The sequence below is a fragment of the Paludisphaera soli genome (genome assembly GCF_011064595.1).
Taxonomy (GTDB): domain Bacteria; phylum Planctomycetota; class Planctomycetia; order Isosphaerales; family Isosphaeraceae; genus Paludisphaera; species Paludisphaera soli.
On the sequence record NZ_JAALJI010000003.1, the window covers coordinates 1 to 115,343 of the forward strand.

The following is a 115,343-nucleotide window of genomic DNA, read 5'->3' on the forward strand; positions in this document are numbered from 1 at the left end:
CCCCCGGCCGCATCCGGCAGCGGCCCGACGGGGAAGGTGCGCGGCCAGACGAGGAGCGAATGGGGCGCGACGAGGGGTTGGGAGGCCTGCCAGAGCCCGAACGGGAACCGGAGACGAGTCGAGGGCACCTCCCTGGAAACTCGCCTCGGCGATCGGGCGTCAGCTTCCACGAGGTTTCGGTCGCGCACCATCCGGCGGCGTAGGCGCCCCCCGACGTGGCCGCGGACTGGGCCGACTCGACGCCTCGGACCGTCAGGGCCCAGGCGGCCCAGGGCAGGCGATTTCGAACCAGAAGCCGCGCGGTCGCCGACTCACCCTCGCGTATTCGCGAGCGGTCGAAGGTCAGCTCGCCCGAGAGTGCACGAAGCGCGGCCCACGGCCAGGCCGTCCCGATGGCCAGGACGCCGAGCAACCCCGGCGCGAGGATCAGGGCCCTCGGATGGATGCAGACCCCGCAGAGGATCGCCGCGAGCGAGGCGACGGCCAGGATCGCCCAGGGCCGGCGGACCCAGCGGATGTAGGGGTCAAGCCGCGAGGCCCGATCCCGTGTGAGGCAATCGCCCCAGCAGGCCATCCGGCCGCCGATGGATCGATCGCGAGGCTGCATCGCCGTCCCCCGACTCATCGACGAATCCTCCTTCGTTTCCGCCCGAAAGTCGGCCCCGGCGACGGTCGCCGGGGCCGAGCGGCGGCTTCAACGGGACGTCAGGCCGTCGTCCGCGAGGCGCGGCCGCGGCGACCGGCGAACAGGCCGCCGGCGGCGACCGCGAGGCCCGCCATGGCCAGGGCACTCGGCTCGGGGACGGCCGGGCCGGGAGGCGGGGGGATGTTCCCGACCACGAACCGGAAGACGTCGGAAGTCGTCACGACCCCTCCGCCCACCAGGGTGCCCGTGACGGTGAAGGTCAGGTCATAGACGCCGGCCGCCGTGAACCCGAAGTTGTAGTGGTCGTGACCCGTGGCGGTCAGCTCGATCGAATCGTCGAGCGACAGGCCGTCCGCCGTGTTCATGGCCGGGCTGGACGCAAAGCCGTTGCCCCAGAGCACGAACTGGCCGCCCGTGGAGTTGGAGACTCCGGTCAGCGAGAGCGTCAGGGCGTCGCCCACAAAGAGTCCGACGTCGATGTCCTCGGCGCCCCAGCCCACGTAGGGCCGGGTCGTGCTACCGGCGCTGGTCTGCCCGAGCACGTACAAGGGGTTGCCCGCGAACGGGGCGGGGAGGCCCGCGTTTCCGGTGGTCAGGACGGACTCGGGTACGACGGTGGATACCGTCGCCGGGTCGGCCGATGCTCCCGATCCGCCGAGCAAGGAGCCGTTGATCCGGGCGCTGCTGGCCAACTCGTAGTACAGATAAAGCCCATCGGTCGCATCGTAGCCGACGGCGATGTCCGCGTGGCCCGCCGTGTAGAGGTCGGTGAAGTCGGCGGCCGAGGCCGCCCCCGCCACGTACGTGGCCGCAAGGCCGGCGATGAAGGTCGTCTTGAAGAATCGAGTCATCACGATGCGTTCCTCTTTCACTGGGGATCGAATCCAGACCGACGCCGGCGGCCTCGTCGATGACGCCGCCGGGTGCTTCCAGGTGTCGCGAGGCTCACAAAGCCACGCGTTCCACGCTGGCGAACCAGCCTTTTTCGGTGACGATTTCGCGGATCTGGATCTCCGCGCCGTCGGGGAGCCGCCAGTGCGAGAGGCGGCAGTGCGAGTCCGAGGGGCCGCCGAGGTCCAGCGTCGGCATCCGGAAGACGAGCAGACTCCGAAGGGCCGAGGCCGGCATCTCGTGCGACTCCAGGCCCTTCAGTTTGGGCGAGAGCTGGAGACGCGAGCCCTCGGGCCGGCGGAGGATCCAGAGGCGGTAGTCGCCGTCGTGCCCGGTCTCGTCCAGGCAGAGCACGACATCATCCGGGAGCTGCGAGGCCACCGCTCTCGGGAGCCGGGCGAGGGCCTCCGGTCCGACGAGTTCCAGGCTCGCCGCGCCTGATCCCCAGCAGCCGGGGGCCAAGAGCGTCCAGGCCACCAGGCCGACGGCCAGGGCCGCCCTCGAACGCTCAGAGGGCATCGCCGCCGACCACCTCTCCGCCGTCTCGGGTGCCGAGGGCCCACCACACGGGGAGGGCGATCTTCTCTTTGAGGAACCGGACGCTGCCATCGCCGAAGAGCGCGTTGAGGCCGCCGTGGTGCAGGCTGCCGGGGGTGATCAGGATGTTGCCATCGCTCTCGCCGCCGTAGATGTGGCAGCTCCGGGCGTTGATCGGCATGACCTGCATGTAGGTCCCGCCGGCGTGGCCCCACCCCGAGATCCAGGCACGCCCGGAGTAGACCGTCCAGGCCGGGTCCGGGAAGCTCACCGAGCCGCAGTAGCGCTGCCAGGCGTGGAGCGTCCGCGAGGAGCCGGAGCCGCCGGCGCAATACGATCGCGTCGGCTCGGGCTCGCCGTACATGGCCTCGACGTCGTTCGGATCGGTGGCCCTGGGGAGTCGTCGCTCGGCCACGGCGACGGTATTGCTCAGTCCGTCGGACACGGCCGCCGCTCGGATCGGGCCGACGTGCCAGGCGGCCTTGCCGACCGGATCGTCCAGGCCGATGAAGCCGTTGTGGCGACCCATCCGGGCCCCGGCGGCCGGGCCGGAGGTGTCGGGAGTCCAGCCGACGTTCCCCGAATAGCTCTGCGGCGCCGGCCGCGAGCCGCCCATCGTCTCGGCGGGCTGATAGGCTTCCGAAGGGCAGAGGTACGCGGCGATCGCCGTCCTGGCGACCGTCCCGTTGGGATGATTCGCGCCGATGGTGGCCGCGTACATGACGACGTCGGGATTCGAGCAGTCGTCGGCGTTGCCCACCCAGAAATTGACGGCGTTGAACATGGGCTGCTGGTCAAGCTGGGGCAGGATGCTCGCGTGCCAGCTGAACAGGCCGTTGCGACATCGACCGTTCGGTGCGGGCTGCGCCGAGGTCGTGCTCATCGGGAAGACGCCGTTGACCTCGTGGTAGTTGTGCAGGGCCAGGCCGATCTGCTTCAGGTTGTTGGTGCACTGGGCCCGGCGGGCGGCCTCGCGGGCCGCCTGCACCGCCGGCAGCAAGAGCGCGATCAACACGGCGATGATGGCGATGACGACCAGCAGCTCGATGAGCGTGAAGGCCCGTCGCGGGAGTCGTTGCATGACGGTTCCCCGATTTGGGTGTGATGGATGGCGGAGGCGATTCAGGGGCGATCGTGGGCGTCGGGATCCAACTGGGCCTTCAGGGCCTCCCGGGCCCGCGAGAGCCGCGAGCGAACGGTGCCGATCGGCACGCCCAGCCGGCGGCCGATCGACTCGTAGTCCAGGCCGTCGATCAGGTGCAGGCTCAGGACGTCGCGATGACGGGGCCCCAGTCGTTCGAGGGCTGTACGGACCTCGGCCCGAAGCTCCTGGACGATCAGCGCCTGCGCGGGGTCATCGCGATCGATGGCCTCGCGGCGGAAATTGCAGGCGACCCCCTCGTGCTTGTGACGGCGGCGCATCGTCCGGCGGAGGTGGAGGCTCCGGTAGAGCACGGCCCGGATCAGCCAGGCCCGAGGGTTCGCGGGCGCCTCGGCTCGGCTCCAGAGGCCGAGCAGCGCATCCTGCACCGCCTCCCAGGCCAGGTGGTCGCAACCGAGTTGGCGACGCGCCACGCGGACCAGCTCGGCCAGAAACGGTCGCACCAGGGCGGCGAACTCGTCCTTCTCGGCCCCATGGAGGACCGGCCCGAACTTCCCAAGGCGTCCGCCGACCGACTCACCGGACGGCCCGAACAAGCCGGGCGGCACGTCAGGACGACGCCGCCCGGAGGCGAAACAGATTCCCGATGGTACGGCCATTCATCCGACCCCCTAGCTGTCCAAACCTCGACCTGGCGACGCGACGGTCCCGCCCCGCCCGATTCGGGCGAGAGAGACGGCGACGGAACCGCCCGGCGGAGTGCGAGATGCGACCGGGCAGCGACCTGCGGAAAGCCGAGGTCGATGACGGAGGTCTCGTCGGAGAGGCCGGGCGGCTTCAGGACGCGGCGGAAGGCGGCGCGCGGGGGATGGAGACGGCGAATGGAGGTTGGATGACCTCGACCGTCTCGACGCGGAGGAGCGAAGGCCGAACGGCCTCGATCGTCGCGGCGGGGAGCTGCTCGACCGGCAGCGGGGTGCTCGAGAAGTAGTCGCAGACCGCGCAGTCGCTCTCGGCCCTTAGGGAGTCGCCCGGCGTCTCGCAGTCTGACGCCGAGCATCCGACGCCGACGATCCGCTCGATCAAGCCGTCGACGGCGTGATGCCCCGGACCGTACAGCGACGTCGTCGCATGCAGGGCGAGCATCAGGAGCAACGTCAAACGGCGGCCGAGGTTCAAGATCTTCACGCCTGCTGGGGTCGAAGGTGGGGAGTGGTCCTTGGGAGGGCTTCCAAGATTCGTCGTCTGGATGGTTAATGCCGACCGTAGCGCCGAAGTTCCCACCGACGGCGAATTTTTCTCAAGATCGTCCCCCGGGCCTGTGACGACAAGGTCTGCTTCGCGCTCACGGACTGGGGGCGGGCTCGCGGAGCGTGATCGTCCGGTCGACGTCGACGTGTTCCAGCGTCGACTTGCCGCCTGCGGGCCAGGCGATCTCGATCCGGTCGATGGTCGCGATTTCGCCCAGGCCGAAGTGCATCTCCAGGGCGTTCTGGGACTGGTGCGACGAGCCGCTCCTCAACTCCCGCGATTGCTTTGCGCCCCCGCAGAAGATCGTGGCGTGGGCCCCGATCGCCGGGGCTCCGTGCCGGTCGACCACGCGGAGCTTGATCCACCGTCCGGAGCGCGGCGTATCGTTGCGGAGTAGCAACGGCGGCGAATCCATGGCCGTGATGAGGAGGTCGAGGTCGCCGTCGTCGTCGTAATCGCCGGTAGCCAGACCTCGGGCCGAGGAGGCGACCTGAAATCCCGGGCCCGCGCTCGCCGAGACGTCGACGAGCTTACCCCCGTCGTTTCGGAGGAGGAACGGCTTCTGGCGGTAGGATTCGTGCAGCTCCGGGTCCTGGTCGACCTGGGGGTAGATGTGGCCGTTGGCGATCACCACGTCCACGTCGGCGTCGAGGTCGTAGTCGAAGAAGCCGCATCCCCACTTGAGGGCGTTGTACGTGATCGCCTTCAGGCCGGCCGGGACGGCGACGTCCTGGAATGCGAGATCGCCCTGGTTGCGATAAATCGTGGCGGTGTCCTGGGCGAAGGTCGTGACCAGGATGTCCGGTCGACCGTCGCCGTCGAAGTCGGCGGCGTCCACTCCCATATCGGCCTGGGCCACGCCGTTGCCGTTCACCCCGGCCCCGCTCCAGGTCCCGATTTCGGTGAACTTGCCGCCGCCGTCGTTGCGGTAGAGGAAGTTGGGATTGGAGTCGTTGGCGACGAAAACGTCCACGTCGCCGTCCCGATCCAGGTCGGAGGCGAGCACCCCAAGGCCGTAGGACTCGGCCGTGTCGGTCATGCCGGCGTCGTCCGTGGCGTCGATGAACGTGCCGTCGCCGTTATTGCGGAAGAAGCGGTCGCGGCCGCCCCTCATCCCGAAGGGGCCCGAGAGCACCTTGACCTTCTCCCGCCAGACGGTGGTGCGGCGCGCCGCGAGGACCTCGTCCATCGTGGCGTCGATGTAGTTGGCGACGTACAGGTCGAGGTCGCCGTCGCCGTCGGCGTCGAAGAACGAGGAGCCGCCGCCCCACCCGGGGTCGGCCACGCCGGCGCGTTCGGCGACCTGCTCGAACGTGCCGTCGCCGCGATTGCGGTAGAGCCGGTTGGGGCCGAAGTTGGTGACGTAGAGGTCGACGCGGCCGTCGTGGTCGTAGTCGGCCGCCGAGACGCCGCATCCCCAGCTCTCGTCGGCCACGCCGGCCCTGTCGGTCACGTCCTCGAACGTGCCGTCGCCCTTGTTGCAGTAGAGGGCGTTGCGGCCCTTGGCCCGAACGCGGGAGGGCTCCTCGTCCAGGGCCCAGGCGTTTACCAGGAAGACGTCGAGCCGCCCGTCGGCGTCGTAATCCACGAACGCGCAGCCGGTCCCCACGGATTCCAGGATGTGGTCCTTGTCGGGCCCGCCGCCGTGGAGGACGCGGGTCAGGCCGGCGGACTCGGCCACCTCGACGAACCGCGGGCCGGCCCGGCCCGCGGGGGCGGGATCCAGGGGGACGGGGGCCGATGGCGAGGGGACCCGCTCGGGCGGCGACGCCGGCGGATCGCCGCAGGCGCAGAGCAGGGACGGCAGGGCGGCCGCCAGGAGTGATCGAAGGCGTTTCATGAGGATTCGTCTCCCCGGCGGCCGTGGGTCGGCGCGGATCATTCGGGGGCGATCGCAGCCTCGAACTGGCGGTCGAGCTCGACGCCCATCGCGCCGAGGTCGGCGTCGGCGCCGGCTCGCGCGATCTTGGCGGCGAGGTCGAGCAGGCCCTTCTTCTCCTTGTTGGTCACGAACATGTAATCGGCCTTGGTTTCCATGTCGGTGTTGTGGGTGTGGCCGGCCTTGGCCAGCCGCTGCCGCACGGCCTGGATCCGCTTGTCACCCTCGTTGCCGATGTTGGTGATCTCGGCCGCCGCAGCTTCCAGGTGGGCGACCCGGCCCTGGGCGTCGCGAGCCGCGGCCTTCAGGTGGCCCTGGGCGGCCTGGTGGTAACCGATGAGGATGCTCTTCACCAACTCGTCCTCGGTCGCCTCGATCTCGATGATCGCGGTGGCGAGGTGCTCGTAGGTCGAGGCCGCGACCTGCGCCGCCCCGTTATGGTTCGGGGCGCCGCCTTGTTGCGAACGGGCGGCTTGAAAGCCGAGCATGAGCACGCAGACGATCGCGGCGGTGGTCAGGGATCGCATGAGTCGTCTCCTTCTCTGTGGACGTTCGGGAGGGATCGATGGACGGCCCACCGCCGAGATTCGGCGGCATGGGCCTCGTGCCCGCCCAGGCGTCCATCCTCCGACGGCGTCGGCGATCCGATCGCGGAGGATTTGCGGACGTTTCCAGGGCAGGCCTCGCGAGGACCCACGATTTCTCGGCCGGATCGTCATTCGTTATAACCGGTGCGAGGCACGCGGCGAAGCGACTCGTCCTCGATCAGTGTCCGGGCCCGAAGAAGACGGCGTTCAGGAAGAAACGCTGGGTGGTGGGAGTCATGGCGCGATAGTTGGGATCGTCGGCGAAGCCGATGACGTGACCCTTGCCGAGCGACTGGTAGACGACGAGCGGCTTGCCGGCCATCAATTCCAGGGTCTGGGGCCAGCAGAAGCCGCTGACGAGCAGGTCGCGCGCGGCCAGGTTCACGAGGTTGCGGCCGTCGGCGGGCTTCAATGGTGTCAGCACGACGTCGGTGTTCATCAACGGGTAGACCTCGGCCGGCGAACCGAACGTGACGAAGTGGTCGTCATAGACATCAGCCCGGAAAAAGGCACCGGGGACCGGATCGGGCGATTCTTCCTCCGCGCCAGTCCGGGGCTCGTCGGCGACGCCCGGCTTGTCGCCCTTGTCGTCGGCCTTGGGGTCGGGCTCCGTGGCGGTCTTGACCGGCTTTTTGACCACCTTCGAAGCCAGCAGGCCCGCCGACTTCCCGGCCCCCCAGGCGGCCGCCCCCTTCACGAGGATGAGGGTCCCGCCGGATCGCACCCAGTCCTTCAGCTTTCCCGCGAAGGCTTCCGGGAGCGAGCCGGGATAGCGGCCGTCCGGCAGGACGAGCACGTTGTACTTGGTCAGGTCCAGGTCGGCGATCGAGCCGCCCGGGACGCGCGTCGCCGGATAACGCCAGACTTGATCGAAGAGATACCAGGAGTGGCCCACGAACGGCGAGGCCGGACGATCGACCAGCATGGCGATCTTCGGTGGCTTCACCCAGGTGATGTGGAATCCGCCCAGACCCGTGCCGCCGTCGACCAGGCCCGTATCCGTGGCCACGACCTTCAGACCCAGTCGCGCGGCCGTCTCGCGAATCCTCTCGTGCAGGGCGTCGGGGTTCTCGATGGTCCGCAGGAGCAACGTCCCCTTGGCGAAGCTGACGCCGCCGAGTCGGATCGACTCGTCCAGGACGTGGACGCGGAAGCCGGCGCGGAGCAACTCGGCCAGGGCGAGCATCGCGGCGTCGTCCTCGGCCTGGATCAGATAGCCGACGCGCGCCCTGTCCGGGCCGGAGACTTCGCCCGCCGCCTTGGGCTTCTCCACGACTTCGCTCTGCCAGGCGGACGAGCCTTCGACCGCCAGCGAGGCGACTCCGTGGGTCAAGGGGAGGGACCAGGCGGTGAGGTCGTAGATCTCGTCGTCGAGCCGGCGGCTCTTGCGGTCGAGCTGGCGCTTACGGAAGGCCTCGCCCATGTCGAACCGGGCGTCGAGCAGCGAGCGCGCGAGTCGGCCCGCCGGCTGGGCGATGGAGACATGGTAGCTCCCGGCCGGGGCGGTCCACTCCTTGACCGTCGAGTCGGCGTCCTTCCTGGCCTGCACGGTGGCCGGGGCGGTCAGCTTGCGGACCTCGACGCCGTTCTTGATCAGCAGCTCGGCGAGCCCCGCGGCGCGGGCGGGCGTGGCTCCGGGCAGCAGCAGGTAGTCGCGGACCGGGCCCTCGCGGCCCAGGGTGACGGCCGAGGCCCGGTACTCGTAGAAGTCGCGCACGAGGTCGCGGGCGTTGGCGGCGGCGGTCTCCACCGTCGAGATCCCGCTGACGTAATGCCGGCGGACGCCGTCGTGGTAATAGAGCTTGCGCTCGTCCTCGCGGTCGACGACCAGTCCGCGCGTCCCCGCCTGTTCCCAGAGGATCCCGATCGACCCGTGGAGCGCGGGCCATGTGGTGCCGTAGCCCGGGTAGAAGCCGTCGTAAAGTTCGCGGCTGGTGTAGAGGAATCCGAAGCCGTCGAACCGTCCCGCCTGACGCTTGCCGAACCTCTCGAACCACTCGCGCTGGCGGGGCGTGATGAGGTCCAGGATCGGATCGGCCGGGGGGTCGAAATAGTATTCGTTGTTCGTGCCCATTTCATGGGCGTCGATCAGGACGTGGGGCTGCCAGGTCAGGTAGGCGGCGATCTTGTCGCGGGTCTCGGACTGGGTCTGGAGGAACCAGTCCCGATTCATGTCGAAGAGATAATGGTTGTGGCGGCCCGTCGCCCAGCGCTGGACCCGCTCGGCGGCCAGAGGCTCGGGATCGGGCTCCACTCCCCTCCCCTCGCGGTGGAAGTTCACGAACCGGTCGCGGCCGTCGGGGTTCTGCATCGGGTCGATGACGACGACTAGCTTCTCCAGCAGCCGACGCGTCTCCTCGCGACGGTCGGCGACCAGGTGATAAGCCGTGAGGATCGCGGCGTCGCCCGAGGAGATCTCGTCGCCGTGGACGCCGTAGGCCATCCAGACGATCGCGGGCAGTTCGTCGAGCAGGGGCCGCGCCTCGTCGCGCGAAGTCTTGCGCGGGTCCGCCAGCCGCAAGTTGGCCGCGCGGATTTCGTCGAGTCGAGCGAGATTCGCGGGCGAGCTGATGACGAGGTAGGCCAGCGGCCGTTTCTCGATGGTCCGGCCATATGGGACGAGTTTCGTCCGATCCGGCGCGGCCGCATTGAGCGCGGCCAGGTACCGCTCGATCTCCGAGACGCTGGAGACGTCGACGCCCCACGAGTGGCCGACGACCTGGGCGAGGGTCGGGATCGCGGGATCGGCGTCCACCTCGGGCATCGGCAGCAGCCACCCGGCCCCGCCTGTCTCAGCCTTCTCCTGAGCTTGCGCCATGCGAGGCGAGGCCAGCCCGATGATGAGGACCAGGAACGCCCGGAATCGCCTCGACTTGAGCATGAAGCTTCCCCATCTGATCCCGTGATGCCGACCTGGATGTCGTACGATCGAGGCTAGCGAGGATCATGCGGAATAGCAAGATGCGCAGTTTGGGCGAAAAAGGCGGGAGTTTGGTTAAGGTGCGTTGGGCCCGGCTTCGAAACGAGAGCGAGGACCGGGGGCCGGTCCTCGCTCAGGAGTCACGATGGTGACGATATCGGTCGAACCTCAGGACTTGCGCTGGACGGCCTCGCCGGCTTCTTCGAGCTTCTCGCCGCCCTGATGGGCCTTTTCCTTGACCCAATCTTTCGCATCCTGGGCTTTCTCACCGGCAGCCTGGCCCAGCTCGGTGGCCTTCTCCTTGACGTCCTGGCCGATCTCGCAGGCCTTGTCGGAGACGGCGCTGCCGACCTCCTTGGCCTTCTCGGCAGCGTTGTGAGCGGCTTCCTTCGCTTTGTCGGTGTAGGATTCGGCCATGACGAACTCCTGAGGTGAAGAGAGGTCTCAGTCCAGGTGGAGCCCCGCTCGCGGGGCTTGCCATCAGCAGGTCGTGATGGTTGTTTCCGAATAGTGCAAAGCCGGTGCCAAGCGTTTCCATCGGAGATGCCGGCTTCGAGGATTTCGGTTCGGCTCAGTCGCGATCCATGTTTTCTCGATGGGGCGTGCTGACGACCTGTCCTCGTTCGTCCAGAAGGTTGAAGTAGTACGCTCGCGCGGCCTCCGGCCGACGTGCCGTGACGGTCTTCGAAGTCGGGTCGACCGCGGCGTCGACCGCCTCCCAGAGCCGCTCCGGCCAGGGGCCGTCGGCCTTCGTGAAGAGCAACTCGGCCCGGACGATCGGGGAGTCGCCCTCGTAGTTCGTCGTCAAGATTTCGCCGTCCTCCCGGATCGGTCCGACGCGAGGGAGCCCTGGGCCGTGCTTCAGGATCGAGTCGGCGAAGGTTCGGATTTCCTCGGGGTTCTCGCCGGCGCCGCCGTGGCCGTGGGGCATGCGCAAGCGGATGCTCAGGGTCGAGTCGCCACCCGAGGCCCGGTAGGACTTGCGGAGCGAGTCCAGCGGGTAGGCGAAGTCGTTCGTGCCTGTCACCCAGAGTTTGGGTGCCTTGCCGAGCGGTAGGTAATGCGAGGGGTCCCAGAGGGCCAGCCACCGCTCGCCCGTCGGGCCGAGCTTGTCGATCTCGGGCTTCCAGACCGAGTTCTCGCCGAGGAACCCGCAGCCGTAGACCGGCACGGCGAACCGGAACCGCTCATCGAGTCCGGACGCGATGCAGGTGAGGTAGCCGCCCCAGGAGATCCCGGTAAGGCCGATGCGGTCGGGGTCGACCTCGGGCAAGGAACGGAGCAGCGAGTGGGCGAGGATCACGTCGGCCACGGCGTGGTACGTCCATTGGTCCTCGGGGGCTGCGAGTGCGTCGGCGAAGCGATTGCCCGGCGGCCCGCCCTTCTCGTGGCGTTCCCACTTGCCATAGGAGCCGCGCGGGACCGTGCCGCAGGTGTCCATCGCGATCGCGGCGTAGCCCCGGCTCGTCCAGAGCCGGACCCATTCCTCGAAGGCCGTGCCGCCGCCGCCATGGACCAGAACGACCCCCGGGGCCTTCTCGCCCGGCCGCGGGGCCGGCAGGCCGATCCACGCGAAGGTCTCGGTCGGCTTCCCCTTCCAGGGTGAGGCTTCGTAGAAGACGGCCGAGAGGCCCTCGGCCTGGAAGCCCTCGGCCGGTCGGTGGCGAGGGGCTGTGAGCATCGCGGGGGTGGCCTCCATCGGACCGACGTCTTGCCCGAGCACGGAGGTCGCCGTCAACAGCGACGCGAGCCAGGAGAAGGCGGCGTTTCGGGTGGGCAGGGCGTACGGCACGGGGTCACCTCCGGTCGAGGGGCGTCGAATCCACGTCCTGGTTCATACCGGCGCCGTGGCCGCGGGACAAGCGGGCGGCGAGGACTCGGCCCCTGTCGGCGTCCCGTCGATGATGTTAGCCTGGCTCCTGTCATTCGAGCGGGGACGGCCGAGGTCCCGCCGCGTCGCGAGGAGTCCGCCCGACGGTGCACGAGGTCCTGACCAAGGCGTATTACTGGATCGCGGCCGAGCTGACGACCCTGCTGGGCTTCGGGCTGGCCATCGTCTTCGTCGCCTATCTGATCCGACAGAAACGCTCGCCGGCGAGCACCCTGGCCTGGCTGCTGATCGTCATCCTGGCCCCTTACGTCGGGGTGCCGCTCTACATCCTGTTCGGCGGCCGGAAAATGAGCCGCATGGCCGCGCGGAAGGCGCCTGTCTACGCCGGGGCCGCCCACCGCACCGCCCCCTCGATCGATTCGGACACCGAACGCCTGCTGCGTTCTTATGGGGTTCCCGAGGCGAAGGCCGGCAACATCGTCGCCATCGTGGAGTCGGGCGAGGAAGCCTATGTCCGGATGATGGAGCTGATCGACGAGGCCCGGTCCACGATCTACCTGACCACCTTCATCCTGGCGGACGACGAGGTCGGGCTGGCGGTGATCGAGGCCTTGGCGCGGAAGGCGAGGCAAGGCGTGATGGTCCGGCTCCTGCTGGACGACGTCGGGTCGTGGTGGCTGCGGCGTCGGCGGCTGGTCCCGTTGATCGAGGCGGGGGGGCGGGTCGCCTACTTCATGCCGATGATCCACCTGCCGTTTCGCGGCCGGGCCAACCTGCGGAACCACCGCAAGGTGGTCATCGCCGATGGCCGGGCGGCCATGGCCGGCGGGATGAACCTGACCGCCTCCTACATCGGGCCCCTGCCCGACCCTCACCGTTGGAGGGACCTGGCGATCGTCGTCGAGGGGCCGGCCGTCGAGGACCTGGAGTGGCTCTTCCGGTCGGACTGGCGGTTCACCACCGGAGAAAACCTCCCCGCGGGACGTCGTCGGGTCCCGCTGGGATCGGACCAGGCCTCGATCCCGACCGGACGCGACCGTCCGGGCCAGACCGTCGTGCAGGTCGTCGCGAGCGGGCCGGACGTGGAGGGGGACCCGCTGTTCGAGTCGCTCCTGGCGCTGACGTTCTTCGCCAGGCGGCGGATCTGGATCGTCACCCCCTACTTCGTACCCGACGACATGTTGGTCCGGGCCCTCGTCCTGGCGGCGCGTCGAGGGGTCGACGTCCGCCTGATCGTGCCCTGGAAGTCGAACCACCCGATCGCCGACCTGGCCCGCGAGGGATTCATCCGCGAGTTGCACGAGGCCGGGGCCGAGGTGCTCCTGTATCGGCCGACCATGCTCCACGCCAAGGCGGTGATGTTCGACGACCGCCTGGCCGTCATCGGTTCCGCCAACATGGACAACCGCAGCCTCTTCCTCAATTACGAAGTCGCGCTCTACGTCTTCTCGACCGAACGCGTCGCCGAGGTCGCGCGTTGGGTCGAACGCCTGGCTGCCGGCTGCACCGTCTACGAGCCGAAACGCGGGGGCGTCCGCGAGATCGCCGAGAACGTCCTCCGCCTCTTCGCCCCCCTTCTCTGACGCCGAAATCGGCTTCGTTCGCGCCAGCTCGAAAACGAAGCCATTCGACGTAAGCCGTTGCATGGCATGGCGTTAACCTTGGATTTTGCGTGAGGGAATTGGCTTCGTTCGGCGCAGTTCCGCCCTCGAATCTGCAGGCCCCACGATGTCGCGAGCAGCGCGAGCTGGGTCGTGGTCCCTGCGGGTTCACGAGGCGCGCACCCCCAGGGGGACACTACCACCGATTCGCCCGATTGCGACGGGGCCGGTCGCTCGCCGGCCCTATCGAGTCGGCGTGGCGAGGCGGAGTTCCAGGCCGCCGAGACCGGGGCGGCCCGTGCCGAGCGTCGGGCCGTCAGGCTTCGCTGACGAGATACCCGATCCCGTCGTCGTCCGACTCGAACGGCTCGGCCTCGCGACGCTTGGGCAGGAGCACCTTCAGGAGCGGCGGGGCGAGGAACGTCGTGACGATGACCATGAGGGTGACGCCGCCGAACTGGCCGCTGTCGAAGATCCCCCTGGCGAGCCCCATCTGGGCGAAGATCAGGCCCACCTCGCCGCGAGGGATCATGCCCACGCCGATCACACGTTTGTCCCCCTTGAACCACCAGGGCGCGTAGCCGGCCGCCATCTTGCCGACGACGCCGGTGACGATCAGCATCGCGCCCAAGCCCAGGGCCATTCGAGCCTCGGGGTTGCGTGGATCGAGGGCCGATAGATCGACCGAGGCGCCCACGGCCACGAAGAAGAGGGGTACGAAGAAATGGCCGAGCGCCGTGATGCCGTGCTCGATTTCCTGGGCCTTGGCCGTCCCCCTGATCAGTACGCCCGCCGCAAACGCTCCGATGATGCGCGCCGAGCCTGACTTCTCCGCCAGCCAGGCCAGTAACAGCGCCAGGATCAAGCCGAGGATCGTCGGCGTGCCGGGGAGGTCGAAGCGGCTGGCGACTCGGATGATCCAGGGGAGCGTCAGCCTGCCGACGATCAGGACTCCCGCAAGGAAGCCGAAGGCCTGGAGAGTGGCCAGCCCGACGGTCGATGGCGTGACCACACCGCCTTTGACGAGGCCGCCGACGACCGTCAGGATCACCAGGCCGAGGATGTCGTCGATGACCGCCGCCCCCAGGATCACCTGGCCCTCGGGGGCCTTCAGCTTGCCCATGTCCGAGAGCACCCTGGCCGTGATCCCGACGCTCGTGGCCGTCAGGGTCGCCCCGGCCATGATCGCCACGATGTTATCCAGCCCCATCATGCGGCAGCCTGCGTAGCCCAGGCCGAACGGCGCGACCACTCCCGCGATCGCCACCGCGACCGAGGTGCCGCCCACCTTCATCATCGAGCCCAGGTCGGTCTCCAGGCCGATCGCGAGCAGCAGGATCGCCACCCCCAACTCGGAGAGCAAGTGGATCGTCTCGATGTGCGGATCGACCTTGCCGAGGACCGAGCCGCCGACCACGATCCCGCCGATCAACTCGCCGAGGACCGCCGGCTGGCCGATCCGCTGCGCCAGCTCGCCGAAGATCTTCGCCGCCAGGAGCATCACAACGAGCATCGCGAAGAACTGCGCGGGTTCCAGATGTTGCACGACACCGCCTTTCCCTGAGCCAGATTCATGTAATCGAGCGAATATGCGGAAGCCCCGATGTCGGCCGTCGCTTTCGCCTCAGGACCGCATCGTAATCGACGGAGCGGCCCGCGTCTGCCCGCGATCTCGGCCGGGCCATCGTCGAATTCTTCGAACTCAGGCGGCGACGCCCTCGTCCCGATGGCCTCCGGAGGGGGACCCCTGATCAGCCTCGCCGCATGAACGGATGAACCGGTTGCATTTTCATGCTGGATCAAGTCAGGGTGTTTTTCGTACCATTGGGGGACGCGGGGATGGCTTCGAATTGGTGGAGCGGCGGCGAGGGTCGGGCTTCTCGCCGGAAAGGCGGGGGGCGGCGACGAGCCGTCCGCTGATTTGGGATCGACCGCTCTGACGCCTCGAACGTGGGACGCGAGCTAGGAACACGATGAAGAGACGGGAAGACATCCGGAACGTGGCGATCATCGCGCACGTCGACCATGGCAAGACGACCCTCGTGGACGCGATGCTCCGCCAGTCCGGGCAGTATCGCGCCTCGCAGTTGACCGGCGACTGCATCCTGGACTCCAACGACATCGAGAAGGAACGCGGGATCACCATCCTCGCGAAGAACATCGCCATCACCTACGGCGACGTCAAAATCAACATCATCGACACCCCGGGACACGCCGACTTCGGCGGCGAGGTCGAGCGGACGCTCCAGATGGCCGACAGCGCGCTCGTGCTGGTCGACGCCTTCGAAGGGCCGATGCCGCAGACCAAGTTCGTGATCCGCAAGGCGTTCGAGTGCAACATCCGGCCCATCGTCGTCATCAACAAGGTCGACCGGCCCGACGCCCGCCCCGAGGAAGTGCTCAACGAAATCTTCGACACCTTCGTCGAACTGGGAGCCACCGACGAGCAGTCGGACTTCTCGTACATCTTCGCCTCCGGCCGCGGCGGCTTCGCCTCTCACGACCCCAAGGTCCACGAGGGCGACATGCGGCCCCTCTTCGACCTGATCCTTCAGAAGGTCCCCGGGCCCGAGGTCGATCTCGACAAGCCGTTCTCGATGGTCTGCACCACGCTCGACTACTCCGAGTACGTGGGCCGGATCGCGATCGGCCGGATCATGACCGGCGCCGTGAAGCGGGGCCAGCGCGCCAATCTCTTCAAGCGCGGCGACGTGGTCACGCAGGGTAGCATCACCGGCGTCCTCGAGTTCGAGAAGCTCGGCCGCGTCGAGGTCGAGGAAGCCGAGGCGGGCGACATCGTGGCGATCGTCGGCCTGGCGTCGGTCGACATCGGCGACACGATCGCCTCGCTCGAAGTCACCCAGCCCCTGCCCCGCATCGAGGTCGGCGAGCCGACCCTGAGCATGCTCTTCACGGTCAACGATTCGCCGCTGGCCGGCGAGGGCAAGTACCTGACGAGCCGGCACATCAAGGAACGCCTCGACCGCGAGTTGGAGTCGAACGTCGCCCTTCGGGTCGAGCAGGCCGAGGACCTTGACGCCTTCATCGTCTCGGGACGCGGGCTGCTGCACCTCTCGGTGCTGATCGAGACGATGCGGCGCGAGGGCTATGAGCTGTCGGTCGGCAAGCCGGAGGTCATCGTCAAGAAGATCGACGGCGTTGACCACGAGCCCTACGAGTTCCTGGTCGTCGACGTGCCGCACGGCCAGATCGGCCCCGTCATGGAGCTGGTGGGCAGCCGACGCGGCGAGATGAGCAAGATGGACGTGAAGGGCGCCTACGCCCACCTGGAGTTCCTCATCCCCGCCCGCGGCCTGATCGGCCTGCGTAACCGCCTCATCTCGGGCACGCAGGGCGAGGCGATCATGCACCACAATTATCACGACTACCGCCCGCTCAAGGGGGACATCCCTTCGCGTGCCAACGGCGTGATGATCAGCATGGTGCGAGGCCAGGTCGTCGGCTTCGCCCTCGACAACCTCCAGCAGCGCGGCATCATGTTCGTGGCGCCCGGCGACGACACCTATGAAGGGATGATCATCGCCGAGAACGCCCGCGAGGACGACATGGTGGTCAATCCCTGCAAGGAAAAGAAGCTGACCAACATGCGGGCCTCGGGCTCGGACAAGAACATCCTGCTCAAGCCCCCCCGCGAGATCTCGCTGGAAATCGCCCTCGAATACATCGAGGCCGACGAGCTGGTCGAGATCACCCCCTCCAAGATTCGGCTTCGCAAGAAGTTCCTGACCGAGGAAGCCCGTAAGCGGTCCAGCCGCGGCGGCAAGAAGGTCGGCGTCTAAGCCGACGCGATCAAGAATGCGAAGAGGGCGGCGTCGCGGCTCCGGCCGTCGGCGTCGCCCCGACCGCGCGCTGATTGCGGAGCTTCTGATAGAACAGGATCTCCAGCCGGTTGTTCCGCAGCGCGATGTGCGCCTCGCGGATCAGCTGGACGCAGGCCGCCAGCATGAGCCCCACGCCCAGGATCGCCAGCGTCGTCGGCACGATGAGGATCCAGCCCCCCATCAGCGTGTTCAACGCCAGGGTCAGGCTCGTGCCGACGTACATGGCCATCGCCAGGTACAGCAGCGTGAGCGTCAGCCGGATCAGGTCGCTGCGCTGGACCATCCGGTCGAGCTGCACCGCGATGTGCTCCAGCCGATCCTCGACGTAATCGACCGCCTTGGTCCCCCGGCCGAGCTCGTCCCCCTCCAGGTTGAGCTGGCGGATCCGATCCACGACCCGCGACATCCGGTTCGAAGTCGAGATGATCAGCGACCCAGTCGCCGTCATGAAGAGCGCGGGCGTGATCATCGCCGAGAGCGTGGCGTAGGCTTCCGAGGGGGCGACAGGCATGGGAGCAAGCTCGGTTCTTGGACAGGTCGACCCATCCGCATGGTGTCTATCGCAGCAGACTCACGACGGCAGGTCCAGCTTTCGGCAACATCGTTCCGATCCAAATGGTGAAAGCTCGGAAACGATACTGTGACCATGGAGGAGTGGTCTATCCGGTGTCCGGGACCCAGATGAGACAAGGGGACAACAACCACGGCGAGAAATCGCCTTGCGATTGGCTCGTTTGAGGGTTAGAAGCTGCATCATGACGCAGTCGAAACCTTGTGGGCCAGTGAAATGACCATCGACCCCGTTCCGAAATGGCAGCGAATCACCGGCTGGATCCTCTCGGCGATCCTCGCCGTAGCCTTCGTCCCCAGCGCCTATTTCAAGATCGCTCAACCTCCGGGATTCCTCGAGAATTGGTCGAAGACCTACCCGGTCGAATCGGCCCTCCCGATCGGGGTCGTTGAGCTGGTCGTGTTTGTACTCTACCTGATCCCGAAGACTCGGTATCTCGGCGGGCTCCTCTTGCTCGCCTACCTGGGCGGCGCCGTGGCGACGCACGTACAAGCCAAGGATGGGCTGTTCTTCGTGCCTGTCTTGATCGGCGTCATCGCCTGGCTGGGGCTCTATTTCCGCGACCGCCGGCTTCGAGCCCTCGTCCCGCTGGCCGACGGTTGAACCTGGAGACCAGCCTACGAGGCCTTCCCGCATCACCGCCGACGCCGCCCGATGAGTCGGGCTGCCTGAGCACGCCGAGCCGGGCGGGAACGGCGGGCCGTCTCGGATCGATCTCCGCGTTCACGGAGTTACATTAAGAGGTCCTGAAGCTTCCGAGACCGTCCTCATCCGCTTGCGGTAGATGTGCGGCGGCTCGAAGGGCATGGGCCCTGCGGCCTTGGCGGCTTCCAGGACCTTGGCGGCGAGCTGGGGGAGGCCGTTGTCGCCGTAGAAGGTGATCGTCTCCTCGGCGAGCCTCGCCTTCACGATCAGGACGGAATAGTTCCTGTCGTTGAGGACGAAGTAGCCGAGCGTCCGGCCGTAGGGGTCGAGGGTCGCGGAGCGGATCAGCTCGACCTTGGTCGCGGTCGCGAACGCTCCCATGGCGAAAGCCCGGGCTTCGAGGCCGAAAGACTGGTCGAAGGGGATCTTGTGCTCGTCGTGGCGGGTCTCGGGCGAGTCGATCCCCAGGATGCGGACCGTCTCCTCATCGCCGACGGCCCAGCGAATCAGGACGGTGTCGCCGTCGTCGACCTGGACCAGCGCAGGATCGACCGGGACGGGCTGGCCCTGCGGCCGGGGCTGGGGCTTCGACGCGGGCCCTTGACCCGCGCCGGCGGCCGGCGGCGGGGAGGGGGCCTGGGGGTCGCCGGGCCAGGCCCCGAGGGCCACTCCGAGCACGACGAGCATCGAGCAGACGACGGCGAGGCCTCGGAAAGTTCTCGCGGGCATGGTCGGTCTGTCCTTCGGGGTATGTAGGTCAGTCGATGTGCTTCTTGATGAAGGCCAGGCCTTCCCGACAGAGGCCCTCGGCGTCGGGGAAGAGGGGACGCCAGACGCGGGTGGCGGCGGCCAGGGCCGGCAGCGCGAGGCCGAAGGCCTCGATGGTGAGGTAGCCGTCGTACCCCGTCTCCTCCAGGCCCTCCCAGAATGAACCCCAGGCGACCTGGCCGGTGCCGGGCGTGCCGCGGTCGTTCTCGGAGACGTGGACGTGGATCGTCTCGGCCGCGCACGACCGGATCGCGGCGGCCTGGTCCTTCTCCTCGATGTTCGCGTGGAAGCTGTCGAACATCATCTTGCAGAACGGGTGGTCGACGGCCCGGACGAACTTCGACGCCTGCTCGGCCGTCGTCAGGAAGTAGTTTTCGAAGCGATTCAGGTACTCGATCGCCAGCCGAATCCCGTGCGCCTCGGCGCGTTCCGCGACCTTCTGCAAGGTCTCGACGCCGTGCAGGAACTCATCCTCCGTCGGCCCGGTGCCGGAGAACAGGCCGATGGTGGAGTGCAAGGGGCCGCAGAGGATCTCGCAGCCGAACTCGCGGCCGCACTCCAGCACGCGGTCGAGGTAGGCGACGGCCGCCTCGCGGACCTTCGGGTCGGCCGAGATCGGGTTGATCTCAGGGCCCCCCATCACCGTGACGGCCGTGGCCCCCAGTCCCAGGGTTTCGAGCCTCTTGCCCAGCCGCTTGTAGGCCGCCAGGTCGGCAGTCTGGAAGATGGGGACCTCGACCGAGTCGAAGCCGACGGCCTTGATCCGTTCGAGCACGCCGTCCTGCGCCTCAGTGACGTGATCGGTCCACAGGAGCAGATTCATGCCGGTCTTCATCGCGACGGTCCTCGGGCTGGAGAGGGCGAAAGGGGGCCGCCGGGGAGAGGGCCGGCGGCGCGTCGATCCGGCGGGGGGTCAGACGGGGACGACCGTCTCCCATTTCTTGTGCTCGGCCGAGTCCAGCACGGCGTCGCAGACCGCTTGCGTGGCGAGGGCGTCGCGGAAGGTCGGCGGGGTGGACTTGCCGGAGCCCAGGTTCTCCAGGAAGTCGGCGACCTGGTGGACGAAGGTGTGCTCGTAGCCGATCTGGAGGCCTGGCACCCACCAGTTCTTCATGTAGGGCTGGTCGCCGTCGGTGACGTGGATCGAACGCCAGCCGCGGATGATCGAGTCGTCGCCGTGGTCGAAGTACTCCAGCCGGTGGAGGTCGTGCAGATCCCAGCGGATCGAGGCCTTCTCGCCGTTGATCTCGAACGTGTACAGCGCCTTGTGGCCGCGGGCGTAGCGGGTGGATTCGAACAGGCCGAGCGACCCGTTGTCGAACCGGCACATGAACGCGCAGGCGTCGTCGATGCCGACGGGCTCCACCTTGCCCGTGAGGTTGTGCTTGCGCTCCTTGATGAACGTCTCCGTCATGGCCGAGACCGACTCGATGTGGCCGTTGAGCCAGAGCGCCGTGTCGATGCAGTGGGCGAGCAGGTCGCCGGTCACGCCCGAGCCCGCGGCGGCGGCGTCGAGCCGCCAGAGGCCGGCCCCCCCCTGGGGAAGCTCGGTGGAGATGGTCCAGTCCTGAAGGAACTGGGCGCGGTAGTGGAAGATCCGGCCGAGGCGGCCCTCCTCGATCAGCTTCTTCGCGAGGCTGACGGCCGGCACGCGGCGATAGTTGTACCAGACCGTGTTGACGACCCCGGCCTTCTCGACGGCGTCGACCATCGCCTGGCCCTGGACCAGGTCCATCGCCAGCGGCTTCTCGCAGAGGATCATCTTGCCGGCCTCGGCGGCGGCGATGGCGATCTCGGCGTGGGTGTTGTTGGGCGTGCAGATGTCGATCGCGTCGACGTCCTCGCGCTCGACGAGCTTCCGCCAGTCGGTCTCGACCGACTCGTAGCCCCAGTTGTCGGCGAAGGCCTGGGCGGCGGCCTTGTCGCGGCCGCAGACCGCCTTCAGGACCGGGCGGTACGGGACGTCGAAGAAGTCGTTGACGCGCTTGTAGGCGTTGGAGTGCGTCCGGCCCATGAAGCCGTAGCCGACGAGGCCGATGTTGAGGTTCTTCTTCTCGGACATGAGATCACCTGGGAATGGGGGCGAATGCGAGGGGGACGTTCGGCTCCGGCGGTCACTCGCTCCAGCCGTGCGCGTCGCGGACCTGGATCATCGCCGCGAGGATGTCGTTCCAGGTCTGGGGCTTCATCATGACGTCGTTCGGGAACATGCAGCCGTCCCAGCAGATGTGGCGGAACTTCCGCGTCGGCCGGCCGGTCTCGTCGCGGAGCCAGAAACTGGCGTGGTGGGGGATGTCGAGCTTGCCGTTGGGGTCGCTCGCCAGGCAGTGCCGCCCGGTGTGGTCGTGCGAGCCCGAGCCGAAGACCGTGGCGTCGTTCTGGGCGACGTGGAAGTCGAGCGTCCAGGGCCGCAGCGCGTCGGTGAGCGTGCGGAGGGCGTCGTCGAGGACCGACTTGTCCTTCCAGTCGTAGCCGACGGGGAGGATGCGGTCCTCCTGGGCGTTCTCGCCGAGGGTGTAGAGCAGCGTGTGGGCCATGTCGGCCTGGAAGCCCACGGTCTCGGGCTCGTCGACCCGTTCGAGCAGGTCGACCATCTTCCGCCAGGAGTGCATGCCGCCCCAGCAGATCTCGCCCTCCGCGGCGAGCTTCTCGCCGTGGTCCTTGGCGATCGCGGCGGCCTGCTTGAAGGTCTCGGCGATCTTCTTCTGGTTGCCGTCCGGGTCGGCGGCCCAGTCCTCGGGGCTGCACGCGGAATCGAACCGGACGACGCCGTGGGGGCGGACGCCCAGGTCGCGGAGCTTCTTGGCGATCCGGCAGCCCTTGCGGACCTGCTCCAGGAACTTCTTCCGGCCCTCGCCCTCGTCCATCGCCGAGCCGCCGCCGGTCGGCGGCCAGACCGGCGCGACGACCGACCCGATGGCCAGGCCGCGTCGCGAGGCCTTCTCGGCCAGCTGCTTGATCTGGTCGTCGGTCGAGTCGATGTCGACGTGGGGGGCGAAGAGGAACAGGTCGAAGCCGTCGAACTTGACGCCGTCCACCTCGGCGGCGGCGGTCAGGTCGAGCATGACGTCGAGGTCGATGCAGGGGTCTCCGCCGTCGCCCCCTTTCCCGACCACGCCGGGCCATGCGGCGTTGTGGAGCTTGGGGAAGTCGTGCGTATGGCTCGCGGTCATCGGAGGCACCTCGCGCGTCGGATCGTCTGGGGAGGGGAGGGTAAGGTTCCCGCGTGTCGAGGGGTCGGGCCGGGGGCCCTCACCATCGAGGGTACGGGTCGATGAGGGTCTCGTGGAGCAGGCGGTCGACCTTGCGGACGCGACGGATGCCGAAGAATCCGGCCGCGGACCTCGAATGCGTTTCCAGGCCCTCGAAGTAGAGGTCGCCGGTGCCGTCCGCGTACTCGAACCAGGACGTGTCGGCGATCATCCCCGGGATCAGGGAGCAGACCGCCAGGCCGCCGTCGCGGGGGTCGAACCGACCGATCAGGACGCGCTGGTCGGTCAGGCCGTAGATCGTCCGGGCGAGCGTCCAGCGGCGGGCGATCCAGGACCCCGTGCGACCGAGGGCGTTCGCCGCGATCAGGCCGCCGAGGACGAAGGGAGCGAGGCAAAAACCGAGGAAGACCGCCGACGGCCTGACGACCGGCTGTTCGAAGATCCCGAGCATCCCGGCCAGGGAGACCCCCGAGAGGGAAGTGAGCGCCACGACGAACATCAGGGGCACGACCCGGACGGGTCGCATCCGAGGGAGGCTCGGCCGCTCGGACCAGAGCAGGGTCTCGCCGGGGGCGAGCTCCGGCTTGAAGCCCTCGGCGAGAGGGTCGTCGAAGTCGTCCGCATCGCACCAGCCTGGATGGTCCATCGCGGGATTCCCTCGGGCGGTCTGGCGGGGTGGGTCGGCCTCAGTGGTCGTCCTCGGGCGTCGCCGCGGCGACGCCCGCGCGGGAGGCCAGGTGGTCGATCTCGCGCTGGGCGACGGACTGCCGGGCGCCGGTGAGCCGCCGGTACTCCGCGATCGCCTCGGCGGTCTTGCCGAGCCGGACGAGTTCCACGACCACCGACGGGACGTGCTCGTCGTGTCCGATGCCCAGGTTCGTCAGGATCAGGTCGAGCTTGCGTTCGATGCGGGCGAGCTGCCAGTCGACGTCGCCGCCGCCGGCCGACCGCGAGAGTCCGATGACGAGGAGCACCGCGAACAGGCCGCCGAGGATCAGCAGAGCCGCCACGGCGATCAGGGTCCACTCCAGCAACATGCGGGGGCCTCGGGTCGTCCCCGAGCCCCGGGGCCCCGCCCTGACGCGGCCGGCCCCGGAGATCGTGGTCGCGATGGATCGGGTCGCGGATCAGCCGCCCTTCAGGTGATCGCCGACCTTCGGCAGGTTCGGGTGGGCGTCGGGTCCGAAATAGCGAAGGCTCACGAACGGCTCGCTGCCGGTGTTCTTGAAGGTGACGCCCTCGGCGGCCCGCTTGTGGGCGACGAAGACCTCGTCCTTCGTGATCTCGCCGAAGCGGATGAAGTTCGGGCTGTCGACGTCGAGCTTTCCGATCGTCCCGCTCCCCTGCACCACGGTCAGGCCGTAGGCGCCGGGGTCCTTGATGGTGGCCGAGCGGCCCGGCAGGACGGTCAGCTCGCAGGCGCTGAAGACCTGCTTGCCGGCGACGGTGCCGTAGACGATCCACTTGTCGAGGTAGCCGTCCTGCTCCGAGCCGGAGCGGACGATCGGCTCCAGGTAGTGGTTGGCCTTGAACTCGGGGTCGACGTTTTGCTCCCAGTCGAGCTGGTCGACGAGGTAGTCGAGATCCTGGTGGTACTCCTTGGGCACGTCCTTGACGAGCAGCTCCCAGGGGACGCGGCGGCCCTCGACGAGCGACTGATACATCCCGAAGACGTCCGAGCCCCACTGCGGCTCATAGGTCACGAGAGAGCCCGGGGCGTGGAGGACGTCGGGCGGGATCAACCAGCCGGTGCCGGGCTTGAGGCGGTAGGCCTTGGAGAGGTCCAGGATCCCGTTGTCGCCCTTGTTCCAGTCTTCCAGGCAGCGGCGGACATCTTCCTTCTTGGTGCCCGGCTCCAGGCCCATGAAGGTGTAGGGGAAGTTGTTGCCCGTCCAGTTGAGCTGGGGTGGGAAGTAGTAGCTCTCGGGCTTCCCCTCCAGCCCGATCTTCTCGGCCTGCTCCTGGGACTGGTGCATGTGGTGGGGAATCGGGCCCAGGTTGTCGAAGAACTTGCTGTAGACGGGCCACCGCTTGTACTTGGCCCAGATCGCCTGGCCGACGATCTCCTCGCCGTGGGCGCCGATGGCGTCGCGGAGGGTGAACTTGCCGCCGTCGTGGACGACGTAGCTGAGTCCCTCGTCCGGCGGGGCCCCCTCGTTGGCGGCGGGGGTGGTCGAGCCGAACCAACGCTCGTCGATGCCGCCGCGGTGCGTGCCCAGGGCGTAGAGGTCCTCGCGCGACAGCTTGAGCCGGGCGCCCGGCATCAGGAAGGATCGGGGCACCCAGGTGGGGGCCAGCCGCAAGATCCCTTCGCCCGCGTCAAGCGCCGCGCGCGTCTTCGCCGCCACGTTCTGATCGCTCATCCCACCCTCACTCGTCGTCTGCGGCCCCGATGATTCCGTCACCAGGGCCAGGCCATGCGCGAACCGCCCCGCCACTCGCAATGCGGGGCCGAAACGGTTGTAAGTCAAGCCGCCGCCCGACGCAAGCGCCGAGACGCGACCGTGCGTCGATTCGCGGCCCGCCCGGAGCGGTCAGGCCCGGAATAGCGGATCGCGCGATGGCCGGGGGAGGTGAGAACCGACGGTCGCCGGCGTCCAGTAAGGCAGGGGAAGGCCCGACCCGGGAGGATCGACCGCGACGTCGATCCGGTAGGACTGGTTCCATCGCGCCGATCGGCTCTCGCAGGAGAGTCCCCACGTTCCGCCCCGGTCGACCGGGATCAGCCCGCCGTCGTCCAGCAGGAAGAGCACCGGACCGATCGACGTGATGAGCCTCAGGCACTCCCAGAGGTCTTCAGGCTTGAGGCCCCGGTGTCGATTTGCATCGATTCGTCGGGAGCCGGCCCGTCGAAGATCCTCCAGGGCTCGCTCGAATTTGGCTTCGCTCCACAACGGATGCTTGCGACGGAGGTCGCGGATCAACCCTTCCTCATCGCCCGCTTGCTCGGAGCCTGTTCCTGGAAATCCGAAGCTACCTTCGTACTCACCGTGGCTTTCGTTCATGGACCATGACTTGCCGCCGAGGGAGCCGCTCCAGGCCGGGGATGGCTCGCCGAGGGGCACGAAAAGACGGGCCCACCGGAAACGCCGGTTGATCTCGGGGACGAGATTCTCGAGGCCAGTCGGTGCGATGCACCAGAGCCTGACGGTGTCCCGGACGCCTTCGCGTGTCGAGGGCATCGGCGAACCTCCTCTCACTTGGTTAGCGATCTGCCGGTCCCACCCATGGACCGGTCGACGGCCCGAACCGACGACAGCCTCACACCTGGACCGAAAACCCCTGGGTTTCGTTCGCGAGTTTTCGGTTCGCAGCAAAGTCTCTCATCCCGAACGCTGGGAGACAGCGCCCGCTCCCGATGAGATCGGTGATCCCGAGGTTTCGCAGAACATGGAAGTTGTGAACGGAGGCCGGCACTGTTGACAACGGCGGCACGGCGATTGACGATCCAGCGTACTCGCCATCGGCTCGCCGCTCGGATAACCCCGCGAGGCCTACCATGATCGCCCGCTCCGCCGCCTCAAGGTGCCTGCCGTTCCTCATCGTCTTGGCGACCGCCGCGGCGTCACACGCCGATACGCCGTCCATCCTCGCCCACAAGCTCTCCGCGCGGGGCGACGTCGCCTCGTACGACGAGGCGATGGCGGCCGCGACGCTCCAGGGGATCCTCAACCGCGACGCGCCCAACGTCTACGTTTCCTCGAACGCCCACCCGCGACCCGCCCATTGGCTGGAGATCCTGCGCCGTCCCGGCGGCTGGCTGGAAGGCCGCGCGGTCGGTGAGCCGGTGGACCTCGACCGCCTCGTCGAATCGGCTCGCGGGCGAGTTCGGGGAGCCGTCATCTGGGACCCGGTCGTCCCGGCGACCGTGAACGTGGCGACGACGATTGCGGGCGTGGAAGACGGGATCGTCCTGAGCCCTGAGCTGGCCGAGGCTCGCCTGAAAGCCTGGGGCCTGCCGATCCTCCATGATCTTCGCGGGAAGTTCGACGGCCGGGAGACGGGGAGCAAGAAGAACGACGCCTACCGCTGGGCGGTGCGCGAATACCTGGACAAGGGGCTCTGCTCGTCCCATCGGCTCTTCCTGAACGAGGACGCCGCCACGAGGCGGGCCGAAGGTGCCCTGGGCGACGTCGTCACCCGCGACTGGGCCGTCAAGAATCGGGGGTTCGTCTTCGATCTGTCCCCCTGGGGCGACGAGGTCCCGGCCGACGACCCGCATCAACGGCTGGGGCTTGATCTCGAAACGTATCGGATGATCCTCCAATCGATCTCGCGGAATGCGGCCGGGCGGCAACTGACCGAGTTAGCCGGCTTCTTCTCGTTCGCCAAGTACGCGGCCGTCCCCGGCCATGAGAGCCGCCACGACCCGGTCTTCACCGAATGGGAGACAGTTCGGCTGATCTCGCCGTTCGGCTGCTATCAGAACACGATCACCGGCGACAGCTTCAACCAGTCGTTCCACAGCCAGGCGCCGCGAAAGCCCCTGACGCAGCGGAGGCCGACGCTCCGGACCGGGCCGGGCGAGACGACCTACATCGCCATGTTCATGGCCGACTACGACTCCTCCTTCGCGCTGTACGACATCCTGCCCTCGAAATGGGATTCGCCCCATCGGGGGAAGGTGCCGCTGGCCTGGGGGATCAACCCGAACCTGCTAGAGACCTACCCGGACCTCGTCGCCCACGTCTACGCGACGGCGACCCCCAATGATCTCTTCACGGCCGACGCCAGCGCGGCGGGGTACTTCAACCCCAACCAGCTCCCGGCGTCGCTGCTCCCGCTTTTCGTGGTGCACAACCGGAAGTTCTTCCGCGAGGCCGACATGACCATCGCGCCGATGGTCCTGGACTGGGACCAGCCGACGGATGCGGTGAAGGACGCCTTCCACGAGTTCGCGCCCGACGGCTTCGCGACGATCGTCATGGACATATACAACCAGGGAGGGAAGCCCCCGAAGCCGCACCTCTGGAAGGGGATGCCCGTCACGGAACTCATCAGCGAGCCCTGGGATTTCACGCAGTCGGCAGGGGCGGCCGACGTGATCCACGGCCGGATCGCAAAACGTCCGGCCCATGAGACGGGGTTCCTGCTCTCACGCCTCGTCTGGATGTCCCCGACCGACGTTATCCGGGCGTTCGACGCACTTCGGGCGAAGTATCCCGACGATCGGTTCGAGCTGGTCGACATCCAGTCGTTCTTCAACCTGTTCCGCGAGGATCAGGAGCGGCGGGGTCGCTGAGGCCCTGCTCGGGCGAAGTTCGCCCCGCCCTCCCTGACTTCAACTCGCGATCGGCTCGGGCCGCGTCGGGGCGGTCGGCGAGTCGCGGAAGTAGTCGATGACGCCCTGGAGGATCTCGTCGAGCGACTTCCGGGGCTGGTAACCGATCAGGGCGTGAATCTTGGAGATGTCCGGGACGCGCCGGGGCATGTCCTCGAAGCCGTCGCCGTAGGCCTGCTCGTAGGGGATGCGGACGATCTCGGAATCGGATTGGGTGAGGGATCGGACCCGCTCGGCCAGGCCGAGGATGCTGATCTCCTCGGTCGAGCCGATGTTGTAGACCTCGCCGACGGCGCCGGGGTGGTCCATCAGGCCGACGAGCGCGGCGACCACGTCGGAGACGTCGGTGAAGCAGCGCGACTGCGCGCCGTCGCCGTGGATGGTGATCGGCCGGCCGGTCAAAGCCTGCTTGACGAACGTCGGCACCACCATGCCGTACTGGCCGGTCTGGCGGGGGCCGACGGTGTTGAACAGCCGGACCAGGACCGTCGGCAGCTTGCGCTCGCGCCAGTAGGCCAGGGCCAGGAACTCGTCGATCGCTTTCGAGCAGGCGTAGCTCCAGCGTCCCTTGCTCGTGGCTCCCAGGACGAGGTTGCCGTCCTCGCGGAACGGGACGTCCTCGCTCAGGCCGTAGACTTCGGAGGTGGAGGCGAGCAGGACCTTTTTCTTCTTCTTGTTGGCGGCGGCCAGGACGACCTCCGCGCCATGGACGTTGGTCTCGATGGTGCGGACGGGGCTCTCGACGATCAGCCTGACGCCGACGGCGGCGGCCAGGTGGAAGACCACGTCGCACTGGTCGACGAGTTCCGCCACCGTGGGGGCGTGGTGTACGCTTTCAATGGTGTAATGGAAGCCCTTCCGGGAGCGGAGGTGGCGGATGTTGTCGATGCTTCCCGTCGACAGGTCGTCGAGGATGTAGACCTCGTCGCCCCGTTCCAGATAGGCGTCGGCCAGATGCGAACCGATGAAGCCGGCGCCCCCGGTGATGAGCACGCGCATGGGTAACCCGATCCCCCTCTTCTTCCGGGGAGGTCGCCCGCCGGTGATGCTCCAGGCCGCCCGCGACTCCCCCGTCCAGCGTATCGCCCCCCGCGCCGCGAAGGAACACGGGAACGCGGACGGGGGGCCGGAAATCCGACCTCGGCTGTCGCTCGCGAGCTGGACTTGCTCATAATCCGGACGTAGGACATTCTGCGACACTCGGCCGGCGGGCCTTGCGTTCATCCCTCCTATCATGGCACAGCGACCAGGAGTCGGGTTGATGGCTGACGCGGCGGACACGCAAGAGACTCTCGGGTCGACGACCGCGCCGGGGAGCCTACGGCCGATCGGCGGGCTGCTGGCGACGCAGTTCGCGGGGGCCTTCAACGACAACGCCTGGAAGCAGCTCGTCATCCTCCTCGCGCTCGCCGCGGCGGCCAGCGAGAGCCAGGGCCAGACCCGGACGTCGATCGCCCAGATCATCCTGCTGATCCCGCTGATGGCGATCTCGCTGCCGGCCGGCGTGCTGGCGGATCGCATGGGCAAGCGCACGATCATCGTCTGGATGAAGGTCGCGGAGCTGGCCCTCATCTCCCTCGGCACCGCGGCGCTCCTGATGCAACCCGCGGGGGGCTGGCCGATGTTCGCGGTGCTAGGGCTCCTGGGCGTGCAGGCCGCGCTCTACAGCCCGGCGAAGTACGGCATCCTCCCCGAGATCCTGCCGCACGCCGAGCTGTCGCGGGGGAACGGGCTCCTGGAGATGCTCACGAACGTCGCCTTGATCGGGGGGACCGTCGCGGCCGGCCCTCTCTTCGCCATGAGTCCCGGCCGGCCCTGGCTGGCCGCCTTTCCGCTGGTGGCCCTCTCGGCCGTGGGCCTCCTCGCCGCGTTCCACATTCCCGCGGTCGCGCCGGCGCGGCGTGAAGGGGGCCTGATGGACACGCTGGGCATGGCGTCCGACGCGATTCGAGGCGACCGCGTCCTCCGGCTGGCCGTAGTCGGCCAGGTGATCGTGTGGAGCATCGCCACGCTGATCCCGCCCCCCCTGCTTCCCTACGCCAAGATCGTGCTGGGCCTGGAGGAATGGAAGTCGAACCTTCCGCTGGGCGCCCTGGGGTTGGGGATCGGATTGGGCTGCTACCTGGCGGGCCGACTGTCGAGGAAGAATGTCGAATATGGGCTGCTGCCGCTGGGCGCCCTGGGGATGTCGCTGAGCGCCCTGACGTTCGGGATCTGGGGGCCCGGCCTCGTCGGGATGCTGATCTTGATGGGGGCGCTCGGCTTCTTCGCCGGCTTCCTGCTCGTGCCGCTGAACGCGATCGTGCAGTGGCGAGCCCCGGCGGATCGTCGAGGCGCCGTGATCGCGGCGACGAACGTGCTGGTCTACGCCGGCATGCTCAGCGTCTCGGTCCTCGCGCTAGGCCTCGCCTGGGCGGAGGTCTCCGGCCGGAGCATCTTCGTCCTCATCGGCCTGGGCCTGGGGATCGGATTCTTCTGGGCCTTGAAGCTGGTGCCCGAGGCTTTCCTGCGATTCCTGATGCTGGGCCTCGCGAACACCGTCTACCGCGTCCGGGTCATCGGCCGCACCAACATCCCGAGCCAGGGCCAGGCGCTCCTGGTCCCGAACCACGTCTCGTTCATGGACGGCCTGTTCATCATGGCCGCGACCGACCGGCCGGTGCGGTTCGTGGTCTATTCCGAGTATTTCAAGCGGCCGATCGTCGGCCGTCTGCTGCGGGCCATGCGGGCGATCCCCATCTCGCCCTCCGGAGGCCCCCGGATGATCCTCCAGGCCTTCCGCGAGGCCGGCAAGGCCCTCGACGCGGGCGAGTTGGTCTGCCTCTTCCCCGAGGGCCAGCTCTCGCGCACCGGCCTCATCGGCCCCTTTCAACGCGGGCTGCAGCGGATCGTCAAGAATCGGACGACGCCGATCGTGCCGGTCCACCTGGACCGGCTTTACGACAGCGTCTTCGCCCCGGTGAGCGGCCGTCGCATCCCCGAGCGGGTCCCGTTCCCGGTGACGGTCTCGGTCGGCGACCCGCTGCCGTCGACGGCATCCCTGTTCGAGATCCGCCAGTCGATCCGCGACCTCGACAATGCGGCGGAGGCCTACCGCAAGGCCGATTGCCGGCCGCTCCACCACGGCTTCATCCGCCAGGCCCGACGCAATGCGGGGCGGCTGGCTCTGGCGGACTTGCAGAAGCCTTCGCTCTCCTACGGCCGGACGCTGGCCGCCTCGCTGGCGATGGCCCGGAAGCTCCGGGAACGCTGGGCGGGGCAACGGAACGTCGGCGTGATGCTGCCGGCGAGCATGGGCGCGGCGGTGGTCAACATCGCCGCCGCGATGGCCGGCAAGACGGTCGTCAACCTGAATTTCACCGGCGGCCGCGCGGGCATAGAGTCGAGCGCGAAGCAGGCCGGGCTCACCACCCTCGTCACCAGTCGGCAGTTCCTCCAGAAGGCCAAGCTGGAGCCGCCCGGCGGCCTGGAGCTGATCTACGCCGAGGACGAGATGGCGGGGATCACGCGCAAGGACAAGATCAAGGCGATGGCGATGGCCCTGCTCGCGCCGATCCGGGCGCTGGAGCGTTACGCCGGGGCCGAGCGGCCGGTCTCGCTGGACGACGCGGCGACGATCATCTTCAGCAGTGGCAGCACCGGCGAGCCGAAGGGCGTGGTGCTGACCCACTACAATATCGTGGCGGACATCGAGGCGATCCGCCGGATGTATCGCGTGCTGCCGAACGACCGCCTGGCGTCGATCCTGCCGTTCTTCCATTCGTTCGGCTACACCATGTTCTGGTTCGCGAAGACGAGCGGGATGGGGTCGGCGTTCCACCCCACCCCGCTCGACGCCCTCGCCGTCGGCACGCTCGTCGAGCGATTCTCGGTCACGGTGCTGATGGCGACGCCGACGTTCCTGCACCTCTACGTCCGTCGCTGCGCCCCGGGACAGTTCGGCTCGCTCCGGCTCGTGCTGGCCGGGGCGGAGCGTCTGCCGGACTCGCTCAGCCTGGCCTTCGAGGACGCCTTCGGCATCCGACCGATGGAGGGCTACGGCCTGACCGAGTGCGCACCGGTGGTCGCCGTGAACTGCTTCGACTACCGCGCCCCGGGCTTCTTCCAGCCGGGCTCGCGGCGGGGATACGTCGGCCAGCCGATCCCGGGCGTGGCGATCCGGATCGTCTCGCCGACGACGTACGAGCCGCTCGGGGCGAACACCGAGGGCCTGGTGCTCATCAAAGGGCCGAACGTGATGTCCGGCTACCTGGGACGCGAGGACCTGACGCGGCAAGCCTTCGTCGAGGGTTGGTACAACAGCGGCGACCTGGGGATGCTCAGCGACGACGGCTTCCTCAAGATCACCGGCCGGCTGTCGCGGTTCTCCAAGATCGGCGGCGAGATGGTCCCCCACGGAAGGGTCGAGGAGGCGCTCCAGGACGCCGTGAAGGCCGACACCCAGCAGTTCGCCGTCACTTCTGTTGGCGATCCGAAGAAGGGCGAGAAGCTCGCCGTCCTCACCACCCTGGACGACGCCAGGGTGGACGAGGCCCTCAAGAAGCTCGGCGAGATGGGGCTGCCCAACCTGTTCATCCCGCGCCGGGACCACGTGTTCAAGGTGCCCGCCATCCCCATGCTGGGGAGCGGCAAGCTCGACCTCCGCGCGGTGCAGAAGTTGGCGGAGGAATCGCTCGCCGCGAAGGAACCCGCCGGCGTCCGGGGCTGACCGAAACGCGAACCGATCCGGCCCAGGAGCCTGCGCGCGATGAATCTCGTGGATGCGATCCAGGATCAGATCTCGGGGGAGGGCCTGCGGAAGCTCGCCGTCGACCTGGACCAGAGCGAGGACCAGGCCCGCGCGGCGACGGCCGCCGCCTTGCCCGCGGTGCTGGCCTCGCTTTCGAATCAGGTCCTCGACGGCCACGCCCTCGACGCCCTGCTCCGCTCCCTCCGCGAGCGCCCCGAAGCCTCGGCCGAGCCGAAAGTGATCGACGATTCCGACCTGCTGGGGCCCGCGCTTGGCGCGAACCTCCCTGAGTTGATCGATCTCCTCGCCCGGACGACGAGACTCGAACCATCCGCGGTCCGGAAGCTCCTGGTAGCCCTCGGGCCGGTCGTCCTGGACACGATAGCGGCTCGAGCGCGCGCCGAGGGCGGGCTCGACGCCGAGCATCTGATCCACGTCTTCACCGCCGAGAAGCCGAAGATCACCGGGGCTCTCCCCGAAGGCCTCTCGCTCGCCGACCTCCCCTCGATCCCAGGCGTGCCTACAACCGTGACTCCGGCCGTCGAGGAAGGCCCCGCCATACCGGGCTGGGTGCTGCCGGCTCTGGCCGTCGCGCTCGTCGCGGCCAGCGTTTGGTTCCTCCTCAAACAGCCTGTCGAAGTGCCGACGGCTCCGGAGTCGCCGGCTTCGCCGAAGCCCCGGAAGGAGGGCCTGACGCCGCCGCCGCCTCCGATCGAGCGGGCCGCGACCGCTCCCGAGAGCTGAGTTCGACCCGGATCCTCTGGCGTCGACGACGGCGGATCGTGTTAAAATTCGCGGATCATGCACGACAAATTCAAGAAGCCGTTCCGCGTCGCCGCCGCCACGGCGAAGCTCCGCAAGCAGATCGCCCTGGAGGCCGCGCGCCGGCTCCTCGACGCGTTCGACGTCCCCAGGGAGGAACCGGCCCCGCTCGACCGCCTGGAGGCCGCCTCCGAGTCGGACTACTACGCCGCCAAGCGGAAGGCCGCCGCCGTGCTGGGCCACCGGATCCGACCTGGCGACCTGCCCTCCGACGACGAGGTCCGCGAGCAACTCGTGGTTATCCAGAAGCAGCGCGCCGAGGACGTGGAAGAGGCCGACGACGACGAGCCCACTCCGCCCGAGCCCGCCGACGACCTGCCGACGCCCGCCCTCTCCGAATCGATCGATCGATTCGCGGTCTACCGCCTCCGCCTGATCCCGCTCGAAGGGGTCAAGCAAGACGCGGAGACCCATCCCGAGGGGGATGCGCTTTACCACAGCCTGCAAGTCTTCCACCACGCCCGCGAGGCCCGTCCGTACGACGAGGAGTTCCTGCTGGCCGCCCTGCTCCACGACGTCGGCAAGGCGATCGACCCGCGCGACCACATCGCCGCGGCCGTCGACGGCCTGCGCGGCTCGGTCACCGACCGCACCCTGTGGCTGATCGCCCACCATATGGACCTCGTCACCTCTCGATACCGCGCCCTGGGGGTGAAGCAGCGCCGGGAGATCGAGGATTCCGAGTGGGCCGACGACCTGAAGTTGCTTCGCGAGTGCGACGACGCCGGCCGCGTGCCCGGCTCGGCCGTGGAATCGCTGGAAGAGACCCTGGCGTACATCCGCCGGCTTGCGACCGAGGAGTATCTCGACCTCTGAGGCCGCGACGGCCCCCGTGGTTCCCTCTCCTCGCCCGCCCTCGACCACCCCGACGGCGCTGCCTACGACCGTCGGCTCGGGCGGTTCCTGGGTTGCGGAGGGGGGCGGGGAGGCTAGAATGGAACTCCTTCGAGCGAACGGAAATGAGACGAGGAGCGTGGTCGTGCGCGTCGGATACTTCGATTGCTTCAGCGGCGTCTCCGGCGACATGACCCTCGGCGCGCTCGTCGACGCGGGCGTGGACGGTCGCGCGATCCAGCAGGCCGTCGCCAGCCTCGGGCTGCCCGGCGAACTCTCGTTCGAAACGGTCAAGCGAGGGGGCTTCCGGGCCACCTACGCCCGGGTCGAGACGCCCCGCGAGCACGCCCACCGGCACTGGCCCCACATCGAGGCGATCATCGAGAAGGGGGTGTTGACCCCGCGTCAGAAAGATCTCGCCACCAGCATCTTCCTGAGGCTGGGCGAGGCCGAGGCGCGGGTCCACGGCGTCGAGTTGGCGAAGATCCACTTCCACGAGGTCGGAGCCGTCGATTCGATCATCGACATCGTCGGCTCCGCCGTCGGCCTCGACCTGCTGGGCGTCGACCGCTTCGAATGCAGCGCGGTGCCGCCGGGACGCGGCTCGATCAGGGCCGAGCACGGCCGCATGGCCCTCCCGGCCCCGGCCACGGCGGAGATCCTCAAGGGGGTGCCGCTCGCCGAGTCGACCGTCGAGATGGAGATGACCACGCCCACGGGGGCGGCGATCGTGACGACGGTCTGCGAGCGATTCGGCCCCCTGCCCGCCCTGACCGTCGAGTCGATCGGCCTCGGGGCGGGGACCCGCGAGGTCCACGGGCAGGCGAACATCCTCCGGCTGTTCGTCGGGGTGCTGGAGCCCTCGCCCCACGGCGACCGCGTGTACATGCTGGAGACGAATCTCGACGACCTGCCGGGCGAGGTGATCGGCTACACGACCGTCAAGCTCCTGGAAGCCGGCGCTCTCGACGTCTTCACCACGGCCATCCAGATGAAGAAGAACCGGCCGGGCGTCATGGTCAGCATCCTCTGCGACGAGGCCAGGATCCCCGCCATGGAGGAGATCCTCTTCCGCGAGACGACCACGCTGGGCGTGCGGCGGTTCCCCGTCAGCCGCCACAAGCTGAACCGCAAGCCCGTCGAGGTCGAGACCGAGTTCGGCGTGGTCCGCGGCAAGCTGGGCTGGCTCGAAAGCCGTCCGCCGACCTTCAGCCCGGAGTTCGACGACTGCGCGAAGATCGCGTCGGAACGCAGGGTCGCCCTGCGTGAGGTCTTCGACGCCGCCCACGCCGCTTACGCACGCCGACCGGCGGGCTCGGCCCCGGAACAGAACCTCGCCCACTGACCAGCCTCCCGGGAAGGAGCGGTCGCCCCGTGAACTACACCTACTTCTGGCTGACCAGCGGCCTCGCCTGCCTCTTCGCCCTGGTCCTGCTCTCGACCGCCACCTGCCTGTTCCTGGTCCGTCGGCTCGACGTGCTATCCCACGCCCATGACGCGACTGAGCAGCGAGTGATCCAGCTCGCCTACGAGTTGCGACGGCTGGAGCACCTCGCCGGCCAGATCGAGCGACGAAGAGCAAGCGGCTCGTCGTACGGCGAGGGCCGCGATCGGGACGCCGAGGACGACTCTCCCCCCGCGGCGTTGATATCCGTGCCGGACCTGGGGGTAGAAGGCGGGGCCGACGACGCCGCCGGGTTCGCGGAGAAGCATCACGAGATCTGGACGCTGGTCGAGGCCGGCCGAACCCCCGGCGAGATCGCCCTGGCGACGGGTCGGCCCATCGGCCAGGTTGAGTTGATCGTGGGCCTCTACCGTCAGCACCAGGCCTCGCATCTCCAGGGACGCCATGACGGACCCGCTTGACGCCGGCCCGGGGGCCGAGCCCCTCGAACCCGAGGCCTCGCGATGCCTGGGCCGAACCCGTTCCTGGGTGCTGAACGTCCTGGTGGTCGACGGCCTCTCGATCCTCGGTTCGGCCCTGGTCATCCGCGGGATCGGGCCGATCGCCGTCGACGCCGATCCGGAGTCGCTCCGCAAGATCCTGCTCGGCGGCCTGTTCGTCGTCTTCGCCGGCGCGATGATCGTGCTCCGGCGGCTGGGCGGCCGAGAACGCCTCGCCGAGCCGTCGACGCGGGCCTCGCGGTTCTTCGCGTCGCACGTCGGCGCGGCGGCGATCGGCTGGCTGGCGCTGCCGGCCGGCCTGGCCTACGGACTCGCGATCGATCCGAACCTCGGGGGCGTCGCCCCGTTCTGGCTCGCGGCGATGGTGCTCGGCAAGCTCGCCTATCCCTCGGCGGTCGAGCTGGAAGGATTCGACGAACCGATGGCCGTGGAGTCGGAGTCCGCCGCATGAATCGCCTCGAATCCTGGATCCTTTGGACCTACGCCGGGATCATCCTGATCTGGCCGGTTCGCTGGGTCGTCCTCAAGATCGTCCTCGGCCGCACGCGCTTCCTGACGCCGGAATCCCCAAAGCTGGAGGGGACGGATCTGCCGCTCGTCTCCGCCGTGATCCCGGCGAAGGACGAAGAGGCGACGCTCGACGAATGCCTGACTGCGGTGCGCGCCCAGGACTATCCGAACCTGGAGATCCTGGTGGTGGACGACCGGAGCGACGACGACACGCTCGCGATAGCCCGGCGCCACGCCGACGCCGACGAGCGGGTCCGGGTGCTCCAGAACGACCGCCTGCCGCCGGGATGGACCGGGAAGACCTACGTCCTGCACCGCCACGCCCCGATGGCGCGCGGCGAGTGGCTCTGGTTCCTCGACGCGGACACGAAGCATGAGCCGGCGTTCCTGCGAGTCATGCTCCGGTACGCGGGCGAGAACGATGCGGCGCTCGTGAGCCTCTTGCCCGAGTTGAAGTGCGAGACGTTCTGGGAACAAGTCATCCAGCCGCTCGCCGGTATCGTCCTGATGCAATCGTTCCCGCCTCGCGACATCAACGACGACGCTTCTCCGCTGGCCTTCGCCAACGGCCAGTCGATCCTGGTCACCCGCAGGGCCTATGACGCGGCCGGAGGCCATCGAGCGGTACGCCACCGTTTCGTCGAGGACATCGGCCTGGCCGGCAAGGTGAAGGGACTGGGCCTTCCCATCAGGCTGGCGATCGCCAAGGGGCTTGTCTCGTGCCGGATGTACGCGTCGATCGGCCAGCTCGTGCGGGGCTGGAGCCGCATCCTCTACGACGCGCTCGACCGCAGTCCGCGACGGCTGATCCTGAAGCTGCTGGACCCGATCGTCTTCTGCCAGACCGGGCATGTCGCGCTGGTCGCGGCTTTGGCGTTGACGGCCGTCGGCCGAGGGGGGGCGTTCGCGTACTGGCTGCTGGGGCTTTCGCTGCTGCACCACGGCCTGATGTACGCGGTCTTCCGCATCATCTACAACGTGTCGGTCCCAGGCTCCCGGTACGTCGCGACGTTCCCGCTGGGCAACATTTTGACCGATTACATCCTGATCAGGGCGATTCGGATGTGCTTCACGGGCAAGGTGGCCTGGCGAGGGACGAGCTACGACGCCAGCCTCTCCCGCACCGGCGACGACGCGGCCGACGCCGACGAGGCGGGCGAGCTGGAGGCGGCGAACCGTTGAGGGGTCCTCAGGATTGCTGCTGCTGGCCCTGCTGCTGGCGGAAGTTCGACTGCGACTGCATCTGGCTCATCCGGCCGCGGGGAGCCTGGCGGCCCGACTGGATCCAGGAGGCCGCGGACCAGGGTGCCTCCGAGCGTTCCGACCACTCGCCCCAATCGGTCGGGACGCGGGAGATCGGCTCGACCTTGACCGCCACGCTGATCGATTCCTCAGCCCGGCCGCGATAGATCCCTCGGTTGGGCGGGACGTCGAGGTAGTCTCGCCCCAGGGCGATGCGGACGTAGTCGTCGTCGACGATGTGGCCGCGGGTCGGGTCGACGTCGACCCAGCCGTTGCGGCCGGCCCAGACCTGGCACCAGGCGTGGGTGGCGATCTCGCCCGGCTCGTGGATGTAGCCGCTGACGTAGCGGGCCGCCAGGCCGAAGCCTCGGCATGCGCCGAGGAACAGGTGGGCGAAATCCTGGCAGACGCCGCGGCCCAGCGCCAGCGCCTCGCTCACGGGCGTCCGCGCCGAGGTCACCTTCTTCTCGTAGACCAGCCGCGCGCGGGTGGCGTCGGCGAGCTGCTGGACCGCGTCCAGGAGCGACCCGGAGGGCCTGGGGATCGCTTCGAGGAACGCCGACATCTCCGGGCTCTGATTCACGAGCTTGCTAGGGAGCCGGTACTCGAGGGCCTCGACGGCCTGGAACTCGTCGGCCTCGGGGTCGAAAGGGACCTCGGCGAGTCTGGGTTCGCCGGCCGCCCGGTGGGTGCGGACCACGCTCGTCGCGCGGATCAGCAATTCGCGATACGGCCGGTAGATGTTGAACAGGTCGACGCGGTTGAAGAAGCCGTCCTGGTAGACCGTCACCGGGGCCGAGGGGGTGATCCGTAGGCGATACCCCAGGCAGGTCTGATCTTCCTCGGACGGCGGGCCCATGCGGGCCTCGAAGACGGTCTCGGAGACGTCTTGCGTGTACGTCAGCTTGGTCTCGTGCTGGACTCGGAGCAGCATGGCGGTTCGTCCCCTCCCATCCGTTCACATCAGGAAGAAGCAGCGCTGGATCTCGTCGCTGACGCGATGGCAGGTGACCTGGAGCGAGTCCAGGAACTTGAGCAGGCCGCGGTCGAAGATCTCGGCCACGTCGAGGTAGCGGAGATCGCTCTCGAGGCGGCCCAGGATCCGCTCCGCCTCGCAGCCGTAGGCGTCCTCGTCGCCGCCGGAGATCGACTCCAGCGACTCCTGGCAGCGGGCGGCGCTATAGCGGATGGAGCGTGGGAATTCGGAGTCGAGCACGAGGAAGCGGATCACCCCCTCGGGCTCGATCCGCTCGCGCTCGGATCGGAGGAACGGCCCGTGGGCGGAGCAACTCCTCAGGAGGCTCGTCCACCGCACGAGCTGCATCGGGGCCTCATGGTCCTCGACCTGCTGGGTCAGCACCGGGCACTTGGCGCGGAGGATCCGGCAGAGGACGTCGAGCCGTTCCAGATGACGGCCCAGCTCGAGGAAATGGTAGACCTCGTCGCGGGGCAGGGTGTTCTGGATCATGCCGTCGATGAGAAGGCACGAGTTCTTGATGGCGTTGAAGAGGCTCGACGGCCCTCGGACGAACTTGCGCTGCGCGCGGGTGCCGCCGAGGAACAAGTGGAGCCGGTTGACCTCGCTCCAGACGTCGACCCCGATCGCCTCCTGGGTGCCGCGGGCGTTCTCGCGGGCGCGGGAGATCATGCTGAGGATCGACTGGTGATTGGCGCGGTCGAAGGTCAGGAAGCGTAGGACGGCGTCCCGCGACGGCGCGCTGACGTCCATCGGGAAGTCGTCGCGGCAGGCGAGGATGGTGAGGGCGATCTCGACGGGAGCGAAGCCCTCGCCCGGGCCGATCTCCGAGTCGAGCTCGATGAACAGGCCGATGTCGAGCAGTCGGGCGACGTTCTCGGCGCGCTCGATGTAGCGGCCCATCCAGTACAGGCTCTCGGCGACGCGGCTGAGCATCTCAGGGCCCCTCCTCGGCGGCGGTCGGCCGCGTCGACGCGCGGCGGGCGTCGGCCGGCGACGTGCCCTGCAGGACCCAGGTGTCTTTCGTCCCCCCCCCTTGCGAGCTGTTGACGACCAGGCTCCCCTCGGGCAGGGCCACGCGAGTCAGGCCGCCGGGGAGCACGAAGACGTCCTCGCCGTAGAGGACGAACGGGCGGAGGTCGACGTGGCGGCCGTCGAGGTGGCCGTCGACGAAGGTCGGGTGTCGGCTCAGCTGGATCGTCGGCTGGGCAATGTAGCCGCGCGGGTTGTCCTCGACCTTGCGCCGGAACTCCTCGCGTTGCGCCTTCGTCGAGGCCGGGCCGATGAGCATCCCGTAGCCTCCCGACGCGTCGACCGCCTTCACCACCAGCGACTCCAGGTTCTCCAGGATGTGGCTGCGGTGCGACGGGACGAGCGGGCGGAAGGTCTCGACGTTGTTCAGGACGGGCTGCTCGTCGAGATAATACTTGATGATATCGGGGACGAATGGGTAGATCCCTTTGTCGTCCGCCACGCCCGTCCCGAGCGAGTTCGCCAGCCCGATGTTCCCCGCTCGATAAGCCCCCATGAGCCCGGCGACGCCCAGGATGCTGTCGGGCCGGAAGGAGAGCGGGTCGAGGAAGTCGTCGTCGAGCCGACGGTAGATCACGTCGACGCGTTCGAGCCCTCGCGTCGTCCGCCGGAAGATCTGGCCGCGGTCGAGCACGAGGTCGCGGCCCTCGACGAGGTCCACGCCCATCTGGCGGGCGAGGAAGCTGTGCTCGTAATAGGCGGAGTTGTACATGCCGGGGGTGAGGACCACGACCGTGGGGTCGGAGCACCCGTCGGGCGCAATGTAGCGGAGCACCGAGAGCAGCTTGTCGGTGTAATCGTCGACCGGCCGGACGTTGTACTCTTCGAACAGGAAAGGAAAGATCTGCTTCATCACCTGGCGGTTCTTGAGGACGTAGCTGACGCCCGAGGGCGTGCGGCAGTTGTCCTCCAGCACCAGGTATTCGCCGTTCGCGTCGCGGATCAGGTCGATCCCGGAGACGTGGACGTAGATGTCCTTGGGGACCCTCAGACCCAGGCAGTCCCGCCGATATCCCGAGGCCCCGAAGATCAGCTCGGCGGGGACAACCCTGTCCTTGAGGATCGAACGATTGTGGTAGATGTCTCGTATGAACAAATTGAGGGCGCGGACGCGCTGCTTCAACCCCCGCTCGATCCGGTCCCACTCGGGTGCGGAGACCAGCCGAGGGATCGGGTCGAAGGGGATGATCCGCTCCACCCCCTGATCGCGGCCGTAGACCGTGAACGTGATCCCCTGGTTGCGCATCGTGAGGTCGGCCACCTTATGGCGGCGTTCGATCTCGGCGGGCCCCAGGTCGATCAGTCGGTCGTGGAGCGGCGCGTAGTGCGGCCTGGGCGTCCGGTCCGATCCGAACATCTCGTCATAGGCCGCGAGGTTGTAGCCGCTGAACAAGGCAGCGCTTTCATCCGAGTGGGTCGCTTGCATGGGCAGCCATCGGCGGAGCGGGTGTGCGCAATATCGACAACCCCACGAACCGGGGCGCGTGGGAACGGGTCTCTGGCCGTGGGAGAGGTGTCGCGCGGGCGATTGTCGGCGGGCCGGACGTCGACGACGACCGGCCGGCGCCCAGCCGGGCCACCCACGCATCCCCCTTGTAGCAAGAAAATCCCCCTCTGACCAGCCGGAAGCGGGGCGGCCCGATCCGACGACCCGGCCGCGCCGAAGCGTCGAGCGCGAATCTCGGAAAAAAGGCGAGCCCCCGATTCATTTCGTGGTCATGAGGTTAGAATCATGGTACGACCTCTCCAGCCGTCTCGGCGAGCGACCGTCGATCCTTCGGTGAAGCCATGATCCCGACGATTCGAATCGCAACGCTCGCGACCGCCTGGTGCGCGATATCGATCCTGGCCGCGGTCGGGCCCCCGTCGGCCCGCGCCCAGCAGCAGGAGCCGGCCGTGTCGGCCGCTGTGCAATACCTGCGCAAGGCCTCCTCGGGGAAGCAGGTCGGCGAGACGGCCATGATCGCGCTGGGCCTCCTCAAAGCCGAGACGCCGGTCGACGACCCGGCCCTGGCCGCCTGCCTGGCGAAGATCCGCACCCGATTCGTCAGCGGCGGCTACACCCCCGAACGGTCGGGTGGGGCCGACGTCTACGAGGCCGCCGCCGTGGCCCTCGCGCTCTCGAACGTGGATTCTTCCGGTCGCGGCAGCTTGCTGGAAACGGTGGGCTCCTATCTGATGCGGAAGCAGAAGCCCAACGGCAGCTGGGATTACGAAGGCCGACCCCACGGCGACACGTCGATCTCCCAGTACGCGGTCCTCGGCCTCTGGGAGTGCGAGAACAACGGCGTCGAGGTCCCCCCCTCGGTCTGGGATCGCGCGGCGCAATGGTACATGTCGTCGCAAAGCTCGGCCGGGAGCTGGAACTACCATCGCGACGAGAACGAGGCCGAAACCGTCTCGATGACCGCGGCCGGCGTCGGCAGCCTGTTGATCTGCGGCCGCCAGCTGGACAGCTACCGAAGCTTCCAGAAGGGGCTGAACCCTCACCTGACCCCGGTGGACGACGGCGGCCCTCGCGGCGACTACAAGCCGGTTGCGACCGCCGCTCAGATCAACGCGGCGATCGCCCGCGGCCTGTCGTGGATCGGCTCGCATTTCAGCACGGCGGACGCCAAGACCTTCGGCAAGTCCATGTACTACGGCCTCTACGGCATCGAGCGGATCGGGGGACTCGCCGACCGCCAGGCGATCGGCCGGATCGACTGGTTCGAGAAGGGTGCCGCGTACATCCGTTCCAACCAGAGGCCCGACGGCTCTTGGGGCTATCCCCCCTACTCGGACGACGTGACGACGGTCTGGGCCGTACTCTTCCTGACGCGATCGACCAAGAAGTCGCTCGCGCGGGTGGATGCGAAGAAGCTCGGCTCCGGGACGCTCCTCGGCGGCCGTTACCTGCCGAACGACCTGACCACGATGACGGTCGCGGGCGGTCGGATCATCAGCCGGCCCATGAACGGCGCCGTCGAGGGGATGCTCGACGTGCTCGAGGACCCGCGGATCGCCGACGCCGAGACGGCCGTGGCGGGGATCCTCGACCGTTACCAGACGCAGGGCGCGGCGGCGCTGAAGCCCTTCAAGGACCGCTTCCGACGCATGCTCCGCTCCCGCGACCCCGGCCTGCGCGAGGTCGGCGCCTGGGCGCTCGGCCGCTCGGGCGACCTGGACGCCGCCCCCGACCTGATCGCCGCGCTCGAAGACGCCGACGAGCGGGTCGTCGCGTCGGCGAGGCAGGGCCTGCAGCTCATCGGGCGGAAGATCGACGGTCCCGGCCCCGAGCCCGGCGCGACGCCCGAGCAGAAGCGGGCCGCCGCCGAAGCCTGGCGGGGGTGGTACGAGAGCGTCCGCCCCCTGGACGCCTCGGCGATCGACGAGGCGGCCGCCGGCGCGACGGGGAGGGCCGGGCCTTGAGCGCGACCGCCCCCCATGTCGAATCCCCGAAGAGGCCTGCGGCGTCCCCGGCCCGAGACGTCCGCATCCTTGGCGAATCCCGGTACGATCGCGTCACGTCCTTCCTAATGGCCGTTGTCCTCGGTGCGATGCTGGTCGTCGGCTGGCTGGCCCTGATCTTCGTGACTAACCAGGAATTCGCCTCGCGGGTCACGTCCCCGCTGCAGATCGTCGAGGTCTTCGGCGGCGGCGGCGGATCGCCCGACGGAGCGCCCGGCTCCACGGAGAAGATTGACCTGGCCGGGGCGGACGCCGCGCCGCAGGCGTCGAACAACGAGGAGACGCCGGGCGAGTTCGAACAGCCTTCGGTCCAGTCGACCCCCGGGGCGATGCTCGACGCCGCGCTCGAGGCCGGGCGCGACGTCGCCGAGGTGGACGTCGGCCCGGCCATGCCGAGCGGCGGGGCCGTCGCCAGCGGGCGTCGGGCCTCCAAGATCGGCACCGGGGGCCCCGGCCTGGGCTTCGGCCCCGGCGACGGCGGCGTCAGCCGCGAGAACCGCTGGAGCATCCTCTATCCCGAAGGCCAGCGGCCCGAGGAGTACGCTCGCCAGCTCGACTCCCTCGGCGTCGAACTGGCCGTGGTCGGGGGGAAGGACCAGCTCGTGTACGCCTCCAACTTCTCCAGCCCGAATCCCACCCGTCGCAATGGCGGCAGCGGCGGCGAAGGCCGGCTCTACTTCATCTGGGAAGGCCGGGCGAGGAAGGCGTCCGACCTCGTCCTGCTGCGAAAGGCGGGGATCGAGGTCGGCGAGGGGACCGTGTTCCAGTTCTATCCCGCCGGCATCGAGGAACGGCTCGCCGACCTGGAGATTCGCTACCGCGGGCGGTCGCCCGCAGAGATCCGAGTGACCCGGTTCGCGGTCGTCCCCAGGGGGGAAGGCTACGACTTCAAGGTGGTCGCCCAGGAGACCCTCCGATGACCCTCGACCCCTCGCACCGGAGCGCCCGGACGCCCCATGGCCACGCTTGAGATCCACGACGCCGACGGCCGCGTCCGGTTCGTCGACCTGGACAGGTCGCACCCGATCCTCTTCGGCTCGGGGGCCGCATGCGACATCGTCCTCGCCGGCGAGGGCGTCCTGCCCGTCCACGGCCGGATCCGCTGGCGAGGACGCCGTTTCAAGGTCGACGCCTCGCCCGACGCCGAATTCCTGGAAGTCAACGGCAGCAAGATCGTCTCCGCGACCCTCCGACAGGGCGACGAGCTGACCGTCGGCCCTTGTCGGATGTTCGTTCTGCGGCTCGACGACCCGGGGACCGAGTCCGCCCCCCGTCGCGATCGGCGACGTCCGGCGCGGGCCGAGGCCGACGAGCCGACCAGGGTGCTCTCGGGGCCGGCCGAAGGCTCGCACGTCGAAGCGCCCGTGATCCAAGCCCCCCCGCGTCGCGTCTCGGTGTTCGAAAAGGACGACGTCCTCGCCACACTCGACCTCGACCTGCCGCCGAACGAGGCGAAGGCCCCTCCGATCGCCAGCTCGGCCCGTCGGCCGCCAAAAGGGAAAGGGGCCGGGACGATCGCCCGACTCCTGGCGCGGTGGCGGAATCCTCGGGAGGCCGACGCTCCGGGTCGCGAGGTGATCGCGGCCTCGCCGACCGTCCTGGCGCTGGTCGCCCTCCTCGGCCTCCTGATCGCGATGGGCTTCTGGCTCAACGGGATCATTGTTCGGACGATCGCCTCAAGGACCTTCAATCACGCGATGGAGTTGCTCGAGGACGGCGACAACGCGACCGCGATCCGCGAGTTCGACTCCTTCCTCGAGAAGAACCTCGAAGACCCCCGCGCCGGCAAGGCCCTCACCCTCCGCGCCCTGGCCAACGTCCGGCAGTACATCTCCGTCTCGGGCGCGACGTGGTCCCGAGCGCTCGAGGCCGCGCGTGAGATGGTCGACACGGTCGGCGAACTGCCCGAGTATCGGGACGAGAAGTCGGAGCTGGGGGATCTGACGATCCGGATCGGCGAAGGGCTGGCCGACCGCGCCCGTCGGACGCCCCCCGACGCCAAGTCTCTGGCCGAGGCGGAGGAGGCGGTCGCACTGCACGCCAGGATCGCCGGCGAGTCGGCGCCCGCGTTCCTCACCAAGTCCCGACTCCCCGACCTGATCAACGAAGCGAGGGCGGCGATCCGCAAGGCCGACGCTCTCGCGGCCGCGATCGCGGCGATGGACCGGGCGATAGGTCGCAAGTCGGCGACCGAGGTGTACAAGGCGCGCGACGGCTTGGTACTCGCCTACGCCGATCTCTCGAAGCACCCGAAGGTCGTCGAGCGGATGGTCCTCGCCAACGATCTGATGCGGCAGGCGGCCAGGGTGGACCCTTCGCGGCGGCCCGGCGAAACGACGGAGAGGCCGGAGCCGCTGGGGCCGGCCACGTCGCTGGTCTCCCGCTCGCGGTCGGACGCGCCGGCCTCGCCGCTCGCCGCCGACGGCGTCGCCTATGCGTTGGCCGACGGCGCGGCGTACGCGATCGACGCCGCGACGGGCGCGCCCCTCTGGCGGACGCCGGTCGGCCTCGCCTGCACGGTCGTCCCCGCGCCCGTTCCGGGCGACGCCAGCGTGCTGACCTTCGACGCGCGCCATCACGAACTGTGCCGCCGCGACGCCCGGACCGGACGATTGATCTGGCGCCAGGGTCTCGAAGAAGACGTCGACGCCGCCCCGCTGGTTATGGGCGAGCAGGTCTATCAGACGCTCCCCAGCGGCCGCTTGAGGGTGCTTGCGCTCGCGACCGGCGAGGTGGAGGCCACGGTAGACCTCGGCTTCCCCGTCACGCGGACGCCGGTCGCCGACGAATCGGGACGGTTCCTCTACGTCATGGGCCGCAAGGACTGCCTGTTCGTGATCGCCCGCGACCCGCTGGCCTGCGTGGACGTGCAGTATCTGGGCCATGGCGAGGGGTCCATCCCCTGCCCACCCGCGCGGCTCGGGCGGTTCCTGGTCGTGGCCGAGAACGACGGGATCGGCGACAGCCGATGGCGCGTCCTGGTCCTCGACGAGGACGGCTCGCGGCCTCGGGCCGTGCAGACGATCGAGGTGGCGGGCTGGACCTGGGACTCGCCGCCGACCTCGGGCTCGTCGATCTGGGCGGTCGGCGATCGCGGCGGGCTCGAGGTCTTCGCGGCGGGCGATTACGCCGGCGCGAACCCGTTCCGGTCGATCGCGCGGCTGAGCCCCGACCTCACGAGCACCGGACCGGCTTTCGGCTTCACATCCTCCGAGCGCGACATCTGGGTCGCCGCTTCTCGCACGGCCCGCTACGACCTCGACGGCGACGGGGGACGGCTGGCGAGCCGATACATGCTCGGCGACCTGGGCCCGGCCGCCGGGCCGATCCGGGCCGCGGGGCGGCGGCTGATCCTGAGCTTCGAATCGCGACGCGGCGGCGTCTCGCTGCGCGGCGTCGATCCGTCGGCCGGCGAGATCGAATGGGAGACCGTCATCGGCGGCCCGTGGCCGGTCCCCCCGGTCGCCTGGGGCGACGGCGACTCGCTCGCGAGCGTCGATCGGGCCGGTCGCCAGATCCGCATCCCTCGGGCCGACCTGGAGCGCGGCGGCTTCGTGACCACCTTACTCCCCAGGCCGGGCGATCCCCAGGCCCCAGACGGCCTCCTGACGCGAGTCGCTCGCGAGGGGCGGGAACTGACGCTCCTCGCCCCAGGCCGGGGCGGCTCCGAGCTCTGGACGGAGTCCGACGGCGGCTGGAAACGGTCGGAACTCCCTTCGGTCCTGGCCGCGTCGCCCCTCCCGTGGTCGGGCGGGCTGCTGATCCCGGGCGAGGACGGTCGGGCCTACCTGATCGACCCGACGTCGGGAAGATCCGACGCCGAACCGCTGGTGCCCGAGTTCGAACGCGACCGGACGGGCCGATGGCTGGCGCCGGCGGCCCTCGACGGCGACTCGGTCCTGCTCGCCGACGACGCCGGCCGGGTCCGCCGGTTGGGCTTCAAGGCCGCCCCGGAACGTCGGATCGTGATCGAGGCCGAGGCGACGCTCGACCAGAGGATCCTCGCCGATCCGGCCTGCACGCGCACGGCCGTCGTGCTGGCGATGGCGGACGGTTCGGTGCGCTCGCTCGCGGCCCGCGACCTCAGCCCCGTCGGGTCCTGGAAGCTCGACGCCCCGCTGCTGGGGGCCCCGATGGAAGTCGACGGCCGCGTCGTCGCCTTCGACGCGGCGGGCGGCGTGACGCTCTTCGATACCGACGGCCGTCGCGCCTGGACGTCGACCCCAGGCGCGCCGGCGCTCGGCGCCCCGCTGATTCGCGGCGACGTCGTCTGGATCCTGGACCGCGAGGCCCATGCTCGGGGCCTGGCCCTCGCCGACGGCCGCGAGGTCGGCTCGATCGAGCTGGGCGCCCAGCCGACCGGCGGATTGATCGCGGTCGGACCGGACGTGCTCGCGCCGACCGGTCGAGGCGTGTTGCAACCGATCAAGCTGGAAGCCGCCGGAGGAACGAAGCCATGAGACGCTCCCCGCGGCCCGATTCGCGCTCAAAGGTCGCCCACCGGATGATCGGACCGGCGCTCGTCGCCTCGACTTGCCTCGGCCTGCTCGCCGGTTCGGTCGCGACCGCGACGGGCCAGGAAGCGGCGAGGGCGGCGGCGATGCCGGCCGATCTCCTCGTGTCGCGTCCCTTCGACCGGATCACCCTCATCGACAACTCGACGCTCCTAGTCGAGCCGGTCAGCCCGCGCCCTCTGCCGCCGGTCGAGACGCCGAAGCCCCCGACCCGGGGCCCGGCCATCCCCCTCGGGGGTAACATCGGTCTGCCCGGCGAGCCCAGCAAGTTCGAGGCGTTCGAGGCCAGGAAGGCCGAGGAGCCCGGTCCGGAGACCCAGATCACCATCCATCTCGCCCAGGAAGCCGCGACCGGCAGGGGCGACGCCCGCGATTTCAAGCTCAAGCGAACCGCCATCAAGAAGATCGAGTATTTTGAGGAGATTCTCCTGGCCGAGGGCGAGCGTCTGCTCCGAGCCCGCGACTTCACTCGGGCCTTCGAGCACTACCTTAGGGTGCGGAATCGAGATCCGAAGTGGCCGGGACTCGATGACCACGTCGACGCCCTGCTGTTCGCCGAAGGCCGGCAGGCGCTGGGGGACGGCGACGTGACCCGAGGCCTTCGCCTCCTGCGCGAGCTGCACGTCCGCAAGCCTGACTACCCCGGCCTGCTGGATCAGTTCGCCTCGGCCTACGCCGGCCGCATCACGCGAGCGATCGAGCTGAAGCTCTATCCCGAGGGCCGCCGGCTCCTCCACGAACTGGAGGAAGTGGCGAAGGACCTGCCTCGGACTCGGGAGTTACGCTCGAAGTTCGTGGATCTGGCCCGAGATCGGGCCGGCCTTGTTGGATCGGGATCCAACCCCGAGAGACTCGACGCCCTGCTCGAAGCCCTGAAGATCTGGCCGACCCTCGAAGGCGCGGAGGCCGAGTACGGCAAGGCCTTCGCGGCGGACCCGACCCTCGACGTTGCGGTGGTCGACGTCCCCTGGCCCGCCGGCCCCTGGACCCGCTCTCCGGCCGATGCTCGAATCGCCCCGCTCCTGTTCCTGCCGATGCTCGCGGATGATTCGGAGGAGGCGAGGCGGGGCGAAGCTTCGGGCCAGATCGCTGCCGAACTTGAGTCCACCGACCTTGGACGCCGCCTGGTCGTCCGAGTCAGGCCCAACATCCCCTGGTCCGACGGGTCGCGCGACGTGTCGGCGGTGGATGTGGCCCGAACGCTGATCGACCGCTGCGACCCGAGGGACGCGGCCAAGTATCAGGCGAGGTGGGCCGACGTCCTCGAGAAGGTCCAGCCGATCGACGAGGCCCGGGTGGAGCTTCGCCTGAAGCGACCGCTGCTCAAGCCGTCCTTCTGGCTGGACGCCCCAGTGGGCGCCGCGCACGCGGGAGCCGACGGCCGGGTCGTGGTTTCGTCGCAGGAGCGTCGCCTGGTGGGTTCGGGGCCCTACATCTGCTTCGACTCGTCGCCCCAGTCGATCGAACTCCGGGTTCGATCCGAGGCTTCGGCGGATAACCCTTCCGGCTCCATTCGCCGACTTCGCGAGGTCCGATACGACCGGCCCGCCGGTGCTCTCGCCGCCTTCAATCGCGGCGACGTCGCCTTGCTGGCCCACGTCCCGCCCGATCAGCGGGCCAAGCTGGGAGGGACGCCGGGCGTCGGTCTGGGGAGCTACTCGCAGCCCGCCGTGCACGTCCTGGCCCTCGACGGCCGTTCGCCGCTCCTCCGCAATCGGACTTTGCGACGGGCCCTGTCCTACGCGCTCGATCGCAAGAGTCTACTCGAAGAGACGATCCTCAAGAGCCCTGGCGGCGATGGCGATGCGCCGGCCGACGGCGTGTTCCCGCGGGGCGGCTATGCAGACGCCCCGGGGGTCAAGCCGCTCGCTTACGATCCCGTCCTGGCGGTCGCCCTGGCCTCGCTAGCCCGGGGCGAGATGAAGCTGGAAGCCGTGAAACTGAAGCTGGAATACCCCCCCATCGCGGAAGTCGAGGCGGTCGTCGCCCGGCTGGTCGAGGCGTTCCGGCTGGCTCGGATCGAGGTCGCGGCCGTCGCGGTCCCCCAATCTCGGCTGGAATCGGAGTTACGCGCCGGCCGACGCTTCGACCTGGCCTACCGCGTCCTTCGCTGCGACGAGCCGGTGCTCGACGCGGGGCTGATGATCTGCCCGGGCTACGACGCTCCCCCATCGGCCGACGCGTTGGCGTCGGCCGCCAGCCCTCGGATCCTCCAACTGCTGCTCCAGCTCGAACGCTCCACGGACCTGCCGACCGCCCGCGGGCTGGCCCTCCAGATCGATCGCGAGCTGCGCGACGAACTCCCGGTGATTCCGCTCTGGCAGCTCACCGAACAGTATGCCTGGCGGTCGCGCCTCAAGGGCCCGACCGCCTCCGCCGACCGCCTCTATCGAGGAATCAAGACGTGGGAGATCACGCCGTGGATCGCCAAAGACCCCTGGATCGGCGACTGACGGCGGCCGTGCTGACGCTTCTCCTCGCGGTCGGGTCGATCGGCCGGACGCAGGAGGGGCCGTCGACGGCGCCGGCTTCCGAGCCGGAACCCCTCGAAAACCGCCCTTACCGCATCGAGGTCCATCTGGCGTCGGATGCCGACGCTCGGCTGGACTCGGGGCGGCGAGGAGCCCTGATCGCGTCCTGGCTGGAAATGGTGAGGCGGTACGTCGGCCCGTCCTGGTCGATTCGGATCGCCGATCGCCCCAGCTCGCTCGCGGTCTCGGACCTGGAAGGTCTCAAGGCGGGAGCCCTCTCGGGTTTCGATCCCGCCTCGGACAAAATCTGGCTGGTTCGAGTGTCGGTCGACGGCGACGACGCCGGACTGGTCTTTTCGGGCCGAGAGTACGACGCCGCGACTCGATGGTTGGGACCCTTGCAGCGCCGCAAGGCCACGGCCCGCCTCGACGCGACCCGGACGTTCTTCCGGTTCACGCTCGACCTCTTCAGCCCTTCAGCCCTGATCGTCGGCCAGGAGGGCGGCCGGGCGCTCCTGAAGGTCCAGGGAGCGTCGATACCCCCCGCGAGCGACCTCGGGGCGGTCGTCACGAAGGGGACGACGTTCATCCCCTTGCGGCTCGTCACCCTGCGCGATGAGTCGGTGGGAATCACCCGGATCGCCTATACCTATCTCGCGGCCGAGTCCGTCGAGGGCTCCATCGCCCGCTGTGCGATCCTCAGTGCTTATCGCGACCCCCTCTCGCAACGCATCTCCCGTCCGAACACCCTGGCGGCGCTGGGGATCAAAGCTGGCGAGACTGCGCTACGCCTCCGATTCGTGGACAAGGCCACCCGGGAACCGGCCTCGGGCTACACGCTCACGGAGCGTCCCGCGCCCGACGGCCCGATCCGTCAGGTCGGCATGACCGACCGATCGGGCCGCATCGTCGTGGAGCCGGGTCCCACGAAGGGAGTGGTCAAGCTCCGACTGCTCGCCGGCGACTCGGAACCGCTCGCCGAGTTCCCCATCATGCCCGGCGAGAGCGCCGAGGAGCGCGAGATCACGGTCGATCCGCTGCCGCTGGCCGCCAGGTATCAGGTTCAACTCGACGCGATACGCGACGCGGTCGTCGATCAGGTCGCGCTCCGAGCCCGGCTCGAACGGCTGATGCAGGTCCGGCTCGAAGGCGAGGACTGGACGGGGCTACAGGAACTGCTCAAGCAGCACGACCTACTGCCGCCCCCCTCGTCGTTCGCGGAGACGTTGAAGAAGCTGAAAGACGAGGCGACCAAGCTTTCCTACGAAACGACGAAGACGATCGTCCTGACGAGGAATCTCCAGGCCGAGTTCAGCGAACTGGAGGGCCTCATCGAGGGCTATCTCACCGACGACGCCTACAAGGCGTTCGCCGAAGCTCTCCGCGAGAAGAAACGGGAGAGCGAGGCGGTCGAACAAGCCAAGAAGAAGCCCTCGCCCCCCGCGACTCCTGCGGCACCGGTTGAAGAGCCGGCGGTCAAGAAGGCCTCGCCACCCCCCGAGCAGCACTCGCCCGCGAACGTGCCCTGAGGGGTCCGCGGATTCACTTGCCGGAGGTTTCGGGCTCGTCCTCGGGGAGTTCCTCGGAGGAGTCGGCCGGATCGAAGCCGACCTTGCCGTTCCGAGAACCTCGGGAGAAGAGCTTGGCGACCATGGCCCCCCCACGAAACAGTCGGAGCATGGCCGGCGTCGGGAGATTTTCGATCTGCCCGTACCAGTCGGTCACCATTCGGGTGAAAGCCAGCATCTTCTCGAGCTGCTCGCGGGTGTAATCCTCGGCCGCGCCGCCGGCCTTGGCCTCGTCGATGCAGTGTTCAAGCAGGGAGATCGTCGGGTCCATCTCGCGGCGGCGGCGTTCGGCCATGATGACCCGGAAGGTGTCCATCACGTCCTTCAGCGCCTCGAAGCGGTCGCGGCGGTCGCCGATGATATGGACCCGGCGTACTACGCCCCAGGTGATCAGCTCGCGCAGGCTGGTCGAGACGTTCGAGCGGCTGACGTCGAGGAGCGTGCTGATCTCCTCGGCGTCCAGCGCAGTCGGCGCGATGAACAGCAGGGCGTGGACCTGAGCCATGGTGCGATTGATGCCCCATGCCTGGCCCATCTCGCCCCAATGGAGCACGAACTTCTGCGCGGCAGGTGTCATTTCCACAGGATCACCGCTTTGTCGGGTTGAACTGTTTCTACAGAAAATGTACTCCCTGTAAAACCTCCGAACAAGATGAAACGACCATCAGTTCCATCAAAAATCCCGACTTGCGGATTTCATGGCTTATCCGCCTTCTCGGCGGTGGCGTCGGCGGGCTTGGCGTCGCGTTTCTCGAAGTCGATCGAGGCGGAATTGATGCAGTATCGCAGTCCGGTCGGGTTGGGCCCGTCGTCGAAGACGTGGCCCAGGTGGGCGTTGCATTTCCGACACATCACCTCGGTCCGGGTCATGAAGAGGCTCTTGTCGACCTCTTCCTTGATTTCCGAATCGCCGACCGGCTTGTAGAAGCTGGGCCACCCACAGTGGGCGTCGAACTTCGTCTCCGAGTCGAACAGGGGCGTGCCGCAGCCGATACAGCGGTAGACGCCGTCCTCCTTGTGGTCCCAGTACTTACCGGTGAAGGCGCGTTCGGTGCCCTTCTCGCGAACGACGTGGTACTGCTCCGGGGTCAATTTCGCGCGCCATTCCGCTTCGGTCTGGGGGATGTCGCTCGCGGGGGTCTCGTCTCGAGTCGGCATGACCGTGGGGCTCTCCGTCGGAGGTTGGCTGACGGGGACATCGTTCTGTGGCCTTAGGGCCGCGGCGAGGCCGAAGGCGGCCAGAAGCCCGAGGACGGCCGTGAAGGCGATTCGCTTTCGCATGTCGGTTGGATCCTCCCGGGGACATTCTAGGCGCGGGGATGGAACAGGCGACGGTAAAACCTGAGGAAACGGTCGACCGTCGCCGAGTCCGCATAAGGGAAGAGCTGGGGCCGGAAGCCCCCCGCCCTTCTCTCGAAGAGCACCTGGGGGGCGACGAACTCGCGGAGCCCCAGGAGCCCGTGAGTCCTGCCGAAACCGCTGGCCTTGAATCCGCCGAATGGCGCCGAGGCGGAGGCCGTCGGCGTGACCGCTTCGTTGACGCACACCATACCCGCCACGACTCGGCGGGCCATCTCCCGGGCGGCGGAGCGGTCGCGTCCCCAGACGCTGGCCGCCAGGGCCATCCGGCTGGAATTCGCGGCGGCGACCGCTTCCTCGACGTCGGCGACGCCGCGGACGAGCAGCACCGGCCCGAACGCCCCTTCCAGGGCCCGCTCCGGCCCCGGAGAATCGGCTTTCAGCAAGGTTGGTTCGTAATACGAGCCGGGACGGTCCATCCGAAGGCCGCCCGCGATGATCTCGGCCCCGGCGGCCGTGGTCTCGCGGAGGATCTGATCGAAACGGGTCAGCGCCTTCTCGTTAATCAAGGGGCCGACGTCGATGCCGGCCCCCGCCGGATCGCCCACGCGAAGCCCCCTCACGGCCTCGGCGAAGGCGTGAACCCACGGCGCGGCGTCGCCCACCACGTAGACGCGCTTCACCGCGACGCAAGTCTGGCCGCATCCCACGAACGCCGACCAGACGATCGAGCGGACGGTGGCGTCGAGGGGGGCGTCGGGCATCACGATCGCGGGGTCGAAGCCGGACAATTCGACCAGGCCCGGCACCCCGTTCGCCGCCGCGGTCGCCAGGGCGCGACGCCCGGTCTCGACGCTCCCGGTGAACACCATCTTGTCGATGGGCGCTTCCATGAGGGCCCGACCCACCTCGCCGCCGCCGTGGATCATGCCCACGAGCCCGTCCGGCATCCCCGCTTCGAGTAGGCCGGCTTGCAGGCGGTCGGCCGAAGCGATCGCCAACTCCGAAGGCTTCCAAACGACGCCGCACCCCGCGGCGAGCGCCTGGGCGATCGGGACGGCGTTCAGGAACAACGGATAGTTCCAGGTGCCGATCATCCCGACCACACCCAGCGGCTTCCATCGAAGCCTGCCGACCGGAGTCAGAAGCAGGCGCTGCCACGACGGGCCGACCCGCTCGTCCGCCAGGGCCGCCCCGGCGTTCTTGACCGTCCAGCGCAGGGCGTCGAGCGTGGGGATGACGTCGCCGGCGGCGGCCTCATTCGGCGGCTTGCCGATCTCGGCGCGGATCGTCTCGGCCCAGGCGTCGGCGTCCCGGCTGAGGATCCGCCGCCAACGCTCCAGGAACGCCCTACGCTCGCTCCACGGGGTCGACTCCCAGAGCGACTGGGCCGTCCTGGACCGTCCGACGATGCGGGCGACGTCCGAAGCCGGCGTGGCCGCGGCTCGGCCGACCTCCTCGCCCGTCGCGGGATTGCGAGTGACCAAGATGTCTTCGACGGCGAGCGTCATGCGATCCTTTCCGTGGCATTCAGGGCCCGGATCATCGCCCTTGCGCGGGCTCTCCAACCGGGACTTAGGAGCCAAGATAGCAGAATCTCGGGCCGGCGCGACGCTTCGTCGGGACATCGCCGACGGTCCGGGCGGCGCCGAAATTCGATGAATTCCTTTGAAGCTCGCCTCCGGGCGGGGTTATGATTCAAAAGTTGTTGAAGGGTCCCGGGCTCCGCCAGTCGCCATGGATCCTCGATCTGGCGATCGAGATCTCGAGTGCGGAACCGCCCCCTCTTCCGACGGCATCGGATCCCCTGGAGTCCTGGTTCGAAGCTCTAGTCCATCCCTCCCCTGGTCGTGCGCATGCCCGGGGGGCGGTCCCGCCGCCCGGCCGGGCTTGGGCGTGATGCACGGGCCGTCGACCTCGGACGTTCCCCCCCCGCCACCTGCAATCGCTGGAGCGAGCATATGACTGATCCTCAGAGCGGCGCGTCGCGTCGAGATTTCCTGAAGACCGGCGGCGCCGTCGCCACCGTCGCGGCCCTCGCGCAGACGGCCGCCCCCCTCGTCCACGCCGGCGAGGATAACACGATCCAGGTCGCGCTGATCGGTTGCGGCGGTCGCGGCACCGGAGCGGCCGAGAACGCGCTGCTGACCACCAGCGGCCCGATCAAGCTGGTCGCGATGGCCGACGTCTTCGAGGACAAGCTGAACGACAGCTTCGCCCAGCTCGACAAGACGTTCAGCGAGTCCAAGCAGGTCGACGTCCCCGGCGAGCGGAAGTTCATCGGCTTCGACGCCTACCGCAAGGCCATCGACTGCCTGAAGCCCGGCGACGTGGCCATTTTCGCCACCCCCCCGGCCTTCCGTTGGGTCAACTACGCCTACGCCATCGAAAAGGGCGTCAACGTCTTCATGGAGAAGCCCGTCACCGTCGACGGCCCCACCTCCAAGCGGATGCTGGAGCTGAACGAGAAGGCGCTGGCGAAGAACCTGAAGGTCGGCGTCGGCCTCATGTGCCGCCACTGCAAGGCCCGCCAGGAGCTGTTCGACCGGATCCAGGGGGGGGAGATCGGCGACATCATCGCCCTTCGTGCCTACCGCCAGACCGGCCCGGTCGGCTCGGCCAACGTCCCGCCGAAGCCCAACGACATCAGCGAGCTGATGTACCAGATCCGCAAGTTCCACGGCTTCCTGTGGGCCAGCGGCGGTGCCTACAGCGACTTCCTCATCCACAACATCGACGAGTGCTGCTGGATGAAGAACGCCTGGCCGGTCAAGGCCGAGGCCAGCGGAGCCCGCACCTACCGCAACGACTGGATCGACCAGAACTTCGACACCTACTCGGTCGAGTACACCTTCGACGACGGCACCAAGCTCTTCCTCGAAGGCCGCAACATCGACGGCTGCAAGTCCGAGTTCGCCAGCTACGCCCACGGCTCGAAGAACTCGGCCGTCATCTCGTCGAACTCGCACTCCCCGGCCAAGTGCCGGATCTACAACGGCCAGAAGCTCGGCTCCAAGAAGGACCTCGCCTGGGCCTTCCCCCAGCCCGAGCCGAACCCCTATCAGCTCGAATGGGACCACCTGGTCGAGGCGATCCGCACCGACCATCCCTACAACGAGGTGAAGCGCGGCGTTGAGGCCAGCCTGGTGACCTCGATGGGCCGCATGGCCGCCCACACGGGCGAGGTCGTCACGTTCGACGACATGCTCAACTGCAGCCACGAGTTCGCCCCCGACCTCGAGAAGCTGACCATGGACGGCCCGGCGCCGCTTCAGACCAAGCCCAACGGCAAGTACCCGATCCCGCAGCCCGGCATCATCCGCGACCGCGAGTTCGGTTGATCCCGACGGCGAGTCCTCTCGCCGAATGATGAACGACGAATCCCGGGCCGCGATGCGAATCGCCGCCCGGGTTTTTTCATGGCCGAGGCCCTGGGCCTGCCAGGGCTTCGGGCCGGGGTGGGTCCTTGAGTCCGGGGCTAGGGTCTGGTACGAAGCTGGGAGTCCGTTTCCGGACCTCGCACAGCCGGGAGGTCCGACGACCTCGGAGGGGAAGTGATGACCGATCGGTGGACCAGGCGGGAGTTGCTGGCGTATTCGGCATTCGGGGCGGCGACCGGGAGCCTCAGCTCTCGCGCCCTCGCGTATCAGGACGAGCCGGCCGCGCCCAAGCCGAGCGACTCGCCCAACGAGGCGATCGTCCTCGGCTTCATCGGCGTCGGGGGCATGGGTTCAGGACTTCTGAACATCTTCAAGGGCTTCCCGGACGTCCGCGTCGCCGCCGTCTGCGACGTGTACGAGCCCCACGCGCTGCGCGCCAAGGAATCCGCCGGCGGCAAGCCGGACGTCTACGGCGACTTCCGCAAGGTCGTCGATCGCAAGGATATCGACGCCGTGGTCGTCGCGACCCCTGACCACTGGCACGCCATCCCGACCATCATGGCCTGCCAGGCCGAGAAGGACGTGTATTGCGAGAAGCCGCTGGCCCACCGGGTGGCCGAGGGCAGGGCCGTCTCGGACGCCGCCGCCAAGTACAAGCGCGTCACCCAGATGGGCAACCTGATCCACGCCGGCGAGAACTACCACCGGGTGGCCGAGATCGTGCAGTCCGGCGTCCTGGGCAAGATCACCAAGACCCGCGCCTGGATGTCGGCCTCGCGCGAGAGCTTCGGCCGGCCCGCCGACGCCACGCCCCCGGCCGGCTGCGACTACGACTTCTGGCTGGGCCCCGCCCCGGAACGGCCCTTCAACATCAACCGATTCACCTTCAACTGGCGCTGGTACTGGGACTACGGCGGCGGCATCCTCACCGACTTCTGCTGCCACCTGATCGACCTGGTCCACTGGGCCATGGAGGTCGACGCCCCGCGCACCATCAGCGCGACGGGCGGCCGGTTCGCCACCGACGACAACGCCGAGACCCCGGATACGCTGGAGGTCGCCTACGAGTACGAGAAGGGGGGCGACAAGTTCCTCCTCGCCTGGAGCCAGACCGATGTCAGCGATCACGGATTCGACGGCAAGCCCTCCGGTGTGATGTTCCAGGGAACCGAGGGTACTCTGGTCACGAACTACAACCATCACGAAATCTTCCCGGTGAAGGGGAAGACGATCGCGGATGCCCCACGGGTTTTGCCGCGGTCGGTCGGCCACCATCGCGAGTGGCTCGACGCCATCAAGACGCGGGCGACCTGCTCGTGCAACTTCGAGTACGGCCATCGCCTGACCACGGTCGGCGAGCTCGGCAACATCTCGCTCTGGACCGGCGAGAAGCTCGTGTGGGACCCGGCCGCCGAGCGGATCACGAACCACGCGGACGCCAACCAGTTCCTGACCAAGGAATATCGCAAGCCCTGGGTCCTCCCCACCGTCTGACATCGTCCGCCTCTCGACCTCCGGAGAATGAGCCATGAAACGGATCTCGATCGCCGCCGCCGTCCTCGCGGGGGCGTGGCTGGCCTCCCCGGCGATGGCCGGCGAGCCTCGCTGGAAGCAGCACACGATCAACGGCAAGAGCGAGTTCGAGGCGGCCGCCGCATTCGACGTCGACGGCGACGGCAAGCTCGACGTCCTGTCCGGCGACTCCTGGTACAAGGCCCCCGACTGGAAGCGCAATCCGGTGCGCGAGGTCCAGCGCCAGGGCACCTACTACAACGATTTCGCCGTCGTCCCGATCGACGTCGACGGCGACGGCGATCGCGACTTCGTGACGGCTTCCTACTTCGGCAAGGACGTCGCCTGGGTCGAGAATCCGGGCAAGCCGGGCGCGACCTGGACGTACCATCAGATCGACACGCCCGGCACCAGCGAGGCCGCCGTCGCCGTCGACCTCTCCGGCGACGGCGTGCCCGACATCCTGCCGAACTCGACGAACGTCGTGGTCTGGTACGAGGTCGCGAAGAAGGCCGACGGCAAGGGCGTCGAGTTCAAGAAGCACGACTTCGGCACGGAAGCGGCCGGCCACGGCGTCGGCACGGGCGACGTCAACGGCGACGGCCGGACCGACCTGCTGACCCCCAAAGGCTGGTTCGAGGCCCCGGCCGACCCCTCGCGCGAGACCTGGACCTGGCACCCCGACTGGAATTTGGGCGCGACCGGCATCCAGATCCTGGCCAAGGACGTCGACGGCGACGGCCTCTCGGACCTCGTCTACGGCATGGGCCACGACTTCGGGCTCTACTGGGCGAAGCAGGCCAAGGGTGCCGACGGCAAGGCCACCTGGACGAAGGCCCCGATCGACGAGACCGTCGCCTCGGTCCACACCCAGCTTTGGGCTGACATCGACGGCGACGGCAAGGCCGACGAGTTGATCTCTGGCAAGCGGGTCTACGCCCACGAGATCGAGCCCGGAGCGACCGACGGTTCCCTCGTCGCCTGGTACAAGTTCGATCCCAAGGCCGGTCGGTGGGCCAAGCACGTGGTCTTCCAGGGCGAGCCCGCGAAGAACGCCCCCGAGAACGGGGCCGAGCGCCTGGCCCTTCGCGATTTCCCCGTTGGGACCGCCGGGACCGGGCTCCAGGTCTCCGCCGTCGACATCGACGGCGACGGCGACATCGACCTCGTCTGCCCCGGCAAGAGCGGGCTGTACCTGTTCGAGAATCTCGGCTCTGGCGAGTGACCCCGAATCCGAGACCCGATCGGCGACGAGCCTCCCGCTGCCGGGAGGCTCGTCGCGTCGTCCGCGGAAGCCTTGGCGCTCGTGGAGACACGCTTTACTCTATAAAGCCGGCAGGTGTCGTGGTCGAATTTCGGGTATCTCCCGACGATGATCGACGGAAGGGCGGGCATGGAACTCAAGGAAGCGTTGGTACAGATCACCGAAATCCGCACCCAGATGGCGCGGTCCGAGGTGTTCCGCGGCTACCGGGCCGTGCCCGCGGCCTTCTCCGGCGCGGTGGCACTTGCCGCCGCGGCCGTGCAGGCTCTTACCATCCCGGACCCGATGCAGCAGTATCCGGCGTATCTGGCACTCTGGATCGGTACGGCGGTGGTCAGCGGCGGCTCGGCGGTGATGGAAATGTTGATTCGGGCCCGCAATGCGGGCTCGTCATTGACGCGCGAGCAGACCGCCCTCGCGATGGAGCAGTTCTTCCCCTGCCTGGCGGCGGGGGCCCTGGTCACGCTGGTGATCGCCCGCTCGGCGCCCGCCTTGGTCTGGATCTTGCCGGGTCTCTGGCAGCTATTCTACAGCCTGGGCATCTTCGCCACCTCGCGGCTCCTCCCGCGACCGATGTCCGGGGTCGCCGTGTTCTACGCCGCGTGCGGTGCCACGGTCCTGGCGACCTCGCAAGGCGAGTGGGCCCTGAACCCCCTGGCCATGGGCCTGCCCTTCGGGCTGGGCCAACTCCTCGCCGCCGCCGTGCTCTACCGGACCCTGGAGCGCGATCATGACGCATCCTGATCCCAAGCCAGACGAGCCGACCGGCCGCTTCGCCTACGAAGGGCTGGAACGGATCTTCCACGAGAAGGCCCGACTCGGGATCATGACCTCGCTGGTGACCCACTCGCGGGGGCTGGTCTTCGCCGACCTCAAGGACCTCTGCCAGCTGACCGACGGCAACCTGAGTCGGCACCTCCAGATCCTCCACGAGGCCGGGTTCGTCGAGATCTGGAAGGGCTTCCACAAGAAGCGACCGCAGACCCTCTGCCGCGTGACCGAGGGGGGCCGCCAGCGCTTCCTGGAATACATCAACGTCCTCGAAACCGTCGTCCAGGACGCCCTGAAGGCCGCCTCGGGCTCGCCCTCGAGCCCCAAGCTGGCGGAAGGGTGGTCCCCGATCTGACCACGCCTCGACGCTGGGGGGACCCATGCCCGCGGAACTGTGGCGGCCGTCGCTCGACCTGGCGTTGCACCGGAACCGGAACAACCCCGGGCTCCGTCTGGTCCAGCTTGCGACAGTCCGGCCGGACGGCCGCCCGGCGATCCGAACGGTCGTCTTCCGAGGCTTCCTGGACGACACCCGGCAACTGGCTTTCAGCACCGACGGCCGGAGCGCCAAGCGGGCCGAGATCGCGGCCAACCCCGGAGGTGCGGTCTGCTGGTATTTCCCCGAGACCCGCGAGCAGTTCCGGGTGACGGGGCTGTTGAGCCTGGTCGACGCCTCGACGCCCGATCCGGCCCTTCGCGAAGCCCGCGCGGACCTTTGGGCCGAACTGAGCGATGAGACCCGCACCACCTTCACCTGGCCGTCGCCGGGCGAGGCGCGAGACGTGGGTCGCCCCTTCCCCTCGACGCCTCCGAACCGGGCCGAGCCGGTGGCTTCGTTCTGCCTCATGATCCTGACGGCCACCGAGGTCGACCACCTGGAACTGCACAGCTCCCCCCACCATCGTTGGCAGTTTGAAGCCGACGCCCAGGGAAGATGGTCGGGCCGCGAGGTCAATCCCTGACCTGACCGCGGCCCGTCTTTCGGGATTCCTTCCTCGCTCAGGGCCGCTTCTGCGCGAGCATCCAGTCGATCGTCGAGGGGTCGTTGTAGGCGCGGTCCCAGCTGTTGTGGCCGACGCCCCGATACTCCGTGTATTCCGGATTCGCGCCGGCGGTTCGGAGCTCCTCGATGAGCGCCCGCATCCCGAGGTGGAGCCTCGGAGAATCGGCGTCTCCCACGAAGCTTCGGATCGGGATCGTCAGGAATCGGGTCACGTCTTCAGGACGTCCGGGCCCGCAGATCGGGGCGATCGCCGCGAACTTGTCGGGGTGCCGGGCCGCCAGGTTCCACGTCCCCATCCCGCCCATGGAGAGGCCCGTCAGGACGATCCGATTCGGGTCGACGTGGTAATCCTTGACGACCTCATCGAGCGCCTGCAGGGCCGCGCGAGCGTCGTCCGAATCGGCCTGCCAGGATTTCCTGGCCTGGGGGAAGAGCACGATCGCCGGGACGCCGCCGCGCTGGACGATCGTTGGTCCGAGCCCCACCTGCGCCGTGATCGTCCCGTCGTCGCCGCGCTCGCCCGCGCCGTGGAGGAAGAGGATGGCCGGATAGGTCTTCGACTCGTCGAATCCCTCGGGGACGTAGACGGTGTACTTGTAATCGCCATGCTCCGTCTTGACGCTCCGGACGTGAAACCCCGGGCTCTTCGGGTCGGCCGAGTCGGGCGAGGGCACGCGCTGAATCATGACGTCCTTGAATTGCACCTCCATGGGCTCGCCGGAGTGGACCTGGAGGGCGATGAGGCCGTCTCGGGCGATCGCCGGATCCGTCTCCTTGTAGTCGACGGCCACGGCTCCGTTGAGGTAGATCGTGATGCGATCGCCGAACGCACGGACGACGTAGTGGTTCCAGCCGGACTTGTTCAACTTCGCGAGCGCCTCGGGCGAGCCTTTCACGAGCGTCGTGTTGCGTCGCGATTCGTCGTAGAGGCTCGCCCAGTACCCCTCGCCGATGTCCGCCTGGTAGCCGGACATCTCGGTGCCCGGGACGCGGACGCTCCGGAGTTGCACGCCGCTGTTCCCCTTGCCGTCGATCACGCGGAATGTCAGCGACAGGACGAAGTCGCGGAACGGCTCCTTGTACGCCAGGAAGACGTTGTGGTCGAGGCCCTTCGACTTGCCCACGATCATGCCGTCTCGGGCCGACCAGACCGACTCGTCGCCCTCCCAGCCGTCGAGGTCGCGGCCGTTGAAGAGCGGCGTGTAGCCGGCCGTTTCCACGACGGGGGGCTCGCCATCCAGCCGACGCGACCAGTAGGTGAGGATCGAGGCGGAGTACGTGGCCCCGAGGTTTCCCTCGCCGTCGGGCGTATTGGAATAGGTGCCGTCCGACTTCCGACAACGCGCGATGAAGGCCCGCAGGCGGTCGAGGTCGGGCTTCTCCTTCAGCATGTAGAGGGCGCGCATCACCCGATAGGAGGCGCCGAGGTCCGAGGGGCCGCCGTCCTTCGACCAGCCGCCGTCGGGCCGCTGTCCGGCCTTGATGGCGTTGAGGACGGCCTCTCGGTTCTTGAGGCTGCCGCCGGCGCGTAGGACGGTCGCCGCAACGGTCCCGGCCGCGAAAGCCTGGCCGGGGCCGTCGGCGAAGGTCCCGTCCGGGTTGCCGAGCTTCTCGATCTGCTCGACCCAACGGGGCATGTCGCTGGAGCTCCCCTCCACCGCTTCCAGCCCCGCGATCGCCATGCGGACCTGCTCGTCCTCCTTCGCATTCTCGCGGAAGAATGCGACGGACTCTTCGATGACCGCGCGATCGGTGAGCTTCAGTTCGCCGACGGCGAGCAGGCCGATCGAGGTGGTCAGCGAGTCGGGCTTGCCGCCGGGGGTCGGGGCGAATCCGCCCCCGGCCCGGCAGGACTTCACGTACTGGATGCAGCCGAGGACGTCGGGGATCGAGCCGCCGACGTAACGAAGGATCCTGATCGCCCCGCTGGTCGACCCGAGATTGGAAGGTTGCCCCGGCGCCGGGCCGAAGCCGCCGTCAGGATTCTGGAGCGATGCGACGTAGGCTGCCGTCTGTGCGAACTCGGCCGGGGACTGGGCCCAGGCGGGCGGAGCCGTGACGACTCCGACGAGCAAGACGGCGAAGGGTCCGATCAGACGTCTCATGGCGAGATAGCTCCTGGGATGAGGCTCGACCCTGGAGGGGCGACGTCGCGGACGCGACGCCCCGGCACGCTCCGAATCGACACACAGTCTGCCGCGCCACGGAGGAGTGGGCAACGCTCCGCCTCCCGCCGCGTCGGCCGCCGCATGGCCCGAAAGATTGGCTTCCGGGGCTCTCCATCGACTAAGATGCTCCGACAGCCAGGGCTCGCCGCTCCCAGCCATTCTCCGAAGAGGTCATCGATGAGCAGGCCGTCCGCACCGCAAGCACGCCCCGGACCGAGCGCGGTCCTCCGCCTCCCAGCCCTCCTGATCGCTTTCGCAACCGCCTGCTTCTCCGTCGCGAGCCGGGCGGCGGACGAGAGCGACGCCGGGTTCCCTTCCGCGTACGCCGTGAAGGGCGCCAAGCTGTTCATCGCCCCCGGCAAGGTTGTGGACGACGGGGTCCTGGTGATCCGCAAAGGGCTGATCGAAGCGGCTGGCCCAGCCGCCGAAGTCGCCGTTCCTTTCGACGCCGAGGTGATCGAAGGGAAGGGCCTCTTCGTCTATCCGGGCTTCCTCGACCTGTTCACCTCGGCCGGCCAGAAATCCGGCGTGGAGCGGTCGGCCACCGGACGCGGCGCTCCCGTCGACCTTTCCGAGACGACACTGGCCGCAACGCCGACCGACAACCGCAAGGGTCTGACCCCGGAGTTCCTGGTCGCCGACGCCCTGGACCTGAACGACGGCTTCGCCGATCCCCGCCGTCGCCTCGGGTTCACGGGCCTGCTCACCGCGCCGGCCGGGGCGATCGCGACCGGCCGGAGCGCCGTCGTGAGCCTGACCGGGCTCCCACGGCGCGACGCCCTGCTCCGCTCTCCCGTCGCCCTGCATATCCAGGTCGCGCCGCCGCAAGAGCCGACGACCGGAACCGGGGAGCCGACGCCCGGCCCAGGCGGGCAGCGAGGGCGGGGGTTCGGCGCCCGCGAAGGAGGGGTCGAGAACCCCTACCCGCGAGTCTTGATGGGGTCGGTCGGACACCTTCGGCAGGCCATGAGCGACGCCGATCATCATCAAAAGCTGCTGGCTTATGAGAAGGCTCACGGCGGCGCGCCCGTCCCGGACGACCCGGCGCTCGCCGTCCTCGCCGAGGCCCGCGCGAAGACGCTCCCGGTCTGGTGGCAGGCCGAGACACGCGACGAGATCCACCGGGCGCTCGACCTGGCCCAGGAATTCGGGACCTCGGCGGTGATCGTCGGCGGTCGCGAAGCGTCCAAGGTCGTCGATCGATTGAAGGCCGAGAAGACTCCCGTCGTGCTCAGGCTCGACTTCCCCGACGAGCCGAAGCTCCCGACCGAGGACGAATATCGCAAGCGCCCCGAAGCCCAGCGCGACGAGCCGCTGCGGATCCATGCCGAGTACAAGGAACGATGGAAGGAGAGGGTCGGCACGGCCGCGTTGCTGGCCCGGGAAGGGGTCCCATTTGCCATCGGGACCGAGGGCGTCGACAAGCTGGAGAACGTCCCGGCGAAGCTCCGGTCTCTGATCGCCGAAGGTCTCCCCCCCGAGAAGGCCCTCGACGCGCTGACACGTTCGGCGGCGACCCTGGCCGGCCTCGACCGGCGGCTGGGCACCCTGGAACCGGGCAAGCTCGCGCACGTCGCGATCTTCTCGGCGCCGTTTGAAGATGAGAAATCAAAGGTCAAGTACACGTTCATCGACGGTCGCAAGTTCGAGGTCAAGTCCGACGACGCGTCCGGAGGAGAGGGCCGACCCGGAGGTCGCCGCTCGCCGGACGGCGGCCGTCCCACGTCCGACGAGACCAAGCCCGAGGAGAAGAAAGACGAGCCCGCGAAGGACGAGAAGCCGCAGGAGACCAAGCCCGAGGAGAAGAAGGACCAGCCCGCGAAGGACGAGAAGCCCAAGGACGAGCCGGCGCCGCCGTTCGTGGACGTGGGGACCGAGCTCGACTCGGATCGCAAGCCGAGGATCCGGACCGGCGGCGACGTCCTCATCAAGGACGCCGTGATCCTGACCGGGACCAAGGGGACGATCGCCAAAGGATCGATCCTGATCGAGAAGGGTAAGATCAAGGCGATCGGCCCCGATGTGACGGCCGCGCCTGGCGTCGCCGTCATCGAGGCCGAGGGGCTCGTGGCGGCCCCCGGCGCGATCGACACCCACTCGCACATCGCCGTGCAGGGGGGCGTCAACGAGTTCAGCCTGTCGGTGGTCCCGGACGTCCGCGTCAAGGATGTGATCACCGGCGACGACGTCTCGATCTACCGGGCGTTGGCGGGGGGGACCACGACGGCCCGCGTGCTCCATGGATCGGCGAACACCATCGGCGGCCAGGACGCCGTGATCAAGCTGAAGTACGGCCTGCCGGGCCGCGATTTGATCCTGCGCGACGGCCCTCAGGGCGTGAAGTTCGCCCTCGGGGAGAACGTCACCCGGTCGACCGGCCGTTTCCCGAACACCCGGATGGGCGTCGAATCCGTGATCAGCGGCGCGTTCGAGCAGGCCCTCGCCTACAAAAAGACGTGGAAGGACTACAACGAAGCCCTCGCCGACAGGGGCGAGTCCGCAGGCCCGCCCCCGCGCCGGGACTTCCGCCTGGAAGCCCTGGAGCGGATGCTCGACGGATCGATCAAGATCCACAGCCACTGCTACCGCGCCGACGAGATCCTGATGCTGCTGCGGACCGCAGAGCGATACGGCGTCCGCGTGCAGTCGCTCCAGCACGTCCTGGAGGGCTATAAGGTCGGCCCCGAGATCGCCGCCCACGGCGCTCACGCATCCACGTTCTCCGATTGGTGGGCGTACAAGATCGAGGCCTTCGACGCGATCCCATTCAACGCCATGCTGATGACTCGGGCCGGGGTCGCTGTGAGCATCAAGAGCGACAGCGAGGAGCTGATCCGCCACCTCTATCATGAGGCGGCCAAGATGGTCAAATTCGGGGGTGCGAGCGAGGAACAGGCCCTGGCCTTCGTCACCATCAATCCAGCGCTGGAACTGGGTCGAGAGGATCGCATCGGGTCGCTGGAGGTCGGCAAGGACGCCGACGTCGCCCTGTTCAACGGCCACCCCTTCGACGCCTTCGCGCGGTGCGAGATGACCCTTATCGACGGCGAGGTCTACTTCCAGAGGCCGGCGCCCGCCGACGGCAAGACCGTCACGCGCCCCGGCGACCGGTCCAGGATGCCGGTCGCCCCCGAGCCGCCGCGGGGCCTCGACCTCGCGTTCACGTCGCAGCCGAAGCGTGCCTACGCCCTGATCGGCGCGACGATTCATCCGGTCAGCCGGCCCGATATCCAGGACGGCGTCCTGGCGATCGTCGACGGCAAGATCGCCGTCGTCGGCCCCGCGGGGTCTCCGTTCCCCCCCGAATGCCAGCCGATCGAGGCCAGGGGGTTCGACGTGTGGCCGGGGATGATCGACGCCGGAACGACCGTGGGTCTGGCCGAGATCGGCAGCCTCAACGAGACGCAGGACTTCGCCGACGCCAGCCGCTTCCAGCCCGAGTTGCGCGCGGGGACGGCCATCAAGGCCGACAGCGAGCACATCCCCGTCACCCGCTCCAACGGGGTCCTCGCGGGACTGGTCGAGCCCTCGGGAGGGACGATCTCCGGCCAGGCCGCGCTCGCCAACTTCCACGGCTGGGTCCCTCGCGAACTGGCGTTCGTCGATCCCGCGGCGCTGTCGGTGAACATTCCTCGGTACAACCGACGGCCCCTCGGCTCCCAGTCGCGTCCCGGGGGCCCGGGTGGCGGCGGTCCGGACGCCTCCGATCCCAACGCCCGCCGCAAGGAACAGCTCGAGGCCCTCAAGCAGCAGTTCCTCAGGGCACGGCGATACGACGAGGTCGTGGCCGAAGCGAAGGCCAAGAATCTTCCCGTCCCGAAACTCGATCCCCGACTTGAGGCCCTCGCTCCATACGCCAAGGGGGAGAAGCTCGTCATCTTCCACGCCGACGAGCGGATGGAGATCCTGGACGCCCTGGCCCTCGTTAAGGAGCTGAAGCTGAAAGCCGCGCTCTCCGGCGCGGCCGACGCCTGGAAGGCGGTCGAGGAGATCAAGAAGTCCGGCGTCCCCGTGCTGGTGGCCGGGACCCTCAACATCCCAGCACGGGATTACGACCCGTACGATGCGGCCTACGCCAATCCGGCCAGGCTGCACGCGGCGGGCGTCCCCTTCGCCATCCGGTCGGCCCCCGGGGCCTCCTCGCCTCGGAACAGCCGTCTCCTGCCGTACGAGGCGGCGACGGCGGCCGCGTTCGGGCTTCCCGAGGGAGAGGCGCTCAAGGCCGTCACGATGGCTCCGGCGCAGATCCTGGGAGTCGCCGATCAACTCGGCTCGCTCGAGGTCGGGAAGCGAGCCAATGTGGTCGTGACTTCGGGCCATCTCCTCCAACCGACGACTCCCGTCGTCCTGGTCTTCATCGACGGCAAGCCCGTCGCGCCGTCGAATCGTCATACGGATCTGTATGAGAAGTATGGACGACGTCTCGACGAGGTGAAGCGAGGGCAGGCGCCGATGGGCCTCGACCGCACCTCGGCCGACCGCATCGGCCCCGGCCCGGGCGTTCGCCCCCGGGCGGCGAGCGCCCCCTGATGTTCGAAACGTCACGACGCCGAGGCCCGTCCTCAGCGGACGGGCCTCGGCGTCGGGGCCGACAGGAGGCTTCACATCAAAGTGCGGTGGCGATCGATCCCAGTTTCGCCGCCGGCTCGGCCTGTCGAATTGAATCCTCGCCCGCATACTCATGAGCCCAGACCGGCAGGCTCCAGCCGTTGGTTTCGGGAGTCAGCGCGACCAGGACGGTCGCCATCGCCTCTCCATGCTCGCACTTGCCGACATACTCATCGACTCCGAGCTGGAACAGGAGGGTGGCCTCGTCGACCCGATAGTCTTCGGCGACGATCATGACCGAGGCCGGCCGGCCCTGGATCGAGTTCTTCCACAGCAACGACGTGATCGCGTCGAAGCTCCCGTCCTCGCGCTTCCAGTCGACGACGATCAATCGGGGCCGCGCGAATTCCAGGAGCCGTTCGGCCTCCTCGATGGACTCGGCCACGACGAGCCGACCCCTTCCCGTCGCGTGGAGGAACGGACGCATGCCGATCAGCCATTCGGCGTCCTTCGTGACCGTCAGGATAGTGGTGCTTTGCATGACTAAACGTGATCCCCCGCGGTACGAGTGCGGCTTGCATCCCAGGGATGTTCAACGATCAGGGCGGGCCGAGAACGGAAGTCGAAAGCGAGCTTCTCGCGGCCCCCCATCCTGGAGACCGCGATTCCGGCCTCGCGGCGACACGCCAACCTCCTGGAATTTCCGCGCCGGTCGATTCGTCCGTGAACTAACGTAATTCACCGAATCCTTGACGAGACCTCGGACCGGCCTTCTCTCCGGGCGGGGCTAATGTAAGTGAAGTTCCGTCTGCCGTTTACATGATCTTGAAAATTTCAAACGGACGCTCGACTTGGACGACGAGATTTGACGCGAATCGCAATCAATCGTGCCTAGGAACATCGCCGCGAGGTGATTTCGCTTCAATCGAATCGTGGATCACCCCTTAGCAGCAAGCATGCAATCTCCGAGATATCCAGGCGGGTGACGGAGGGGATTTCGCGGCTGGTCGCTTGCGTTCGAGGATTCGTCGCGCGAACATCGATCTCGACCCCGGGCCGACTCGATGCTCGCGGGCTGCTACGATCTCGCTGCGAGGTGAACCGCGATGAGCCAGTCACGACATCGGACCATGCCCCCGATCCGGATCGCCATCCTCGGCGTATTCCTCACGGGCCTGACGGCCCTGTTTCCGCCGATCGCGAATCACGTCGCGGCTGAGGAGCCGTCGACCGGGCTTCGGATCTATTTCGTCGACGTCCTGGGAGGGGCGGCCACGCTCGTGGTCACTCCCGAACGCGAGACGATCTTGATCGATTCGGGCTGGCCGGGCCAGGACGACCGGGACCCCGAGCGGATCGTCCAGGCCATCCGGGACGCCGGCTGCGAGCGGATCGACCACCTCGTCACCACGCACTGGCACATCGACCATTTCGGCGGCGTCGCCGGGCTGGCGAAGCGACTGCCGATCGGGACCTTCTGGGACCGCGGCTTGCCGGAGGACGGCCTGCCGGGCGAGTCTTATCCGGACGGTCCCAAGCCCGACGACCCTCTCGGCATCGCCTATCGGAAGGCCTCGCAAGGCAAGCGAAAGATCCTCAAGGCCGGAGACTCCCTCCCGCTTCGGGGCGAGACGTCCGCCATCGTCCTCGCCGCCTCGGGCAAGGTCATCGCGGCTCCCGCGGGGGCAGGCCCCAATCCGGCCTGCTCCACCGCTCCCGGCGCCTTGCCCAAGGATGGATCGGACAACGCCCTGAGCATCGTTTTGAGATTCCACCTGGGCTCCTTCGACTTCCTGGACTGCGGCGATTTGACATGGAACATCGAGCGGGACCTCGTCTGCCCCGTGGATCTCGTCGGCAAGATCGACCTCTATCAGGTCACCCACCACGGGATGGACATCTCGAATCATCCCACTTTGCTCAAGACGATCGCCCCCAGCGTGGCGATCATGAACAACGGCCCCCGCAAGGGGGGCTCGGCCGCGACCGTCCAGCGTCTGCGTGAGATCCCTTCGCTCCAGGCCGCGTACCAGCTCCATCGCAACGCCGCGACCGGCGAGGCCGACAACACGGCGGCCGAGATGATCGCCAACGCCGACCCGGCCGGAGGGCGCTACATCCGCGTCTCCGTCGCCCCGGACGGCTCCAGTTACAAGGTCAAGCTGGGCGCTGACGGTCCCGAGCGTACGTTCACCTCGCACTGATCGCTCGTTCGGCCTGGCCGCCGAACGCCGCACCTCGCCGGAGACCGACAGCCGATGAAGCCCCAGATCCTCCTCGCGGTCGTCCTCGCGTCCGCGTCGTTGCCGGTCCCGGCCCTCGCCGGCGACGAGCCCAAGGCCGCGGCCCTCCCCTACCCGATCCGCCGTGCGACGCTCGACAACGGGCTGGAGATCGTGACCGTCCCCTTCGACTCGCCGGGGATCATCGCCTACTACACGGTCGTCCGGACGGGGTCGCGGAACGAGGTCGAGAAGGGGCTGTCGGGCTTCGCCCATTTCTTCGAGCACATGATGTTCCGGGGTACGGAACGTTACAGCCAGGAGGCCTACAACGACGTCCTCAAGGCCCTCGGCGCGGATTCCAACGCCTTCACGACCGACGATTGGACATGCTACCACATGACCATACCGGCGACCGCTTTGCCGACGGCCGTCGAGATCGAAGCCGACCGCTTCCAGAATCTCAGGTACGACGAGGCCGCTTTTCAGAAGGAGGCACGGGCCGTCCTGGGCGAGTACAACAAGAGCGCCTCGTCTCCGTTCCTCAAGCTGGAGGAAGCGATCGCCGACACGGCTTTTACGACGCACACTTACAAGCATACGACGATCGGCTTCCTCGCCGACGTGAAGGACATGCCGAATCAGTACGCGTACAGCAAGCTCTTCTTCGACCGCTGGTATCGCCCCGAGAACTGCACGATCGTCGTCACCGGCGACGTCGACCATGAGAAGGTGGTCGAGCTGGCGCGGAAGGAGTACGGCGGCTGGGCCCGTGGAGGGCGGAGCGTCACGATCCCCGAGGAGCCCGCGCAGGACGGCCCCCGGAACGCCGCGCTGACCTGGCCCCTTCCAACGCTGCCGATCCTCGCGCTGGCCTACCACGTCCCGGCCTCCGACCCGTCGAACCCGGACGTCGCCGCGCTCCGTGCGCTCCAGGAGGCCGTCTTCGGCGAGACCAGCCCGCTCTACCGGGCCCTGGTGCTCGACGAGCAGAAGGCCGAGACCCTCACCGCCTACGCCGACCCGCACCGGGATCCGCACCTGTTCACCGTTTTCGCCCGCGGTCGAAGGATCGAGTTCATGCCCGAGATCCGCAGGCGCATCGGCGAAGCCCTGGATTCGGCGGCCCGGACGCCGATCGAGCACGACCGGCTGAGGTCGATCCAGTCGCACCTGCGCTATGCGTTCGCGACGGAGCTCGACAGCGCCGACGCCGTCGCCCGCGCCGTCGGGGAGTCGATCGCGATCACGGGAAGGCCGGACGCCGTGAACGAGACCTACGCGGCCTACGACCGCCTCACCCCCGCCGACCTCCAGCGCGTGGCCGCGAAGTATTTCGCGTCCGGCAACGAGACGGCCGTCACCCTGGAGACGAAGGACGCCCCATGATAAGCTCTCCCTCGCATGGACTTTGGCGTGGATCGGTCGCGTCGACGGTCGCCTTCGCCCTAGCCCTCGCCCTCTTGCTCCCCCTCCCCTCGACGGCCGCCGCTCCGCTCGCCGAAGACCAGGGCGGCGTCGTCCTCGTCCCGACGTCCGGGCCGCTCGTCTCTGTCCGATACCTCTTCGAAGTCGGTTCGAAGGACGACCCCAAGGGCAAGGAGGGGCTCGCCGCCCTCACGGCGTCCATGGTCGCGCGTGGCGGGACCACGTCCCTCCGTTATGAAGAAGTCCTCGATCGCTTCTTCCCGATGGCCGCGAGCCTGGACGGGGCCTGTCTCAAAGAGGTCACGATCTTCTCCGGGACCGTCCACCGGGACAACCTCGCTGCATACATCGGACTTTCGACCGAGATGATCGCCTCGCCACGATTCGCGCCCGAGGATTTCGAGCGGCTTCGCGACGAGGCCCTGGACTACCTGACCAAGACGCTGCGAGGCAACAACGACGAGGCCCTTGGCAAGTGGACGCTCCAGTCCGCTCTCTACGAGGGGCACCCGTACGGTCGTCCCGACGAAGGGCTCGTCGCCGGGCTCAAGGCGATCACTCTGGACGACGTGAAGTCGTTCCACCGAGACCACTTCACTCAAGCCGCACTTCGACTGGGACTCTGCGGGGCCGTGGATCAGGCTACGATCCAGCAGGTTCGCGAGGGGTTGGCCCAGTTGCCCCCCGGCGAGGTCCGCGCCGAGGCCCTCATCCCGAATGCGGAACCGATCAAGGGCCTGGAAGTGACCATCGTGTCCAAGCCGGCGGAGGCGACGGCGATCTCGCTGGGATTTCCGCTGTCGATCACCCGCGCCGACGACGATTTCTACGCCCTGGTCGTGGCCAATTCATTCCTCGGCGAGCACCGGACCTTCAATGGCCGGCTGATGCGGGATCTTCGAGGGAAACGCGGGCTGAATTACGGCGATTACTCGTACATCGAGGACTTCATCCAGGACGGCCAGTCGACATTCCCGATCCCGAACAACCACCGTTCCCGGCAGTATTTCTCGATCTGGATCCGGCCTGTGCCGACCGAGAAGTCGGTCTTCGCCCTCCGCGCGGCCCTTTGGGAGCTGGATCGACTGGTCGAGAAAGGCATGACCCTCGAAGAGTTTGAAGGCACGCGTTCTTTCCTGCTGAACTACAGCAAGCTGTGGGTGCAGACCCTCTCACGAAGGCTCGGCTACGAATTGGAAGGGCGGCTATACGGCAGGAAAGACCTCGTGACCGAGTTGGCCGAGCGCCTACCGAAATTGACGCTGGAGCAAGTCAATGAAGCAGTTCGCAAGCACTTGAAGGTCGGCGGGATGAAGGTGGCGATGGTCGCAGGCGACGCCGAAGCGCTTCGCGAGCGACTCACGTCCGGAAAGCCTTCACCGATGGTCTACGACACCGAGGGGACGGCCGACGAGGTCCTCGCCCAGGACAAGGAGATCGAAGTGTTCCCCCTCCGGGACCTCAAGGTGCGGGTCATCCCGGTCGAGAAGATCTTCGAGTGAGGGCCCCTGGGGGCTGTCAGCCGGCGGCGAGCTCGGATCGGGCCGAGTCGGGCTTCGAGGCCCTCTTCCGCGCGAGCGGCTGGTGCTTCCAGCGACGATGGAGCCAGAGGTACTGGCTCGGGTCCTGGCGGATCAACTCCTCCAGGGCGCTGGTATAACGCTGGGTCAGCAGCCGGGCGTCGTCGGACCCGCCGGTGAACTCGGCCGGGTCGATGATCTGGGCGCACCGCATCTCATAGCGGAATCCAGGGCCGACCCGACGAGCCACGCCGACGACCACGGGGGCGTTGTGCTCGATCGCCAGGAGGGCTATCGCCTTGTGGGTCGACGCCGGCCGGCCGAAGAAGTCGACGAACAACCCGCGCTGGCCGGCGTCCTGATCGGCCAGCATGGAGAGCGTCTTGTTGGACTCCAGGACCTCGACGATCTGGTCGTAACCGCCGGCCTTGGGGATCATCCGCTGGCCGGTGCTCTCTCGAAATGTCCTCAGGTAGCGTTCGAGGTACGGGTTGTCGAGCGTCCGCGCTACGGACCATGTGGGGAAGCCGAAGAGCCCGAAGAGGTAACCGGCGACCTCCCAGTTGCCATAGTGGCCGGTGAGGAGGATCATCGGCTCGCCGCTGATCATCCGGTCGAGGATCGGCGGATGGCCGACAAGCGTGATGTAGCGCCGGTAGTTCTCCAGGTTGATGGTCTTCGGCGTGTGGAAGATCTCCATCAGCATCGTGCAAAAATGGCGGTAGACGCCCCGCACGACGGCGTCGCGCTCGGCCTCGCTCATCGCATCGCCGTAAGCCAGGCGAAGGTTCTCCAGCCCGACAAGGCGGTGGCGTTTGTCGACCTTGTACAGCGTCCAGCCCAGGAACCGGGCGAGCGCATACGACTGGGCGATCGTGAGGGACTGGACGAGGAACACCAGGGACCGCACGGCGATGTAGACGAGATAGTCGAGCCAGTGGCGTTGGACCTTGCGGCGGGCCATGTGCGGTCACTCCTTGACCAGTCGAGCGCGCGGGGAATCTGCGGGGAGTATGGCGCGGAAGCCCCCTCTCGTCAAGGCTCGCCGCACCGGCTCAGAACGACGGCGCGTCGTGCGCCAGGGGGAGTTGGACGGCTCGGCCTTCTCGCGCCGAAAGGTAGATCGCGCGGATGATCTCGACGGACTTGCGGCCCTCTCGGCCGTCGACGAACGGGTCTCGACCCTCGTCGATCGACTGTAGGAAGTCGGCGATCTGGTCGCGATGACCGACGTGCGCGATGCCGCGGGGGTCGCTGGCCCCTGAGTTTCCGGCCGAGCGGCCGGCGATCGCGGCGAGGAGGATGTTGTCGCTCGGGAGCTTCTCCTGGAAGTCCCACAGGGTCACGTCGTCCTGCTCGATCCGGGCCGAGCCTCGGTCGCCGTGGATCTCGATCCGCTTGGAAAGACCAGGGTACGCGCTCGTCGCCGCCTGGATGACCCCCAGGGCCCCATTCCGGAATCGGACGCTGGCGACGGCCGTGTCCTCGACCTCGATCCGGACGTGCGCCAGGGTGGCGGTGTGGGCCACGACCGACTCGACGTCGCCCATCATCCAGTACAAAAGGTCGACGTTGTGGATCGCCTGGTTCATGAGGGCCCCGCCGCCGTCCAACCGCCAGGTCCCTCGCCAGCCGCCGGAGTCGTAGTACTCCTGCGTGCGCCACCATTTGACGTGCGTGTCGCCGAGGGTCAACCGGCCGAAGCGTCCGCCCTCGACCGCTTCCTTTAGCCGCCGGTTGGCCGGGGAGAATCGCGACGGGAAGATCGCACAAAGCCGGACGCCCGCGTCGTCGCAGGCCCGGATGATCGCATCGCAGCGGTCGAGATCGACTTCCAGCGGCTTCTCGACGACGACGTGCTTCCCGGCCCGGGCCGCTTGCACCGCCGGCTCCATGTGGGCCCCGCTGGGGGTGCACACGCAGACGACGTCGACGTCCGGCTGGCGGAGCATCGCACCGAGATCATCATAGAGTTGGCAGTCGCGGCCGGCGAGGCCGGCGATCTTCTCGGCGTTCGTCCGCGACCGGCTGTAGGCGGCGGCGACGCGGGCACCCTCGATCTCGTTGATCGCGTGGGTGTGGAACTCCGCGATCATGCCACATCCGATGATTCCAATCCCATGTTCGGCCATGCAGTCCACCCGGGGCTGGAGACGATCAAGGCGGGGAAGGCGACCGAGTCGCTCCTTCAGTTCAGACGAGGCGGATCTCGGCGATTTTCCGCTTCCCGACCCGCACGACGAGGCCGTCGCTCACGTAGACGAGGGCCCTCGGGTCGGAGACCGTCTCGCGGCGCGGGCCCACGTTGAAGCCGCCCCCCTCGATCACACGCCGGGCGTTCGACGTGCTCGACTCGAAGCCGATCTCCTTGATGAGGCTGGGGGCCGCGATCCGCCCTTCCGCGTCGAGTTTGTCGGCCGTGAGGTAGGCGATGGGGATCTCCACCGGATCCTCGCCCGACGCGCGGCGACGGAACGCGGCGGCCGCCTGCTCGGCGGCCTCGGCGTCGTGATACTGCGAGACCACGGCCTTGCCGAGCACCTCCTTGGCGTCCCTCGGGTTGGACCCGGGGGCGAGGAGCGCCTTGACCTCCTCGGCCGGAAGGTCCGTAAGCAGGGTGAAATACTGCGCCATCGGCTCGTCGGGCACGCTCATGATCTTGCCGAACATGTCCTCGGCCGAATCCGCCACGCCGATATAATTCCCCAGGCTCTTGCCCATCCGGCGGACGCCATCGGTCCCCACCAGGATGGGCATGGTCATGGCCACTTGCGGCTCCTGGCTGCGGAGGGGCTGGAGCTGCCGGGCCACCATCAGGCTGAAGAGCTGCTCCGTCCCACCAAGCTCCACGTCGGCGCGAATTTCGGCCGAGTCCCAGCCTTGCATCAAGGGGTACATACACTCGTGGAGATAGACGGGCTTCTCCTCGGCGATCCGCTTGGCGAAGTCCTCGCGGGCCGAGATCTGGCCCAGGGTCATCCGCCGCATGAGGTCCAGTACGTCCAGGAACGACCACTTCCCGAACCAGTCGCCGTTATGGTGGACCTCGGCGCGTTCGAGGTCGATGATCCGCCCGACCTGCTTGAGATAATCCCGAGCGTTCGCATCGACCTGGTCCTTGGTGAGGGCGTCGCGGGTCTTGTCGCGACCCGAAGGATCCCCCACCATCGCCGTGTAGTCCCCGATGATGATCACCGCGGTGTGCCCAAGCTCCTGAAACTGCCTGAGCTTGCGCAGGGGCACGGTGTGGCCCAGGTGGACGTCGATGCCGGTGGGGTCGATGCCGTACTTGACCCGGAGTGGCCGGTTCTCGCGGACCGAGCGTTCCAGCTTCTTGAGGAAGTCGGCCTCGGGGACGATCTGCTCGACCCCCCTGCGGAGGATTTCCAGTTGGCTTGCGACGTCCAGCATCGGTTCGTTGGGCTCCTGAGAGATCATCGACGTCTCGCGGCGGCGTCGAAAGCGATTCGCCGATTCTAGGGACCCAGGTCCGACTTCTCAAGGTGGCCGGAGCCGCGGCGGCTTGCTACGATCGCGGGTAACCCTCTCCATCCCGACGACGCCCCCCCTTCCCGCCGCGAGGTTCCATGCCGCCCGTGTCGATCCTGGAGTTCCTGCTCTTCTTCGTCTCCTTACTCCTGGAAGCGGCCCTGATCGGCATGGTCGTCGCCTGGGGATGGGCTCTCCAAAGGCTCGTCCGCGGACTTCCCGTACTCCCGGAGGACGCCTTCCTAACGCTTCCCATGGCGCGGTGGGGCCTGGGGACGGTCCTCCTCGTGGTCCTGCTGCACGTAGGAGCCGGGAGCGCGGCTGGGGTGGCCTGTCGCGAGCTTTTCGGGATCGATCTCGGGCAACTCGTCGCCCGAGAGAAGCCTCCGGTTCCGATCCACGACGTCGGGGCGGAGCCCGCCGCAAGAAACGCGGAAGGCCCGGATGCTCGACGGTCGTCGGCGTCGGCCCGACAGCTCATGATCTGGAACGCGAGCTACAACGCACTTTTCCTTATGGCATTTCCCTGGTTCTTCCGGCGCGCCTCGGGCGCCGACGCGAAGGAACTCGGGCTGAGCCTGGAACGCTGGCCCGAACAACTGCGCCTGGGCGTCGTCGCCGGATTGATCGCCGCCCCGTTGATTTACGCGATCCAGTTCCTGTCGCTCACGATCTTCGAAGTCAACGCCCATCCGATCGAGCAGATGCTGCAGGAAGGCTTCGACGGCGGTCTGGCGATGCTCGCCCTCGTCTCGACCGTCGTCCTGGCGCCGCTGACCGAAGAGCTCATGTTTCGAGGCGTCCTGCAAGGCTGGTTGACGCGGGCCTGGTCGACCCTCACCGCGCATCCCTCCCGCACCTCCCCGCCAGGGGGCGCGGGCTCGATGCCGCCGCAAGATCAAGTCGGGCCGCCGACGTCCGCCGCCCGCCCCGGCGAGGGCTCTGGCTCGCGTCCGGTCGCTGCTCCCAATCGCATCTGCTGGCCTGCCGTGGTCGTGACCTCATGCCTATTCGCCGCCCTCCACGGGCCGCAATGGCCCGCGCCGATCGCCCTGTTCTTCTTCTCGATGATCATGGGAGCGCTTTATCAGCACTCGGGGAGCCTGATCGCGTCGATCGCCATCCACGGGCTGTTCAACGGCTGCAGCACTCTGCTGCTGCTGACGCAACAGCTCGCCCGCTCCGTCCAACAGCCCGACGTCGAGGTCGGAGCGGCCGTCGGTGGCGTCGCCGCGATCTGGGACGTCCTCCTTCAGATCTCGAGATAAGCGATCGGAAAACGTCGCTTTGAATAAGGTTGACGCGTCGTCTCGGAAAAGCGTAAAGCAATCGGCTATTTTCCTGGACGAGCTATGGGCGGGCTGATAGATTTCCTGAGAGATGACTCCGTCGGTCGGATGAACATTCTCCGACAGGTCGACGCCGAGAGCCGGCTCAACTCGCCGCGTAATCCCTGGCTGAAGAAATAGCCAGGTCCGTCCGATTGTGATAGGGTGCGCCGACGGGAAGCCCGACGCGGGCTTCGCCCTGTCGGACGCCTGTGTCGCAACCGGGGACGGACGAGGTATGGACCGACTCGGTCATCCGGCTAGGGAAAGCGACGTCGCGCGGGATTCGGGTCCTTCGCGGCCCAAGGGAGTGGTGGAGCGTCAGCCCGAGGTTCCCGGGCGGCGTTTCTCCTATCGGGAGAGCTGATTCGATGAGCGACGAGAACGTCAAGAAGGCCACTTCCACGCCGGCCGGTTTCGAGTGGGCGGGTGCCGTGGCCCGCGTCCGCCGGGGCGGGAAGTCGGTCCGCGCGGGTCGCCGGGCCGCCCTGCTGGGCGCCCTGACCGCCGCCTACGCGAACTCCTCCCGGGGCGGTCGAGCCTCGGATCGCACCGCGAACGGCCGTTGATTTCATCTGACGAAGCCTCCGGCGTCGAGTCTCTTCCTGGCTCCGCCGATCTGGTTTCGCTTGAATTTCGACTCCTGCCGTCGGTTTGATCGCCGGACCCTCTCCCCGACACGTCGTCGGGTGGCGTGGTTCGGCCTTTTTTTTGACCCGAAGGCGGCCGGCCCGCGATCCTCCGCCGTCGCCGCTTCCTTCCCAAGGACAACACGCCATCTCTGGGTTCATCTCGGGCGAGTCCGTCGAGGCCGAGTATCTCTTCCGCGACTGCGTCCTGACCGTGAAGCGGGGCCGTCCCCTCCCCCTGGGGGCGATCACCGAGACCAGCGGGGTGAACTTCGCCGTGGTCTGCCGCCACGCCACAGCGGTCTGGTTGGTCCTGGGCGATCCCCTGACGGTCGGTTTCGAGACTGAGGTCCAGCTTGATGCGCGACTGAATCGGACGGGCGACCACTGGCACGTCCGCATCGACGGGCTCCCCGACGAATTCTGCTATGGGTACCGCGTGGAAGGTCCCCAAGGGAACGGCTTCCGTTTCGATCCGACGATCATCCTGCTCGATCCTTACGCCCGCGCCGTTTCTTGCTCCGGTCGTTGGGGGGAGCCGTCGCCAACGCCCCGCCGCAGCCTCGTCAACGAGGCGATGACCGAACGCGAGCCGGTGGTCGGGCCCGGAACGCCCCTCGAGGACACGATCATTTATGAGCTTCACGTCCGGGGCTATACCATCGATCCCAGCTCCGGCGTCCGCCATCCCGGGACCTTCGCCGGTCTGGCGGAGAAGATCGACTACCTCCACGACCTCGGTGTGACGGCCGTCGAACTGCTGCCGGTCGACGAGTTTGATGAGACCGACTGCGCCTACGTCAATCCCCTGACCGGAGAGCGACTGCTTAACTTCTGGGGCTACAACACGATCGCTTTCTCGGCGCCCAAGACGACCTACGCGGTCAGGTCGGGGCGATTGGAGCCCTGGGAAGAGTTCGGCGCGATGGTCGACGCGTTCCACAAGCGTGGGATCGAAGTCTACCTGGACATTGTGTTCAACCACACTGCGGAGTCCGACGACGACGGACCCACGTACAGCTTCCGAGGGTTCGACAACCCGCTCTATTACATCCTCGACGAGCGGGGGAGGTACCTCAACTTCACGGGATGCGGGAACAGCTTCAACACCGACCACCCGGTCGTCCGCAACTTTCTCCTGGCATGTCTGCGGAACTGGGTGGCCGAGGCCGGGGTGGACGGCTTCCGCTTCGACCTGGCCTCCGTCCTGGGACGTGACCGTCGCGGTGAGGTCCTCCTCAACCCGCCGACGATCAACCGAATCTCGGAGGACTCGCTTCTCTACGGGACTAAACTCATCGCTGAGCCCTGGGATGCGGGCGGGCTCTATCAGGTCGGCACGTTCCCCGGCGGCGGTCGATGGTCGGATTGGAACGGGCGCTACCGCGACGACGTGCGGCGGTTCTGGCGCGGAGAGCCCGGGATGACTTCGGAGCTGGCCACGCGGCTCTGCGGCAGCGACGATCTGTATTCAGGTCGAGGCCCGCTGCATTCCGTCAACTTCATCTCCTGCCACGACGGATTCACGCTCCACGACCTCGTCTCTTACGACCACAAGCACAACGAGGCGAACGGCGAGGGCAACCGCGACGGCAACAACGCCAACTACAGCTGGAACTGCGGGATCGAGGGGCCGACCTCCGATCCGGAAATCCTGGCTCTGCGGATGCGGCAGGCCCGCAACCTGATGGCCACACTGCTGATTTCGCAAGGGATCCCCATGATCCTCGGGGGTGACGAGTTCCTCCGGACGCAGAAGGGGAACAACAACGCCTGGTGCCAGGACAACGCCGTGAGCTGGGTGGACTGGTCGCTGGCGGAATCGCACGGCGACTTCCTACGTTTCGTCCGGGAGATGATCGCTCTGCGCAAGGCGCACCCGGTCTTTCGACGACGGAATTTCTTCGAGGGAGCGGCTTCGGTCGGGCCCCCCGACATCCTTTGGCACGGCGTCATGCCAGTGCAGCCCGACTTCTCGTCGACCTCACGGAGCCTGGCTTTCGCGTTGGACGGACGTCAGTGCAATCGACCGGGCGTGATCGATCGGGATTTCTATGTGGCGATGAATGCCGACGATGTCGCCCTGGAGTTTCGAATTCCGGCCGCTCCGACTGGCCGCCGCTGGCGTCGGGTGGTGGACACCTCACTGAGTCCGCCCCACGACATCAGTCCGGTGGACGACGGCCCGGAGATCGGTGTGATGTCGAGCTACTGCGTCGGGCCTCGCTCGCTCATCATCCTCGCGTCTCAGGCTTGAGGCCTCGATCGTGAAGCGAACGCGCAGGAGGTTTTGGGCACGGCCACTCCCTGATCCGGAGGAGCGCCGCCGCGACGAAGTGGTATGTGGCGGGTTATCCGCCTCAGCTCCCCGACAAGGACTCGAACCTTGAACCTAGCGGTTAACAGCCGCTCGCTCTACCGATTGAGCTATCGGGGATTCAGACTAGCAGCAACACGCGCAATAAAAGACGCCCCGTCTCGAGGGGGCGTCGATTCTTACGCCGGAGCTGGAGGCGTGAAGTACACGCCTCAGCTCCCCGACAAGGACTCGAACCTTGAACCTAGCGGTTAACAGCCGCTCGCTCTACCGATTGAGCTATCGGGGAATACGCCCCAGAGGATACCGGTTGGATCGGGTAGGCTCAAGGGCAATCTCGAGAATTCCTGGGAACTCTCATCTTCGCAAAAGTATATTTTGACGGCCGATCGCGCGGCCCGGCGTCTGTTCAGCTGGCCTGGGCGGCCTTGTTGTGCTGCTCGATCGCCTTCTCGAGGATCCCGACGATCAGCGCGTTGAGCGAGGCTTTGTCTTCCTTCGCCCAGCTGGCCAGCTGCTCATGGAGTACGGGTGGCATCCGGATTTGGAAGTGGACGACTGTCTCGGGCATGGGATCGACTCCTCGGAGGAGAAAGGTGACGCGGAGGCGCGACACGCCATGAAACGCCCTCTCGACGCCGGCTAGCCGGTGCGATCGAGGGCATTGTACACGCGTCCGGACTCGTTCTTATAGTTTTTTACTTGAGAGAGGGAGATACGTCGACCTCCTATTGTGGGACTTCCGGCCCTGGATGCAAGGTCTTCCAAGCGATGCGGTTGCCCATTCGTCCCGAGATGCTCGCACGACCCGTCGGAATCGCACGACCGGTCGCCATCCTCGGGTTCCCCCCGCGGAGCAATCTCCTCGATCGATTCGGGAACGAATTCCCTCGGCCCCTGCCGTCGTCAACGGACCCGACGAGCGACGCCTTCCGGACTTCCCTGTCAGGTCGTATTCTGAGGCGTCGGTTCGATCTGCTCGACCTGCCGGCGGACCGGATCGCGTTCGCAGGAGGATCCATGGATTCATCGCCCATCGACCGTTCGACCGACGAGTCGGCCTCCGGCTCCTCGGCCGACACGCTGATCCGTCGCTTCGTGGAGCATTGGGGCGTGATGGCGCGCGCCTGGGGCATCAATTCCACGATGGGGGAATTGTTCGCCCTGCTCTACATCACGGGGGCCGACTGGACCGCCGAGGACCTTCGGGCGAGGCTCGACGTCTCTCGCGGAAACGTCAGCATGAATCTTCGCGAGTTGATGGGCTGGGGGGTCGTGCGCAAGGTCCACCGGCCGGGAGAGCGGCGTGAACTCTATCGCGCCGAAGCGGACGTGTGGACTCTCTTCCAGAGAATCATGGCCGAGCGAAAGCGACGCGAGCTGGACCCGACCGTCAGGGTCCTCGACGACCTTGCTGCGGCCGCCGAGGTGGATTCCAAGCTTCGCGAGTTGCAAGGGCGGGTGGAGACGCTGCGGAATCTTTTGGGGGCGATCGACGGCCTGTCGACGAGGCTGATGCGCCTCGATTCCGGGGACCTCGTCGAGATCGGCAGACTCCTGTCAGACGACATCGACGACGGGCCGATCTAGACGCAAACGACCCCTCGCGGCCGCAGGGGACGCGAGGGGTCGTGGGTCGGTCAAGGGAGAGAAGCTCGTCAGGGCTGCTCGTCCATGCCCGCCCCCTCCGCGGGGGGAGTGGGCTGGGCCTCGTTGTTCTTGGTTCGGGGCTCCGTGAGACGCTGGAGGGCCCGATCGTCGACGGCCTCGGAGCGGCCCGAGATGGGCGCATTCATGTCATATCCGAGGTAGGCGAGAAGGCGTCCCAAGCTGATCGGCCTGATGCCGTTCTGGCGAGCTTCCTTAACCATCTCCCCGAAACGCTGATCGAAGAGCGCCTGCTGGGCGATCGAGGCGTCGGACTTGGCGACGTAGGTGTCGCGGAGGGGCGGACGCTCCTTCACGTCGTCGGTGACGTACCAGGCGATCCGGGCCGACAACTTGCCGCTCTCCTTGCCGACCTCGGGCGGGGGCAGATCGTACTCGATGGACCCGCCGGCTCCCTCGATCATCCGCTTCAGGTCGTCCCGATCGTCGCGGCCGTCGCGGTTCACGTCGATCTTGCCGATGAGCGCGAACTTCATGGGCTCGTTGGGGGACCAACTGGGCGAATAGACGATGTCGCCGACACGCATGGGCTCGATCGGGCTGTTCGTCTTGAGGATCTTGGCCACGCTGAACCGGTCCCCGACCTGGGTCAGCATGATGCTCCCCTTCGGCTTCTCGGTCGGGATGCCAGGCGAGCCCTGATCGAAGATGGTCATGGTCATTTGGGGACGGGCGCCCTGCTGCCGGGTTACGTCGACGTGGACCTCGTTGCGATCGAAGTCGACGAAGGTGATCCGGCCGTCGGGGCGATCGAGGACGTTCGCGGTCTTGTCGAGGGCGTCGCGCTGCTCGCGAAGGATGGCGGTCAGCTGATCGACCTTGCGACCGTCCTCTTCCTTGGTCTGTCGGAGCTGAGTGGTCAAATTGGCGATGTCGGTTCGCGCCTGGTCGAGGTCGGTCGTGAGTTGGTCGACCTTGGTCAGGAGGACCTGACGTTCCTGCTCGTGCTTGTTGTGCTCGGCCTCGAGGTCGGCCCGGGTGCCCTCGGCCGACTTCGACTGGACCGAGATCTGGTCCTTGGCCACGCTGGTCGCGGATTCGAGGTTGTTCCGAAGGGCGGCCTCGTTGGCGGCCAGCTCGGCGTCCACCAGCGAGAGGTTCTCCAGCAATTCGACCAGGCGGTCGAGCGCCGAGATGTAGTTCTTGTTCGGTTCCTTCTTGAAGGACTCGATCGCGAGCTGGACCTTCTGCTTGGCGTCTTCCAGTTCGGGCCCCTGGGCCCCGGCCGCCTGGGCGCGGGAGACGGAGGCGTTGACCATGTTGGCGATCCCGAGCAGGCGGTCCTCGACCTTCTTCAGGTGGGTCGCGATCTCGGTCTTGGCGGGGTCGAACTCCGTGGCGCGTGCGCCGATCGTCTTGCGGAATTCGTCGTATTGGGTCAGCGCCTCGTCGGCCTCGCGACGCGACTTCGAGGCCTTGTCGGCCTCCGACGCGAGCAAGCCTTCCGAACGGGCGTAGGACGAGTACAGGAAGTAGGACGTCACGGCCAGGATCACCGTGAGCGTCACGAAGACCGCCACGGCGATCTTGAGACCCTGGGATTCGTTGGATGCGGCCATGAACGAAGACTCCTCGGAGCGGAGCGGAGGCGACAGCGCATGCGGTCGGCCGGTTTGCAGATACTATGTCACATGAGACGGGAGAATACGAAACCTGCGCCGGGAATTCCGACGCCGGCGATCCGATCGGAACGGTATCTTCGGCAGAATTGGCGTGGGCGGAAGGGCCGCAAGGCTCCAGAACGCCGCCCGGCGGACCGACAACAGGAACGGCGGGCCGTACGCTCGGAACGCGCCCCGATCCCCTCCGGGAAACTACGATGGCCAACCGCCCGACGTTCTATATTCTGGACGCTTATTCTCTGATTTTCCAGGTTTTTCACGCCATCCCCTCGATGACGAGCCCGACGGGGGGGCCGACCAACGCGACCTTCGGGATTTTCCGGGACCTCCTCAACCTGTTCCGGGATCGCAAGCCCGACTACATCGCGGCAGCGTTCGACGGCGGCGGGCCTGTCTTCCGCTCCGAGATCTTCGCCGACTACAAGGCCAATCGGGCCGAGATGCCCGTGGACCTCGTCCCCCAGATCGAGCTGATCAAGCGCGTCTTCGAGGGGTTCGAGATCCCCGTGCTGATCCAGCCCGGCATGGAGGCCGACGACGTGATCGCGACGCTCGCCCGCCGAGGCGAGGAGCGCGGCCTCGACGTCTTCATCTGCACGTCCGACAAGGACGCCCGCCAGCTCATCACGGATCACATCAAGATCCTCAACATTCGCAAGAACACGGTGATGGACGCGGAAGCCCTAGAGAAGGATTGGGGGATCCGCCCCCAGCAGGTCGTCGACTTCCTGGCCCTGACCGGTGACGCCGTCGACAACGTGCCGGGCGTTCCGGGCATCGGCCCCGTCCTCGCCTCAGGTTACCTCAAGCAGTTCGGCGACCTGGAAACCCTGCTGGCCAATCCCGACAAGGTCAAGGGCCCCAAGAAGCAGCAGGCCCTCCGCGAGAACGCCGAGGTCGCGCTCAGGGCTAGGAGCCTCGTCGCGCTCCGGGAAGATCTCCCGATCGCCCTCGATTGGAATGCCCTTCAGACCTCGGCCCCGAACGTCCCGGTCCTTCGCGAACTCTGCCTCGAATGCGGCTTCCATCGCTTCGTGGCCGAACTCGCCGAGGCCAAGGGGGCGGAGCCCGCCGTCGCGAAGGTCGAGTGGGTCGCCCGGTATTCGACGATCGACACTCCCGAGGCGTTCCAGAAATTCCTGGGGGAGTTGCGGAAGCAGGAGCGGTTCTGCATCGACACCGAGACCACGTCGATCAACCCTCTCCTCTCCAGCCTGGTTGGGATCGCCGTGTCGTGGAAAGCCGGCGAGGGTTATTACATCCCGTTGCGGGCGCCCATCGGCTTCAAGATCCTCGACCCCGAGATGGTCCTGGACGCCTTGCGGGCGGTCCTCGCCGACCCCAACGTCGAGAAGGTCGGCCAGAACATCAAGTACGACATGCTCGCCTTCCGACGCGCGGGGGTCTCGATCGAAGGGCCGATCGTCGACACGATGATCCTCAGCTATCTGCTGGAGAGCGGCGAGCGCAACCACAGCCTGGACCAGCTTGCGGACCGTCTCCTGGGCCACGCGATGATCCCGATCAGCGACCTCATCGGGAAGGGGAAGAATCAGCTCCGCATGGATCAGGTCGACGTGCCGAGGATCGCCGAGTACGCCGGCGAGGACGCCGATGCAACCTGGCGCGTGTACGAGATCCTCGCCCCCCGCGTCCGCGAGGAGGGCCTGTGGGATCTCTACGCGGATCTGGAGCGTCCCCTGATCTCGATCCTGTCCCGGATGGAGGAGGTCGGGATCAAGGTGGACGTCCCGCGGCTGAAGGAGCTTTCGGAGGATTTCGCCGCTCGCCTCGCGGGAATGGAGGAGGAGATCCATCGGCTCGCCGGACGCCCCTTCAACATCAACTCGGTCCCGCAACTCCGACAGATCCTCTTCGAGGAGTTGAAGCTGCCCAAGCTTCAGAAAACCCCGGGAGGCGAGCTGAGCACCGCCACCGAGGTCCTGGAGGAGTTGGCGAGCAAGCACGCGCTGCCGGCCCTCTTGGTCCGCCACCGCCAGCTCACGAAGCTCAAGGGGACGTATCTCGACGCCCTGCCGCTCCTCGTCCATCCCGACGACGGCCGGATCCACGCCTCGTTCAACCAGGGCGTCGCCGCGACCGGCCGACTCAGCTCCAGCGATCCCAACCTCCAGAACATCCCCGTTCGGACCGAGGAGGGGCGGCAGATCCGGCAGGCGTTCGTGGCCGAGGGGGCGGATCATAGGCTACTCACGGCCGACTACTCCCAGATCGAGCTGCGGGTCCTCGCCCACTTCTCCGAGGACCCCGCCCTGCAGAGGGCCTTCGAGGCCGACCACGACATCCACCGGGCGGTCGCCGCCCGGATCTACGGGGTGGCCGAGGATCAAGTCGATAACGCGATGCGGCGCGTGGCGAAGACGGTCAATTTCGGGGTGATCTACGGCCTGAGCCCGTTCGGGCTGGCCGGACGGCTGGGCATCAAGCAGGCCGAGGCCGCGGCCTTCATCGACGCCTACTTCCAGGAATACCAGGGCGTGGACCGCTTCATCACGCGGACCCTCGAATCCGCCCAGTCCTCGGGACGGGTGGAGACGATCCTGGGCCGTCGACGGCCGATCTCGGGGATCAAGGCGACCACCGGCCGCAATCGGAACCTCGCCGAGCGGACGGCCGTCAACACCGTCATCCAGGGCTCGGCGGCCGACCTCATCAAGCGGGCGATGATCCTCGTGGATCGGCGACTCGGCGAGGAAGGGCTTAAGGCCCGCATGCTGCTCCAAATCCACGACGAACTCCTATTCGAGAGCCCGGTCGAGGAGCTGCCCACGCTCGCCGCCCTGGTCCGCGAGGAGATGACCCGAGCCCTGGCGCTGTCCGTCCCCCTCAAGGTCGACCTCGCCGTGGGGCCGAACTGGCTGGACGTGGAACCCCCCGATTATTGAGGCGACGGGGACGATGCGGACGGTCTTTCCGGACGGCCGATCGGAGCCTCCCCGGGGCCCTCGTGATTTCAACGAAGCGCCATTGCAGGCCCGCCACCGAGGGCGTATAAGTTAATGAGTCGATCGTGACTGGCCTGCTGTCGGTTTCCGGCGCTTTCCCATCACCCCCCCATCATGTCCTTCCTGCGGCCTGCACTCCATGACTCGCCCAGGATCGAGATGACGGCCATGAGATTTCTCCTTCGCCCGCCCGCTCATCCGAAGTCGCACGCCTTACTCGTGCCGCCGCGGATGGGCCGGATAGTCCGCCACGACGCCGGTCGAGCCTAATCGTCCCCGCGTCTTGACACGGCAGCTTCTTCTGCGCCCCGAGGCGTCGGCCCACCAGGGTCGACCCGTCGCGGGCCGCGTCTGCTCTATCCACCTAATTCCCCCGAGTTGAGCAACAGGTCCGTCATGTCCGAGTCGTTTACGACCATCGGCGAACCCGCCGCGCCGTCGCGGCGATGGAAGGCGGGGAAGATCCCCGTCGTCGGCCTGATCGGCGGCGTCGGGGGGGGCAAGAGCACGGTCGCCGCACTCCTCGCCGGCCGCGGGGCGGCCGTGATCGACGCCGACGCCGTGGGGCACGCGGTGCTGAAGCGACCCGAGATCGCATCACGGGTCGTGGATCGGTTCGGCCCCGAGGTCCTCGGTGCCGACGGCGCCGTCGACCGTCGGAGCCTCGGACGCCTGGTCTTCGCCGATCCGGCGGCGCGGGTCGACCTCGAAGCGCTGGTCCACCCTCCGATGTTCCAGGAATTCGCCAGGGCCATCGCCGAGGCGGAGCGGGGATGCGAGGCCCGGTTCGTGGTCCTCGACGCGGCGATCCTGCTGGAATCGGGATGGGACGGGGCGTGCGACCTCGTCGCCTTCGTCGACTCCCCCAGGGCGACCCGCCTGGAGCGCGTGCGGGCGAGTCGCGGCTGGACCGAGGAGGAGCTGGCGGCCCGGGAAGCCGCACAATGGCCGATCGATCGGAAGAAGGCCCGCGCCGATTACGTCCTGAAGAACGAAGGGGACGCCGAGGGCCTCGAAGCGGACGTCGATCGCTTCGTGGACTGGCTGGAGTCCGAGCCGGGCCGTCCCGGCTGCGAGATCCCGCCCGAGGAGTCCGGGAGCGACGCGTCCGGCGACCCACCGTCGCCTCCTCGTCGCCGGTCTCGACTCCCCAAGTGAAGTCCGCTTCGACCCGGCCCTCGCCCAGAGTTTCAGCCAACCTGGTTTCTCCTGTCACCGTTCCTCGCTTTCCAAAGGCACCTCCTCGGTCATGCACGTCGACAACCCCTCCCGCATCCGACGATCCCCGCCTTCGACGACGCCCATCCGCGGTCGCGACGCCGAACGGTCGCGGCGCTCGGGCCCAAGTCGACACCACCCCGCCCCGTGCCATATCCCGCATCCGCGGCTCGGCTGAATCACTCGTCTAGTCTGTCCAGGAGATCGGTTCATCATGCCCAACGAGACACGCCCCCGCCGGGAGTCTTCCGGAAGCTCCCGCATCCGCAAGACCGCCGGCTCCCCCCCCCCGCCCGCCCAAGACGAGAATGCCGGGAACATCGCCCCCAGCCCCAGCTATCCCCCGGCCGTCGAGACGCCTCCGGTCGCCGAGACCTATCGCGAGCGCGAGCGTCCCTCCCGCGAGCCCTATCGCGAGGAAGGCCCCGCCGACCGCGAACCGATCCGCTTCATCCGATCTCGCGACCGGAGCGAGCCGGCCGCCGAGCGTCCGGAACGCGAGCCGGGCATGACGCTCCGCGAGCGGCTCGCCCGCGATCGCGCCGAACGCGACGCCGCCAGCGCACCGCCCGCCCACGACGGCGTCCCTCTTTCACGCGACCGCGATCGGGATCGGGATCGGGATCGCGAACCGGCCCCGACCGTCCGCGAGCGCGTTCGCGAGGTCCGCGATCCCGAGGCCGCCGTCGCCCCCCGCGACCGGGCCGATCGCGAGGCCTCGTTCAACTCGCGCGACCGCGACTACGGCGCGCAGACGAAGCCCGAGCGCACCCCGCCGCCGGTCCTTGAAGAGGCCCCGTCCGGGGAATTCTCGGACGTCGACGACGAGGACGTCTTCGGCGACGTGGCGATCCATGATCGTTACGAGGACATCAAGCGCGGCGAGATCCATCTCACCGAGCTGCAGAAGATGACGATGCCCCAACTGATCAAGACGGCGAAGTCCGAGGGGATCGCCGAGTACATGGGCCTGAAGAAGCAGGACCTGATCTTCAAGATCCTCAAAGAACGGGTCAAGCAAAACGGGCTGATGTACGGCGAAGGGACCCTCGAGGTCCTGCCCGACGGCTTCGGCTTCCTCCGCAGCCCGGATTACAACTACCTCCCCTGCCCCGACGACATCTACGTCTCGCCCAGCCAGATCCGCCGCTTCGGGCTGAAGACCGGCGCGATCGTCTCCGGCCAGATCCGCCCCCCCAAGGAGAACGAGCGGTACTTCGCCCTCCTGCGGGTCGAGGCGATCAACTTCGAGGACCCGGACAAGCTCAGCGAGAAGGTCGGCTTCGACGACCTCACCCCGCTGCACCCCCAAGGTCGCATCAAGCTGGAGACGACCCCCGAAGAGATCAACATGCGGGTCGTCGACATGGTCACGCCGATCGGCTTCGGCCAGCGCGGCGTGATCGTGGCGCCGCCGCGGACCGGCAAGACGATCCTCCTCCAGAAGATCGCCAACAGCGTCCTCACGAACCATCCCGAAGCCTACGTCATGGTCCTGCTGATCGACGAACGGCCCGAGGAAGTGACGGACATGGAGCGGTCGGTGAAGGGGCCGACGGCCGAGGTCATCAGCTCGACCTTCGACGAGCCCGCCTCGCGGCACATCCAGGTCGCCGAGATGGTCATCGAGAAGGCCAAGCGGATGGTCGAGTTCGGCAAGGACGTCGTCATTCTCCTCGACTCGATCACCCGGCTCGCCCGCGCCTACAACACCGAGGCGCCCCATTCGGGCAAGATCCTCACCGGCGGCATCGACGCCTCGGCGCTGCAGAAGCCCAAGCGCTTCTTCGGGGCCGCCCGCAAGATCGAGGAGGCCGGCAGCCTGACGATCCTGGCCACCGCCCTGGTCGACACCGGCAGCCGCATGGACGACGTGATCTTCGAGGAGTTCAAGGGGACCGGCAACATGGAGCTGCACCTCGACCGCCGCCTGGTCGACAAGCGGATCTGGCCGGCCATCGACGTCAACAAGTCGGGCACCCGCCGCGAGGAGCTGCTGATGGACGCCGACGAACTCCGTCGCGTCTGGATCCTCCGGCGCGTCCTCAACGACATGAACCCCGTCGAGGCGATGGAGTTGCTCACCGGGCGGATGAAGAAGTCCAAGAACAACGGCGAGTTTCTCACGAGCATGAACCTGTCCTAAGATCGATCCTCTCGGACTCGACCGACCCACGCCCGGGTCCGCGCCGGGCCTCGCACGAGGCCCGGCCGGACCCTTTCCGTTTCGACGAACTCCAACCCCCCCACCGAACATGCCGATCCACGAAGGCGACTTCTCCCCCCCCTCGGGCCGGTTCGCGATCGTCGTCTCGCGCTTCAACTCGCTCGTCACCGAAGCCTTGCTTTCGGGATGCCGCGACGCCTTCGTGCGTCACGGAGTGGCCGACGACCGCCTCGACGTCTATTGGGTCCCCGGCTCGTTCGAGGTCCCGCTCGTCGCCCGCAAGCTCGCCGAGCGGGCGTCGCATGCCGCGATCGTCTGCCTCGGCTGCGTGATCCGCGGCGAGACCGGCCATTACGACCACGTCGCGGGACAGGCCGCCGGGGGCGTCCTGCAGGCGGGGCTCGCCACCGGAGTTCCTGTGATCTTCGGAGTCTTGACCACCGAGACCGTCGAGCAGGCCCTCAATCGCGCCGGGCTCAAGGCCGGCAACAAGGGGGGGGAGTCCGCGATGGCGGCGATCGAGATGGTCAACTTGCTGAGCAAGCTGGACGCCCAATAAATCGATCCGCGGTGCGAACAGATACCGACGGCTTCCCCGTCGTCACGCGCGTCAGCGTTCCGACTTAAGGAAAGGGGAGGGATCGGTGCACCCGTATCATCGCGAAAAGGCCGGCAAGCTCTCGGCCGGGATCTGGCTGATCGGGATCGGCCTGCTGCTCGCTTCCAGGAGCTTCTGGCCGGGCATCCTGTTCCTGGCCGGCGCGACCGCTCTGATCGGGGCGTACTTCGACCCCGAGCGTCGCGGTTCCGCCCGCGCCGGCATCGTTCTGATCCTGCTCGGCCTCTGGTCGATCATGCGTTTCAGCGTCCCGTTCCTGCTGGTCGCGATCGGCGTGGGGATGATCCTTTCCGCGATATCGGCCGTGGCACCCGCCAGAAAGCCCTACGTCGATCAGACCCTGGATTGATTCCACCCCGGGACCCCGACCACGGAGCCCTCTATGTCCTCGGCACTTCTGCCGCAAGCCTTCTGGTTCCGGATCTCGGCCTCGTCGCCGCGCGTCGAGAAGATCCCGCGCGAAGCGGCCGAGGGCGCGCTGCTGGACCTTCCGGCCTCGTGCGCCATCCCCGATCTCGCCGCGCTCGAGGGCCGCAAGTCGTGGGCAACTGTCCGCGTGGGCTGGAACGTCGGGGGGCTCGGGATCGCCGTGCAGGCCGACGGCCTGGGGATGAACGCGAAGTCGCCGGACCGCCCCGAGGGGTTCGCGAACGTCGCCTTCTGGATCGACACCCGCGACACCCGAAACGTCAGCCGCGCGACCCGCTATTGCCAGCGATTCCAGGCCCGCCTCACGCTCTCCCGCGACAGGAAGTCGCTCCGATCGATCGTCGAGCAACGACCGATTGCGAGGGCCACGGCCGACGCCCCGCTCGCGTCACCCTCGCTGCTGGTCCATCGGGCCGAACTGCTCAAGAAAGGCTGGCGATTCGAGCTGTTCCTCCCCGCCAAGGCCCTCCACGGCTTCGACGCCGACAACAACCGTCGGCTCGGCTTCGCCTACCAGGTCTCCGACGCCGAGCGCGACGACCAGTACCTGGGCGTGGGCCGCGATTTCCCGCTGGGCGAGAACCCCAGCCTCTGGTCGACGCTGGAGCTCAAGGGCTGAAGCCTGCTGGGGATGCTCCATACCGCCTGTCGCGTCGGGCGGAAAAGGCATAAAATCAAGGCTCATCGGCCTTCGCGCGGAACATTGCGGGCAGTGCCGCCTCGCGCCTCCGCGGCGGAGGGCCGCTGGAGGAACCGCAATGCCTGAATTCGTCTATCAGAATCCCTTCCCGCTCGGCCTCGACGCGACCGAATATCGCAACCTTGGCAAGGACCTGGTCTCGACCGCGACGTTCGAGGGGGCGGAGATCCTCAAGATCCAGCCCGAGGCGCTGACCCTGCTGGCCCGGGAAGCTCTCCGCGACGTGTCCTTCCTCTACCGTGCGGGGCACCTGGAGAAAGTCGCGGCGATCCTCGACGATCCCGACGCCTCGCCCAACGACAAGGGAGTGGCGATCGCCCTGCTCAAGAACGCCGTCGTCGCCGCCGGCTTCCAGCTCCCCATGTGCCAGGACACCGGCACCGCGACCGTCGTCGCCAAGAAAGGCCAGCGCGTTTGGACGGGGGCCGTGAAGGATGAGGAATGGATCTCGCGCGGCATCTACGAGACCTATCAGAAAGAGAATCTTCGATACTCCCAGACGGTCCCGCTCTCGATGTTCGAGGAGGTCAACTCGGGGACGAACCTCCCCGCGCAGATCGACGTCCTCGCCACGAACGGATCGAGCTATGACTTCCTGTTCATCGCCAAGGGGGGCGGTTCGGCGAACAAGTCCTACCTGTATCAGGAGACCAAGGCCCTCCTAAACCCGGCGAGCCTGGAGAAGTTCCTGACCGAGAAGCTGCGCTCGCTGGGCACTGCGGCCTGCCCCCCTTATCACCTCGCCGTCGTCATCGGTGGGACGTCGGCCGAGGCGACGATGAAGACCGTCAAGCTCGCCAGCGCGAAGTATCTCGACCACCTGCCGACCGAGGGGAACAAACTCGGCCAGGCTTTCCGCGACCTGGAGATGGAAGCCAAGGTCATGGAGATCGCCCGCAAGAGCGGGATCGGCGCCCAGTTCGGAGGGAAATACTTCGCGCTCGATGCGCGAGTGGTCCGACTCCCTCGGCACGGCGCCTCGTGCCCCGTCGGGCTGGGCGTCTCGTGTTCGGCCGACCGCAACATCAAGGGTCGCATCGACCGCGAAGGCGTCTGGCTCGAAGTCCTGGAACGCGACCCCGCTCGGTTCATCCCCGCCCGCTATCGGTCCGGCCTTGGGGCCGAGCATGGCGTGAAAGTGGACCTCGACCGGCCGATGCGGGAGATCCTTGACGAGCTTTCGAATTACCCCGTGTCGACCCCGCTCAAGCTGAACGGCCGGATGATCGTGGCCCGCGACATCGCCCACGCGAAGATCAAGGAGCGTCTCGATCGGGGCGAGGGGATGCCCGATTACCTCAAGGCCCATCCCGTCTATTACGCCGGGCCGGCCAAGACCCCCGAGGGGATGCCGTCCGGTTCGTTCGGCCCCACGACCGCCGGCCGCATGGACAGCTATGTGGACCTGTTCCAGTCGCAGGGCGGCTCGATGATCATGATCGCCAAGGGGAACCGCTCCCAGGCCGTCACCGACGCCTGCAAGAAGCACGGCGGATTCTACCTCGGCTCGATCGGCGGCCCCGCCGCCCTGCTCGCGCACGACAGTATTAAGAAGGTTGAACTGCTGGAGTACCCCGAGCTGGGGATGGAAGCCGTCTACCAGATCGACGTCGTGGACTTCCCGGCGTTCATCCTGGTGGACGACAAGGGGAACGAGTTCTTCTCGCAGCTCCCCGTCGTGTCCTGACAGCGACCGCCGCGTGCGGGCGGTGCATCTCAGGGCCCGCCTTCACGCCTCCGGTTAGACCTTAGGGGAGCGTCGCACGGCCGGCGAATCGGGCGTTCGGCCCGAGCGCTTCCTCGATGCGGATCAGGCGGTTGTATTTGGCCAGCCGCTCGGATCGCGCGACGGAGCCGATCTTGATTTGCCCGGCGGCGGTCCCGACCGCCAGGTCGGCGATCGTGGCGTCCTCGGTCTCGCCCGATCGCGCCGAGACGACCGGGCGGAACCCGGCCCGACGGGCCATTGCCAGGGCGTCCAACGTCTCGCTGAGCGTCCCCACCTGATTCACCTTGATCAGCACGGCGTTCGCCGCCTTCTCCTCGATCCCCCGGCCGAGCCGGGCGGTCTGGGTGACGAACAGGTCGTCACCGATGAGCTGGACCTTGTCGCCGAGACGGGCGGTCAGGGCCTGCCAACCCTCCCAGTCGTCCTCGGCCAGGCCGTCCTCGATCGAGATGATCGGATAGCGGTCCGTCCAGTCGGCGAGCATCTCGATCATGGCTCCTGCTTCGAGCGGGCGCGAACCGGTCGCCGACAGGCGGTAGGTCCGCGTGGCCTCGTCGAAAAAGTGGGTGGAGGCGACGTCGAGGGCGATCGCGCCGTCCTCGCCGGGCTTCAGGCCGCAGACACGCATCGCGTCGACGACGATCTCGAGGGCTTGCTCGTCGCTTTTCAGCTTGGGCCCGTATCCCCCCTCGTCGCCGACCAGGGCGGACTCCAGCCCGAGCTTCGCGATCCCCCCCCCGACCGCCCGATACATGGCGACGATGATCTCCAGGGCCTCGCCGTAGCTCGCGGCCCCGGTCGGGATGAATAGGACGTCCTGAATGTCCAGGTTGCGTCCCGCGTGGAGCCCCCCCGAGATCATGTTGACCATCGGCAGGGGGAGAGTCGGTGCTTGCAGGATCGACGGGTCAAGACCTCTCCCGCAAGCCTGCCACAGACGGTGGATGTGGAGGTAGAGTTCCTCGGCCCTCGAGGCGGCCGAGCCGTGCGCCACGGCCATCGACGAGCCGAGCATGGCATTGGCGCCAAGTCGGCTTTTGTTCGGGCTGCCGTCGAGCTCGATCAGGGCCGAGTCGATCGCCTGCTGATCGTCGAGCTTCATCCCGACGATCGCCGGTGCAATGACGTTGTGGATGTTCGCCACGGCTTTCGACACGCCGAGCCCCGCGTAGTGGGCCGGATCGCCGTCGCGGAGTTCGAGAGCCTCGTGGCGACCTGTGCTGGCCCCCGAGGGGACGATGGCCCTCCCCCGGGCTCCGTTCGACGCCACGGCGTCGACCTCAACGGTCGGGCGACCTCGTGAGTCCAGGACTTGACGAGCGTGCAGGGACCGGAGAGTCGGCATCGCGGAACACCTCGGAGTGCGAAACGAAATCAAGGGGCGGAACGGACGACGCGATCCAGGATTTGATGCATCTCGTCCCAGTCGTTCGGCGCCCCGTCGAACAGCGCCAGGCCCGACCGCCTCGCCGTCGCCCGTCCCCTCTCGTCGAGATACTCGACGGGGCTCTTGCCGTCGACCCTCGCGAGCAGGCAGGCGGCGGTATGGCGAATGGCGCGTTCGGTCAGGTCGGCGTGCGAGCCCAGGCGATCGTCGAGTTCGGCGAAATAGCTCGTGAGGAACGCGTCCGCGAGTCGAAGCTGATCCTCGTCGCTCACCACGCCATGGATCCGCTTCAGCACTAGATGGCTGAGGAAGAAGCCCAGATCGAATCCCGGATCGCCGAGATGCGCGCACTCGAAGTCGAGGAGGACCAGGCCGCTGGCGTGGACCAGGATGTTCTTCGGGCTGAAGTCGCCGAGCACCAACGCGCGGCTGCCTTCAGCAAGGCTCATGGCGGCGATGAGGGCGTCGAATTCGTCGCGGAGTTCGGGATGGGCGCGAGCGGTGGTGCGATAATACGGGTCGATGCGCAATTCTTCGAAGAGCGAGACGTCGAGGAGCCGCGGATCGAACGAGGGATGCCCCGGGGCCTTCCCGTGGATCGTCGCCAGGAGCGTCCCGAGCCGGGCGGCGACGTCGGGGTCGGCGTCGCCTCGCATCAGTCGGGTTTTCCAGGTCTCGGAATCGTCGGGGGCGCAGGTCATCGCGAACAGGTATTCGTCGCGGTCCTCGAACAGGATTCGAGGCGTCGCGCTTTCGGGCAGGATCTCGGCCAGAACGCGGAGAGTCGCGTGCTCGACCCAGATTCGGTCCAGCCTGGCGAACCACTCGACGGCCACCCGCAAGCGTTCGCGACATTGCTTGACGACGAACGGCTCGCGATCCGCCGCGTCGACGCGCAGCACGACGTTCGACACGCCCCCGCTCAGTTCGCGAACGCTCATCCCGACGTCCGCGGCGATCCTGCCGGACCGCCGCAGATACTCCGCCGTGTTCTCGGACGTCAGCTCGTGCATGATCGGGGAGGGCTCAGAGCAGGGTTTCGAGGAGGAGCTTGAGCTTGCGGACCTCGACCTCGCGGTCGAACGCGTTGTCGGGTCGGTCGAGGATCGCGACGGTCAGGGCGCGATTGTAGCCGTTCCGCTGGAGCAGGTTGACGATCCGGGCGTACTCGATCTGCCCCTGACCGATACGGACCTGGAACTCGTTCGCCTGCTTCCCCGTGTCGCGCAAGTGGATGTTCTGAACATATGGGTAGAGTTGATCGACGTCCGATTCCTTGGAAGGGCCGCCGACGAAGTGGCTGGGGTCCAGCGTCAGGCCGAGTCCAGGGACCGACTTGCAGAGCTGGAGCGCGGCGGCGGCGTCGCCCGTCACGGAGTCCCGATGGGTGATCAGGGCCAGGACTAGGCCCTCGCGCATGGCGGTGGCCGAGAGGCTCGACAAGCGGCGGATCTCGGCGTCGAGAGGTGTTCCGGCCGGTGCCGCGGTCATCGTGAGCACGGCCACGTGCAGCGACTTGGCGAACCGGCAGTGGTTGTCGAACCGCTTCTTCTGAACGGGGTCGGCCCAGTCGACCGGCCCGAAGTCGAGATACAGTGTGGAGGGGATGAGCGCCGGTCCCCGCTTGAGCCGGAGGACGGCCCCCTCGGGATCCTCGCCGACCTCGGACGGTCGGAGGTGCTGGCCGTCCTCCACGACGGCGAGTTCGAACTTGTCGAACTCCAACTCGGCGATATGCCGCAGCGCGGCCTCCAGGGGCTCATTCGCGAAGCAGAGCGTGCTACAGGCTACGAACACCGGCATCTCCTCCTTCTTCCCACCGCAGTCGCGCCGGACGTCGTCCACGTCGCCTCGGCGGCCTTGCGGCGCGCCGAATTCAGCGGAATCGCGAGTCGGCCCCGGTCCTCCACCGGGCGGGCCGATCTTACCGCAGCGTGCGGTCGTCGGGTAGGGCAGAAGCCGCGGGCGCGACCTCGCGCGGCGGGGGCCGCGCCGTGGAAAGCTCGGCGGGCGGGCCGCCCCGAATCAAGGCGAGGAGCCCCGGATGCCTGGCCCAGTGGGAGTCGGCGAGCCGGGCGAACTCAGCGTAGCGCCGCTCGCGGAACGCCTGCAAGGCCGCCAGGAGCGTGCGCTGGGCGTTGAGCCGGACCGACTTGGGCGCGATCTCGCCGAGGATCTTCACGTCGTCGACCCAGAGCGTGCCGGGGGTGGTCGATTCGAACCGAATTCGGGCGGAGCCGAGCCCGCCGGGAGGGATGTCCGAGGCCCGCACGACCATTGGGCGCCAATCCGTCGAGACGGACACTTCCGAGCGTCGGACGTACGGCCGGCCCTGACGCTCGCCCTCGATCCAGACCCGCACGGTTTGAGCCTTGTCTCCCTTGAGGTACGCCTGCACGAGCATACTGGTCCCGGCCCCAGGGCTGAATTCGCCGCTCAGCACCGACGCCGCGCTTTGTGGGGAGTCGACCCGGAGGGACCGTGCGCCGGCGTGCCTGTGCTCTTCGTCGACGGAGGCCGTGGCTCCGCCCCGCGCCCCGACGTCCAGCTTCCAGCCGCCGGGGATCGACGCGCCCGGCCCGCCGGTCGATCCCTTTGCCGGTTCCTGCTCGAAACCGGCGTTCGGGGGCTCCACGAGCGGGTCCGCGAGACCGCGGTTCAGCGAGGCGAGCTGCGCCGAGAGGTCCTGAAAACGGGTTTCCATCCGCGCCAATTCCGGCTCGGGCGGATAGAGCGTCGGTTTCTCGAAAGTAGCCCCCTCGGCCCCCACGCGGACGACCGACACGGTGAAGGGTGTAAGGTCGAGGACGAGCTGCCGCCCCCCCTCGACCGGCTGAGGCGCCAGCTTGAGCCGCCGGCCGAGGTCCTCCACCGCCGCCGAGGGTTCGCCCTTCAGTACGCCGGCGAGCCGGATCGCATAAGGCGTATCGTTCACGATCTCCAGCATCGTCCGCCCCGAATCCGGGAGCGTTCGGACGACCACGCCCGAATCCCTGGCCTCGACGGAAGCCGCGGAGATCGGGCCCTCGACCGCGGGAAGGCGGCGGAACGCCTCCGAAAATCGGCGGACCCGATCCTCTCGACCGGCGACCGCCGTAGCCGTCAGGACGACCCAACGGGCGTCGAGCGCCGCGACGGCGTGAGCCATCGGCGCGTCGACGGAACCGGCCTTGCCGGAGTCCGAGGCCATCGCCGCAAGCCGAGGAGCCCCGGCCCCCTCGCCGACGGACGAGGAGGACTCGGCGTGGAGCAGAAATCCGCGACGAGGGAACGCTTGCAACTGGGCGTCGAGGTCGGGGTGGGCGGCCAGGTCGCGGGACAGGTCGTCGGAGGAAAGCCCGGTGCCACGGAACAGGACCGGAGCTTCCGGGCCCCGAGGCCATTGCTCCAGGTCGAGGCCCATGCTCCGCCAGGCGTGGCTCGGGGCGAGACCCGCAAGGTCGACACGCCGCGCCTCCGCGCCGACGGGTCCATCCTCGAGCGACGGGGTGGCGAGGGCCAGGACTCCGCGGGGCGACGCCTTGCGGACGGCGTCGTTCAACTCGGCGTAGAGCGATGCGACGGCCCTAGACCGCCAGGTCAGCCAGGGCATCCGACCGACGCCCGCGAGGTACTTCGCACGCAGGGCGAACCGTTCGGGCTTCGAGACGTCCAGGCCCGGGACCTCGCTGGCCACCTCAGGCCCGAATGTCTCGCGGACGAATCGGGCATAGGTCTCGTCGTCGATGCCGGTATCGGGGGTCCCCAGGAGGGTCGGGCCGCGACCCAAACGGACGAGAACACCGGAGAAACCAGGCCGGCCCGAGCGATCTCCCAGGGCCTCGACGAGCCGCCGCTTCAGGGCATCGCGAACCCTCGGATGCAGCGGTTGATAGGCGTCCCCGTCGGACTGTCCGGCGGCCCCAAGCCGGGCCAACCCTTGCTGGGTCGCCTCGGCAGATCCGGGAGGGGGGAGTTCGGGGAATGAGTCGGGGCGTTCGAAATCGGGCTCGACCCAAGCGGCCGCCCCTTGACGGTGGAGCACGCGAAGAACCATGTCGAGGCGGTCGGGCCCGGTCGAGTCCTCGCTCAGTCGGCCCGCCAGGCGTCTTCGCCTCGAGCGATCCTCCAGCCGTTCCGGCAGGACGACGAACGAGGCTCCGCAGGTCGTCAAATACGTCGCGAGGTTCTTGGCCTCAGCCAGCGTATCCTCCAGGCCCGGCTCGGGGACGACCGCGAAGCGTTCCAGCGCATCGCGTCCCGCCAGTTGGAGCCCCACCTTGCGACTCTCCGACTGGGCGGGGGGCGGGGTCGGGGCGTCGGCCTGGGGCTCCAGTTCGACGAGCTTGACCGAGCCGATGGTCACGTCCGAGGCGGGGTTGCGGTTGATCAGGATGAGCAGCGGCTCCGTCGAGCCCGGCCAGAGGATCCAATCGAGGGTCGGAGGGACGGCGTCCTTCGCCGGCCCCTCGGCCCCGCAGGCGTCCAGCAACACTCGGGGGCGGCGGTCCGGCGCCCCGGGATCGATCAGGAAGACCGCCAGGCCCGAGGGATCGCCGCCGGTGACAGCGACGGAGAGGCGGTGAGGCCGGTCGGGGCGGGGCGCGGCTCGCAGCGCGACCGCCGACCAGGCGAGTCCCGAGAGCTCCGCCGACCCCAGCCGGGCGGGCTCGGCCCCCGCCTTGCTGATGAAGCTCCGCAGCCAATCCCGCTCCTTCTCGCGCCGAGTGGCCATCGCCAGGATCTCCGCCGGGGGCTCCCAGGCCGAGCCCCCAGTCGCGGTGGCCGTGCGGCCCCAGGCCGAGAACCGGGTGTTGCGCACCCGAGAAAGGTCGAAGGCGTCGACCTCCGTCTCGCGGGGCGGAGCGACCGTATCCAGCAACGAGGCCGGTCCCCGATCGGCCTGCGGGGCGACGACCGCCAGGACGACCCGTCTTGAGGTCGAGGCGGCGCCGCCCGTCGGCCTGCGTCGTCGGATCAACCGGCCCAGACGCGAGCCCTCTCGCGTCCCCGCGGGCTCCCAGGCCGCCTCGACCTCCAGGACGTAGGTCCCCTCGATCGCCGGGGCCGGCACCGACCAGATCCGGGCGGGCGGATCGAGGCGATTGGCCGGCAGGAGCTCGCGCTGCTCGAAATGCCAGAGCGGATCTTGCTTGCCAATCGCCCGAAGGACGGCGGTCGTACGGACCGTCACCTCGGTCGCGTCGACCTGGAGGATGTTGTAGCCGATCGTCACCGCCACGGCCGCCCCCGGCTCGGCGACTCCCTGCTCGGCCCCTGGTCCGAAATCGATCGCGAGGGCGTCCCAGGGCACGCGTTCGAGGGTCACGCTCAGGCCCGATTCGAGTGCGACGGCCTGGGGGCGTTCCAGGACGGCCGCGATCGGCAGCCGGATGATCTGGTCCCCTCGTCGCACCGCGAGGACGGACTCCAACCCGGCCTCGATTCGCATCCGCACGTGACCGCTCGGCTCGGATCCAAGCCTCCAGGCACCGGCCTCGATCGGGCCCGGATCGCCGGGGCCGGACGGCGAATGATCGAAGTCCCAGGGCCAGGCCGCGGCTTCAAGGCCCCGACCGTCGGTGAACTCCAGCAGGACGTCCTGGGCGGGCGCCTCAAGGGCGAGCTTCTTTTCCGGCGCGACCGGGACGCTCCAGCTGAGGTCGATGGTCAGGCCGACACGCTGGGGGGCGTCCTCCCCGGCGCGAGCGCCGGCGAAGGCCGCGAGGGGGCCCAGAGTCCCTATCGCGGACGCCGCCAGTATCGCCAGGACCTCGCGCCATCCCCTGCGCATGAGCCCTACGCCGCCTCTCCTCGTTCGTGAACAGCTGCGTCCGTCGGCTGCATCAAAGCGTCCCTGCCAAGCAGGCGGTCGCGGAGCCGATGGGTCGATCCATCCCGACGGGACGCGGGAAGCGTGCCGGCGGGGCGCGAAGAAATGCATCTCAGTCTAGTGATCGACTTTCGGCGGGGGGCACTTCACACGAAATCGCGCAAATCGGCAAGATCGTTCCCGCCCGACTCATTCGGGGAACAGCTCCACGAAACGGGCGAAACGCTCCGGATCGCGGAGCGGAGGCCCGTGACCAAACGCGATCAGGCGGGGCTCCAGAGCCGCGAGCCGCCGAGCCGAGCGCCGGTTCCACGCCGGGTCGAGCGAGAACACGCGCTCCGGCTCCCGGAGCATCGGAACCCCGAGATAGATATGGACGTTCGACGCCACGTCGCCCAGCACGAGGACGCGATCGCGTTCGCGCCAGAACGAGATGTGGCCCACGGTATGCCCCGGAGTTTCCAGGACAGTGAAGCCCCCGACCTCGTCCCCCTCGCGGAGCTTGCGAGAGACGGGGTAAGCCGGTCCGGTCCAACGCGGGCCGACGGCCGCGCTGAGCCAGTGGCGTGGCATCCGACTCATGATGAGCCCTTCGGTCTCAGCAGCCTCCGCGTCGCCTTCGCCGCACCAGAGCGGCACGCCGAAGGTCTCGCAGATCGCGCGGCTGGCCCCCTGGTGGTCGGGATGGGCATGGGTCAGTGCGTGCGCCGTGATCTCACGGCCTTGGAGTTGTCGCAGGATGCGACGCTTCGCGAAGCGAGTCCCCGCGTCGACGACGACGCCCCCCATCAGGTACACGTTGAACGCGTAGGGCGGGAAGCCACGCAGGAGTTCCAGGTCCTCGGCCAGGTGCATCATGGACCGAGGTTACCCCGAACGCTCGACATTGACCATCCGACCCTCTTCGACCATCATCGCCGCGCCGACGGTGGGCGGTCGGGGAACTCCAAGGCCTTCGAGGGGCTCATCGTGAAGGGAACTAATCGTCGGCTCGTGATCGTCTTGCTCGCGGCCGTGGCCGCCAGGGCCGCAGCGGTGCTGGTACTCCAGAGCCACCTGGTCCCTCGCTCCACCTACGAGCACGGCGAGATCGCCGCATCCCTGGTCGAAGGGCGAGGGTTCTCCATGCGTTTCCTCGGCGCCGAGGGCCCCACCTCGCAACAGGCCCCAGCGTACCCGTTCCTGGTCGCCGCCGCCTACTCGATCGGAGGGGTCGAGCAGCCCCGAGCCTTGTTGATCCTGGAGCTTGGCCAGGCGATGCTCGGCGGACTGATGGTGCTCGGCGTCTTCCGGCTCGCGAGCTACATCGCCTGCGATCGAACGGCCATCGCCTGGTGGTCGGCCTGGATTGCGGCGCTGCACCCGACGCTCGTCTACGCCGCGACGCATGTCCAGGTCGCCCTGCTCGCGGCGACGCTCGTCGTCTGGACGCTCGTCTGGGCTCATCGCTCCGCGGCTTCCGGTTCCGTCCGATCCGCCGTCGCGACGGGCCTGCTGCTGGCAATGGCCGCCCTCGCGGATCCGATCCTGGGCCTCGTCGGCCTGGGTGTCTGTGCAGCCCTGTGGATCTCGCGAGCCGGAGATGCCGACGTGCGGCGGACCTGGGCCCTCGGCTCGATCGTCTTCGCGGTCGCCGCCCTCGCGATCACCCCGTGGGTGATCCGAAACGCGCTGGTGCATGGCGAGTTCGTGCCGATCAAGAGCACGTTCGGATATGCCTTCTGGCAGGGCAACTGCACGATCAGCGAAGGGACGGACAAGGTCGTCCGGGAGGCCGTCGACACGGTCATGGACGAGTCCAGGGAGGCCGGGAGCCTCGCCTCCTTCAACCAGACCGTGTGGAAGGCGCGACACACCGCCGGGTACATCGACGACGTCGCCTTCACGCCCGAGTTCAAGCGGCAACTCGGAAGGCTCTCGGAACCCGAGCGGTCGCGGGTGCTCCTGAAGATGGCAATCCAGGACATCCAGGATGATCCGTCGCGGTATCTCCAGCTTTGCGCAAGGAGGCTCCGCTACTTCTGGCTGTTCGACGAGACCAACCCGCGCTCTCGGGTCCTCGTCTATCGGGTCTCCCATCTCGCCCTGACGGGCCTGGCGCTGATGGGCCTTCTGATCGGCGGCCCGACCGTTCGCAGGCGGTCGATCCCATTGCTGGCGACCGTCGCGGCGCTCAGCGGCTTCCACGCGATGACCATCGTCTCGGCCAGGTTCCACATCCCGATCGAGCCCCTGATGGCGGTGTGGGCTGGATCCGGTGTCGTCGCCGTGATAGATCTCCTGGGCTCGCTCAAACCGACCCGGTCAGTAGCCCCGGCTCGCCACGTCGAACAGGTCGGGATCGTAGGCCGGCTTGGCTGAGGCTTCAAGCGTCTGCGAGTTCTCGCGACGGTGCGCCCGATGGGCCAGGACGCCGAGGATCAAGGCCGTCGCCATCCCGCTCAGGCTGATGAACGCGGCGCAACTCCAGACGATGCCGAGCAACGGCACCAGATGATCGACGTCCCTCGGGAAGTTCGCCGTCGCGATCAGCGCGCCGACGATCGAGACGGCGGGCACTCCGCCTCCGATCGCCACGACGGATCCGGGCCCAGGCGTCTGCGACGAGTTCGGCAACGGCCGACCTGACTTGACCGCCTGCATCCGCTCCAGGTGTTGGTACTGCCGTTTCTGGCCGACGTGCTTGAAGAGCAGGATAAGGGGGACCAGAATCATGGGAAGCGAGACGGCAACCAGCGGAATAATCATCGTATCCATAGCATGGACCTCGATTGGAGACACTGCCGTTCGCGGCCAACTCGGCGACCCGGCCCTTGATTGATGGTAAGTTGAGGCCCGGCCCCCGACCAGTATCCTCAGCAAGAGGCCCTCTCCCATGGCCCGCGACCATCTGCTCGTCATCGACCAGGGCACGACCAGCACCCGCGTTATCGTCTACGACCTCAGGCTCCGGCCCGTCGGCCAGGGCCAGGAGGAAGTCCCGCCGACGTATCCTCGTTCCGGATGGGTCGAGCACGACCCGCGTGCGATCGTCGCCTCGGTCGGGGCCGAGGTCACGACCGCGTTGCTCAATGCCCGCGTGCGGGCGGAGCAGATCGCCGCGATCGGGATCACGAACCAGCGCGAGACGACCATCGTCTGGGATCGTCGGACGGGCGAGCCGATCGCCCCCGCGCTCGTCTGGCAGGACCGGCGGACGGCCGACCTCTGCAACCGGCTGCGAGACCAGGAGGGCTGGATCTCCCGCAAGACCGGGCTCGTCATCGACCCTTACTTCTCCGCCACCAAGATCGCCTGGCTCCTCGACAACGTGGACGGAGCCCGGGGTCGGGCCGAGTCGGGCGAGTTGGCTGCGGGGACGATCGACACGCTCCTGATCCGGCACCTGACGGGCGGTGAACATCTCACCGACGTTACGAACGCCTCCCGCACCTTGTTGATGGACCTCGAAACCGACCAATGGTCCGACGAACTCTGTGAAGTCTTCGGGGTGCCGAAAGGATTATTGCCCGAAATCCGCCCCAGCGCCGGCGATTTCGGCAAGACGCGGGGGCTGGATTATCTCCCGGACGGCATCCCGATCACCGGCGTGGCAGGCGATCAGCAAGCCTCGCTCATGGGCCAGGGGTGCGTCCAGGAAGGCCAGGCCAAGTGCACCTACGGCACTGGGGCCTTTCTGCTCGCCCACACCGGGTCGAGGATCGTGCCCTCGACCCACGGCCTGCTGGCCACCCGGGCCGCGACCATCCGCGACGAGCCCGCCCAGTATGCGCTGGAGGGGAGCGTCTTCGTCGCCGGGGCGGCCGTCCAGTGGTTCCGCGACGGGCTCAAGGTGATCGACGCCGCCCATGAGATCGGCGACGTGGCGCGCAAGGGGGATGCCGAAGGCGACGTCGTGTTCGTCCCCGCCTTCACCGGGCTCGGTTCTCCGCATTGGCAGCCGGCCGCCCGCGGGACGATCTTCGGTCTCACCCGTGCCACGACGCTCGCCGACATCGCCCGAGCGGCGCTGGAAGGGGTGGCCTTCCAGATCGGCGACCTGATCCAGGCCATCGAGGAGGATCTCCAGGAGCCCTTGGCCGCGCTCCACGTCGATGGCGGGATGTCGCGTTCGGACGCCTTCCTGGAGTTCCAGGCCGACGTCCTCGCACGGCCCGTCGTCCGAAGCCCGGAGACCGAGTCGACCGCGCTCGGGGCGGCCCTGCTCGCGGGGCTCGGAGTTGGAGTCTGGCCCGATCGCGCGACGGCTCTCGCGCTCCTGGCCTCCGGGGGCAAGACGTTCGAACCCGTTCGGGGTCTTGAATGGCGGACGCGGGCCCTGGAGCGGTGGCGACGCGCGGTGGAGACCACCTGCGGACACTACCGGCTCGAAGGCGGGTGATCCGTCGTCGCCACGGGCGTCGGGGTCGCGGATCGTAGACGGCCGGCGAGCCACAAGCTGACGAGCGTGAAGCACGCGGCGAACCAGCCGACCCGGCCGAAATGCTGGAGCGAGCCGTCGGGCGCCTTGACCAGGATCCAGCCGCCGACGTCGGCCGCGACGCCCGCCGCCAGGTGCTGCACGGCCGAGTTCGCGCTCATGAAGCCGCCGCGACGCGACGGCTCGACGCTCCCCGTGATCATGGCCATCGCCGGGACCATGCGTCCCGCGTTGCTGAGCATGAGGCATCCGAAGACCGCCGCCGCCGTCCAGATCGGCACAACGCCCAGGTTCGTGATCGCCAGCAGCAGGAAGAAGGTCGTCGAGGCGACGACGCGGAAGACCGGGAGCTTGCCGAATCGATCCGCCGCCCGCCCGATCGCCGGCGCCCCCACCAAGGTCAGCATCCCCCCCGAGACGAAGACCCAGAAAAGCTGATCCTCGCGGATGCCCGAATTGTTGACGAAGTAGACGCTGATATAAGGGATCACCGAGAACCCGCCGAACATGATCGCCACCGTCAGGGCGAACGCGCGGAGGTGGTTCGCATGGCCGAACATGTCCAGGGTCCGCCGCCAAATCGAAGTCGGTTCGCCGTGACGGATGTGACCCCGGAGCGGCGGCAGGACGCGAATCGCCAGGAAGAGGACGGGAAGCCCCAGCGCGGCCAGAATTAAGAACGGCGTCTGCCAGCCGTAGTCGGTCCCCAGCTTCAGGCCGACCGGGATGCCCACGACCGAGGCGATCGCGAAGGCCGACATCAGGACCCCCGTCGCCCGGCCTCGGCGATTCTCCGGCACCGCGTCCCCGACGATCGCCAGCGCCAACCCGCCGAGGATCCCCCCAAAGACGCCGGTGGCCACCCGCGCCGCCAGGAGCGTCGAATAGTTCCAGGCCATGCCGCAGAGGAACGTCCCCAGCAGGAATCCGGCGTAGAGCGTCAAAAAAGCCGCCTTGCGGCCGAAGCGGTCCATCACGAACGAGGCGAAGAACCCCGCGCAGCCGGCTGCGATCGTATATGACGACACGACCCGGCCGAACTGGTCCGGCGTCAGCCCCAGGACGCGCATTAGCTGCGGACCCAGCGGCATCACGATCATGAAGTCGACGATGCTGGTGAACTGCACCGAAGCCAGCATCAAAACGAGGATGAGTTCCCGACGCATCGCGATGCGTCGCGCGGCCTCGTCGCTCTCTTCGACGCCGGTTTCCGGCGTCCTGGCCCTGACTCGGGGCCCCGCCTCCTGCTCGACGGCCTGTCCATCCATCCCGGACCTATCCCCTTCTCTCACGAATACATCGAATTGGAGTATACGTTGGTCGTCGTCCCGATCTCAGACCCGGCGTCGCGAGGGAGGTTCCCCTCGGAATAACGGAATTTTCCGCCCTCAGAGCGTGCTGGGGATGATCTCTCCGCCGGCCCTCGTGGCGGCGGCCCGCCAGACCGAGGGATCGACGCCGTCGCCGACGAACGCCGCATGCCCGTCGCCATAGAGGACGTTCACGCCCCCTGAATGCTTGCTCCGCGCCGCCGTCCAGCCGGGATTGTGATAGGTGATGCAATCGTAACCGCGGCCGTTGGGCGTCTCGTGATGATTATAGAGGGTGTTCAAGTAGTTCCCGTCCCACCAGCCCGCCCCCTTATTGAACAGCCATCCCAGCGGGGCCCCGGCGCAGGATTCGTCGGTCAGCGGTGCGGCGGCGCGGGCGGAAGCTCGGCCCGGCTCCGAGGGGAGGGGCGTGGGCGTCGTCTGCGAGTACGGCCCAGCGAGACCCAATAGGTGCTCCGAGGCTGCCGACGTGGTACTCGTCCCGTCGAGCGCATCGCGGATCGAACGAGCCGGGCCCATCACGAACATCCCGTTCGCCCCGCTCGCCTCCCCCCCGGCCGATCCGTCGCCCGTGCAGAAAGCGTAGCTGGTGGGGCCCGAGTCCTCGGCCGGCGGCGACGCTCCGTCGCTCGGGCAGACGAAGAGGCCGACACGGATCCCCATCGCCGTCGAGTTGGCGGGGTGGAACGGCCAGAACAGCGAGGCGCCCGAGGGCCGATAGCCGAGGGCGAAATCGAAGTTCAACGCCTGGAACAAGGCCTGTTGCTCCAGGAACGGGGAGAGCTGCGCCAGGGCCGACCACCGATACTGCGAGACGGACGTCGTGGCCGGGACGGGACGCGAGGGGACAAGGAAGCCGACGGGAAAGCTCCCCAGGGCGTCGTGATAATTGTGCAGGGCGATCCCGATCTGCTTGAGATTGTTCACGCACTGGGCCCGGCGGGCCGCCTCCCTCGCAGCCTGGACCGCGGGGAGGAGCAGTCCGATCAGCACCGCGATGACGGCGATGACGACGAGCAGCTCGATCAGGGTGAAGCCCCGGCGCGCGAGCGCCGAGGCCCAGTCCCGATCACGGTCACTTGCTGCCGCCATGGGCGACTCTCCAGACGGTGCCCGAGGCGTCATCGGTCACCATCAGCGACCCGTCCTTGGACGTGGCCACGCCGACCGGCCGCCCCCAGACGTCCCCCTCGGGGGTGACGAAGCCGACCAGGAAATCCTCATACTCGCCCGTCGCGACCCCCTTCTCCACCGGCACCCGGATCACCTTGTAGCCGGTGCGACGGGCGCGGTTCCACGACCCGTGCTCGGCGGCGAAGATGTGCCCGCGATATTCGGCGGGGAACGACTCGCCGTCGTAGAAGGTGAGGTCGAGCGACGCGGAATGCGACTGGAGCAGGACGTCCGGGGTGATGACCTTGTCCTTCAACTCCGGGTGCTTCCCCGCGTGTCGAGGATCCTGATGGGCGCCGTCGAGGTAGTACCAGGGCCAGCCGTAGAAGCCCCCCTCCTCGACGTGCGTGATGTAGTCCGGGACGAGGTCGTCGCCCAGGCCGTCGCGCTCGTTGACCGAGGTCCAGAGCCGCCCGGTGTTCGGGTCCACCGCCAGACCGACCGGGTTGCGGATGCCCGAGGCGTAGACGCGCTCGTTCTTGCCGTCGGGGTCGAAAGCCAGGATGTCCGCGCGGCGGATCTCGCGGTCGTCGTCGTCAACATTGGACCGCGAGCCCACCGAGACGAACAGCGTGTTGCCGTCGGGCGAGAACTGGATGTCGCGGGTCCAGTGGCCGCCGCCGCCCACCGCTTCGTTGCCGGTCGGAACGTCGTCGATGACGACCTCGCCCTCCCCCGTCGCCTTGACGTCGCCGTTCTTGTACGGGAAGCGGACGACCGAGTCGGTGTTGGCGAAGTAGACGTGCTCCGGCTCCCCGCCCAGGGGGTGGAAGGCGACGCCGAACGGCCGCTTGAGTCCGTCGGCGAAGACTTCGTCGACCTCGGGCTTGCCGTCGCCGTCGGCGTCGCGGAGGACGCGGATCCGGCCCGCGGCGCTCTCGGCGACGAACAGGTCGCCGTTGGGCGCCCGGACGATCACGCGCGGTTGCTTGAGCCCGGTGGCGAACTTCGTCACCTCGAAGCCTGCGGGGGCCTTCGGCCAGGCCCCTTCCGGCTGCTTGACGACCTGGGGGTTGTTCCGGGCCGAAGGGGTGTCGTACGGGGTGGACAGGTCGTCCAGGGTGATCAGGCGGCGGACGCCCGGGGCGTCGGTCGTCCAGTCGCCCAGGGCCGCTTTCCCCTTGAGCGTGGGGGAAGTCGCCGGTTCTTCAGCGGCACGAGCGGCGAGGATCGTCCCGGCGAGCAGGAGAAGGGAAAGTGCGAGAGCGGACTGCAGGGCATGTCTCAGGCGGATCGTCATGGAGGGCGTCCCATGGGTGTAGAAGGGTGGGGCGATCCTGATCTTCGTATTTTAGCGAATCCGAGGGATCGTGACTTGGGCGTGAGCGAAAAGCGGGCCGAAAAAAGAAGGCCGCCGGACGAGCGTCCGGCGGCCTTGGCGATTCATCGGGAGCCGGGTCTCGGCCCGTTCGTCACTTGTCGCGCTGGAAGGCTCCCAGCGCGGCCTGGGCCGCGGCCAGGCGGGCGATGGGGACGCGGAACGGCGAGCAGGAGACGTAGTCCATTCCGGTCTCGTGGCAGAAGACGACGCTCTCGGGGTCGCCGCCGTGCTCGCCGCAGATGCCCACCTTCAGGTGCTGGTTGTGCTTCTCCTTGCGCGCCTTGCGGCCCTTCTGCGTGCCCATCTCGACGAGCTGGCCGACGCCCTTCTGGTCGAGGGTCTGGAAGGGGTCGATCGGCAGGATCTTCTGGTCGACGTAGGCCGGCATGAACGAGCCGATGTCATCGCGGCTGAACCCGAAGGTCAGCTGCGTCAGGTCGTTGGTGCCGAACGAGAAGAACTCGGCCTCCTCGGCGATCTGGTCGGCCGTCAGCGCGGCGCGGGGGATTTCGATCATGGTCCCGATGAGGAACTCGACCGTGGTCCCGGCCTTGGCGAAGACCTGCTCGGCGACGGCGAGGGCCCGCTTCTTCAGGATCGACAGCTCCTCGACGGTGCCGACGAGCGGGATCATGATCTCGGGAAGGACGCTCTTGCCCTTCTTCTTGACCTCGATCGCGGCCTCGAGGATGGCCCGGACCTGCATGTCGCCGATCTCGGGGAACTTGATCGGCAGGCGGCAGCCGCGGAGGCCCAGCATCGGGTTGGCCTCGTGGAGCTGCTCCACCCGGCGCTTGACCTTCTCGACCGGGATGCCGAGCTGCCTGGCGACTTCCTGCTGTCCGGCGTCGTCGTGCGGCAGGAACTCGTGGAGCGGCGGGTCGAGGAGGCGGATGGTGACCGGCAGGCCGTCCATCGCCTCGAAGATGCCGACGAAGTCCTCGCGCTGGTAGGGTTCGAGGGCGGCGAGGGCCTTCTCGCGGCCGGCGGTGTCGTCGGCCAAGATCATCTTGCGCATGTCGACGATGCGCTGGCCCTCGAAGAACATGTGCTCGGTGCGGCAGAGGCCGATGCCCTCGGCGCCGAACTCGCGGGCCTTCTTGGCGTCGGCCGGGGCGTCGGCGTTGGTCCGGACCTTGAGGGTGCGGACCTTGTCGGCCCAGCTCATCAGCTCGGCGAAGTGGCCGGAGATGCTCGGGTCGACGGTCGGGACCTGGCCGACGATGACGTCGCCGGTGGTGCCGTTGATCGTCAGGTAGTCGCCCACCTTGACGACGGTGTCGCCGATGGTGATCCGACCGTTCTTCTCGTCGATGGCGATGGCCTCGCAGCCGACGACGCAGGGCTTGCCCCAGCCGCGGGCGACGACCGCCGCGTGGCTGGCCTTGCCGCCGGTCGCCGTGAGGATGCCCTTCGCCAGGTGCATGCCGGCGACGTCCTCGGGGCTGGTCTCCTTGCGGACCAGCATGATCGGCTCGTTCGGGTGCTCCTCATGGAAGGCGACGGCGGCGTCGGCCGAGAGGATCACCTTGCCGCAGGCGGCGCCCGGGCTGGCGGCGATGCCGCGGGCGATCGCCGCGACCTTCGCCTTGGGGTCGAGCTGGGGCAGCAGCAGGTGGTTCAGGCTGTCCGGGTTGACCCGCTTGATCGCGGTCTTCTCGTCGATCAGGCCTTCCTTCACCATCTCGACCGCGATCCGCACGGCCGACGACCCGGTCCGCTTGCCGGTGCGGGTCTGCAGCATGTACAGCGTTCCGCTCTCGACGGTGAACTCGATGTCCTGCATTTCCTTGTAATGCGACTCGAGCTTCTTGCGGATCTCCATCAGCTGGGCGTAGACCACGGGCATCTCGGAGTCGAGCTGCGAGATCGGCTCGGGGGTCCGGATGCCGGCCACCACGTCCTCGCCCTGGGCGTTGATGAGGTAGTCGCCGTAGAAGACGTCCTCGCCCGTGTTCGGGTCGCGGGTGAAGGCGACGCCGGTGCCCGAGTCGGTCCCGGTGTTGCCGAAGACCATCGCCTGGACGTTGACCGCCGTCCCCTTCAGGCCGGTGATCCGCTCGATCCGCCGGTACTGGACGGCCTTGTTGCCCATCCAGCTGTTGAAGACGGCCATGATGGCCTTCCACAGCTGGTCCTTCGGGTCCTGAGGGAACCCTTCGCCGACGTGCTTCTGGTAGACGGCCTTGTAGCGGCTGACCAGCTCCTTGAGGTCGTCGGCCGTCAGGTCGGTGTCGAGCTTGACCTTCTTCTCTTCCTTCAGCTTCACCAGCTCATGCTCAAAGTGTTCGTGGTCGACGCCCATCGCGGTCGAGCCGAACATGTCGATCAGGCGGCGGTAGCCGTCGTACGCGAACCGGGGGTTGCCGGTCTTCGCGGCCAGGCCCTCGACGGCGACGTCGTTGAGGCCCAGGTTGAGGATCGTGTTCATCATGCCCGGCATCGAGAGGGCGGCACCGGATCGGACGCTGACCAGCAGCGGGTCCTTGGGGTCGCCGAACTTCTTGCCCGTGAGCTTCTCGACCTGACCGAGGGCCTCTTCGACCTGCGGCTTGACGGCTTCGGGGAGCTTGCGGCCGGTCTCGTAGTACTCGTGGCAGACTTCCGTGGTGATGGTGAAGCCGGGAGGGACGGGGATGCCGATGGAGCTCATCTCGGCGAGGTTCGCGCCCTTGCCCCCGAGCATTTCCTTCATGTCGGAGCGTCCTTCGGCCTTGCCGCCGCCGAAGGAATAGACGTATTTGGACGTGGACATCAGACTCGAAAACTCCTGGACAGGGCCGGTCAAGAAAGTCCAACAGCTCCCGACGATGACGAAGCCGGGGGCCTCGGGGCCTGCATGCACGCCTCTTTTGGAGAGGGAGGGAGCCGGTTCCATCCGGCTAAAACGCCGACTCGGGAGGGCCGTTGGACGGGACGACGACGAACCAGGCCGGGCCTTGCGCGCGGCCGATCGTCGAGAACGTGCGGGATCGTATTCTCTTGTCAAGATACAAGTTAGCGGTCGGGCCTGGCCTCGTCAAGGAGGCAGTCCGGCGATCGCCGCGCGCGGCGCGATCCCGGCCGGACCGCCCCGATCGACGCCGACGCTTCGCTCACTCCGAGGGCGGGGCGGCGCGGCGGTCGAGCGAGCCGACGACCAGTCGCGACCCAGGATTCTCGTCCCGCCATTCGCTCCAAGAGACCGACTTGCCTCGCTCCACGAGGGCCAGCTTCTTCCCCTTGTGCGGACCGCTGAACGCGACCAGGGCGCCTTCGCCGTCGGCCCAAAGGCTCTCCGTCCCCCGGTCGTAAAGGACGTGCTTGCCCCCCATGCTGAAACCGGTCGAGCCCAGGGTGATCCTGCGGCCGTCGAGCCGGGGGTCGTAGACCGCGACGGCTTCGAGGGCGGGGGCGAACGGATCGAGATGAACGAGCCGGGGGGTCCCCTCCACGAGGTCGTTGACGACGAGGACCTTGGCGAGGACCATCCTCGGATACGCGCAGGCGGTCTTCCCGACCGAGAGGCCGATCATGTCGGCCGCGGCGGGGATCCGCTCCCAGATCTCGCCTCCGCCGGTCTCGACGGCCGGATAGTCGATCGCCCGGGCCACGTCGCGCCCGATCGGGTCGCCCAGGCTCGCCGGGTCGCATTCGTCGCACCCGACCGAGAACCAGCAATGGCCGCGCTGGGCGTCCCAACCCGACCAGATCCGGACCTGATCGCCGTCGATGTAGCGGGCCGGGACGGGCTTCGCGGCCTGAGAGACCGCGGGGAAGATGTTGGGATAGCCGATGACCGCCGAGGCCGCGGCGGCTTGCTCCTCGACCTGGAGGCTCTTCCACTCCTCGAGGACGTAGCTCCCCCCGAGGCCGAGCGGCACGAGGGTGCAGCCGAGGAGCGCGCCTCGGGCCGTCGCGCGAATGCGCGAGGTGATGCGGGGGGTCGGACTGACGGGGTCGACGTTCGAGGAGTCGAGATGGAGAGCGGTGTCGCGCGGGTACATGGCCGTGAATCCCTCCGAAGCCGTCCTGGACGAACGCGGGGACACGTGAAGAAGGGTGTCGCGTCGTTATGACAGAGCCCGACCTCGGCGTCAACCGGCCGGGTCGGCCGGGTGGAGGATTGTGCATCCGCGTCACGAAAGCCTTCGGCGCGCGAAAAGACCGCCGGGGTCGCCGGCGGTCTTCGGGGTGGATCAGGACGACTTAGGCCTGAGGAAGGACGATCAAGCCTTGGCCTCGGCCTGGACGCGCTTGACGATCTCTTCCTGGAACCGCAGCGGGAGCTTCTGGTATTTGAGGAACTCCATGCTGAAGCCTCCCTTGCCCTGGGTCATGCTCCGCAGGTCGTTCGAGTAGCCGAACATTTCGCTGAGCGGGACCTCGGCGGAAATGACCGTGTATCCCGAACGGCTCTCGGTGCCGAGGATGACGCCCCGCTTGGACGAGACGGCTCCCGTGACGGGCCCCTGGAACTCGGTCGGGACCTCGACCTCGACGAGCATGATCGGCTCCAGCAAGACCGGCTCGGCCTTGCGGAAGGTCTCTCGGAAGCAGTCGCGGGCGCAGATTTCGAAGGCCATGGTCGACGAGTCGACGTCGTGGTACGAGCCGTCCTCGAGGACCATCTGGACGCCCATGACCTCGTAGCCGGCCACGGGCCCCTTGTGCATCGACTCGCGGAAGCCCTTCTCGACCGAGGGGATATACTCGGTCGGGATGCGGCCGCCGGTCACCTTGTTTTCGAAGACGAACGGCTCGCTGGCGGAGGGCTCCGTGGGGACGAGCTTGCCGACGACGTGGGCGTACTGGCCCGAGCCGCCGGTCTGCTTCTTGTGCTTGTAGTTGAACGGGGTCTCGCGGGTCGGGGCCTCGCGATAGCTCACCTTCGGCATGCCGACGGTGCAGTCGACCTTGTACTCGCGGCGGATCCGCTCGACGTAGATTTCCAGGTGAAGTTCGCCCATCCCCGAGATGATGGTCTCGCTCGTCTCCTGGTCGACGTGGACGCGGAACGTGGGGTCCTCGCGCATGAACCGGTTGAGGGCCTTCGAGAGCTTGTCGTAGTCCGCCCGCTTGTTGGGCTGGATCGACAGGTCGATGACCGGCTCGGCGGCGAAGATGCTCTCCAGAGAGTAGTTCGTCCCTTCGGAGCAGTACGTGTCGCCGGTGGCGCACTCGATGCCCATGACCGCGACGATGTCGCCGGCCTTCGCGGCGTCGATGTCTTCCTTCTGGTCGGCGTGGACGCGCAGGATGCGGCTGACGCGAGCCCGCTTCTTCTGGCGGGAGTTGTAGTAGAACGTCCCCTTCTGGAGCGTCCCCTGATACACCCGCATGTAGGTGACCTGGCCGAAGGACTCCTCGACCAGCTTGAAGGCCATGGCGACGAGCGGGGCGTCGGGGTCGGTCGAGAGCGGCACCTCGGCCATGCCGTTGTTGTTGTCCTTCGCGAAGACCTCGCGGTCCAGCGGGCTCGGCAGGTAGCGGCAGACGGCGTCCAGCAGGGGCTGGATGCCCTTGTTGCGATACGCCGTGCCGACCATGACCGGGCAGAGCTGCGAGGCGATCGTCCCCTCGCGGATCGTCTTGTGGATGAGGTCGAGCGGGACCTCCTGCTCCTCCAGCAGCAGCGCCATGACCTCATCCGAGACCATCGAGAGCGCCTCGAGCATGCCCTGGCGGGCGCGGGCGGCCTCGTCGGCGAACTCGGCCGGGATCTCGCCGTAGCGGACGTCCTCGCCCTTCTCGCCGTCGAAGTAGATGGCCCGGCGCTCGATCAGGTCGATCATGCCCTGGAAGTTGGACTCGGCGCCCATCGGGATCTGGAGCGGCAGGGTGGTCAGGCCGAGCTTGGATTCGAGCTGGCTGATGACGTTCGCCGGGTTGGCGCCGGTGCGGTCCATCTTGTTGATGAACGCGATCCGGGGCACGTTGTACCGCTTCATCTGGCGGTCGACGGTGATCGACTGGGACTGCACGCCGGCGACGGCGCAGAGCACCAAAACGGCGCCGTCCAGGACGCGGAGCGAGCGCTCGACCTCGACGGTGAAGTCGACGTGGCCGGGGGTGTCGATGATGTTGATCTCGCTCTCGCCCCAGCGGACGGTCGTCGCCGCCGAGGTGATCGTGATCCCCCGCTCTTTCTCCAGTTCCATGTGGTCCATCACCGCGCCTTCACCCTTGACCTCCTTGATCACGTGGGTGCGGCCGGTGTAGTACAGCATCCGCTCGGTCAGTGTGGTCTTGCCCGAATCGATGTGGGCCGAGATACCGATGTTTCGAAGGTTTCGCAGGTTTTCCA

Annotated in this window: 84 protein-coding genes, 2 tRNA genes and 1 pseudogene (1 of these 87 running past the window's edge); 39 read left to right on the plus strand and 48 right to left on the minus strand. The window is 67.9% G+C overall.

The genetic code is table 11. The features are described from left to right. The 11 genes and pseudogenes from G6O68_RS32320 to G6O68_RS05375 form a co-directional block, all read right to left on the minus strand. Positions 1-625 (minus strand): annotated as a pseudogene (locus G6O68_RS32320) (hypothetical protein); the annotation flags it as partial. 80 nt (positions 626-705) lie between these two features. After that, positions 706-1,497 (minus strand): choice-of-anchor M domain-containing protein, encoded by a 792-nt coding sequence (locus tag G6O68_RS05330; protein ID WP_165245612.1) that lies wholly within the window; start codon positions 1,495-1,497, stop codon positions 706-708. A 94-nt stretch (positions 1,498-1,591) separates the two neighbouring features. After that, on the minus strand, positions 1,592-2,056 hold the full coding sequence (locus G6O68_RS05335) for a hypothetical protein (RefSeq protein ID WP_165245614.1): 465 nt from the start codon (positions 2,054-2,056) through the stop codon (positions 1,592-1,594). Beyond that, positions 2,046-3,155: a DUF1559 domain-containing protein gene (locus tag G6O68_RS05340; protein ID WP_165246118.1), complete on the minus strand. Its 1,110-nt coding sequence runs from the start codon at positions 3,153-3,155 to the stop codon at positions 2,046-2,048. The genes G6O68_RS05335 and G6O68_RS05340 overlap by 11 nt, the downstream gene beginning before the upstream one ends. Before the next feature lie 41 nt (positions 3,156-3,196). Beyond that, on the minus strand, positions 3,197-3,784 hold the full coding sequence (locus G6O68_RS05345) for an RNA polymerase sigma factor (protein ID WP_390625357.1): 588 nt from the start codon (positions 3,782-3,784) through the stop codon (positions 3,197-3,199). A 229-nt stretch (positions 3,785-4,013) separates the two neighbouring features. After that, positions 4,014-4,364 carry a hypothetical protein gene (locus tag G6O68_RS05350; RefSeq protein ID WP_165245618.1) on the minus strand — a complete coding sequence of 117 codons (351 nt, stop codon included), beginning with the start codon at positions 4,362-4,364 and terminating at the stop codon, positions 4,014-4,016. 157 nt (positions 4,365-4,521) lie between these two features. Continuing rightward, positions 4,522-6,267: a CRTAC1 family protein gene (locus tag G6O68_RS05355; protein WP_165245620.1), complete on the minus strand. Its 1,746-nt coding sequence runs from the start codon at positions 6,265-6,267 to the stop codon at positions 4,522-4,524. Positions 6,268-6,305: 38 nt separating this feature from the next. Continuing rightward, positions 6,306-6,833 carry a hypothetical protein gene (locus G6O68_RS05360; protein WP_165245622.1) on the minus strand — a complete coding sequence of 176 codons (528 nt, stop codon included), beginning with the start codon at positions 6,831-6,833 and terminating at the stop codon, positions 6,306-6,308. A 238-nt stretch (positions 6,834-7,071) separates the two neighbouring features. Further along, on the minus strand, positions 7,072-9,774 hold the full coding sequence (locus G6O68_RS05365; protein ID WP_165245624.1) for a M14 family metallopeptidase: 2,703 nt from the start codon (positions 9,772-9,774) through the stop codon (positions 7,072-7,074). A gap of 207 nt (positions 9,775-9,981) precedes the next feature. Then, positions 9,982-10,230 (minus strand): hypothetical protein, encoded by a 249-nt coding sequence (locus G6O68_RS05370; RefSeq protein ID WP_165245626.1) that lies wholly within the window; start codon positions 10,228-10,230, stop codon positions 9,982-9,984. Between the two features lie 154 nt (positions 10,231-10,384). Then, entirely contained in the window at positions 10,385-11,605 is a 1,221-nt protein-coding gene (locus G6O68_RS05375) for an alpha/beta hydrolase family protein (RefSeq protein WP_165245628.1), read from the minus strand. Positions 11,606-11,790: 185 nt separating this feature from the next. Between G6O68_RS05375 and cls the strand changes: the two genes are divergently transcribed. Next, entirely contained in the window at positions 11,791-13,227 is a 1,437-nt protein-coding gene (gene cls, locus G6O68_RS05380) for a cardiolipin synthase (protein ID WP_165245630.1), read from the plus strand. A gap of 334 nt (positions 13,228-13,561) precedes the next feature. Here cls and G6O68_RS05385 read toward each other — a convergent pair whose 3' ends face one another. Next, positions 13,562-14,791 carry a cation:proton antiporter gene (locus G6O68_RS05385; protein WP_240911054.1) on the minus strand — a complete coding sequence of 410 codons (1,230 nt, stop codon included), beginning with the start codon at positions 14,789-14,791 and terminating at the stop codon, positions 13,562-13,564. A 427-nt stretch (positions 14,792-15,218) separates the two neighbouring features. On the opposite strand from G6O68_RS05385, the gene typA reads away from it, so the two are divergent. Further along, positions 15,219-17,045 carry a translational GTPase TypA gene (gene typA / locus G6O68_RS05390; protein ID WP_165245632.1) on the plus strand — a complete coding sequence of 609 codons (1,827 nt, stop codon included), beginning with the start codon at positions 15,219-15,221 and terminating at the stop codon, positions 17,043-17,045. A 10-nt stretch (positions 17,046-17,055) separates the two neighbouring features. Here the strand turns inward: typA and G6O68_RS05395 are convergent, their stop codons facing one another. Continuing rightward, the gene (locus G6O68_RS05395) at positions 17,056-17,598 is read right to left on the minus strand and encodes a DUF2721 domain-containing protein (protein ID WP_165245634.1); all 543 of its coding nucleotides are present in this window, start codon (positions 17,596-17,598) and stop codon (positions 17,056-17,058) included. Positions 17,599-17,874: 276 nt separating this feature from the next. Between G6O68_RS05395 and G6O68_RS05400 the strand changes: the two genes are divergently transcribed. Then, the gene (locus G6O68_RS05400; protein ID WP_165245636.1) at positions 17,875-18,261 is read left to right on the plus strand and encodes a DoxX family protein; all 387 of its coding nucleotides are present in this window, start codon (positions 17,875-17,877) and stop codon (positions 18,259-18,261) included. A gap of 120 nt (positions 18,262-18,381) precedes the next feature. On the opposite strand, the gene G6O68_RS05405 is transcribed toward G6O68_RS05400, so the two are convergent. From G6O68_RS05405 to G6O68_RS05435, 7 genes are all read right to left on the minus strand, one after another. Beyond that, positions 18,382-19,032 carry a thermonuclease family protein gene (locus tag G6O68_RS05405; protein WP_165245638.1) on the minus strand — a complete coding sequence of 217 codons (651 nt, stop codon included), beginning with the start codon at positions 19,030-19,032 and terminating at the stop codon, positions 18,382-18,384. Between the two features lie 28 nt (positions 19,033-19,060). Next, positions 19,061-19,906 carry a sugar phosphate isomerase/epimerase family protein gene (locus G6O68_RS05410; RefSeq protein ID WP_165245640.1) on the minus strand — a complete coding sequence of 282 codons (846 nt, stop codon included), beginning with the start codon at positions 19,904-19,906 and terminating at the stop codon, positions 19,061-19,063. Between the two features lie 78 nt (positions 19,907-19,984). Further along, positions 19,985-21,133: a Gfo/Idh/MocA family protein gene (locus G6O68_RS05415; protein WP_165245642.1), complete on the minus strand. Its 1,149-nt coding sequence runs from the start codon at positions 21,131-21,133 to the stop codon at positions 19,985-19,987. Positions 21,134-21,185: 52 nt separating this feature from the next. Further along, entirely contained in the window at positions 21,186-22,244 is a 1,059-nt protein-coding gene (locus G6O68_RS05420) for a sugar phosphate isomerase/epimerase family protein (protein ID WP_165245644.1), read from the minus strand. A 79-nt stretch (positions 22,245-22,323) separates the two neighbouring features. Further along, positions 22,324-22,929: a hypothetical protein gene (locus G6O68_RS05425; RefSeq protein ID WP_165245646.1), complete on the minus strand. Its 606-nt coding sequence runs from the start codon at positions 22,927-22,929 to the stop codon at positions 22,324-22,326. A gap of 40 nt (positions 22,930-22,969) precedes the next feature. Then, entirely contained in the window at positions 22,970-23,320 is a 351-nt protein-coding gene (locus G6O68_RS05430) for a hypothetical protein (protein ID WP_165245648.1), read from the minus strand. A 90-nt stretch (positions 23,321-23,410) separates the two neighbouring features. Further along, a complete protein-coding gene (locus G6O68_RS05435) occupies positions 23,411-24,646 on the minus strand; it encodes a hypothetical protein (RefSeq protein ID WP_165245650.1) in 1,236 nt (411 codons plus the stop codon). 1,136 nt (positions 24,647-25,782) lie between these two features. Here G6O68_RS05435 and G6O68_RS05440 point away from each other — a divergent pair. Then, positions 25,783-27,525, plus strand: coding sequence for a GxGYxYP domain-containing protein (locus G6O68_RS05440; RefSeq protein WP_165245652.1), 1,743 nt, complete (start codon positions 25,783-25,785; stop codon positions 27,523-27,525). Positions 27,526-27,564: 39 nt separating this feature from the next. Here the strand turns inward: G6O68_RS05440 and G6O68_RS05445 are convergent, their stop codons facing one another. Then, a complete protein-coding gene (locus G6O68_RS05445; protein WP_165245654.1) occupies positions 27,565-28,563 on the minus strand; it encodes a GDP-mannose 4,6-dehydratase in 999 nt (332 codons plus the stop codon). Between the two features lie 262 nt (positions 28,564-28,825). On the opposite strand from G6O68_RS05445, the gene G6O68_RS05450 reads away from it, so the two are divergent. From G6O68_RS05450 to G6O68_RS05480, 7 genes are all read left to right on the plus strand, one after another. Next, the gene (locus G6O68_RS05450) at positions 28,826-32,272 is read left to right on the plus strand and encodes an MFS transporter (RefSeq protein ID WP_165245656.1); all 3,447 of its coding nucleotides are present in this window, start codon (positions 28,826-28,828) and stop codon (positions 32,270-32,272) included. A 39-nt stretch (positions 32,273-32,311) separates the two neighbouring features. Further along, positions 32,312-33,037: a DUF937 domain-containing protein gene (locus tag G6O68_RS05455; protein WP_165245658.1), complete on the plus strand. Its 726-nt coding sequence runs from the start codon at positions 32,312-32,314 to the stop codon at positions 33,035-33,037. Positions 33,038-33,094: 57 nt separating this feature from the next. After that, the gene (locus tag G6O68_RS05460; protein WP_165245660.1) at positions 33,095-33,931 is read left to right on the plus strand and encodes an HD domain-containing protein; all 837 of its coding nucleotides are present in this window, start codon (positions 33,095-33,097) and stop codon (positions 33,929-33,931) included. Between the two features lie 163 nt (positions 33,932-34,094). Next, on the plus strand, positions 34,095-35,294 hold the full coding sequence (gene larC / locus G6O68_RS05465; RefSeq protein ID WP_165245662.1) for a nickel pincer cofactor biosynthesis protein LarC: 1,200 nt from the start codon (positions 34,095-34,097) through the stop codon (positions 35,292-35,294). A gap of 29 nt (positions 35,295-35,323) precedes the next feature. Next, a complete protein-coding gene (locus G6O68_RS05470; protein WP_165245664.1) occupies positions 35,324-35,815 on the plus strand; it encodes a hypothetical protein in 492 nt (163 codons plus the stop codon). Continuing rightward, on the plus strand, positions 35,799-36,305 hold the full coding sequence (locus G6O68_RS05475) for a hypothetical protein (RefSeq protein ID WP_165245666.1): 507 nt from the start codon (positions 35,799-35,801) through the stop codon (positions 36,303-36,305). Before G6O68_RS05470 ends, G6O68_RS05475 begins: the two co-directional genes overlap by 17 nt. Further along, the gene (locus tag G6O68_RS05480) at positions 36,302-37,546 is read left to right on the plus strand and encodes a glycosyltransferase (protein WP_165245668.1); all 1,245 of its coding nucleotides are present in this window, start codon (positions 36,302-36,304) and stop codon (positions 37,544-37,546) included. The genes G6O68_RS05475 and G6O68_RS05480 overlap by 4 nt, the downstream gene beginning before the upstream one ends. A gap of 7 nt (positions 37,547-37,553) precedes the next feature. Here G6O68_RS05480 and G6O68_RS05485 read toward each other — a convergent pair whose 3' ends face one another. Genes G6O68_RS05485 through G6O68_RS05495 form a run of 3 tightly spaced genes read right to left on the minus strand, consistent with a single transcriptional unit; the run spans position 37,554 to position 41,040 of the window. Further along, positions 37,554-38,540 (minus strand): transglutaminase family protein, encoded by a 987-nt coding sequence (locus G6O68_RS05485; protein ID WP_165245670.1) that lies wholly within the window; start codon positions 38,538-38,540, stop codon positions 37,554-37,556. A gap of 24 nt (positions 38,541-38,564) precedes the next feature. Beyond that, positions 38,565-39,518 (minus strand): alpha-E domain-containing protein, encoded by a 954-nt coding sequence (locus G6O68_RS05490; RefSeq protein ID WP_165245672.1) that lies wholly within the window; start codon positions 39,516-39,518, stop codon positions 38,565-38,567. A gap of 1 nt (position 39,519) precedes the next feature. Then, entirely contained in the window at positions 39,520-41,040 is a 1,521-nt protein-coding gene (locus tag G6O68_RS05495; protein WP_165245674.1) for a circularly permuted type 2 ATP-grasp protein, read from the minus strand. A gap of 362 nt (positions 41,041-41,402) precedes the next feature. Between G6O68_RS05495 and G6O68_RS05500 the strand changes: the two genes are divergently transcribed. The 5 genes from G6O68_RS05500 to G6O68_RS05520 all read left to right on the plus strand — a co-directional run bounded on the left by G6O68_RS05500 (position 41,403) and on the right by G6O68_RS05520 (position 51,578). Beyond that, positions 41,403-43,025 carry a prenyltransferase/squalene oxidase repeat-containing protein gene (locus G6O68_RS05500; RefSeq protein WP_165245676.1) on the plus strand — a complete coding sequence of 541 codons (1,623 nt, stop codon included), beginning with the start codon at positions 41,403-41,405 and terminating at the stop codon, positions 43,023-43,025. Between the two features lie 107 nt (positions 43,026-43,132). Beyond that, the gene (locus G6O68_RS05505; protein WP_240911055.1) at positions 43,133-43,984 is read left to right on the plus strand and encodes a hypothetical protein; all 852 of its coding nucleotides are present in this window, start codon (positions 43,133-43,135) and stop codon (positions 43,982-43,984) included. Between the two features lie 36 nt (positions 43,985-44,020). Continuing rightward, positions 44,021-47,524, plus strand: coding sequence for an outer membrane protein assembly factor BamB family protein (locus G6O68_RS05510; RefSeq protein ID WP_165245678.1), 3,504 nt, complete (start codon positions 44,021-44,023; stop codon positions 47,522-47,524). Continuing rightward, a complete protein-coding gene (locus G6O68_RS05515) occupies positions 47,521-50,031 on the plus strand; it encodes an ABC transporter substrate-binding protein (RefSeq protein WP_165245680.1) in 2,511 nt (836 codons plus the stop codon). Before G6O68_RS05510 ends, G6O68_RS05515 begins: the two co-directional genes overlap by 4 nt. Beyond that, positions 49,998-51,578, plus strand: coding sequence for a hypothetical protein (locus G6O68_RS05520; protein ID WP_165245682.1), 1,581 nt, complete (start codon positions 49,998-50,000; stop codon positions 51,576-51,578). The genes G6O68_RS05515 and G6O68_RS05520 overlap by 34 nt, the downstream gene beginning before the upstream one ends. 13 nt (positions 51,579-51,591) lie before the next feature. Here G6O68_RS05520 and G6O68_RS05525 read toward each other — a convergent pair whose 3' ends face one another. From G6O68_RS05525 to G6O68_RS05535, 3 genes are all read right to left on the minus strand, one after another. Beyond that, positions 51,592-52,194, minus strand: a complete 603-nt coding sequence (locus G6O68_RS05525; RefSeq protein ID WP_240911056.1) for a GbsR/MarR family transcriptional regulator — start codon at positions 52,192-52,194, stop codon at positions 51,592-51,594. 119 nt (positions 52,195-52,313) lie between these two features. Next, complete coding sequence (gene msrB, locus G6O68_RS05530; RefSeq protein ID WP_165245684.1) at positions 52,314-52,898, minus strand: peptide-methionine (R)-S-oxide reductase MsrB; 585 nt, start codon at positions 52,896-52,898, stop codon at positions 52,314-52,316. Between the two features lie 26 nt (positions 52,899-52,924). Continuing rightward, on the minus strand, positions 52,925-54,427 hold the full coding sequence (locus G6O68_RS05535; RefSeq protein ID WP_165245686.1) for an aldehyde dehydrogenase family protein: 1,503 nt from the start codon (positions 54,425-54,427) through the stop codon (positions 52,925-52,927). Positions 54,428-54,877: 450 nt separating this feature from the next. Between G6O68_RS05535 and G6O68_RS05540 the strand changes: the two genes are divergently transcribed. The 6 genes from G6O68_RS05540 to G6O68_RS05565 all read left to right on the plus strand — a co-directional run bounded on the left by G6O68_RS05540 (position 54,878) and on the right by G6O68_RS05565 (position 60,805). Continuing rightward, complete coding sequence (locus G6O68_RS05540; protein WP_165245688.1) at positions 54,878-56,257, plus strand: Gfo/Idh/MocA family oxidoreductase; 1,380 nt, start codon at positions 54,878-54,880, stop codon at positions 56,255-56,257. A gap of 216 nt (positions 56,258-56,473) precedes the next feature. Beyond that, positions 56,474-57,790, plus strand: coding sequence for a Gfo/Idh/MocA family protein (locus G6O68_RS05545; RefSeq protein ID WP_165245690.1), 1,317 nt, complete (start codon positions 56,474-56,476; stop codon positions 57,788-57,790). Positions 57,791-57,824: 34 nt separating this feature from the next. Continuing rightward, a complete protein-coding gene (locus tag G6O68_RS05550; RefSeq protein WP_165245692.1) occupies positions 57,825-59,033 on the plus strand; it encodes an FG-GAP repeat domain-containing protein in 1,209 nt (402 codons plus the stop codon). A 168-nt stretch (positions 59,034-59,201) separates the two neighbouring features. Next, a complete protein-coding gene (locus tag G6O68_RS05555; RefSeq protein WP_165245694.1) occupies positions 59,202-59,816 on the plus strand; it encodes a hypothetical protein in 615 nt (204 codons plus the stop codon). Next, positions 59,803-60,198, plus strand: a complete 396-nt coding sequence (locus G6O68_RS05560) for a winged helix-turn-helix domain-containing protein (RefSeq protein WP_165245696.1) — start codon at positions 59,803-59,805, stop codon at positions 60,196-60,198. Before G6O68_RS05555 ends, G6O68_RS05560 begins: the two co-directional genes overlap by 14 nt. Positions 60,199-60,223: 25 nt before the next feature. Continuing rightward, positions 60,224-60,805, plus strand: coding sequence for an Npun_F5749 family FMN-dependent PPOX-type flavoprotein (locus tag G6O68_RS05565; RefSeq protein ID WP_165245698.1), 582 nt, complete (start codon positions 60,224-60,226; stop codon positions 60,803-60,805). A 37-nt stretch (positions 60,806-60,842) separates the two neighbouring features. Here G6O68_RS05565 and G6O68_RS05570 read toward each other — a convergent pair whose 3' ends face one another. After that, a complete protein-coding gene (locus G6O68_RS05570; RefSeq protein WP_165245700.1) occupies positions 60,843-62,951 on the minus strand; it encodes a family 16 glycoside hydrolase in 2,109 nt (702 codons plus the stop codon). Positions 62,952-63,191: 240 nt separating this feature from the next. Between G6O68_RS05570 and G6O68_RS05575 the strand changes: the two genes are divergently transcribed. Then, positions 63,192-67,544: an amidohydrolase family protein gene (locus tag G6O68_RS05575; protein WP_165245702.1), complete on the plus strand. Its 4,353-nt coding sequence runs from the start codon at positions 63,192-63,194 to the stop codon at positions 67,542-67,544. Between the two features lie 76 nt (positions 67,545-67,620). Here the strand turns inward: G6O68_RS05575 and G6O68_RS05580 are convergent, their stop codons facing one another. Then, the gene (locus G6O68_RS05580; RefSeq protein WP_165245704.1) at positions 67,621-68,103 is read right to left on the minus strand and encodes a response regulator transcription factor; all 483 of its coding nucleotides are present in this window, start codon (positions 68,101-68,103) and stop codon (positions 67,621-67,623) included. A 565-nt stretch (positions 68,104-68,668) separates the two neighbouring features. Between G6O68_RS05580 and G6O68_RS05585 the strand changes: the two genes are divergently transcribed. Genes G6O68_RS05585 through G6O68_RS05595 form a run of 3 tightly spaced genes read left to right on the plus strand, consistent with a single transcriptional unit; the run spans position 68,669 to position 72,714 of the window. Beyond that, complete coding sequence (locus G6O68_RS05585) at positions 68,669-69,766, plus strand: ComEC/Rec2 family competence protein (protein ID WP_240911057.1); 1,098 nt, start codon at positions 68,669-68,671, stop codon at positions 69,764-69,766. Positions 69,767-69,820: 54 nt separating this feature from the next. After that, entirely contained in the window at positions 69,821-71,173 is a 1,353-nt protein-coding gene (locus G6O68_RS05590) for a M16 family metallopeptidase (RefSeq protein WP_165245706.1), read from the plus strand. Then, positions 71,170-72,714 (plus strand): M16 family metallopeptidase, encoded by a 1,545-nt coding sequence (locus G6O68_RS05595; protein ID WP_165245708.1) that lies wholly within the window; start codon positions 71,170-71,172, stop codon positions 72,712-72,714. The genes G6O68_RS05590 and G6O68_RS05595 overlap by 4 nt, the downstream gene beginning before the upstream one ends. Positions 72,715-72,730: 16 nt before the next feature. Here the strand turns inward: G6O68_RS05595 and G6O68_RS05600 are convergent, their stop codons facing one another. The 3 genes from G6O68_RS05600 to tyrS all read right to left on the minus strand — a co-directional run bounded on the left by G6O68_RS05600 (position 72,731) and on the right by tyrS (position 76,143). Then, positions 72,731-73,696: a lysophospholipid acyltransferase family protein gene (locus G6O68_RS05600; protein WP_165245710.1), complete on the minus strand. Its 966-nt coding sequence runs from the start codon at positions 73,694-73,696 to the stop codon at positions 72,731-72,733. A 91-nt stretch (positions 73,697-73,787) separates the two neighbouring features. Next, a complete protein-coding gene (locus tag G6O68_RS05605; protein ID WP_165245712.1) occupies positions 73,788-74,864 on the minus strand; it encodes a Gfo/Idh/MocA family protein in 1,077 nt (358 codons plus the stop codon). A gap of 61 nt (positions 74,865-74,925) precedes the next feature. After that, a complete protein-coding gene (gene tyrS / locus G6O68_RS05610) occupies positions 74,926-76,143 on the minus strand; it encodes a tyrosine--tRNA ligase (protein WP_165245714.1) in 1,218 nt (405 codons plus the stop codon). 176 nt (positions 76,144-76,319) lie between these two features. Here tyrS and G6O68_RS05615 point away from each other — a divergent pair, with 176 nt between their 5' ends. From G6O68_RS05615 to G6O68_RS05625, 3 genes are all read left to right on the plus strand, one after another. Beyond that, positions 76,320-77,489 carry a CPBP family intramembrane glutamic endopeptidase gene (locus G6O68_RS05615; RefSeq protein ID WP_165245716.1) on the plus strand — a complete coding sequence of 390 codons (1,170 nt, stop codon included), beginning with the start codon at positions 76,320-76,322 and terminating at the stop codon, positions 77,487-77,489. Between the two features lie 431 nt (positions 77,490-77,920). Continuing rightward, on the plus strand, positions 77,921-78,118 hold the full coding sequence (locus tag G6O68_RS05620; protein ID WP_165245718.1) for a hypothetical protein: 198 nt from the start codon (positions 77,921-77,923) through the stop codon (positions 78,116-78,118). Between the two features lie 274 nt (positions 78,119-78,392). Beyond that, positions 78,393-80,435, plus strand: a complete 2,043-nt coding sequence (locus G6O68_RS05625; protein ID WP_240911059.1) for a glycogen debranching protein — start codon at positions 78,393-78,395, stop codon at positions 80,433-80,435. 107 nt (positions 80,436-80,542) lie between these two features. On the opposite strand, the gene G6O68_RS05630 is transcribed toward G6O68_RS05625, so the two are convergent. The 3 genes from G6O68_RS05630 to G6O68_RS05640 all read right to left on the minus strand — a co-directional run bounded on the left by G6O68_RS05630 (position 80,543) and on the right by G6O68_RS05640 (position 81,066). After that, positions 80,543-80,615 (minus strand) — tRNA-Asn (locus tag G6O68_RS05630). Between the two features lie 96 nt (positions 80,616-80,711). Then, positions 80,712-80,784: transfer RNA gene (locus G6O68_RS05635), tRNA-Asn, on the minus strand. Positions 80,785-80,904: 120 nt separating this feature from the next. After that, positions 80,905-81,066, minus strand: a complete 162-nt coding sequence (locus G6O68_RS05640) for a toxin-antitoxin system HicB family antitoxin (protein WP_165245720.1) — start codon at positions 81,064-81,066, stop codon at positions 80,905-80,907. Between the two features lie 449 nt (positions 81,067-81,515). Between G6O68_RS05640 and G6O68_RS05645 the strand changes: the two genes are divergently transcribed. Beyond that, positions 81,516-82,085: a GbsR/MarR family transcriptional regulator gene (locus G6O68_RS05645; RefSeq protein WP_165245722.1), complete on the plus strand. Its 570-nt coding sequence runs from the start codon at positions 81,516-81,518 to the stop codon at positions 82,083-82,085. A 68-nt stretch (positions 82,086-82,153) separates the two neighbouring features. On the opposite strand, the gene G6O68_RS05650 is transcribed toward G6O68_RS05645, so the two are convergent. Further along, positions 82,154-83,722, minus strand: coding sequence for a hypothetical protein (locus G6O68_RS05650; RefSeq protein WP_165245724.1), 1,569 nt, complete (start codon positions 83,720-83,722; stop codon positions 82,154-82,156). 260 nt (positions 83,723-83,982) lie between these two features. Between G6O68_RS05650 and polA the strand changes: the two genes are divergently transcribed. The 7 genes from polA to G6O68_RS05685 all read left to right on the plus strand — a co-directional run bounded on the left by polA (position 83,983) and on the right by G6O68_RS05685 (position 93,571). Then, positions 83,983-86,691, plus strand: coding sequence for a DNA polymerase I (gene polA / locus G6O68_RS05655; protein WP_165245726.1), 2,709 nt, complete (start codon positions 83,983-83,985; stop codon positions 86,689-86,691). 456 nt (positions 86,692-87,147) lie between these two features. Beyond that, positions 87,148-87,909, plus strand: a complete 762-nt coding sequence (gene coaE, locus G6O68_RS05660) for a dephospho-CoA kinase (protein WP_165245728.1) — start codon at positions 87,148-87,150, stop codon at positions 87,907-87,909. Between the two features lie 904 nt (positions 87,910-88,813). After that, entirely contained in the window at positions 88,814-90,115 is a 1,302-nt protein-coding gene (gene rho / locus G6O68_RS05665) for a transcription termination factor Rho (RefSeq protein WP_449307684.1), read from the plus strand. Positions 90,116-90,224: 109 nt separating this feature from the next. After that, complete coding sequence (ribH, locus tag G6O68_RS05670) at positions 90,225-90,695, plus strand: 6,7-dimethyl-8-ribityllumazine synthase (protein ID WP_165245732.1); 471 nt, start codon at positions 90,225-90,227, stop codon at positions 90,693-90,695. Between the two features lie 85 nt (positions 90,696-90,780). After that, positions 90,781-91,104 carry a hypothetical protein gene (locus G6O68_RS05675; RefSeq protein WP_165245734.1) on the plus strand — a complete coding sequence of 108 codons (324 nt, stop codon included), beginning with the start codon at positions 90,781-90,783 and terminating at the stop codon, positions 91,102-91,104. 33 nt (positions 91,105-91,137) lie between these two features. Continuing rightward, positions 91,138-91,803 (plus strand): hypothetical protein, encoded by a 666-nt coding sequence (locus G6O68_RS05680; RefSeq protein ID WP_165245736.1) that lies wholly within the window; start codon positions 91,138-91,140, stop codon positions 91,801-91,803. A 139-nt stretch (positions 91,804-91,942) separates the two neighbouring features. Then, positions 91,943-93,571 (plus strand): fumarate hydratase, encoded by a 1,629-nt coding sequence (locus G6O68_RS05685; RefSeq protein WP_165245738.1) that lies wholly within the window; start codon positions 91,943-91,945, stop codon positions 93,569-93,571. 61 nt (positions 93,572-93,632) lie between these two features. Here G6O68_RS05685 and eno read toward each other — a convergent pair whose 3' ends face one another. The 5 genes from eno to G6O68_RS05710 all read right to left on the minus strand — a co-directional run bounded on the left by eno (position 93,633) and on the right by G6O68_RS05710 (position 101,670). Further along, positions 93,633-94,958, minus strand: coding sequence for a phosphopyruvate hydratase (gene eno, locus G6O68_RS05690; protein WP_165245740.1), 1,326 nt, complete (start codon positions 94,956-94,958; stop codon positions 93,633-93,635). 29 nt (positions 94,959-94,987) lie between these two features. Beyond that, entirely contained in the window at positions 94,988-96,013 is a 1,026-nt protein-coding gene (locus G6O68_RS05695) for a phosphotransferase family protein (RefSeq protein ID WP_165245742.1), read from the minus strand. A 13-nt stretch (positions 96,014-96,026) separates the two neighbouring features. After that, on the minus strand, positions 96,027-96,797 hold the full coding sequence (locus tag G6O68_RS05700) for a sugar phosphate isomerase/epimerase family protein (protein ID WP_165245744.1): 771 nt from the start codon (positions 96,795-96,797) through the stop codon (positions 96,027-96,029). A 127-nt stretch (positions 96,798-96,924) separates the two neighbouring features. Next, complete coding sequence (locus tag G6O68_RS05705) at positions 96,925-100,773, minus strand: hypothetical protein (RefSeq protein ID WP_165245746.1); 3,849 nt, start codon at positions 100,771-100,773, stop codon at positions 96,925-96,927. Between the two features lie 228 nt (positions 100,774-101,001). Further along, complete coding sequence (locus tag G6O68_RS05710) at positions 101,002-101,670, minus strand: MBL fold metallo-hydrolase (protein WP_165245748.1); 669 nt, start codon at positions 101,668-101,670, stop codon at positions 101,002-101,004. A gap of 111 nt (positions 101,671-101,781) precedes the next feature. On the opposite strand from G6O68_RS05710, the gene G6O68_RS05715 reads away from it, so the two are divergent. Further along, positions 101,782-103,173 (plus strand): type II toxin-antitoxin system RelE family toxin, encoded by a 1,392-nt coding sequence (locus G6O68_RS05715; protein WP_165245750.1) that lies wholly within the window; start codon positions 101,782-101,784, stop codon positions 103,171-103,173. Here G6O68_RS05715 and G6O68_RS05720 read toward each other — a convergent pair. After that, a complete protein-coding gene (locus tag G6O68_RS05720) occupies positions 103,117-103,527 on the minus strand; it encodes a hypothetical protein (protein WP_165245752.1) in 411 nt (136 codons plus the stop codon). The two genes, G6O68_RS05715 and G6O68_RS05720, sit on opposite strands and share 57 nt — an antisense overlap. A 160-nt stretch (positions 103,528-103,687) precedes the next feature. On the opposite strand from G6O68_RS05720, the gene glpK reads away from it, so the two are divergent. Continuing rightward, the gene (gene glpK / locus G6O68_RS05725; RefSeq protein ID WP_165245754.1) at positions 103,688-105,193 is read left to right on the plus strand and encodes a glycerol kinase GlpK; all 1,506 of its coding nucleotides are present in this window, start codon (positions 103,688-103,690) and stop codon (positions 105,191-105,193) included. On the opposite strand, the gene G6O68_RS05730 is transcribed toward glpK, so the two are convergent. The 6 genes from G6O68_RS05730 to fusA all read right to left on the minus strand — a co-directional run. After that, positions 105,172-106,500: an MFS transporter gene (locus G6O68_RS05730; protein WP_165245756.1), complete on the minus strand. Its 1,329-nt coding sequence runs from the start codon at positions 106,498-106,500 to the stop codon at positions 105,172-105,174. The two genes, glpK and G6O68_RS05730, sit on opposite strands and share 22 nt — an antisense overlap. Before the next feature lie 120 nt (positions 106,501-106,620). Continuing rightward, entirely contained in the window at positions 106,621-107,655 is a 1,035-nt protein-coding gene (locus G6O68_RS05735; protein WP_165245758.1) for a DUF1559 family PulG-like putative transporter, read from the minus strand. After that, a complete protein-coding gene (locus G6O68_RS05740) occupies positions 107,639-108,976 on the minus strand; it encodes a PQQ-dependent sugar dehydrogenase (protein WP_165245760.1) in 1,338 nt (445 codons plus the stop codon). Before G6O68_RS05740 ends, G6O68_RS05735 begins: the two co-directional genes overlap by 17 nt. A 172-nt stretch (positions 108,977-109,148) precedes the next feature. Continuing rightward, positions 109,149-111,812, minus strand: coding sequence for a pyruvate, phosphate dikinase (gene ppdK, locus G6O68_RS05745; protein WP_165245762.1), 2,664 nt, complete (start codon positions 111,810-111,812; stop codon positions 109,149-109,151). 340 nt (positions 111,813-112,152) lie between these two features. After that, positions 112,153-113,043 (minus strand): DUF3179 domain-containing (seleno)protein, encoded by an 891-nt coding sequence (locus G6O68_RS05750; RefSeq protein WP_165245764.1) that lies wholly within the window; start codon positions 113,041-113,043, stop codon positions 112,153-112,155. A gap of 222 nt (positions 113,044-113,265) precedes the next feature. After that, positions 113,266-115,343, minus strand: partial view of an elongation factor G gene (gene fusA / locus G6O68_RS05755; protein ID WP_165245766.1) — the 3' portion only. The gene runs 1 nt beyond the window's last position; the window shows 2,078 of its 2,079 coding nt (coding positions 2-2,079); its start codon straddles the right edge of the window (only 2 of its three bases are visible, at positions 115,342-115,343); the stop codon is at positions 113,266-113,268.

Bases quoted from the DNA above. Each gene is read 5' to 3' on its own strand.
- G6O68_RS05330 (WP_165245612.1), bottom strand. From the start codon at position 1,497: ATGACTCGATTCTTCAAGACGACCTTCATCGCCGGCCTTGCGGCCACG.
- G6O68_RS05335 (WP_165245614.1), bottom strand. From the start codon at position 2,056: ATGCCCTCTGAGCGTTCGAGGGCGGCCCTGGCCGTCGGCCTGGTGGCC.
- G6O68_RS05340 (WP_165246118.1), bottom strand. From the start codon at position 3,155: ATGCAACGACTCCCGCGACGGGCCTTCACGCTCATCGAGCTGCTGGTC.
- G6O68_RS05355 (WP_165245620.1), bottom strand. From the start codon at position 6,267: ATGAAACGCCTTCGATCACTCCTGGCGGCCGCCCTGCCGTCCCTGCTC.
- G6O68_RS05360 (WP_165245622.1), bottom strand. From the start codon at position 6,833: ATGCGATCCCTGACCACCGCCGCGATCGTCTGCGTGCTCATGCTCGGC.
- G6O68_RS05365 (WP_165245624.1), bottom strand. From the start codon at position 9,774: ATGCTCAAGTCGAGGCGATTCCGGGCGTTCCTGGTCCTCATCATCGGG.
- G6O68_RS05370 (WP_165245626.1), bottom strand. From the start codon at position 10,230: ATGGCCGAATCCTACACCGACAAAGCGAAGGAAGCCGCTCACAACGCT.
- typA (WP_165245632.1), top strand. From the start codon at position 15,219: ATGAAGAGACGGGAAGACATCCGGAACGTGGCGATCATCGCGCACGTC.
- G6O68_RS05395 (WP_165245634.1), bottom strand. From the start codon at position 17,598: ATGCCTGTCGCCCCCTCGGAAGCCTACGCCACGCTCTCGGCGATGATC.
- G6O68_RS05400 (WP_165245636.1), top strand. From the start codon at position 17,875: ATGACCATCGACCCCGTTCCGAAATGGCAGCGAATCACCGGCTGGATC.
- G6O68_RS05405 (WP_165245638.1), bottom strand. From the start codon at position 19,032: ATGCCCGCGAGAACTTTCCGAGGCCTCGCCGTCGTCTGCTCGATGCTC.
- G6O68_RS05410 (WP_165245640.1), bottom strand. From the start codon at position 19,906: ATGAAGACCGGCATGAATCTGCTCCTGTGGACCGATCACGTCACTGAG.
- G6O68_RS05415 (WP_165245642.1), bottom strand. From the start codon at position 21,133: ATGTCCGAGAAGAAGAACCTCAACATCGGCCTCGTCGGCTACGGCTTC.
- G6O68_RS05420 (WP_165245644.1), bottom strand. From the start codon at position 22,244: ATGACCGCGAGCCATACGCACGACTTCCCCAAGCTCCACAACGCCGCA.
- G6O68_RS05425 (WP_165245646.1), bottom strand. From the start codon at position 22,929: ATGGACCATCCAGGCTGGTGCGATGCGGACGACTTCGACGACCCTCTC.
- G6O68_RS05430 (WP_165245648.1), bottom strand. From the start codon at position 23,320: ATGTTGCTGGAGTGGACCCTGATCGCCGTGGCGGCTCTGCTGATCCTC.
- G6O68_RS05435 (WP_165245650.1), bottom strand. From the start codon at position 24,646: ATGAGCGATCAGAACGTGGCGGCGAAGACGCGCGCGGCGCTTGACGCG.
- G6O68_RS05440 (WP_165245652.1), top strand. From the start codon at position 25,783: ATGATCGCCCGCTCCGCCGCCTCAAGGTGCCTGCCGTTCCTCATCGTC.
- G6O68_RS05445 (WP_165245654.1), bottom strand. From the start codon at position 28,563: ATGCGCGTGCTCATCACCGGGGGCGCCGGCTTCATCGGTTCGCATCTG.
- G6O68_RS05450 (WP_165245656.1), top strand. From the start codon at position 28,826: ATGGCTGACGCGGCGGACACGCAAGAGACTCTCGGGTCGACGACCGCG.
- G6O68_RS05455 (WP_165245658.1), top strand. From the start codon at position 32,312: ATGAATCTCGTGGATGCGATCCAGGATCAGATCTCGGGGGAGGGCCTG.
- G6O68_RS05460 (WP_165245660.1), top strand. From the start codon at position 33,095: ATGCACGACAAATTCAAGAAGCCGTTCCGCGTCGCCGCCGCCACGGCG.
- G6O68_RS05475 (WP_165245666.1), top strand. From the start codon at position 35,799: ATGACGGACCCGCTTGACGCCGGCCCGGGGGCCGAGCCCCTCGAACCC.
- G6O68_RS05480 (WP_165245668.1), top strand. From the start codon at position 36,302: ATGAATCGCCTCGAATCCTGGATCCTTTGGACCTACGCCGGGATCATC.
- G6O68_RS05485 (WP_165245670.1), bottom strand. From the start codon at position 38,540: ATGCTGCTCCGAGTCCAGCACGAGACCAAGCTGACGTACACGCAAGAC.
- G6O68_RS05490 (WP_165245672.1), bottom strand. From the start codon at position 39,518: ATGCTCAGCCGCGTCGCCGAGAGCCTGTACTGGATGGGCCGCTACATC.
- G6O68_RS05495 (WP_165245674.1), bottom strand. From the start codon at position 41,040: ATGCAAGCGACCCACTCGGATGAAAGCGCTGCCTTGTTCAGCGGCTAC.
- G6O68_RS05500 (WP_165245676.1), top strand. From the start codon at position 41,403: ATGATCCCGACGATTCGAATCGCAACGCTCGCGACCGCCTGGTGCGCG.
- G6O68_RS05505 (WP_240911055.1), top strand. From the start codon at position 43,133: ATGGCCGTTGTCCTCGGTGCGATGCTGGTCGTCGGCTGGCTGGCCCTG.
- G6O68_RS05510 (WP_165245678.1), top strand. From the start codon at position 44,021: ATGGCCACGCTTGAGATCCACGACGCCGACGGCCGCGTCCGGTTCGTC.
- G6O68_RS05515 (WP_165245680.1), top strand. From the start codon at position 47,521: ATGAGACGCTCCCCGCGGCCCGATTCGCGCTCAAAGGTCGCCCACCGG.
- G6O68_RS05525 (WP_240911056.1), bottom strand. From the start codon at position 52,194: ATGACACCTGCCGCGCAGAAGTTCGTGCTCCATTGGGGCGAGATGGGC.
- msrB (WP_165245684.1), bottom strand. From the start codon at position 52,898: ATGCGAAAGCGAATCGCCTTCACGGCCGTCCTCGGGCTTCTGGCCGCC.
- G6O68_RS05535 (WP_165245686.1), bottom strand. From the start codon at position 54,427: ATGACGCTCGCCGTCGAAGACATCTTGGTCACTCGCAATCCCGCGACG.
- G6O68_RS05540 (WP_165245688.1), top strand. From the start codon at position 54,878: ATGACTGATCCTCAGAGCGGCGCGTCGCGTCGAGATTTCCTGAAGACC.
- G6O68_RS05545 (WP_165245690.1), top strand. From the start codon at position 56,474: ATGACCGATCGGTGGACCAGGCGGGAGTTGCTGGCGTATTCGGCATTC.
- G6O68_RS05550 (WP_165245692.1), top strand. From the start codon at position 57,825: ATGAAACGGATCTCGATCGCCGCCGCCGTCCTCGCGGGGGCGTGGCTG.
- G6O68_RS05555 (WP_165245694.1), top strand. From the start codon at position 59,202: ATGGAACTCAAGGAAGCGTTGGTACAGATCACCGAAATCCGCACCCAG.
- G6O68_RS05560 (WP_165245696.1), top strand. From the start codon at position 59,803: ATGACGCATCCTGATCCCAAGCCAGACGAGCCGACCGGCCGCTTCGCC.
- G6O68_RS05565 (WP_165245698.1), top strand. From the start codon at position 60,224: ATGCCCGCGGAACTGTGGCGGCCGTCGCTCGACCTGGCGTTGCACCGG.
- G6O68_RS05570 (WP_165245700.1), bottom strand. From the start codon at position 62,951: ATGAGACGTCTGATCGGACCCTTCGCCGTCTTGCTCGTCGGAGTCGTC.
- G6O68_RS05575 (WP_165245702.1), top strand. From the start codon at position 63,192: ATGAGCAGGCCGTCCGCACCGCAAGCACGCCCCGGACCGAGCGCGGTC.
- G6O68_RS05580 (WP_165245704.1), bottom strand. From the start codon at position 68,103: ATGCAAAGCACCACTATCCTGACGGTCACGAAGGACGCCGAATGGCTG.
- G6O68_RS05585 (WP_240911057.1), top strand. From the start codon at position 68,669: ATGAGCCAGTCACGACATCGGACCATGCCCCCGATCCGGATCGCCATC.
- G6O68_RS05590 (WP_165245706.1), top strand. From the start codon at position 69,821: ATGAAGCCCCAGATCCTCCTCGCGGTCGTCCTCGCGTCCGCGTCGTTG.
- G6O68_RS05595 (WP_165245708.1), top strand. From the start codon at position 71,170: ATGATAAGCTCTCCCTCGCATGGACTTTGGCGTGGATCGGTCGCGTCG.
- G6O68_RS05600 (WP_165245710.1), bottom strand. From the start codon at position 73,696: ATGGCCCGCCGCAAGGTCCAACGCCACTGGCTCGACTATCTCGTCTAC.
- G6O68_RS05605 (WP_165245712.1), bottom strand. From the start codon at position 74,864: ATGGCCGAACATGGGATTGGAATCATCGGATGTGGCATGATCGCGGAG.
- tyrS (WP_165245714.1), bottom strand. From the start codon at position 76,143: ATGCTGGACGTCGCAAGCCAACTGGAAATCCTCCGCAGGGGGGTCGAG.
- G6O68_RS05615 (WP_165245716.1), top strand. From the start codon at position 76,320: ATGCCGCCCGTGTCGATCCTGGAGTTCCTGCTCTTCTTCGTCTCCTTA.
- G6O68_RS05620 (WP_165245718.1), top strand. From the start codon at position 77,921: ATGAGCGACGAGAACGTCAAGAAGGCCACTTCCACGCCGGCCGGTTTC.
- G6O68_RS05640 (WP_165245720.1), bottom strand. From the start codon at position 81,066: ATGCCCGAGACAGTCGTCCACTTCCAAATCCGGATGCCACCCGTACTC.
- G6O68_RS05645 (WP_165245722.1), top strand. From the start codon at position 81,516: ATGGATTCATCGCCCATCGACCGTTCGACCGACGAGTCGGCCTCCGGC.
- G6O68_RS05650 (WP_165245724.1), bottom strand. From the start codon at position 83,722: ATGGCCGCATCCAACGAATCCCAGGGTCTCAAGATCGCCGTGGCGGTC.
- polA (WP_165245726.1), top strand. From the start codon at position 83,983: ATGGCCAACCGCCCGACGTTCTATATTCTGGACGCTTATTCTCTGATT.
- coaE (WP_165245728.1), top strand. From the start codon at position 87,148: ATGTCCGAGTCGTTTACGACCATCGGCGAACCCGCCGCGCCGTCGCGG.
- ribH (WP_165245732.1), top strand. From the start codon at position 90,225: ATGCCGATCCACGAAGGCGACTTCTCCCCCCCCTCGGGCCGGTTCGCG.
- G6O68_RS05680 (WP_165245736.1), top strand. From the start codon at position 91,138: ATGTCCTCGGCACTTCTGCCGCAAGCCTTCTGGTTCCGGATCTCGGCC.
- G6O68_RS05685 (WP_165245738.1), top strand. From the start codon at position 91,943: ATGCCTGAATTCGTCTATCAGAATCCCTTCCCGCTCGGCCTCGACGCG.
- eno (WP_165245740.1), bottom strand. From the start codon at position 94,958: ATGCCGACTCTCCGGTCCCTGCACGCTCGTCAAGTCCTGGACTCACGA.
- G6O68_RS05695 (WP_165245742.1), bottom strand. From the start codon at position 96,013: ATGCACGAGCTGACGTCCGAGAACACGGCGGAGTATCTGCGGCGGTCC.
- G6O68_RS05705 (WP_165245746.1), bottom strand. From the start codon at position 100,773: ATGCGCAGGGGATGGCGCGAGGTCCTGGCGATACTGGCGGCGTCCGCG.
- G6O68_RS05710 (WP_165245748.1), bottom strand. From the start codon at position 101,670: ATGATGCACCTGGCCGAGGACCTGGAACTCCTGCGTGGCTTCCCGCCC.
- G6O68_RS05720 (WP_165245752.1), bottom strand. From the start codon at position 103,527: ATGATTCTGGTCCCCCTTATCCTGCTCTTCAAGCACGTCGGCCAGAAA.
- glpK (WP_165245754.1), top strand. From the start codon at position 103,688: ATGGCCCGCGACCATCTGCTCGTCATCGACCAGGGCACGACCAGCACC.
- G6O68_RS05730 (WP_165245756.1), bottom strand. From the start codon at position 106,500: ATGGATGGACAGGCCGTCGAGCAGGAGGCGGGGCCCCGAGTCAGGGCC.
- G6O68_RS05735 (WP_165245758.1), bottom strand. From the start codon at position 107,655: ATGGCGGCAGCAAGTGACCGTGATCGGGACTGGGCCTCGGCGCTCGCG.
- G6O68_RS05740 (WP_165245760.1), bottom strand. From the start codon at position 108,976: ATGACGATCCGCCTGAGACATGCCCTGCAGTCCGCTCTCGCACTTTCC.
- ppdK (WP_165245762.1), bottom strand. From the start codon at position 111,812: ATGTCCACGTCCAAATACGTCTATTCCTTCGGCGGCGGCAAGGCCGAA.
- G6O68_RS05750 (WP_165245764.1), bottom strand. From the start codon at position 113,043: ATGTACCCGCGCGACACCGCTCTCCATCTCGACTCCTCGAACGTCGAC.